The sequence below is a fragment of the Tabrizicola sp. TH137 genome (assembly GCF_002855575.1).
In the GTDB taxonomy this organism is placed as follows: Bacteria; Pseudomonadota; Alphaproteobacteria; order Rhodobacterales; family Rhodobacteraceae; genus Paragemmobacter.
The window spans coordinates 53,514-165,728 of record NZ_PKRQ01000006.1 but is presented as its reverse complement, the minus strand read 5'-3'; the positions used below and the strand labels follow the sequence as shown (position 1 = coordinate 165,728).

Below are 112,215 nucleotides of genomic sequence, written 5' to 3'. Positions count from 1 at the left end.
GACCTGATCTACCAGCCCGCCATCAAGAGCTACATGATGGGCGAGGCGCCGCCTGCCTTCGACCTTCTCTACTGGAACGGCGACGGCACGAACCTGCCCTGCAAGATGGCGCTGGAATATCTGCGCGGCCTCTGCCAGCGCGACCAGTTCGCCACGACGGGGTTCCCGGTCTTTGGCAAGCCCGTCACCCTTGCCGATGTGAAGCTGCCGCTTTGCGCCATCGCCTGCGAGACCGACCACATCGCCCATTGGCGCGGCAGCTTCAACGGCGTGCGCCAGATGGGTTCCAAGGACAAGACCTTCATCCTGTCGGAAAGCGGCCATATCGCCGGGATCATCAACCCGCCCGCAAAGGGAAAATACGGCCATTACACCAATGATGGCCCCGTGGCCGGAACGCCCGAGGAATGGAAGGCCCAGGCGACCTTCCATGCCGGAAGCTGGTGGCCGCGCTGGGGCGAGTGGCTGGCGGCCCGGTCGGGCAAGAAGATCAAGGCGCGCATCCCGGGCGATTCGGGGGGCGAAGTCCTGGCCCCGGCACCGGGAACCTATGTGACCGCCACCCCCGCGGCCTGACCCCTGCCTGACGCAAGTGCCTGAACCGCCGCGCAATTCGCGATTGCAGGACATATGTCGGCCAAGCAATGCTGCAATGCAGAAAAATACTTGAATTGCTGCGTTGCAGCATGTATATCTTGGTCATCAGGAAACACCGCACACCCGCCCGTCAGACCGGCACGCCAGGAGCAAGACCATGAACAAGACCCCCGATTTCACCAAAGTCATGCAGGACATGATGGCCTCCTTCCCGGTTGACGCCTCGGCGCTTCAGAACGCGTTCAAGACGCAGGCCGCGATGGGCGAGAAGCTGTCGAAAGTGGCCCTCGAAGCCGCCGAGAAATCGACCGAAATCACCGCCAAATGGACCAAGGACACCATCGCCAAGCTGGGCGACGTCTCCAAGGCCAAGACCGAACCGACCGAATACACCAAGTCGGTGACCGATTTCGCCTCCGCCTATGCCGAAATGGCCGCCGAAAACATGGCCGCCTTCGCCGAAGTCGCGAAGAAGGTCCAGATGGAAACGGTCGAACTGATGCTCGCCGCTGGCAAGGACTTCTCGGAAGACGCGACCGCCGCCGTCAAGAAGGCGACCGCCGAAGTGACCTCGGTCGCCAAGAAAGCCGCTGCGGCTGCGAAGTAAGTCTTAGCGTAAAGCGTCCCCGCATCCTCCTCCCTGTCGGATGGACGCGCGTCGGGCGGGCCTCGTGCCCGCCCTTTCTTTTTGAAAATCCCTGTCTTAAGCTTCTCTGCATTGCAGCCATTGCAACTGCAAAAGGAATGGGGAGGGGGGCCGATGGCCGACACCGACAAGCCGCTTCTGATCAAGCGCTATGCCAGCCGCAGGCTCTACAACACCGAGACGTCGGATTACGTCACCCTGGAAGACATCGCCGGTTTCATCCGTGCGGGCCGGGAGGTGCAGATCGTCGATCTGAAATCCGGCGATGACCTGACGCGGCAATACCTTCTGCAAATCGTGGCCGAACATGAATCGAAGGGCGAGAATGTCCTTCCGATCAATGTGCTGACCGATCTTGTCAGGTCCTACACCACCGAAATGCAATCCGTCGTCCCGCAATTCCTTGCCGCCTCTTTCGAGATGCTGCGCGAAGGCCAGTCGAAGATGATGGAGAACCTCTCCGCCTTCCCCAATCCGATGGCCGCCATGCCGGGCTTCGAGGCGATGCGCAAGCAGCAGGAGGCCTTCATGCAGGCCTTCATGGGCGGCATTCCCGGCTGGGGCGGGTCAGGCCCCACGAAGGAAGAGGGGCCCGCCACCGCGGGCGAGGCCGCGCCGAAGGATGAGGAACTGGCCCAGATCAAGCGGCAACTGGCCGAATTGCAGAAGAAACTGTCCAAGCTCTGACCGGACGAAGGGGGCCGTCCCATGACCGAAGGCCAGGGGCGCGTCACCCTCTGGGGGATCGAGGTCTTTCTCGCCGCAGCCGAGGAAGGGGCGATCTCTGCCGCCGCCCGCCGTCTGGGCGTGAGCCCCTCTGCCGTCAGCCAGCAGCTCTCCTCGCTCGAAACGGCGCTGGGCACGGTTCTGATGGACCGCAGCGCAAGGCCGCTGCGGATGACGCCCGCGGGCACGATGTTCCGCCGCCACGCACAAGTGATCCTGAACGCCGAGGCCGAGGCGCGGGCCGAACTGGCCCTTTCCGACCTGTCGGGGCTCACGACGCTGCGGCTGGGGATGATCGAGGACCTGGATGCCGAAGTGACGCCGCAGCTTCTGGCCGAACTGGCAACGGAATTGAAGGGCTGCCGCTTCCTGCTGGAAACCGGGGCCAGCCATCACCTGCTCGAACAGCTTTCGAACCGCGCGCTCGACATGGTCGTGGCCGCCGATGCCGCGCTTGAGGCGCCCGAAGGCTGGCGCGAAGTGCATCCGCTTCTGGCCGAACCCTTCCTCGCTGTCGCGCCGAAAGGGGGCGATCCGGCCAGCCTGCCCCTGATCCAGTACACGACCCGGCATCTGATGGGCCGGCAGATCGCCGCCCATCTGGCGCGGCAGAATCTGCGCATCGGGGCGCGGTTCGAACTGGACAGCTATACCCCGATCCTTGCCATGGTCGCGGCCGGGGCCGGCTGGACGATCCTCACCCCGCTCGCGCTGCACCATGCCGCGCGGTTCCGCGAGGCGGTGGAGTTGCAGCCGCTGCCCTTCGACCCGCCGGGGCGGACCCTGTCGCTGCAAGCCCGCGCGGGCGTCCTGCGCGACATGCCGGGGGAGGTGGCGGTGCGGCTGCGGCGGCTGCTGGACCGTCAGGTCGTGCAGCCCACCCGGGCGCTCTGGCCCTGGCTGGGCGATACGCTGCGGACCTTGTGACGGCGAAGATTTTTCGTACGAAAAATCTTCATCCCGAAAATTCTTCGACGAAGAATTTTCCCGATCTTCCGACGGAAGATCGAACCGGAAGAATTTTCAGTGAAAATTCTTCGCCCTCAGCCCCGAACCTCGCGCGCCGCTTCGGTCAGGGCGCTGGCGATATAGTCCAGGTCCGCTTCCGTCAGGCGGGCGGGCAGGCGCACGTCGCAGGCGCGCATCAGCATGGCGCGCGTGCGCGGCAATTCGGGCAGATCACCCAGGAACTGCCAATTCCAATAGGCCCGCGCATTGCCTTCGGACAGGCCGAAGACCTGCACCGAAACGCCGCGCCGCTTGGCGGCCTTCTGGAAGGCCCGCGCCTCGTCATCCGACCAGTCGCCCTTCAGGTTGAACTGGATGGAATCCGGCGCGCGTTCTTCCTGCGGCAGGGCAGGGGGCACGTGCAGCAGGCCGCAGGCATTCAGCCGCGCCGCAACCCAGTCATGGTTCGCCCGGCCCTGCGCCACGCGGCGCGCCACCTCGGGCAGTTGCGGCCGGATCACCGCCGCCGAAAGGTTCTGCATGCGCAGATTGTACAGCGGCAACTTGTTCTGCCAATGCGCGCAGGAATTCGACAGGCCCGGATGCTTTTTCCAGTTTTCCTCATAGGCGCCCGACATGATGATGGCCCGCGCCGCAATCTCCGGGTCATCCGTCACGAGGATACCGCCCTCGCCCGCATTCACCAGCTTGTAGGACTGAAAGCTGAAACAGCCCACCTTGCCGATCGTGCCGATCTTCTTTCCGTTCCACAGCGTTCCCAGCGAATGGGCCGCATCCTCGACCACCGGGATGCCGCGCGCATCACACAGTGCCATGATCGCATCCATATCCGAGGTATGCCCCCGCATGTGGCTGATCATCACCGCCGCCGCATCGTCAAGCTTTGCCTCGAAATCGGCCAGATCAACGCGGTAATTCTCGCCCACCTCCACCAGCACCGGCACGCAATCGGCATGCACGACGGATGAGGGCACGGCGGCAAAGGTGAAGGCCGGGATCAGGACCTTCGCCCCGCGCGGCAGGTCCAGCGCCTTGAGCGACAGGAACAGCGCCGCCGAACAGGACGACACCGCCAGCGCATAGCGCGCGCCCAGCAGCGCGGCGAATTCCGCCTCCAGCAGGGCCACGGGCGCATTCTCGGGGGCCGTATAGCGGAACAGGTCGCCCGTCGCGATCAGCCGGTCGATTTCGGCCCGTGCGGCCTCGGGGATCGGTTCGGCATCATAGACATTGGGGGCGAGTGTCTGTCCGTCCGGAGCCATCCCTGCACCTTTTCTGAAAGTCTTCTTCCGTTTTTCTGTAAAGGGACGGCTGTCACATTTCCAGTGACAAGTTCACGACAGCAGGATTTTTCCTGCGCCACAGGGCGGGAAACCGCCGAGGGTGGGGATCAGAGGCCCAACCTGTCGCGCATGGAATACCAGGTCATCGCAAGCACTAGCAATGGCCAGCGCAGGGCCACCCCGCCGGGAAAGCGCGGCGTGGGCAGTTTCGCGATCAGGTCGAAGCGTTCCGCCTGCCCGGCCACCGCCTCGGCCAGGATGCGGCCTGCGAGCGTGGCCAGCGCCACGCCATGCCCCGAATAGCCCGAGGCCGACAGCACATTCGGCGCCACCCGCAGGAAACAGGGGTTGCGGGTCATGGTGATGGCCAGCGTGCCGCCCCAGGCATGGTCGATCCTCACATCCCGCAGGGCGGGATAGACCTCCAGCATCGGCTTGCGCACCGTCCGGATGATATCCGGGAAGCGGTAGCCATAGCTTTCGCCACCGCCGAAGAGCAGGCGGTTATCCTCCGACAGCCGCCAGTAATTCACCACGAATTTGGTATCCGCCACCGCGACGGGTTCGGTCAGAACTTCCTTCGCCCGGTCGCCCAGGGGTTCGGTTGCGACGATGAAATTGTTGATCGGCATGACGCGGGCGGCCACCTGCGGCTCCAGCCCGCCCAGATAGCCATTGCAGGCCAGGATCAGATGATCGCAGGTCACCTGCCCCCCCGCCGTCCGCACCACCGGTGTCGCGCCATGGGCGATGCCCGTCACCTCCGACGCCTCATGGATCACCGCCCCCGCCGCCTGCGCGGCGCGCGCCAGACCGATCGCGTAGTTGAGCGGATGCACATGGCCCGCGCCCCGGTCCATCTCGCCCCCCGCAAAGACCCCCGACGGGATCAGCCGCCCGATTGCCTCGCGCGACAGCGGTTCCAGTTGATCATAGCCGTAATCGCGGCGCAGCTTTTCGGCATAGCGCGCCGCATCCCGCGCCTCTCCCTCATGCCAGCAGGCATGGGCAATGCCGGGGTGAAACCGCACCGGCATGTCATGCTCCGCGATCAGCCCGCGCACCATGTCCTTCGCCTCTTGCGCGAAATCCCACAGCTTCTTCGCATCCGCCAGACCAACCGCCGCCTCCAGCGCATCCTGATCCAGCCGCTGCCCGCTGCCCACCTGCCCGCCATTGCGCCCCGAGGCACCAAAGCCCACGCGATGCGCCTCCAGCAGCACGACCTTCAGCCCGCGCTGGGCCAGATGCAGCGCGGCCGAAAGGCCGGTATAGCCGCCCCCTACGACGCAGACATCGGACCGCACCGAACCCTGCAACGGGGGGAGGGGGGCGAATTCGGCGCGTGTGGCCGCGTAATAGGACGGGGGATATTCCCCCGCCCGGTCATTGGCGTGCAGCAGGTTCATGGGCATCAGACGTTCAGCAGCAGATGCTCCCGTTCCCACGGGCTGATGACCTGCAAGAACTCCTTGTATTCGTTCCGCTTCACGCTGTCATAGACATTGCAGAACTCCACCCCCAGCACCTCGCGCAGCGCAGCATCCTCTTCCAGCAGGTCCAGCGCATCGCCCAGATTGTAGGGCAGGTCGGAATCCATGTTATAGGCATCCTCGGTGCATTCCGCGCGCGGCATCTTGCCCGCCTTCAGGCCGAGATACCCGCAGGCCAGGCTGGCCGCGATCCCCAGATAGGGGTTGCAGTCCATCCCGGCGAGGCGGTTTTCCAGCCGCCGCGCCTCGGGCCCCGAAATCGGCACGCGCAGCCCCGTGGTGCGGTTGTCGCGGCCCCATTCCAGATTGATGGGCGCGGCAAAGTCGGGGACATAGCGGCGATAGCTGTTCACGTAAGGCGCCAGCAGGGCCACGGCGGCGGGCAGATGGGTCTGCATCCCGGCGATGAAATGCAGGAATTCCGGTGTCTCGCCCCCCTTCCGGTCGGAAAAGATGTTCTTGCCCGTCTTCATGTCCACCACCGAATGGTGGATATGCATGGCCGATCCGGGCTCCCCTTCGATGGGCTTGGCCATGAAAGTGGCGAAACAGTCATGCCGCAGCGCCGCCTCGCGGATCAGCCGCTTGAAGAAGAAGATCTCGTCGGCCAGCGCCACGGGGTCGCCATGGGCGAGGTTGATCTCGATCTGCCCCGCCCCGCCTTCCTGAAGGATGCCGTCGATCTCGAACCCCTGCGCCTCGGCGAAATCGTAGATATCGTCGATGACCTTGCCGTATTCGTCCACCGCGCTCATCGAATAGGCCTGCTTGCCCGCCGCGCGGCGGCCCGACCGGCCCATCGGCGGGATGATCGGCATGTTCGGGTCGATGTTGCGCGCGACGAGGAAGAATTCCATCTCGGGCGCGACGATGGGCTGCCAGCCTTCGGCGTTGTAAAGCTGCACGATCCGCTTCAGCACGTTGCGCGGTGCGGTGGGGACGGGGTTGCCGGCCTGATCCTGCGCGTCATGGATCACCTGCAAGGTCACATCCGCCGTCCAGGGCGCGGCCGTGGCCGTGGCGAAGTCGGGCACGAGGATCATGTCGGGTTCGGTGAAGGACCCGGTCGGATTGTCCGCCCATTCCCCCGTGATCGTCTGAAGGAAGATGGAGTTGGGCAGAAAATAGCTGGTCTGCTTGGCGAATTTCGAGGCGGGCATCGCCTTGCCCCGCGCCACCCCGGCAATGTCGCCGATGATGCATTCCACTTCATCGACGCGGCGTCCGGCAATCCAGTCGCGGGCGGCTTCGGGCAGTTTCTCGGTCCATTTGGACATGTGTCACACTATCGGTTTTGGGTTGCCCGCGCCGCCCGGGATCAGGCGCGCGGCTCCTTGAAGAAGGCGGCAATGCGTCCCGCCATGGTCTTGTCCTGAATGGGAAGGTCCAGCTTGGCGGCGGCCTCGGCCATCACCTCGTCTGGCACCAGGCCCTTGCCCCGCGTCCGCATCAACCCATCGACGAATTCGGGGCGGAATTCGGGATGGGCCTGCACCGTCAAGGCGCGGTCATCGTAGAGAAGCGCCGCATTGGCGCAGAACGCGTTCGTCGCGATTACCGTCGCCCCGGCCGGGGCCTGCACCACCTGATCGCGGTGCCAGGCGTTCAGGCGCAAGGTCTCGCCGCCGAAATCATATTCCGTCGCGCCCACGGCCCAGCCGCCGGCATAGCGCTCCACCTTGCCGCCCATCGCCTGCGCCACGATCTGATGGCCAAAGCAGATGCCCACCACCGGCACCCGCGCGGCAAAGGCGTCGCGGATGAACTGCTCCAGCGGCGGGATCCAGGGATGATCCTCATAGACCCCGTGCCGCGATCCGGTGATCAGCCAGCCATCGGCCTGATGCACGTCGGAGGGAAACTCCTCCTCCACCACCTTCCAGGTCCGGAAGGTGAAGCCGTGCCCGTCCAGCAGGCGCGCGAACATGTCGGGGTAATCCCCCATTTCGGGGGCAAGTGCCTCGGGCGCGAGGCCGGTCTGAAGGATGCCGATCCGCATCTGGTTCCATCCGCCGTTTCGTTCAAGCTAGGCGCGCCCCCCGCCCTCTGGCAAGGGCCGCGCCGCAAGCGTGGCGCGAAGAATTTTCGGATGAAAATTCTTCGCCCCCGCTCAGACCGTGTCGAGATAGAGTTCCACCCGCTCGCTTTCGCTCAGCTCGCCGATGTAATGCAGTTCCTGACGCTTGGTCTGGATCAGGTTCTTGATCAGCTCGGGATGGATGAAGCGCGAAACGATCTGGCTGTGTTCCAGCGCCTCGATCGCGCCTTCCCATGTTGCCGGGATCTGCGGCAGATCCTCCATCGCATAGGCGTTCCCGGTGATCGGCGGCGGCGGTTCCATCGCCTGGGTGATCCCGTCCAGCGCCGCGCCAAGGATGGCGGCCAGCATCAGGTAGGGGTTCACGTCCCCCCCCGCCACGCGATGCTCGATCCGCCGCGCCGACGGGTTGCCCGCCGGAATCCGGATCGCGCCCGTGCGGTTCTCATAGCCCCAGCAGATTGCCGTGGGCGCATGTTTCCCCGGCACCAGCCGCTCATAGCTGTTCTGATGCGGCGCGAAGATCAGCGTGCTGTCATGCATCGCGTTCAGGCAGCCCGCCACGGCCGACCGCAGCGTCGCCGTCCCCTTCGGACCGCCCGAATCGAAGACGTTCCGCCCATCTTCGTCGATCAGGCTGAAATGCGTGTGCAGGCCCGATCCGGAATATTCCGGATAGGGCTTTGCCATGAAGGACGCCGCAAAGCCGTGCCGCCGCGCCAGACCCTTCACCAGCATCTTGAAGAGCCAGGCATCATCGGCGGCCCGCAGCGGATCGTCGCAATGCATCAGGTTGACTTCGAACTGGCCAAGGCCGGTTTCCGACGTGGTCGTGTCGGCGGGAATGTCCATCGCCTCGCAGGCGTCGTAGAGATCGGTGAAAAAGCTGTCAAACGCATCCAGCGCCCGGATCGACAGCGTCTCCGCCGCCTTCCGCCGCTTGCCCGACCGGGGCGAGGGCGGCACCTGCAAGGTCTTGCCGCTGTCGTCGATCAGGAAGAATTCCAGCTCCATCGCCACCACGGGCGTCAGGCCGCGTTCCTTGAACTTCTCCACCACCGCGCGCAGCGCGTGGCGGGGATCGCCCTCATAGGGCGTGCCATTCTCGCGGAACATCCAGATCGGCAGCAGCGCCGTCGGCGCCTCTAGCCAGGGCATGGGCATGAAGCCCCGCTCGGTCGGTTTCAACACACCATCCTGATCGCCCTGCTCGAACACCAGCGGGCTGTCGTCGATATCCTCGCCCCAGATGTCCAGGTTCAGGACGGAAAACGGGAACCGCGTCCCGTTCTTCACCACATTCTCTGCAAAGCGCGCCGGAATCCGCTTGCCGCGCGCCTGACCGTTCAGGTCAACCGCGGCCACGCGGATGGTCCGCACGTCCGGATGCTTCCTCAGCCAATCCTTCATCATCGTTTTCACCAGACGGGGGAGCATAGGCCCGGCCCCGGTCTTTCCCCTGTGTTCGATCCCATGTCCACCGGGCCCCATGCCCTGCGCCGCCCTGTTCGGCAGACCCGGCGCGCTGTGCCGGGGAATTTGATCAAATCTAGGCTACTATCGGATCACCTGCGGACGCAAGCGGATTCTGCCGCGCATGTTGGATGGCAGATGGCGGTTCAGACGGCGGTTGATCAGGCCGAAAACCCAGATCAAAAGCAGCGTCAGGCAGATGAAATAGAAGCCCACGATGGGATAGGGGATGAAGGGGTTGAAGGTCTTGTCGGCGAAATAATTCGCGTAATAGAGCGCGTCGCCCTTCTGCTGAAACGCCGGGAAGCCCGAAAAGAAGACCAGCGTCGTCGCGTGGAACAGGAAGATCGCCTCATTCGTATAGGCAGGCCAGCCCAGCCGCAGCATGGTGGGCCAAAGCACCCGGCGGAACCGTGACCAGCCGGTGATGCCATAGGCATCGGCCGCCTCCACATCGCCCTTGGGCACGGATTTCAGCGCGCCGTGGAAGATTTCCGCCGAATAGGCCGCCGTGTTCAGGAACAGCACGAACAGCGCGCCCGCCCAGGCCCGCGTCGTCCAGGCCGTTTCGATGGTGATGCCCAGAACGTTGATCCCGGCCTTGGGCAGCAGCACCAGAAGCTCGTAGGCCAGGAAAAACTGGATGAAGAGGGGCGATCCCCGGAAGACGAAGATGAACCATTCGGCAGGCTTGCGCAGCCAAGGAGAGTCCGCCGCCTTGGCCAGGGCAAGACCGGTGGCAAGGAAGAACCCGAAGAACAGCGCCAGCACGCCGAAATAGATGTTCCAGATCAGCCCCGACCCGATCAGCGTGAAATGCTGACAGAGGGTGAAATCCGAACGCGGCAGCAGCCGCTCGCCGATCCCGATGGACCGAAGCCCATAGGCCTGGATCGTTTCAAGGCAGGTCATCGGCTCCATCTCAGGCCCCCGCCTTGCGCAACTGCTCGCCGCCCAGCGTGGCCTGCCCATGCGACAGCCGCTGCGTCAGCCGGGCCAGGACCACTTCGGATACCCGCGTGAAGGCAAGATAGAAGACCAGAAGCCCGAGGAAGTAGAACACCCGCCAATCGCCATGCGGATAGGGGTTGTTCCCGCTCGTCTTGGCGCTGCCCAATTCGCGCGCCCAATAGACGATGTCCTGAATCCCCAGCAGGAACAGCAAGGGCGTCGCCTTGATCAGGATCAGCCACAGGTTCGACAGGCCCGGCAGCGCATAGACCCACATCTGCGGCACCAGCACGCGGCGGAACACCTGCCGGGGCGTCATGCCATAGGCTTCCGCCGTTTCAAGCTGCGCGCGCGGCACCGCCTGCATCGCGCCGTAAAGGACATTGGCCGCAAAGGCCCCGAAGACCAGCGCATAGGTGAAGACCGCCGTCGCAAAGGCATAGGCCGAATGCCAGATGGCCGAGGATGTCGCGAGCGGCACCTTCGCCTCCGGGCAGACACGGAACTCCGTCCCGTTCCAGACGGGCTGCGCCAGGTCCTCGCAGACGAAAAGATGCTTCGTCCATTCGATGCCCTGATCCAGCGCGATCACGAAGAACAGGAAATAGACGATGTCGGGCACGCCCCGCACCGCCGCGATATAGACCTTGCCCAAGATCGACACGGGCAGAAGCGGCGACCGCGCCGCCATCGCCCCGCCAAAACCGAAGGCCAGCGCGACGGGCGCCGTCACGGCCAAAAGCATCAGCACCGTCAGGAAGGACCAGTAGAAGTTGAAATGCGTCCCGGTGGTCAGGAAGCAACTCAGCCAGGTCAGGCCGGACAGTTGGCTCGGATCGGCGCAATATGCGAACATGGCAAAGAAACGGGGCGGCCCGAAGACCGCCCCCCTTGGCTCAGAACGTCGCGGCTTCGGGGCCGAACCACTTGGTGATCATCGCATTCAGCGACCCGTCATCCTTCATCGACTGGATGGCGGCGTTCAGCTTGTCCTTCAGCTCGGCATCCGTCTCGCGCAGGCCGATGCCCACGCCGCCGCCAAGCTGCACTTCCTCGGCCAGCAGCACGAGTTCGCCATTCGAATCCGCCGCGATCGGGGCCAGATAGTCCTTGTCGGCAAAGACGGCATCCGCCTCGCCATTCTTCACCGCCGCCACGGTTTCATCCGGCGTCGCGAACTCCAGCAGGGTCGCGCCCGATTCCGCCACATAGCCCGCCTGGATCGTGCCGGTCTGCGCCGCGATCACCGCGCCTTCGCCGATGGCCACATCCGCCGTCAGCGCCAGATAGGCCGACGAGGCCGGGGGAATGTAGTTCTGGCTGAAGTCGATGACCTCATCCCGTTCCGCCGTGATCGACATGCCGGCCATGATCAGGTCGTAGTTGCCCGATTGCAGGTTCGGGATGATCGAATCCCAGGCGTTCTGCACGAATTCGCAGTTCAGCGTCGCGCGCTTGCACAGCTCGTTGCCCAGCTCGATCTCGAACCCGGTCAACTCGCCGGTGGCCTGGTCGATGTAGTTGTAGGGCTCGTATGCGCCCTCGGTGCCGATCCGCACCACGTCCTGCGCCAGCGAGGCGCCCGCGGTCAGCGCCAGCAGCGCGGTGGCAAGCATCATCTTCTTCATCAGTATCTCCCTAGGGTTGGATTTGGTCTTGTGGGGTTGCCCCGGCGCTCAGGCCGTGGCGGACAGGAAACCGCGCAGCCGTTCGGTCTGCGGGTTTCCGAAAAGCTGATCGGGCGGACCCTCTTCCTCGATCTTCCCCTTGTGCAGGAAGATCACATGGTCCGACACATCGGCGGCAAGCTTCATGTCATGGGTGACAAGGATCATCGTGCGCCCCTCTTCGGCCAGCGCCTTGATGACCTTCACCACCTCCTGCTCCAGCTCCGGATCAAGGGCCGAGGTCGGCTCATCGAACAGAAGCGCGCGGGGTTCCATGCAGAGCGCGCGCGCAATCGCCGCCCGCTGCTGCTGCCCGCCTGACAATTGCGCAGGCCAGGCCTCGCATTTCTCGACGATGCCCACCTTGGCAAGGTATCCGCGCGCCTTCTCCTCCACCTCCTTCGGATCGCGACGCAGCACCGTCACCGGCGCCTCCATCACATTCTGAAGGATGGTCATGTGCGACCACAGGTTGAACTGCTGGAACACCATGGAAAGGTTGGTGCGCATCCGCATCACCTGCGCCTTGTCGGCGGGGTGGCGGTTCGGCCCCGTGCCCTTCCAGCGCACCGCCTCGCCCTCGAATTCGATCTCACCATCCTGACTGTCTTCCAGCAGGTTGCAGCAGCGCAGAAGCGTGGACTTCCCCGATCCCGACGACCCGATCAGCGACACGACATGCCCCTTGCGGGCGGTCAGGTCCACACCCTTCAGCACCTCCAGTGAGCCATAGCTCTTGTGCAGGTTGCGGATGCGGATGACGGGTGTGTCAGGGCTGTTGGATGTCACTGTTGGCAGCAGGCTTGTTGTTATCGTGGCTTATGTGGGGGCGGAGTAAGACCGATCAACCGGGGCAATGCAACGCCCTTTCCGTATAGCCGACGCACCGTCGCCGCCGATTTGATCACTTTTCCTGCGCGATCTGGTCAGGCGCGGGCGGAATGGGCACCGCGAGGTAATCCGCCGCCGGGATCGCCACGATGCCGCGCAGCCGCAGCCGGGCGCGGTCCTCGGTCGTCAGCCGGGCGATGGCCGCCGCAACCGCCGCGAAGATTTGCCCCGCATCCCGGCCCTTCGCGGTGATATAGGGCAGGGCAGGGGTGGGATCGGTCGCCCCCACCACCTTGACGCCCGACACATCCTCGAATTCCGAGATCAAGGCCCAGGTCAGCGCGTCGATGGCCGCCAGGTCCGCCCGCCCCTCGGCCACGGCAAGGAAGGACGCGCGATGCGACCCCGTCTCCACCCCCGGCAGCAGGCGAATGCCCCGCGCCGCCGCATGGTTGATCGGCGCGGCCCAGCCCGATTGCGACAGCCCGTCATTATAGGCGATCCGCGCCCCGTCGAAGGCCGCGAATTCCCCGCGCGGATCATCCGCCCGCGCGATCAGCACCGACCGATAAAATCCCGGCGCGCAGCCCTCATTCCTGAAATCCGGCGTGCCGACCAGTTGCACCCGCCCGTGCAGCCGCGCGCGATAGGGAAAGCCGCAGGTCTGCGACAGGATCAGCCCGGGGTCTTCCCATTGCGGCATCAGCACCGCATCACCCCGGCGCAAGCCTTCTGGCGCGGCGATCCCGCGCGCCGCCAGTTCCTCGCGGATCAGCGCCCAGTAGCGATCCGTCTCCGCCCGCAGTTCCGGGCGGTCATACATCGGCAAGGACGCGATCATCCCCGTTCGGCCCTCTGCCGGGCCAGCCCCGATTCCACATCCGTCAGGCCCAGAAGCGAGGCGACCATGCGCAGCAGCCGATCCTCCTCTGCGTCACGGATGCCATCCGCCAGCGCCACTTTCCACAGCGCCTCCATCAGCGCGGCCCGGTCCTCCAGCGCCGTCGCCGTCTTCAGCGCGCGGGTAAAGCGCACCGTATCCGGCGCCACCGCCTCAAGGTCCTCCGCCTCGCTGCGCAGCTTTGCCGCCTCGAAAGGGCCAAGCCCGTGATGCGCCATCAGGATGCGGTCGATCCGCTCCACCTCCTCGGCAGAGTAGAGTCCATCGGTCTTCGCCACCCGCACCAGCAGCGCAGCCAAGGCGAGGCGCGCATCGGGTTCGGGCAGGCGGGCGGGTTCGGGTGCGCTCAGCGCGCGAAGGATGGCTTGCAGCATGGGGGAAGAGTATCACCCGCCGCGCCCGCGGCAAGGGCGCGCGCGTCACGCCTGCGGGATCGCGATGCGCCCTTCCGAGAGCGGCACCGCCGCACCCCGGATGCGCACGGCGCGGAGGGCATCGCCCTCAACCTCCACCGTCATGTACAGGTCGGAGGCCCGCCCCATCTCCACCCCCTGCCGCAGATGGAACCGCGTCGCGCCCTCGGCCAGCGCCCCGCTGGCAGCCAATTGCGCCGCAAGGATCGCCGTCGCCGACCCTGTCGCGGGGTCTTCGGGTATCCCTGCCGTCGGCGAAAACATCCGCGCCCGGAAATCGCAATCCGTGCCGGGGGTATAAAGATAGGCGCTGTCCACCCCCGCCGCCGCCATCACCGCATCCCAATGCGGCTGCATCGCCCGCGCCCGGGCCAGCACCTCCAGCGAGGCCACCGGCACGTAAAGGAACCGCGGCCCGCCCTGCCAGACCCCCGGCCGATGCGCGCCAAAGCCGATTTCATCCGGCATCAGCCCCAGCGCATCGGCCAAGGCGGGATGCACCCGCCCCTCCGTCCCATGCGGGATTACGGGCGCGGTGAACTCGGCCTCCGTCACGCCGCCCCTGCGCCAGACAGTGACAGGCACCAGCCCCACCTCTTCCTCCAGCACCAGATGTGCCTCGAAATCCCCGTCCCCGGCATCCATCCCGGCCAGCAGAACCGCACAGCCGATGGTGGGATGGCCGGCAAAGGGAATCTCTGCCGTCGGAAAGAAGATCCGCACCCGCGCCCGGTGGGCGGGATCGCGCGGGGCCATCACGAAGATCGTCTCCGACAGGTTGAATTCCCGCGCGATGGTCTGCATCTGCGCCGTGTTCAGCCCATCCGCCCCCAGCACCACCGCCAGCGGATTGCCCGTAAAGGGCCGGGTTGTGAACACATCCAGCGTGCGGAACTCAAGCATGGCCCAGCCCCTTGAACAGCGCATCCAGCCGCGCGCATTCCGCCTCGATCCCGAAGGGCGGGTTCAGCATCCAGATCCCCGATCCCACCATCCGGTGCCCGTCGCGCACGGGCGGAAACCGCAATTCATGCCGCAGCGCCTCGGGATGCGCCGCCATCAGGGCGCGCAGCATCCCCTCATGCAGGCCATCCGTCAGGATCGGATACCACAGCGCGATGATCCCCACATTCCACTTCCGCGCCACCTGACCGATGACTTTTGGGATCGTCTGATAATCCGCCTTCACCTCATAGGACGGGTCGATCAGCAGCATCCCCCGCCGCGGCGTCGGCGGCGTGATGGCCAGCGCCATCTCGAACCCGTCGCGCTTTTGCACATGCGCGCCCCACGGGGCCAACAGCGCCGCCAGCGCCGCATGTTCCTGCGGATGCAACTCTGCCAGATGCATCACGTCGCTCTCGCGCAGCCCCATCGCCGCCAGAAGGGGCGACCCCGGATAGGCCCGCGCGTCATGCATCGCCCGCACCCCCGCCAGCGAGCGGCGATAGGGATGATCGGCCGCAAACCCCGCCTCCAGCCGCGCGATGCCCTGCGCCGCCTCGCCCGTCTTTTCCGCCTCAAGCCCCGCCAGATCGTAAAGCCCGCGCCCCGCATGAGTTTCGATATAGGTCAGAGGCTTGTCCTTCTGCGTCAGGTAGTCGAGCGTCCATGCCAGAAGCGTGTGCTTCTGCACATCGGCCAGGTTCCCCGCGTGATAGCTGTGCTGATAGGAAAGCATCCCCCCGCCTAACCCGGAACCCCGCCCCCGCGCAAGCCGCCCGCCCGCGCCCGAGGCGCAGGGCAGGGGCCTTCACCCCCCGTTAACGCTGCCGCGCGAGGATGCGGCAGCGGGATTGACGGATATAGCGTGAAGGGTATATAGCGAAGATGCGATGGGTGGTGGAACTCGTGCCGATGGCTGCGCAGGAATTGGCCGACCTGCCACCGGGGCTGCGTGGCCGGATGCTCCGCCTGATCGCCTTGGTCGAGGACTATGGAATCGCCGCCCTCTCCGCACCGCATGGGCGGCAGATCGACGGAAAGCTTTGGGAGATGCGGGTGATCGCAGCAGAAGGAATCGCACGCGGGTTCTACGTCACCCGGCAGGGTCGCCGCCTGATCGTCCTGCATGTCTTCGTGAAGAAAAGTCAGGCAACCCCGCCACGCAGGATCGAACTGGCCCGTCAACGCATGAAGGATATTGACTGATGCCGACGATACCCTTTGCCGAACTGAAGGCGCGTCTTCTGGCCGATCCCGAAGCCGCCCGCGCCTATGACGCCGCGGTGGAGGAATACGCCGCGCTCGAGGCGATGATCCGCGCGCGGGCGGAGAGCGGGGTCACGCAGGCGGAACTCGCCGAACGCATGGGGACCACGCAATCCGCCATCGCGCGGCTGGAAAGCGGGCGGGTCTCGCCCACGGTCGAAACCTTGCAGAAATACGCCCGCGCGCTGGGCAAGCGGCTGAAGATCGAGATGATCTGACGGCAAGGCGTTTCCTGACGCAGGAAACGCGCCGGAATTTGACGCAAATTCCGGGCCCCCGGCGCGACAGCGTTTTCTGCGTGCAGAAAACGACGCGAAATCTGCGTCAGATTTCGCCTCACACCAGCCGGCTCACCTCCACCGCCGCCCGCACGAAATCGGCAAACAGCGGATGCGGCGCGAAGGGTTTCGACTTCAGCTCCGGGTGGAACTGCACGCCGATGAACCAGGGGTGATCCTTCACCTCCACGATCTCGGGCAGCCGACCATCGGGCGACATGCCCGAAAAGATCAGCCCGCAGCTCTCCAGCTTGTCGCGATACTGGATATCCACCTCATAGCGATGCCGGTGCCGCTCTTCGATCACCGTGTCGCCATAGACCGAAGCGACCCGCGACCCGTCCTTCAGATGCGCCGTATAGGCCCCCAGCCGCATCGTGCCGCCCTTGTCATCCGTCACCTTGCGCGCGACGACATGGTTGCCCTGCACCCATTCCTTCAGGTGATAGACGACCGGGGTGAACCGCTTCGCCCCCGCCTCGTGGTCGAATTCCTCCGACCCGGCATTGGCCAGCCCGACCAGGTTCCGCGCCGCCTCGATCACCGCCATCTGCATCCCCAGGCAGATGCCCAGATAGGGGATCTTCTTCTCCCGCGCGAATTGCGCGGCCTTGATCTTGCCTTCCGTCCCCCGTTCCCCGAACCCGCCGGGCACGAGGATCGCGTGGAAATTCTCCAGCCAGGGCGCCGGGTCTTCCCGCTCGAAAATCTCGGCGTCGATCCACTCCGCCCGCACCTTCGTCCGGTTCGCCATCCCGCCATGGGCCAGCGCCTCGGCGATCGACTTGTAGGCATCTTCCAGCTGCGTGTACTTCCCCACGATGGCCACCCGCACCTCGCCCTCCGGATGGGTGATGCGGTCCATCACGTCCTCCCAGCGCGCCAGATTGGGCTTCGGCGCCGGCGTGATGCCAAAGGCATCCAGCACCGCCTGATCCAGCCCCGCCCGGTGATAGGCCAGCGGCGCCTCATAGATCGTCTTCAGGTCATAGGCGGGGATCACCGCCTCCTTCCGCACATTGCAGAACAGCGCGATCTTCTCGCGCTCCTTCTCGGGGATCGGATGCTCCGAACGGCAGACCAGCACATCGGGTGCCAGACCGATCGACTGCAATTCCTTCACCGAATGCTGCGTCGGCTTGGTCTTCAACTCGCCACTGGCCGAAAGATAGGGCAGCAGAGTCAGATGCATCAGGATCGACTGGCCGCGCGGGCGTTCATGGATGAACTGGCGGATGGCTTCGAAGAAGGGCAACCCTTCGATATCCCCCACCGTGCCGCCGATCTCGCACAGCATGAAATCGACCTCGTCATCCCCGATCTTCAGGAAATTCTTGATCTCATTCGTTACGTGTGGAATGACCTGGATCGTCTTGCCGAGGTAATCCCCCCGCCGCTCCTTCTCCAGCACATTGGAATAGATGCGCCCCGACGAGATGCTGTCGGTCGTCCGCGCGCTGACCCCGGTAAAGCGTTCGTAATGCCCGAGGTCGAGGTCGGTCTCCGCCCCGTCATCGGTCACGAAGACCTCGCCATGCTCGAAAGGCGACATCGTGCCGGGATCGACATTCAGATAGGGGTCAAGCTTGCGCAATCGCACCGTATAGCCCCGCGCCTGCAACAGCGCCCCAAGCGCCGCCGAAGCCAGCCCCTTGCCAAGCGAGGACACCACGCCGCCGGTGATGAAGATATAGCGCGCCAAGGTCGGATCTCCCGTGATGTCATGTCAAAGGGGGCGATGTGAAACCCGCCGGGGAATCGCACCATCACGGGAGTCAAGCCTTACCCGACCTCGGCCCGGCTTGCAACCGGACCGCAAGATGCAGGCCATCCCGTGGCTTTCGCGTCAATACGTGGTGGTCAGTCGTTGGCCGCGGGCGGGGTTGCCGGGGCATCGGCCGCAGGCGGCGTCAGCGGTGCATCCGCCGGCGCGGGCGGCAGCAGGTCAGAGCCCAGCGGCGCCTCCCCTTCGGCCGGCGCGGGCGCATCCGCCCCGATCTGGTCGATCACCGATCCGCCACCGGCCCCCTGGGCCGCGAAATAGGTCAGCGTCAGCGAGGTGATGATGAAGCAGACGGCGAAAAGCCAGGTCAGCTTTTGCAGCGCGGTCGTCGTGCCGCGCCCCGTCATCACGGAATTGCCACCCCCCATGCCAAGCCCGCCCCCTTCCGACCGCTGGAGCAGCACGACGCCGACCAGCAGCAGCGCAAGGATCAGGTGGATGGTAAGGACGACATTTTCCATTAGGCAGGCTTTCCGCGATCTGACGCGCCTATCTAGGCGCAAGGGCCAAGGCGCGCAAGTGGGCGCGTCACCCCGCAGGCAGCCCCTCGCAGACCGCCGACAGCTTGTTGCCGTCCGGATCGCGCACATAGCAGGCATAGAAGGACGGGCCAAAGGGCCGCAGCCCCGGCGCGCCCTCATCGGTTCCGCCATGCGCCAGCGCGGCGCGGTGAAAGGCATCCACCGCCGCCCGCGTATCCGCCACCAGCGCGGGCATCGACCCGTTGCCCACCGTTGCAGGCTTGCCGTCGAAAGGCCGCGTCACCCAGAGACGGCAGCGGCTGTCCCCCGGCGCGGCATAGCCGATCTCATCCTCCAGCGTGCGCAGGCGCGCCAGCCCAAGCGCCCCCATCACCGGGTCATAAAAGCGCGTCGCCCGCGCCAGATCATTCGTGCCAAGCGTGATGTAAAGGAACATCCCCCAACCCTGCCGCCCCGCGCGCCCTGCCGCAAGGCACAAATTTCTTCGAAGAAATTTGCAAATTCGTTCGAACGAATTTGGCCCGCCTCGCGGGCGGCGCGACCATTTCCCCGTTTCCATCCCCCCCGCGCCCCGCTATAGGACGCACGGTTTCACCGGACCGAAAAGGACAGTCCCGATGGCAAATGTTGTGGTCGTGGGCGCCCAATGGGGCGACGAAGGCAAGGGCAAGATCGTCGATTGGCTGTCCGAACGCGCCGATATCGTCGCCCGCTTCCAGGGCGGGCATAATGCGGGCCATACCCTTGTCATCGACGGCAATGTCTACAAGCTCTCGCTCCTGCCCTCGGGCATCGTGCGCGGCGGCAAGCTGTCGGTCATCGGCAATGGCGTGGTGCTTGATCCCTGGGCGCTTCTGTCCGAGATCGAGAAACTGCGCGGGCAGAGCGTGGACGTGAACCCCGACAACCTGCTGATCGCCGAAAACACCCCCCTCATCCTGCCCGTTCATGGCGAGCTGGACCGCGCCCGAGAAGGGCAGGTGGGCGTGGCCAAGATCGGCACCACCGGGCGCGGCATCGGCCCCGCCTATGAAGACAAGGTCGGCCGCCGCACCGTCCGGGTGGCGGACCTCGCCGATGAGGCGACGCTCGATCTGCGCATCGGCCGCCTGCTCACCCATCACAACGCGCTGCGGGCAGGGCTTGGCCTTGATCCGATCGACCCCGCCGCGCTGAAGGCGCAACTCCTCGATGTCGCGCCGAAGATCCTGCCCTATGCCAAGCCCGTCTGGAAGGTGCTGACCGAGGCACGGCGCGCGGGCAAGCGCATCCTCTTCGAAGGGGCGCAGGGCGCGCTCCTCGACGTGGATTTCGGCACCTACCCCTATGTCACCTCCTCCAACACGCTGGCCGGCATGGCGGCCACCGGCACCGGCCTCGGCCCTACGGCGGTGGATTTCGTCCTCGGCATCGTCAAGGCCTATACCACCCGTGTCGGCGAAGGCCCCTTCCCGACGGAACTCTTCGATGCCGACGGCGAACGGCTGGGCCAACGCGGCCATGAATTCGGCACCGTGACGGGGCGCAAGCGGCGCTGCGGCTGGTTCGATGCGGTGCTGGTCCGCCAGACCTGCGCCACCTCGGGCGTGTCGGGCATCGCACTGACGAAACTCGACGTGCTGGACGGGTTCCAGACGCTGCGCATCTGCACCGGCTATGAACTGGACGGCGAAAAACTCGACTACCTGCCCACCGCCGCCAATCTTCAGGCCCGCGTGACCCCGATCTACGAAGAGATGGAAGGCTGGTCCGAATCCACCGCAGGCGCCCGGTCCTGGGCCGACCTGCCGGGGGCGGCGATCAAATATGTGCGCCGGATTGAGGAATTGATCCAATGCCCGGTCGCCCTACTTTCCACCTCGCCGGAACGCGATGACACCATCCTCGTGACGGACCCCTTCGCCGATTGAGGACTAGGAGCAAGATGGCGCTTTCCTACAAGACCCGACGCCGCCTCTCGCTTCTGATCCTGCTGATCGGGCTGCCGCTTTACATCGTGGTGGCGGTCAATGTGGTGGGCCTGTTCGACCGCCCGCCGATCTGGCTGGAACTCCTGATTTATGTCGGCCTCGGCATCCTCTGGGCGCTGCCCTTCAAGGCGGTGTTCAAGGGGATCGGCCAGGCCGATCCCGACGCGCCCGATCGGGGCGAGGAGTGACGGGCCAGGGGCTGATCCTCCGCCCGGCCGCCGCAGCAATGAAAAAGGCGGACCCGCACAAGGTCCGCCCCTCCCTTTGGGTCCGGCTGGCAGCGCCCGGCCCACGAACCTGTGACGGTGCAGCCTAGCCCGCGATCTTGCGCGCCTCGGCCAGATAGGCCGATTCCTCGGTCAGCGTGAACTGCCCGCGCCGGATCTTGGCGATCCGGCCCTTGCGCAGCAGCGCGCCGAAGCTGCGCAGACCATCCTCGCGCTGGAAGCTGCCCGAAGGCACCACCGCGGCCACGTTCTGCATCAGCGCCGGGCGGCTGAAATGCTCGCGCCCTTCGACGCCCGACAGATAGGCCGCCGCCGCCTCGAGGATCTGTTCCAGATTCTGCGCGCCGACCCGTTCCACGAACTCCGCGAAGCCGCGCGTATCGCCGAACATGTTCCCGGCTTCGTCGCCATCCTCGTCATCGTCGTCAAAGGATTCGGCAGCCTGCACCGCCAGACCGGAGGAGGCGACGCGGCGCGGCCGCACCGGCGCGACCGGGGCCATCGGCCCGGGGGCCGCGCTGGGCGCGGCGGGACGCGGACGGTCGATCCGCTGTTCCGACACCAGAACCAGAGGGGCCGGACGTTCCACCGCGCTGTCGCCGCCGCGGCCCGGCAGCACATTCTTCACGGCCATGGCCAGATCGTTGCGATACCGCGCCAGGCGCGACACCTTTTCATTGTCCTGCGGGGCTTCCCCGGTGACCTTGCGCTCTGCCACGGTGGCCGCCACGGCGGCGCGCAGATGCTGGATGGCCGACAGGCGGCGCTTCGCCTCGCTGCCCTCCATCTCGTTGTCGGTCTGCTTCATCAGGCGGCTCACCGCCTCGTCGGCCGAGGGGCCGTCAAATCCCTTGCGCGTCTCCGGCGTGGCCGACAGATCGGCAACCGCCGCCGCATCGTCCTCCGGCCCGGTCAGGGCGGCAAGCTCGCGCTGAAGCGCCGCCTCATCCTCGGCAGACAGGATCATCTCCACATCGCCCATCACCGAAAGATCGGGCATCTCTTCGCGCGGCGCGGCGGGCGGGGCCACCGGTGCCTTGGCGGCCGGGGCCGGGGCATTTGGGGCGGCCTCGGGGGCCGCTTCGACCGGTGCCGTCTCGGCCAGCGCCGTGACATAATCGGAAATCGCCGATCCTTCGGCGGTCATGGCCGGGGCCTGCGCCTCGCCTTCGTCGGATTTGCGGATGCGGATCACCCGGGCACGGGCACGCAGCAGCTTTTCCTGCGCGCCGGGGCGCAGTTCCATCCCGTTCGTGGCGCTCTCGGCAAGCTGGGCCGCAGCCTGGGCAGGCGTTTCATCCTCGGGTTCCGCCTCCGGGGGCAGCTCCGCCGCTTCCGCCATCGCCGCGACCTGTGCCTCGGCCTCGGCCTCTTCCTCACGCGCCGTCTCTGCCACCACAGGCTCGGCTGCGGGCGGCTCTGCACCCGCCAGCAGCGCGTCAAGCGAGGCCCGGATCGCCTCATCTTCCGCGCCCGCCTCTTCCGGCGCGGTTTCCGCGGCAGCAGCCTCGATCAGATCGGCTGCGCCTTCCGGCTGTGCCATGACCGGGGCATCGGCAAAGACCGCCTCATCCTCGACGGCGGCCAGCGCGCGGGCCAGCCCCTCGGGCAGATCGACCGCCGCGACCTCATCCTCGGCAAAGACATCGTAATCCGCGCCCGTTTCCGGCGCCGGCACGGCGGCCTCCGCAGGCGCGGCTACCGCATCGGCCTCCTCATTCAGCGCCGCCACAGCCTCGGGACCTGCCATCTCGGCGGCCCCCATCTCTGCCGTTTCTTGCAGCGCGGCCTCGGCCTCTGCGGCCATTTCGGCCTGAAGCATCGCCTCCACGGCCAGCATCGGCTCCGCTTCGACCTCGACCGCCGCCTCGGGCTCAGCTTCGACCGCCGCCTCCGGCTCCGTCACGGCACCCAGTTCCGCCATCACGGCGGCCAGATCGTCATCGCCCGGCACTTCGGCAGATGCTTCGGCGGGCACTTCGGCAACCGCCTCTTCAACCGCCTCGACAGCCGCCTCCGTTACCTCCGCCTCCGGCATGGCTTCCGCCGCGACCTCAGCCGCAACCTCCTCCACGACCTCAGCCGGTTCGGCGGCTTCCACCACCGCTTCCGTCACCACCTCTTCCGGCGCAGCCTCGGGCAGGGATTCGGGCAGAAGATCGCTCAGGTCCGCCACCTCGGGCATCGCCTCGGGTTCGACCACATCCTCCACCATATCCTCGACATAGTCGGGAATGGCGAAACTCACGACAGGCGAGGTCGCCACCGGCGCCTCGGCCACGGGCTGCGCGGCCACATCCGACCGCAGCCGCATCAATTTCTCGACGACCGACTCCCCGGCCATGACCGCCGCCGGGGCAAGGGCGGGGGCCACGGCGGGCGCGTCGGCCACCCGTTCCGCAACCGGTGCGACAGCCGGAACCTGCACGGACACGGGGGGCGCCACCGGGGCGGGCGCCATCGGCTCCGCCGGTTCCGAAGCCCGCAGCACCACACCGTTTTCCTGAATCTTCGCCTCGACCCGCCGCTGAATCTCGCGCTCGGCGATCCGGTGCAGCATGGCCGCGTCCGGCGTCGGGGGCTCCGCGCCGAAATACCTGTCCTCGGCGGCAAGGTCGCGGAAATATTCCGCAATCGCCTTCATCGTGTTGAAGGGATCGTCGAACCCCTCCAGCGTACAGGAAAAGGTCCCGTAGGAGACCGTCAGTATCTTACTCGCCCCGTTCATCGGATGCTCGCTTTGCCCAGGTTCGGTCCGTTCAATCTACTGTCCTCCTGATCCTTTTGATGGACAGATGGCGGTAATTTGAAGGATTGATTATGGCCCACGAACGCTCGACTTGCCTCAATTCGGAAAACAGTATCGCCATGAATCCCGTCATTGTTCAATCATCCGATGGGGTCACGCTGGTTGGTGGTGCGCCGGTCTCTGCTGCGGCCTTCCGACTGGCGCTTTCCCGCGCGCCGCGCCTTGTTGCGGCCGATGGCGGGGCAGACCGCGCGCTGGCCGCGGGCCACCGGCCCGAGGCCGTGATCGGCGATTTCGATTCGATTTCCCATGCCGCCCGCGCCTCCCTTGGCCCTGACCGGCTCTTTCCTATCGCGGAACAGTTGACGACCGATTTCGACAAGGTGTTGCGCTCCGTCGCGGCCCCTTTCACCCTGGCGCTCGGCTTCACCGGGGCGCGGATCGACCATGGGCTTGCCGTGTTCAACACCCTCGTCCGCCAGGCCGACCGGCGCTGCCTCGTCCTCGGGCCGCGCGATGTGGTCTTTCACTGCCCGCCCGCACTGGACCTGCGCCTTTCCCCCGGCGACCGGCTCTCGCTCTTTCCCATGGCCCGCGTCACCGGGCGCAGCACCGGCCTCGAATGGCCCATCGACGGCCTGACCCTCGCCCCCGATGGCATGATCGGCACCTCGAACCGCGTCGCCAGGCGCGAGGTGCGGCTTTCGGTCGATGGCCCCGGCCTGCTGGTGATCCTGCCGCGCGCGCGCCTCGACGCCGCGCTCAGATCGCTTCTGGGGGAAGCGTGGCAGCCGCCGCCGCCCGCTTCGCCTTCGCGCTGACCCGCTCTCGGTGGATGATATAGAGGCCCGAAGACACGATCACCGCGATCCCCGCCCAGGTCATCGGATTGGGGAAATCCCCGAAGATCAGGTATCCCAGCGCCACCGCCGCCACGATCTCGGTGTAATGCAGCGGGGCCAGCGTCGCCGAGGGCGCGTATTTCAGCGCATAGGTCATGCACATATGGCTGACCCCGGCCCAGAACCCTACGCCGAACAGCCACAGCCAGTTCCACCCGCCCGGCATCACCGGGTCCAGTTCCTCCCAGCCGGTGCCGTTGAACAGCACCATCAGCGGTACGCAGATCACGATCCCCGCCAGCGATGTATGCAACTGCATCGTCACCGGATGCATATAGGCCGCCATGGCCCGCGTCACCAGCATGTAGAAGGCGAAGAAGAACGCCGTCCCCAGGGGCCAGAGCGCGACATAGCCGAAAGCCGCCAGCGACGGCTGGATCACCAGCAGCGCCCCTCCGAATCCCACCGCGCTCGCCGCGATCCGGCGCGGCCCCACCTCGTCGCCGAAGATCAGCCGCCCGAGGATCAGCAGGATGAACGGCTCCACAAAGGCGATGGCCAGCGCATCCGCCACCGGCATGACCTCGATGCCGGACACGAAGGAGAAAGTGGAAAGGATCAGGAACACCGCCCGCAGGAAGACAAAGCCCAAAACCCGCGCATCCACCCGCCACGCAAGCCCCATCCACAGCACGATGGGCAGCATCAGCGCCCCCTGCACCACGAAACGCGCGGCGGTGATCTGGCCGACGGGAATGCCGTTCTCCGCCGCCAGCTTGGACGAAACATCCAGCAGCGGCGCCAGCGCACAGAAGCAAAGCATCAGGACGATGCCGGGGAAGATGCGGTCAGGCTGTCGGCTCATGCCCCGTGGCTATCCCCGCCCCTTGCTGCCGTCCATCGCAAAAGCGACATGCGCCGCCGCATCCCCCCTTGCCCTGCCGCCCATCCACCCCCAATCTCCGCCCGTGTGTCACGGAGGTGTGGTGTGCTGGTTCTGCCCAAGGCTCGTCTTGTCTATCTCGCCACGCCCAAGACGGCTTCGCAGGCGATCCGTGCCATGCTCGCCGCGCATTCCGAAACCCCCGAAACCGCGCGGCAGTTCCCGCATCTGAATGCCGCGACCTATGCCCGCCGCTGGGCGCCCTTCCTGAAGGAAACGCTCGGTTTCGCGCCGGAAACCTTTGCCGTGATGCGCGAACCGATGGAACAGATGGAAAGCTGGTTCCGCTACCGCCAGCGCGAGGCCTTGATCGGCCATGCCAATTCCACCCATGGCATGAGCTTCGCCGAATTCGTCGAGGCCCGGCTCTCCGATCCGCAGCCGCCCTTCGCCGCCGTCGGCAGGCAGGACCGGTTCCTCGGCTTTCTCGATGGCGGCCCGCCCGTCACCCATGTCTTCGACTATGCCCGCCTCGACCGGATGATCGCCTTCCTCCAGGGCCGTCTCGGCACCTCGCTCACGCTCGAGGCGCGCAATGTCTCTGCCCCTGCGGCCGCCGGGGCGGCAGACCTGCCGCCCGCCCTCGTGAAACGCTTCCGCACCGCCCATGCCGCCGAATTCGCGCTTTATGCACGGGTGGCCGCCAAGGGCCATCTCATCACCCGCGGCTGAAGGGATCAGCAGTTCGGCACATTCACGGCCAGCCCGCCCAGGCTGGTTTCCTTGTATTTTTCGTGCATGTCCCGCCCCGTCTGGCGCATCGTCTCGATGCAGACATCAAGGCTCACCAGATGGATGCCATCCCCCCGCAGCGCCAGCGACGCGGCGGAAACGGCCTTGATCGCCCCCAGCCCGTTCCTTTCGATGCAGGGCACCTGCACAAGGCCCTTCACCGGATCGCAGGTCATGCCCAGATGATGCTCCAGCGCGATCTCGGCCGCGTTCTCCACCTGCTCGGGCGTGCCGCCCAGCACGGCGCACAGTCCCGCCGCCGCCATCGCCGCCGCCGACCCGACCTCGGCCTGACAGCCGCATTCCGCGCCGCTGATGCTGGCGTTGTGCTTCACCAAACCGCCAATCGCCGCCGCGGTCAGCAGGAATTCCCCCACCCGGCTGGACGAAGCCCCCGGCACATGGTCCAGCCAATAGCGGATCACCGCCGGCACCACCCCCGCCGCGCCATTCGTGGGGGCCGTCACGACCTGCCCGCCCGCCGCGTTCTCCTCGTTCACCGCCATCGCATAAAGCGACATCCAGTCGTTGATCGTATGCGGCGGCGTCATGTTCAGCCCGCGCTCGGCCATCAGAGCATCATGGATGCCCTTGGCCCTGCGCCGCACCTTCAACCCGCCCGGCAGAATGCCTTCGCCCGCCATCCCGCGCGTGATGCAGTCGTTCATCACCTGCCAGATGCGCTCCATCCCCTTGTCCAGCTCGGCAGGCGACCGGAACTTCACCTCATTCGCCCGCTTCATCTGCGCGATGGACAGGCCCGATGCCTTGGCCATCGCCAGCATCTCGTCGGCCTTTTCAAAGGGATAGGGCACATCCGCCCGCGCCTTCGCCTTGCCGCCCCCGGCCTCGGCCATCTCCCCCGCCGTCAGGACGAAACCGCCGCCGATGGAGTAATAGGTTTCCTCCATGATCACGTCGCCCTGCGCGTCCGTGGCCTTCAGGATCATCCCGTTGGCATGGCCGGGCAAGGCCGGGCCGTAATCAAAGACCAGATCGCGCCCCGGATCGAAGGCCATCTCGCCCAGTCCCGGCACCTCGATCACCTTGCGCGCCTTGATCGCCTCCAGCACGGCCTCGGCCTTCGCGGCGTCATAGGTGGCAGGCTCGAACCCCGCGAGCCCAAGGATCGTCGCCCGGTCCGTCGCATGCCCCACCCCGGTAAAGGCAAGCGACCCGTGCAACGAGGCGCGCAAGCCTTTGAAATGGAAGGGCGAGGCGCGCATCTTTTCCAGAAACCGCGCCCCCGCCACCATCGGCCCCATCGTATGGCTGGAGGACGGGCCGACCCCCACCTTGAACATGTCGAAGACAGACAGGAACATGCGGGATCACCCTTCCGGATCGCTGAAGAACCGCCCGCTCAGCCCATTGGCCGCCGCCGCCCGCTGCGTTGCAGGGCGCGCCTCGCAGGCCGTGGCGATGGCGGCCAGCGCCGGATAATCCTGCGCGGAAATGGCAAGATCGGGCGCCCAGGCAAAGGCCCGCATCCAGCGCAGCAGCATGGAAATGTAGATGCCCAGAACCCCCGGCCGATCCGGCGACAGCCAGCCGGGCCGCGTCGCCGCCACAGCCTCCAGCGCCGCCATCCGCTCCACCAGCCGCGCCCGCGCCGCCTCGGCCACGATGCGGGCATGGTCCTCGCTGATCCGGTAGGGATGGATCAGGTCCATCACCGCCGTATGCAGCCCGTTATTGACAAAGACGAACCAGGACAGGAACGCCACCCGTTCCGCCGCGCCCGGCGCAGGCGCCAGCCCGTGCCGCTCGCCCAGATAGAGCAGGATGGCCCCCGTCTCGAACATCGTCCCCTCCGGCGTCTCCATCGCGGGCACAAGGCCCATCGGATGCCGCGCCAGATGGTCGGGCGATTGCAGGTCCCCCGCATCCATGTCCAGAAACACCACCTCATGAGGCACGCCCGCCTCTTCCAGCGCGACATGCACCGCCAGATTCGCGAAATCCTGAACGCCGTAGAGTCTGTACATCACCGCTCCCTTGCCGGACCCGCGCCAGAATGCGCCGCGCCACCATGCCACGTCCTGCGGAAAGCGACATCCGGAAAGCATATTCCGCACATCCCGCCGCCGATCTTCACCGCGCGTTAACCCCGCGCCCCCATCCTCGCCCCCATGTGCCTCTAGAACGGAGCAGCCATGCGCGCCCATTTCCCCCTTCTCCTCCTGCTCGCGGCCCCCGCCGCCGCGCAGGAGGCAGCGATCCTTCCCGCCGCCCTTCCGGCCGAGGCGGCGGAGGCCATCCTCGCCCGCCCCGACCGCTTCGCCGATCTCGCCGCTGACCTGATCCACGGCCATGGGCAGGATGGCGCAATCACGCGCGAGGCCATCGAAACCACCATCGCGCTCGACCGCGCCTTCTTCCGCACCCGCGCCCTGCGCGCCTTCCACGAATCCGATCTCGACGGTGACGGCACCCTTGCCCCGCCCGAACTCGCCGCCCGGGCCGCCACCCTCTCGGCCCCCGCCCGCGCCCGGCTGATGCGCCAGCGCGACGCCGCCGATGCCGATGCCGACGGCACCCTCGCCCCGCCCGAACTCCGCGCCTTCGCCGAGGCCGAGGTGGCCCGCGCCTCCCGCCCACAGGATGAGGCGCTGCTGCGCGCCGTCGCGTCCTTCGACAGCGATGCCGACGGCCGCACCACGCTGGCCGAACTCTCCCGCGCGCTCGGCCCGCTCGCCGCCAACGATTGACCGCCGGGCGGGGCAGGGGGTGGCATTTCGCCCTTACACGCCCCGCCCGCATTGCCTATAAGCAGGGGCAAGCCGTGAAGGAGTTGCCCCATGCCAGCAGAGCTTTCCCCCATCGACAAGGCGAAATTCGTGGCCGCCAAACGCGCCACCGAATTCGTCGAGGATGGCATGAAGCTGGGCCTCGGCACCGGCTCCACCGCCGCTTGGATGGTGCGCTGCCTCGCCGAACGCATCCGGGAAGAGGGGCTGCGCGTCACGGGCGTACCCACCTCCACCCGCACGGCGGAACTGGCGGCCTCCCTCGGCATCCCGATCACCTCGCTCGACGATGCCAAATGGCTCGACCTCACCATCGACGGGGCGGATGAATTCGACCCGCAACTCGCCCTCATCAAGGGCGGCGGCGCGGCGCTCTTGCAGGAAAAGATCGTCGCCACCGCCTCGGACCAGATGATCGTCATCGCCGACATCGCCAAGGAAGTCAGCCAGCTCGGCGCCTTCCCCCTGCCGGTGGAGGTGATCCCCTTCGGCTGGCAGACGACCAAGGCGCTGATCGAGGAAACGCTCGTCTCGCTCGACGTCCTCAACCGCGACTGCACCCTGCGCATGAACGGCGACCGCCCACTGGTGACGGATGAGGCGAATTACATCATCGACCTGCACCTGAAACGCATCGGCAACCCGCGCCAACTGGCGCTCGTCCTGAACCAGATCCCCGGCGTGGTGGAAAACGGCCTCTTCATCGACATCTGCGATATCGTGGTGATCGGCCATGGCGATGGCCGGGTGACCGTGCGCGACATCAATCAGGGCACCGAGGGCGAGGATTTCATCGAATTCGCCCCCTCCGACAACATCTTCGCGGATATGGAATGAGCTTCGACACCGATCTCTTCGTGATCGGCGGCGGCTCGGGCGGCGTCCGCGCCGCGCGCATCGCGGCGGCAGAAGGCGGCGCCCGCGTCATGCTGGCCGAGGAAAGCCGCATGGGCGGCACCTGCGTCATCCGCGGCTGCGTGCCGAAAAAGCTGATGGTCTTCGCCTCCGCCTTCCCCGAGATGATCGAGGATGCCAACGCCTATGGCTGGCGTGTGAAATCCGATGGCTTCGACTGGCCGAAATTCCGCGCATCGCTGGAAGCCGAACTCACCCGGCTCGAAAACGCCTACCGCTCCACCCTCCTGAACGCGGGCGTCACCATCCATGACTGCCGCGCGACCGTGGTCGATCCCCATACCGTGCGGCTCGCCACGGGCGAGACGATCACCACCAAACACATCCTCATCGCCACCGGCGGCTGGCCCTTCGTGCCAGACATTCCCGGCAAGGACCTCGCCATCACCTCGAACGAGGTCTTCCACCTCGACGCCCTGCCGAAACGGGCGCTGGTGGTGGGCGGCGGCTATATCGCCTCGGAATTCGCCTGCATCTTGCACGGGCTGGGCGTCGAGGTCGCGCAATACTACCGCGGCGCGCAGATCCTGCGCGGCTTCGACGATGAATCCCGAGGCCATGTCGCCCATGCCATGCAGGCGCGCGGCATCGCCATCCATTGCGGCACCGATGTGATCCGGCTGGAGAAAACCGCCTCCGGCATCCGCGCCGTCGCCACCGATGGCAGCGAACGGGAATTCGACCTCGTCCTCTATGCCACCGGCCGCCGTCCCAATTCCTCAGGCCTCGGCCTCGAAGACCTCGGCGTGAAATTCGGCCGCAGCGGGCAGATCATCGTGGATGAATGGTCCCAGACCGCCGTCCCCTCGATCTATGCCGTGGGCGACGTGACCGACCGCGTCAACCTGACCCCGGTCGCCATCCGCGAAGGCCATGCCTTCGCCGACACCGTCTTCCGCGGCGTGCCGACGCGGTTCGACCATGACCTCATCCCCTCCGCCGTCTTCACCCAGCCCGAACTGGGCAGCGTCGGCCTGTCGGAAGAGGCCGCGCGCGAGATCGAACCGATCGAGGTCTATGCCGCCACCTTCCGCCCGATGCGGACGCTTTTCGCAGGCCGTCAGGACCGCGTGCTGATGAAACTGATCGTCAGCCAGGCCAGCCGCAAGGTTCTGGGCTGCCACATCGTCGCACCCGAGGCGGGCGAATTGATCCAGCTTGCCGCCATCGCCATCCGCATGGGGGCCACGAAAGAGGATTTCGACCGCACCGTCGCCGTCCATCCGACCATATCGGAGGAACTGGTGACGATGCGAAAGCCCACCAGAAGGGGCTAGACGCGCGGGGCCATGTGCTTGATTTTGGCGCGCGCATACACAGTTAAAGCCGGACGAAGATAAAAAGGGTACGATCAATGGCAGGAAGCGGAGGTCCGTGGGGCGGCGGTGGCGGCCCCGGCGACGATGACCGGAACAATGGCGGACGCGGCGGCGATGACCGTCGCGGTGGCCGCAGGCCCGGCGAAGGCGGCCCCCAGATCCCCGAGATCGACGAGATCATGAAGAAGGGGCAGGAACAGCTCCGTGTTCTGATGGGCGGCAAGAACCGTGGCGGCTTCAACGGCGGTGGCGGCGGCGGGCGTGATCCCGGTGGCCCGATGATCACCAAGCAGGGCCTCCTCCTCGGCGGTCTGGTCGCCGTGGGCCTCTGGGCCTTCATGTCCTTCTACACGGTCCGGCCCGAAGAACGCTCGGTCGAGCTTTTCCTTGGCGAGTTTTCCACCGTGGGCAATCCCGGCCTGAACTTCGCCCCCTGGCCCGTGATCACGGCGGAAATCGTGTCGGTGACGGGCGAACGCACCACCGATATCGGCGCCGTGGGCGACGGGGCGGTGGGCGATGGCCTGATGCTGACCCGCGACCAGAACATCGTCGATATCGGCTTCCAGGTGGTCTGGAACGTGTCGGACCCGGCCGCCTTCCTCTTCAACCTCGCCGATCCCGATGACACGATCCGTGCCGTGTCGGAATCCGCGATGCGCGACATCATCGCCCGGTCAGAGCTTTCGCCCATCCTCAACCGTGACCGGGGCGTCATCGCCTCCGATCTTCAAGCCGGGGTGCAGGCCACGCTCGACAGCTATCAGGCCGGGATCAACGTGATCCGCGTCAACCTGCAACGCGCCGCGCCGCCCCGCGAAGTCATCGACAGCTTCCGCGAAGTGCAGGCCGCCCAGCAGGAACGCGACCGGCTGGAAAAAGAGGCCGACGCCTATGCCAACCGCGTGACCGCAGGCGCAAGGGGGGAAGCCGCCCGCCTTCTGGAAGAGGCCGAGGCCTACCGCGCCCAGGTCGTCAACGTGGCGCAGGGTGAAGCTTCGCGCTTCCTTTCGGTCTATGAGGAATATGTGAAGGCGCCCGACGTGACCCGCCGTCGCATGTATCTGGAAACCATGGAGAAAGTTCTGGGTGGCATGAACAAGGTCATCCTTGACGGCGTGGCCTCCGGCGAAGGCGGCGGTCAGGGCGTGGTGCCTTTCCTGCCGCTCAATGAACTCAACCGTCCGGCCCCTGCCGCAGGTGCCGCCGCGACCGGAGCGACCAACTGATGAAAAGCGCGATCCTTCTTCCCGTCGTCGCCATCCTCGGCGCTGCCGCCCTGTCCTCGCTCTTCATCGTGGACGAACGCGAAAAGGCGCTGGTCCTGCAATTCGGCCAGGTCAAGCAGGTGAAGGAAGAGCCGGGCCTCGGCTTCAAGATCCCGCTGATCCAGGAAGTCGTGCGCTATGACGGCCGCATCCTCGGCCTGCCCACGACCCCGGTCGAAGTCACCATGCTCGACGACCGCCGTCTCGTCGTCGATGCCTTCGCCCGCTGGCGCATCGTCGATCTCGTGGAATTCCGCGAGGCGGTCGGCGCCGGCGGCGAATCGCAGGCGCTCCGCCGTCTGGAAAGCATCATCAACCCGGCAATCCAGCAGGTGCTGGGCTCGGTGAACTCCAACCGCGTGCTGTCCGAAGACCGCACCGCGCTGATGAACCAGATCCGCGACATCGCCCGCGCCCAGGCCTCCAACCTGGGGATCGAGGTGATCGACGTCCGCCTCACCCGCACCGACCTGCCGGAACAGAACCTCGACGCGACCTTCGCCCGGATGCGGGCCGAACGGGAACGCGAGGCGGCGGATGAAATCGCCCGCGGTGGCGAAGCGGCGCAGCGCGTCCGCGCCTCGGCCGACCGGACGGTCGTCGAACTCACCTCCGACGCCCGCCGTCAGGCCGACGTCATCCGAGGCGAGGCCGATGCCGAACGCAACGCCATCTATGCCGAAGCCTTCGGTCGCGATCCGGAATTCTTCGCCTTCACCCGTTCGCTCACCTCTTATGAGCGGGCGTTGCAACCGGGCAATTCCTCCATCGTGATGCAGCCGGACAGCGAATTCTTCGATTACCTTCGCTCCGATGCCGGCCCCGCAGGGCGACCCGCCGCCCCGGCGGAATGACCTGGGTCCTTCTGGGCCTTGGACTGGTGCTTGTGATCGAGGGGCTGGCGCTTGCGCTGGCCCCTTCGCACATCCGGGCCGTGCTGGAATTCCTGGCCTCCCTCCCGCCCGATCGCGCCCGCCTGATCGGCCTTCTCGCCATGACAGGTGGCACGGGCCTCCTCTGGCTGGCTTTCCGCCTGATGGGCTGACCGCGCCCCTCGGCCGCATTCGGCCCTTGAAACATTTCCCCCCGCAGGTTCACATGCTGTTGAGAGGGCGCGACCCGGTTTGCATTGCGTTTCGCGCTGCCTACCTGATGATCGGAAACGTGCTCCGCCGCCCGGCCGGTCAGTGGTACGCGCGGCACCGTGAAACGAAAGGAGTTCGGAGTGCATCCCTCAATCCCGTCCCCTGCGGCCCGCCTCGCCGCGGCACCGCGTCCTGTCCCCCGCGTGTTCCTCGCGCTTGCGCTGGGCCTGTCGCTCGCGCTGGGGTCTGCGCTTGATGTCTCCGCGCGTGGCGCGCCGGAAAGCTTTGCCGATCTGGCCGAACAGATCAGCCCCTCGGTGGTCAACATCACCACCTCTGCCATGGTCGCCGCCCCCACCGATGGCGGCCCGATGGTCCCCGAAGGCTCCCCCTTCGAGGATTTCTTCCGCGATTTCATGAACCCGGAAGGTGGCCCCGGCGGCCCCTCCGAACCCCGCCGGTCCGAGGCGCTGGGATCAGGCTTCGTGATCTCGGAAGACGGCTACATCGTGACGAACAACCACGTCATCGAAGGCGCGGATGAGATCGAGATCGAATTCTTCTCCGGCGACCGGCTGAAGGCCGAAATCGTGGGCAAGGACCCCAAGACCGACATCGCGCTCCTCAAGGTCACCTCCGACGAACCGCTTCCCTACGTCCAGTTCGGCAATTCCGATCTGATGCGCGTGGGCGACTGGGTCATGGCCATGGGCAACCCGCTCGGCCAGGGCTTCTCCGTCTCGGCGGGGATCGTCTCCGCCCGCGGGCGCGAACTGTCCGGCACCTATGACGACTACATCCAGACCGACGCCGCCATCAACCGCGGCAATTCGGGCGGCCCGCTCTTCAACATGGACGGGCAGGTGATCGGCGTGAACACCGCCATCCTGTCGCCCAATGGCGGCTCCATCGGCATCGGCTTCTCGATGGCCTCCAATGTCGTGACCAAGGTGGTCGATCAGCTCCGCGAATTCGGCGAAACCCGCCGCGGCTGGCTCGGCGTCCGCATCCAGGATGTCACCCCCGACGTGGCCGAGGCGATGGGCCTGACCGAAGCCGCCGGCGCCCTCGTGACCGACGTGCCGGAAGGCCCGGCCCGTGACGCGGGCATGCAGGCGGGCGATGTCATCACCACCTTCGACGGCACCGCCATCGCCTCGTCGCGCGACCTGACGCGGCAGGTGGCCGACAGCCCGGTCGGCTCTGCCGTCCCGGTCGTCGTGCTGCGCGACGGGAAATCCACCACGCTCTCCGTCACCCTGGGCCGCCGCGAAGAGGCCGAGGCCGAAGAGGCCGTCCCCGCCGCCGCCGAAGCCCCGGCCGAGCCGCAGAACCTCGAACTGCTCGGCCTGACGCTGGCCCCCGTGACGCCCGAAATCGCCCAGCAGCTCGGCCTGCCCGATGGCAGCGAAGGCCTGGCCGTGACCGCCGTCGATGCGGCCTCCGAAGCCTATGGCAAGGGTCTGCGCGAAGGCGACGTCATCACCGAAGCGGGCCAGCAGCCCGTCGCCCGCCTTCAGGATCTGGAAGATCGGGTGACCGAGGCGCGCGAGGCCGGGCGCAAGTCGCTCCTCCTCCTCGTGCGCCGCGCAGGCGACCCGCGCTTCGTGGCGCTCTCCATCGAAGAGGGCGCGGCGGAACAGTGATCCCGCCTCTGGCGGGTCAAGGAAAGGGGCGGCGGGGCAACCCGCCGCCCCTTTGCCATGGTCACAACTCGTCCAGACCGACCGGCAGCAGCCCCAGATCCCGCGCCGCCGCCAGCGACAGGAGCGGGCTGTCCAACCCCCGGTCCGCCTGGAACCGCCGCACCGCATCGCGCGTGCCGTCATCCATCTGCGCCGTCAGCGGCAGCAGGTAATAGCCCCGCGCCTTCAGCGCGCGTTGCAGGCTGGCCACGAAATCCACCGTGTAATCCGCAGGGCAGGGGGCGCGGAACCAGACTTCCTCGCGGTCCTGCACGATGCGGGCGCGGGTATCGGTGCGATAGCTGGCCGGGGTCAGGATGCGGCCTTCGGCATCCCTCTCTTCCGGGGTCACCACCACCTGTTCGGTCACCGTCTCGATCACCGCAGGCGTCACGTCGCTTTCCCAGCAGGCCCCTTCGGGCCGGGCGGGCGGCCCCGGTCGATCCAGCCGCACCACTTCCGCCGAAAGGTCCAGCCGTCCGGGCGCCTTCGGCACCCCCGTCCCCTGGCAGGCAGCCAGTGCCGCCACCGCAAGGCCAAGACCCATCACTGCCCGTTTCATGCCACCTCGCTGCCCGTCCGGTTCGCCCGGATCACGGTTCGGCACCATAACGGCAAAGCGCCCGGCCCGAAAGCCCGCAGGGCCGCATGTCAGGGCTGATCGGCGGCCCGCACCCCGTCATGCCGGAAATCGGGACGCAGAAGCTGATCCAGCATCGCCGAAAGATCCTCGATCCCCTCGGCCACCACATGCACCACGCCCGCCTCGCGCTGCACCCGGCCCGTCACCCGCAGCATCCGCCCCGCGATCACCGCGCGGCGGAACCGTTCATAGACCTTCGCCCAGACGACCACATTGCAGGTGCCCGTCTCATCCTCCAGCGTGATGAAGATCACCCCCTTCGCCGTGCCGGGCCGCTGCCGCACCAGCACCAGCCCCGCCACGCAGACCCGCGCCCCTGCCGGCGGCTCGTCCAGCCGCGCCGCCACCAGCGCCGAAGGCGGGCGCGGCCAGTCGCCGGGACGGCGGTCACGCGCCAGCCATTGCCGGGCGGGCAGGGCAGGGGCTCCGGGCCGGGCGGGGGGCAGGGCGGGGGTCAGCCATGGGGTCATGAGAACAAAGATAGAACATCCTTCGCTTCAGGGCAAGCGCCCGGCCGCACCGTTGCAGGGGGGCTGTCTGCCCCCCTCTTGGCGCCTTGCGCCAATTCACCCCCCGAGGATATTTCTCGACAGAAAGTGGGGGCAGGGGGCGTTAACCTTAACGCGGACCGCTTCCCCGGCCCCGCCGCCAACCCCCCCCGTCCACTGACCCCACTGGCAAATCCGCCCCGGATGGCCTATCTGGGCGTCAGGAAACGCGTGTCTGGCGAAACTGGTAGGGCTTGAATGGCAAAGATCACCTATGTGGAACACGGCGGCAAGGAACATGTGGTCGAGGTGGCGACCGGCCTCACCGTGATGGAAGGCGCCCGCGACAACGGCATCCCGGGCATCGAGGCCGATTGCGGCGGCGCCTGCGCCTGCTCCACCTGCCATGTCTATGTCGATCCGGCCTGGGTGGACCGCCTGCCCAAGAAGGACAGCATGGAAGAGGACATGCTCGATTTCGCCTGGAATCCCGATCCGGTCCGCTCGCGCCTGACCTGCCAGTTGAAGGTCAGCGATGCGCTGGACGGGCTGCGCGTCCAGATGCCCGAAAAGCAGATCTGATCCCCGCCGCGCCGTCCTTCGGGGCGGCGCTCACTGCACCTTGCGGGCGGGCAGGAAGGGCAGGGGGGCCACCGGCACCCCCTCCTCGATCAGCTTCTTCGCCTCCTCCGGCCGCGCCTCGCCATGGATGGATCGCTCCGGCGCCTCGCCCTGATGGATGCGCCGCGCCTCGGCGACGAAGTTCATGCCGACATATTCGGAATTTTCCTCGACCTGCTTCTTCAGCGCCGCGATGGCCTGTTCCATCGGCGTCTCCGCCCCGCGCAGCGGCCCCGCCTCCTCGCGCGCCGGGCGCACAGCCGGGGCCATCAGCGCCTTCTCCACCACCACCGACCCGCAGACCGGGCAGGACACATGGCCCGCCGCCTTCAGGGACTCATAGGCCGCACCCGAGGGGAACCAGCTTTCAAAGCCGTGGTCCTGGTCGCATTTCAGGCTGAAACGGATCATCGCGGATCACCGAAGGGCTGCATGGTCGGGCCTTGGGTCGTCATGGGCAGGTCTGTCGCTGCGGTCTTGTCCGGTTCCTCAGGGGCGGAGCTAAAGGCCCCGGCCGCGCAGTCAAGACCGGATTTCAGGCAGATGCAACCGCGTCCGGCTGCAACGCGGCGGGGTCGCTGGCCAGATGCAGAAGCAGCGCCCGCAATTCCGGTTCCGCCACCAGCCGCGCGGCCCGTTCGGCGCTGAACCAGCGCCGCCGCCGTTCGGCCCGTTCCGGAAAGCGTGCCGCCAGCCGCGCCACCTTCAGCGGATAGACCGACACCACGCAGGGCAGCGCCTCCTTGGACTTGCGCGCCTTGTCATAGGAATAAAGACCCAGCGCCGCACCGGCGCTTTCACCCGTAACCCCGGCCTCTTCCCAGGCTTCCAGCGCCGCCGCCTCTTCCGGCCGCTTGTCGGCCATGGGCCAGCCCTTGGGAATGACCCAGCGCCCGGTATCGCGGCTGGTGATCAACAGAACCTCCACCCGCCCCCGATGCATGCGCCAGCACAGCGCACCGTACTGGCTGCGCGGCCCGTCTTCGCCAAGGCCAAACATCTGGCTGTTGCCGCTGCCTTTCATCATCCCGCCCGATCGTTCGATCCGGTTCTTGTCCGGGGTTCCTGCTCTGCCGACAATATGGCATGGCTTGTGACCAAACACCAAGAAAAACACGGAAATTTGTCCGGACCGCGGCAAGACATGGCCATTCGGCACGGCCCTGCGCGCCCGTCCCCGCCCGCGCAGAGTTGATTTGACCCGCGCGCCGCCCGGTTTATCTCCCGGCCATCACAGCTTTCGAGACATCCGATTATGCCCCGCGCCCGCCTCTTTCCCTCTGCCCTCGTCACCGCCCTGGCCGCCCTCCTGCCTGTGGCCGCCTTCGCCGGGTTCAGCTTTCCCTCCATCGACGGCGGCACGATCGACCTCGATGCCTTCAAGGGCCGCCCCGTCCTTGTCGTGAACACCGCCTCGCTCTGCGGTTTTGCCGACCAGTTCGACGATCTCCAGGCGCTGCATGACAGCTATGCCGACCGTGGCCTCGTCGTCCTTGCCGTGCCCTCCGACGATTTCCGCCAGGAACTCGCCTCCGCGGAAGAGGTGAAGGAATTCTGCGCCGTCAATTTCGACCTCACCATCCCGATGACCGACATCACCCCCGTCACCGGGGCAGAGGCGCATCCCTTCTACAAATGGCTGGCCGAAACCGAAGGCTTCACCCCGGCCTGGAACTTCAACAAGGTGCTGCTGGATGGCGAGGGTGCCGTCGTCGCCACCTGGGGCAGCGTGATGCGCCCCACCGCCCGCCCCGTGACCGACCGGATCGAGGCGCTGCTGCCGTGACATCCCCCCTGCCGGGGCCGCTCTTCTTCGGCTCCGCCATCTATCGCGGCTCCAGCTACGGGCGGCACCACCCCCTCCGCGTGCCGCGCGTCTCGACCGTGATGGATCTCGCCACGGCCCTCGGCTGGCTTCCCCCCCAGCACTACCGGCAAAGCCCGCGCGCCAAGCCCGCCGCGCTGACCGCCTACCACACCCCCGCCTATCTCGCCGCCCTCCAGCAGGCCGAGGCGACGGGCACCGTCGATGACGACACCCGCCGCCGCCACCATCTGGGCACGACCTCGAACCCGGTGTTCCCCGAGATGTTCCGCCGCCCCGCGACCGGCGCCGGCGGCGTGATGCTGGCCGCCGAACTGCTGGCCAGCCATGCCACGGGCGCGATCCACGTCCCCGGCGGTGGCACCCATCACGGCCTGCCGGACCGCGCCAACGGCTTTTGCTACCTCAACGACCCTGTGCTTGCCCTCATGGCCCTTCGCCGCGCCGGGCTCACCCGCCTCGCCTATGTCGATCTCGACGCCCATCACCCCGACGGCGTGGAACCCGCCTTCGCGGGCGACCCCGACCTTCTGATGATCTCGGTGCATGAGGAAAACCGCTGGCCCTTCACCGGGGCGCTGACGGATGATGCGGGCGGCAATGCCTTCAACCTGCCCGTCCCGCGCGGCTACAATGATACCGAGGCGCGCGCCGTCCTGCACGGCCTCATCCTGCCCCGCCTCGCCGCCCATGCGCCGCAGGCCATCGTCCTGCAAGCCGGGGCCGATAGCCTGCTGGAAGACCCGCTTTCCCGCCTCGCCCTCTCCAACCGCGCCTATCTGGAGGCGCTCACCGAAATCCGCCCCCTTGCCCCGCGCCTCCTGCTGCTCGGTGGGGGCGGTTACAACCCGTGGTCCGTGGGGCGCTGCTGGACGGCGCTCTGGGCCAGGCTCGCTGGGCTGGAAATCCCCGACCGCCTGCCCGAAGATGCGGCCGATATCCTGCGCGCCCTCTCCTGGGGGGGCGGCACCCGCCCGGCCCCGGAACCGCACATGACCGAAACCCTGCTCGATCCCCCGCGCGAAGGCCCCGTCCGACCCGAGATCACCACCCGCCTCGCCCATCTGGCCCGCCGATGATCCGCGCCTTCCTCGCCCTTCCCCTGCCGGACCCGGTCCTGTCCGCCCTCCGCGTGCAGCAATTCCTGCTGCCCCTCCCGCAAAAGACCGATCCCGACAGCTTCCACCTCACCCTCGTCTTCCTCGGCGAACAGCCCGAACCCGTCCTCCACGCCGCCCATGAGCGCTTCGCCGAGGTCCGCCTCCCGCCCTTCCCCCTGTCGCTGCAATCCCTTGGCCTCTTCGGCGGCGCGAAACCCCGCGCGGCCTGGGCGGGCGTCGCGCCCTCTGAACCTCTCACCCGCCTTCAGGCCAAACTCGACCACGCCGCCCGCAGCGCCGGGATCGCCACCGAAAGCCGCCGCTTCACCCCCCATGTCACGCTGGGCCGTTTCCCCCCGCCGCCACCCGAGGAATGCTTCCGCCTCGAACGCGCCATCGCGCAGGGCAGCAGCTTCACCACCCCCGAATGGGTGGTGGACCATTTCTGCCTTTACGAATCCCGCCTGACGAAACGCGGCAGCGTCTATTCCGAACTCGCCCGCTACGATCTTTAGTCGCGGCTAAAGAACCGGCACCCGCCGCCCCGGCCAATCCGTCGCCAGATGGTACTGCTGCCCCATGGCCAGCACCTTCGCATCCGTCCCGAAGGCCCCGAAGACCTGCATCCCCATCGGCAGGCCCTGCGCCCCAAAGCCCACCGGCACATTCAACGACGGCAACCCGGCAAGGCTCACCGGGATGACCACCTCCATCCAGCGGTGATAGGTGTCCATCGCCCGGCCCTCGATCGCCTGAGGCCAGCGCCACTCCGCCGGAAAGGGCCAGACCTGCGCCGATGGCATCACCAGCGCGTCGAACGTGCGGAACAGCCTCGCCACCCGCGCATACCATTTCGACCGAATCACGCTCGCCGCATGAAACTCCGCCGCCGTCACCTTCGACCCTTGGTCGATTTCCCAAAGGCTCTCCGGCTTAATCAGCGCGCGCTTGGCCGGGTCCGCCGCCATCGCCTGCTTGTCGCCCGCATTCAGCATGGCCCGGATCGTCGTCCAGGCGAACCACAGCTTTTCCGCCGGGAAGGGCGGGGCGACCGGTTCCACCACCGCCCCCATCCCCTCAAACACGCGCAAACCCTCTTCGCATAACTCCAAAATCCCCGGCTCGAAAGGATAGGCCCCGCCCCAATCGCCCAGCCAGCCGATGCGCTTGCCCCGCATCTCCATCGCCAGAAGGTCACCGAACGGCTCCGACTCCCGCCCGAAAGGCACTTCCGGGTTTACCCCCGCCTGCACCTCCAGCAGCCGCGCCACATCCTCCACCGTCCGCGCCATCGGCCCTTCGGTGGCCATGGTGGCAAGGAAAGTATCCCCCACCGCATCGGCAGGCACCAATCCGTAACTCGGCCGAAAGCCATAGACATTGCAGAAGGCCGCCGGATTGCGCAGCGATCCCATCATGTCCGACCCGTCCGCCACGGCCACCATCCGGGTCGCCAGCGCCGCCGCCGCGCCCCCCGACGATCCCCCCGCCGTGCGCGTCAGGTCATAGGGGTTGCGCGTCACCCCATGCACCGGGTTGAAGGAATGGCTCCCATGCCCCCATTCCGGCGTGTTCGTCTTGCCGATGAAGATCGCCCCCGCCGCCCGCATCCGCGCCGCCAGCAGGTCATCCGCCGCAGGCACATGATCGGCATAGATCGGCGACCCCCAGGTCGTCCGCATCCCCTTGACCGCCACCAGATCCTTCACCGCCAGCGGAATGCCATGCAGCCAACCCGCAGGCACCGCATCATCCGCCGCCCGCGCCTGATCCATCAGCACATCCGCATCCGGCATCGACACGATGGCATTCACCGCGCCATTGACGGCAGCGACCCGTGCCAGCGTCGCCTCCATCACCTCCGACGGCTTCACCTCCCGCGCTGCGATCAGACGGGACAGGGTGCTGGCCGACAGCGCACAAAGATCATCCATCTTCATCTTGGGAAAAATACTCCGGGGGTTTGGGGGCAGGGGCCCCAATTGGAACGGGCGCGGGCGAAGGCCCGCGCCCGTGACCTGAAGAAACGTGCCGCAGCCCCTGGCCGCGGCACTCGGGCAGATCACTTCTGCAACTCGGTCCAGATCGCGGTGATGTATTCCTGCGCTTTGCCCGTGCAGGTCGGCAGGAACACGCCATTGCCCGCGAATTCCGCCGGGATCACCACTTCCGGCGCCGTCTTCATGTCTTCCGGCATGAAGGCCTCCGATCCGGCGATCCCGTTCGCATAGCGCGCGAAGGCCGAGATCATCGCCGCATTCTCCGGCACCATGATGAAGTCGAGGAACTTGTAAGCCTCTTCCACATTCTGCGCATCGGCCAGCAGGGCGACCGAATCCATGAACAGCGGATAGCCTTCCTTCGGATAGCCATAGGCCACCGTCGGATTGGCCAGACGCGCCCGCATGGTGGACCCGTTCCAGTTCACCGACCCCGCCCAGTCGCCATTCGACAGCCGCTCGGTCGCGCCGTAATCCATGCTGATCCAATGCGGCTTTGCCGCGACCAGCAGGTCGCGCGCCTTCTTCAGGACTTCGGGATCTTCCGAACAGGGCTCGCCGCCTGCATACATGGTGGCCATGGCCACGATGTCGTTCATCTCGGGCACCACGTTGATCTTGCCCTTCAACTCATCCGGCACTTCCAGCCAGACGGCGCTGGTATTGATGTCACCCGAATAGACGGCGGTATCCACCGCCACCCCGGTCGATCCCCATTGCCACGGCACCGTATGGGTCCGGCCCGGATCCCAGCTCACATCCCGCCATTCCGGCGCGATATTGGCATGGTTCGGCAGCTTCGACAGGTCCAGCGGAACGATCAGCCCCTTCTCCACCCAGATCGGCACATAGTTGGCCGACGGCACCACCAGATCAAAGCCATGCCCGCCCGCCTCGACCTTGGCCAGCGCGGTGTCATTGCTGTCATAGTCGGTCACCGTGACGGTGATCCCCGTCTCGGCCTTGAACTTCTCCAGCAGTTCCGGAGAGGTGTAGTTCCCCCAGTTGTACAGGTTCAGTTGCCCCTCCGCCTGCGCGATGGCACTCGTCGCCATCAGCAGCGCGGTCGCGGTCAGAAGTTTCTTCATTGCAGTCGCTCCCATGTTGAAGTCCCTTTTTTCCTTGTTCACTCCCGCTTTCTGGTGAGCAGGAAGAAGATCGTCAGCAACACCACCGTCAGCGCCAGAAGCGCGGTCGAGATGGCATTCACCTCCGGCGTCATCGTGCGCCGCAACTGGCCCAGCATATAGGTGGGCAGCGTGTCCTGCCCCCCCGATTTCACGAATTCCGTGATGATGACATCATCCAGCGAAATCACGAAGGCCAGCATCGCGCCCGCCAATATCCCCGGCCCCAGCAAAGGCAGCGTCACATGGCGGAAGGTCTGCCAGGGCGTGGCATAAAGATCGCCCGCCGCCGTCTCCAGCGACAGGTCCATCCCCTCCAGCCGCGCCCGGATCGGCAGATAGGCGAAGGGGATGCAAAAGGCCGAATGCGCCAGGATCAGATAGCCCAGCCCCTGATAGCCCGTCGCCTCCTTCACCATCCCGAACAGGATCATCAGCGCCACCGCCGTCACGATCTCGGGCACCATCAGCGGCTGGTTGATCGCCACATAGATGAACGTATCCCCCCGGAACCGCGCCCGCCGCGTCGTCCCCATCGCGGCCAGCGTCGCCACCGTCGTCGAAATCACCGCCGCGCAGACGGCGATGATCAGGGACCGCGCCGTCGCATCCTTCACCGCCTGATTGTTCCAGGCATCCTGATACCAGTGCAGCGAAAACCCTTCCCAGACCGCCACCGAATTCCCCGCATTGAAGGAATAGGTCACCAGCGCCGCGATGGGCAGATACAGCATCACGAAGGTCGCCACCGCCACCGTCGCAAAACCGGGAATGCGCGAGATTTCGAACCGCCGCTCAGCCATGCGGATTGCTCCCCCGGTTCGCCGCCCGCACATAGATCAGCAGCGCCGCCGTCACGATCACCAGCAGCGTCACCGACAGCGCCGCCCCCAGCGGCCAGTTGCGCCCGGCCAGGAACTGCAACTCGATGAAATTCCCGATCATCATGTTCTTGCCGCCGCCCAGAACGCGCGGGGTCACATAGGCCCCCAGCGACGGGATGAAGACAAGGATGGACCCCGCCACGATCCCCGGCTTCACGATGGGCAGGATCACCCGCCGCAGCACCTGCCAGCGGCTGGCATAAAGGTCATAGCCCGCCTCCAGTAGCCGCATGTCGAACCGGTCGATGGCGGCGAACAGGGGCAGCACCATCAGCGGCAGATAGACATAGGCCATCCCGATCAGCACCGCGACATCCGTGTAGATGATCGCAAGTGGCGTCTCGATGATCCCGGCCCAGAGCAGCGCGGTATTCAGCACCCCCTCCGCCCGGATCACCTCCATGATCGCGAAGGTCCGGATCAGAAGGTTGGTCCAGAAGGGGATCGTGATCAGGAACAGCCACATCGCCCGCTGCCGCGCCGGTCGCGTGGCAATGAACCAGGCCGTCGGAAAGCCAAGGGCAAAGGCCACCACCGTCGTCATGATCGACAGGCTGACCGACCGCCAGAAGATCGTCAGATGCGCATCGGCAAGCCCCAGCGTGCCGTCGAAAATGTCCCGCGTGAACAGGATGGAAACCCAGCCGTCCAGACTGAAGTCCCAGACCACATTGCCGTATTGGCCCGGCGTCAGGAAGGAATAGATGATGATGATGACCAGCGGCCCGATGGCAGCCACCATCAGCAGGACAAGGGCAGGGGCCGACAAAAGCCACCCGTTCCGGGCCGATTGACGCGTCAGCCTGTCCTCTGCCGCGCTCATCGCCCTAATCCTCCAGAACCTGCGCCGCGCCGGGGGCGAAGCGGATGCCGACATCCGTTCCCTCCACGACGCCCGCCTCGCCACTGGCCGGGCTCTGCACCCGCGCCACCACCTCTGTCCCGTCGGCCAGGGCCATATGGCAATGCGTATCCGTCCCGAAATAGACGTTGAACTTCACCCGCGCCGCAATCGCCCCCGCCTCTCCGGCCCCCACGATCCGCACCTGTTCCGGCCGCACGGTCAGCGTGACCGTGCCCTGTGCGGCCGTTGCCACCTCGACCACATCGCCGGTGGACAGCTTCACGCCCCCCGGCACCACCGTCGCGGGCAGGAAATTCGTCTCGCCGATGAAACTCGCCACGAAGCGGTTCACGGGCCGGGTATAGATCTCCTTCGGGCTGCCCACCTGCTGCAACTTGCCCGCGCTCATCACCCCGATCCGGTCAGACATGGTCAGCGCTTCTTCCTGATCATGCGTCACGAAGATGAAGGTGATGCCCGTCTCCGTCTGCAACCGCTTCAACTCGACCTGCATCTCCTTGCGCAGCTTCAGGTCGAGGGCGCTCAGCGGTTCATCCAGCAGCAGAACCTTCGGCTGCGGGGCCAGCGCGCGGGCCAGCGCCACGCGCTGTTGCTGCCCGCCCGAAAGCTGGCTCGTCTTGCGCCCGGCCATCGGCTCCAGCTTCACCAGCGCCAGCATCTGATCCACCCGCGCCTTCACCTCGGCCTTGGGGCGGCCCTGCATCGTCAGGCCGAAACCCACATTCTCGGCCACCGTCAGATGCGGGAACAGGGCATAGCTCTGGAACACCGTGTTCACCGGGCGCCGGTTCGGCGGCAGGTCAGTGATATCCGCGCCATCCAGCAGGATCGTGCCCGAGGTCGGCATCTCGAACCCCGCGATCAGCCGCAGAAGCGTGGTCTTGCCACAGCCCGAAGGGCCAAGCAGCGTGAAGAACTCTCCCTTGCGGATCTGGATCGAAACATCATCCAGCGCCCGCACCACATGATCGCCCTGGCCGAAGGCCTTCACGGCATTCCGGGCCTCGATGGTGACGGCTTCGGTCACTCTGCGGCGCTCCCCATTGGTTCTTGTCTTTTGATCATATCTGACCGCCCGAATCCCCGCTTGGCAAGCACTATTGCCGCGATGCCCCCGCCATCGGCGCGCGGATCGCCGCCCAGGGGGCTGCGCGTTCCAACTCTGCACAAAGTGCAATCAACTCCTCATCCGCCCCAAAGCGCATCGCCAGATGCACACCGATGGGCAACTCCCCTTCCGACCAGCCAAGCGGGACCGAGGCCGCAGGCTGCCCGCTCGCATTGAACACGGCGCAGAAGGGCGAATATTCGAAGATGCCGCCGGGTCCGATGCGATAGCCGACGTAATCCTCCGTCGCATGCGAAAACCGCCCCACCCTGGCGGGCGGTTCCGCCAGACAGGCCGACAGGATCACATCCGGGCCATGCTCGAACACCGCCGCCATCTGCCGCCCGAAGGCATGGATTTCCCCCACCGCCTCAAGGTATCGCGTCGGATGCAGCGTTTCGGCATGGGCCATCGCACCGCGCGACACGCCCTCGACCAACCCCTCCGCATCGCGCCCCTTCAACGTCTTGCGCACCCCCAGCGCCGTGCCGACCCCCACGATATCCGTCCAGGCCCGCATCATCATAGGCACATCCGCCTGCGGTCGCCCGGGTTCCACATGATGGCCAAGGCTCTCCAGCAGCCGCCCCGCCTGATGCACCGCCGCCTTCACCTCCGGATGGATCGGCGCGCCGGTAAAGGTCGTGTCGCAGATCATCACCCGCAGCCGCCTCGGCGGGCGGCTGATCGCATCGGCATGGCTGCGGATCAGTGGCGGTGCCACATAGGGCGCCCCCAGATCAGGCCCCGCGCAGGCATCCAGCATCACCGCCGTATCCCGGACCGACCGCGTCAGGAAACCGTCAATCGCCATCCCCGCCCAGCCCTCGCCCACATAGGGCCCATCCGGCAGCCGCGCCCGCGTCGGCTTGAACCCGAAAAGCCCGCAGGACGCCGCCGGTATCCGCACCGACCCGCCGCCATCCGACCCATGCGCAAAGGCCACGATCCCCGCCGCCACCGCCGCCCCGGCCCCGCCCGATGACCCGCCCGAGGTATGGTCCAGGTTCCACGGGTTCCGCGTCGGCCCGCCATAGACCGCCGCCTCCGTCGCCGCCCCGATCCCGCCTTCCGGGCTCGTGGTCCGCCCGAAGGTCACCACCCCCGTCGCCCGGATGCGCGCATAGATGGCCGAGTCGCGGTCATAGCGCGTATCGGCCAGCAGCCGCGATCCGTTATGCGACGGGAAATCCACCGCCTCGCAGCCCAGATCCTTCAGAAGGAACGGCACCCCCTTGAACGGCCCCTCGGGCAGGCCCGCCGCGATGGCCCGCCGCGCCACACCCTCCTGCATCAGGACAACCGCATTGAGGTCGGGATTGCGCGCCTCCACCGCCGCCAGCGCCGCATCCAGCAATTCCTCCGCCGTCACCTCCCGCGCCGCCACAAGCTCCGCCAGCGCCGTCGCATCCCGCGCGCCCAGATCGCCGATCATGTCCCCGTCTCCCGCATGGCCCCGCGCCATGCTGGACCCGGCCCTGACGCAAGGTCATGCCCGAAGCCGCCATGCGGGGGTCGGTTTCCGCCCCGCCGGGCGGTTTTGCGTCCTTTCACGTCCCTTGAGGAAATCCCAACCCGCCGCCCGCCGCATGGCCACAGTTTGCGGCACAGAAAGCGGCACAGAACAGGGCACAAGCCATGCAAGGGGGGCAGGCCCCAACCCATAACCCCCGCCTATCGCCCGTTGCGGAAAAGGCCTCCTCACTGCCCGCTGCGTGGCCACAGTTTGCGGCACAGAATGCGGCACAGCTTACGGCACAGCCGCCGCAGCCCTCATTCCGCCAGATCAACCTCGCGGATCAGCGTCCCCATGCGGTCAAACACCAATAAACGTTGGCTTTCCGTGACCACCAGCAGCATCCCCACCGCCACCGTCACCGCCGCCGCCCGCTCCCCCTCCGGCAACACCACCGCCTCCGGCACCCCCACCGAAGATCCATCCGGCATCCGGGTGACAAGCAGCCCGACGATGGTTATGACACCCCCGATCATCGTGACCATCAACACGATCACGAGCCATTTCAGGAAAATCAGGCTGGGCGGCAACGCGCCCGTGTCAGGAGTGTCGTCCATGCAAGACCTTTCCGAAGAGGGCGTCGCCACCCTGACCGTCACCATCGGGGAAAACCCGCCTGACCGTCTTGATAAGGCGCTGGCGCGCGAGGTGCCAGAGGAAGCCGCCCTGTCCCGCTCGCGCCTGATGAAGATGATCGCCGAAGGGGATGTGCTGAAGGACGGCACCCCCGTCACCGATCCCAAGACCCGCGTGACAGAGGGCGAGGCCTATACCCTCCTCCTCGCCCCGGCCGAGGAATATGATGCCCGGCCCGAAGACATCCCCCTCACGATCCTCTACGAAGACGCCGATCTGATCGTGATCGACAAACCCGCCGGAATGGTCGTCCACCCCGCGCCGGGCTCGCCCAGCGGCACGCTGGTCAACGCGCTGCTGCATCATTGCGGCGACACGCTGTCGGGCATCGGCGGCGAGAAACGCCCCGGCATCGTCCATCGCATCGACAAGGATACAACCGGCCTTCTCGTCGTCGCGAAATCTGACCGCGCCCATCATGGCCTTGCAAAACAGTTCGAAGATCATAGCGTTACGCGCCATTACATCGCCCTTGTCCATGGCGTGCCCGATGCCGCCGATCCCCGCCTGCGGTGCACGCGGGGGGTGAGTTTCGAACAGGGCGGCATCCTGCGCATCGCCACCGGCCTCGCCCGCCACAAGACCGACCGCCAGCGTCAGGCCGTCGTCTGGGATGGCGCGGGCCGCCATGCCGTCACCCGCGCCCGCGTCGTCGAAACCTTCGGCGATGCCGCCGCCCTGATCGACTGCTGGCTCGAAACCGGGCGCACCCATCAGATCCGCGTCCACATGGCCCATGCCGGCCACGGCCTTCTGGGCGATCAGACCTATGGCGGCCGCCGCCGCCTCTCGCCCAAGGCGGTGGGCGAGCGTGCCGCCGACATGGGCAATGCCTTCCCCCGGCAGGCCCTACATGCCGCGACGCTCGGCTTCCTTCACCCCGTCTCCGGCGAGGCACTCGAATTCGAAAGCCCCCTGCCGCCCGACATGGCCGCCCTTGTCGAAGCCCTGCGATCCGCGCGCTGATCTCTTGAAACAATGCCTGACATGTGCGTGACCGCACGAAACCTTGGCTTTAACGCTACCGGAACCTTTCCCATGTAACGTGGAAAGGGAAGCTGGCCTTGAACTTGCACTCCGGCCTTCCCATCTTCGCCAGTCCTCGGGGGCTTCTGAGAAAGACCCGGGGCACAGAACAGGGGGCACGACATGAGCACCTACCAGAATCTTCCCGCACCCAGCCCGGAACAGGGTCTGAACCGTTACCTTCAGGAAATCCGCAAGTTTCCGCTGCTGGAGCCGGAACAGGAATACATGCTGGCCAAGCGCTGGGTCGATCATCAGGATGCCGGTGCCGCGCACCAGCTCGTCACCTCGCACCTCCGCCTCGCCGCCAAGATCGCAATGGGCTATCGCGGCTATGGCCTGCCGCAGGCCGAAGTCATCTCCGAGGCCAATGTCGGCCTGATGCAGGCGGTCAAGCGGTTCGATCCCGAAAAGGGCTTCCGCCTGGCCACCTATGCCATGTGGTGGATCCGCGCCTCGATCCAGGAGTATATCCTGCGGTCCTGGTCGCTGGTGAAACTCGGCACAACCTCCGCGCAGAAGAAGCTCTTCTTCAACCTGCGCAAGGCCAAGGCCAAGGTCGGCGCGCTGGAAGAGGGTGATCTCCGCCCCGAAAACGTGGCCCAGATCGCCAAGGACCTTTCGGTGACCGAGGAAGAGGTCATCGACATGAACCGCCGCCTCTCCGGCTCCGACGCCTCGCTTAACGCGACGGTGGGGTCCGATGGCGAAGGCGCGACGCAATGGCAGGATTGGCTGGAGGATGAGGACAGCGATCAAGCCGGCGCCTATGAAGAACGCGACGAGCTTGACGCCCGCCGCGCCCTGCTGGTGCAGGCCATGGCCGTGCTGAACGAGCGTGAGAAGGACATCCTGATGCAGCGCCGTCTGGCCGAAGTGCCGGTCACGCTGGAGGAACTGTCGGAAAGCTACGGCGTCAGCCGCGAACGCATCCGCCAGATCGAGGTCCGCGCCTTCGAAAAGTTGCAGGCCCGGATGCGCGAACTGGCCAAGGGCAAAGGGATGGTTATCCCCGCCTAAGCCATGGAAAGGGCGACAGTTTCGCTGATTGTTAACGATTGATTAACAGTCCGGAAAACGGCGGTCGGGCCAGCCCCGGCCGCCGTTTTCCATGCCGCGACCCTTGCAACCGTTGCCTCGGCCCCCCGACAGGGGTAGAGGGCAGGAAAGACGGAGACCGCCGATGACCATGCTCGAAACCTTCATCAAGCCGATGCACCGCGAAGGCATCCGTTTCGTCGCGGCCTTCGCCGCCGTGACGCTGGTCCTGTTCTGGATCTGGGACCCGCTGGGTTGGGTGGGTGTCGGGCTAACCGTCTGGTGCTATTACTTCTTCCGCGATCCCAAGCGCGCCGTGCCCACCAATGCGGGCCTCATGGTCAGCCCCGCCGATGGTGTCGTCTCCCTCATCGAACGCGCCGTGCCGCCACCGGAACTGGGCATGGGGCCGGATGCGCTGATGCGCGTCTCCGTCTTCATGTCGGTCTTCAACTGCCATGTGAACCGCGCCCCCATCGCGGGCCGCGTCTCGGAAATCGCCTACCGCCCCGGCAAGTTCCTGAACGCCTCGCTCGACAAGGCGTCGGTGGACAATGAGCGCAACTCGATCCGCATCGACATGGCCGATGGCCGTTCCATCGCCGTGGTGCAGATCGCCGGCCTCGTCGCCCGCCGCATCCTCTGCTTTGCCGTCAAGGGGCAGGAGTTGCGCACAGGTGAACGCTTCGGCCTGATCCGCTTCGGCTCCCGCCTCGATATCTACCTGCCCGACGGGGTAGAACCGCAGGTGGCGCTGGGCCAGACCTGCATCGCGGGCGAAACCATAATCGCCACCATCGGCCAGCCCAGCCCCCAGCGCATCGCCCGGATGGAATGACCATGCCGATGGACGAGACGCCGCGCCCCCGCCGCAAGCTGCACATACTGCAACTTCTGCCGAACCTCGTCTCGATCCTCGGCCTCTGCGCGGGCCTGACCGCGATCCGCTTCGCCATCGACGGCCATATCGCCACTGCCGTCGCCCTGATCGGCCTCGCCGCCGCACTGGACGCGCTGGATGGCCGCCTCGCCCGGATGCTCAAATCCGAAAGCGCGATCGGCGCGGAACTCGACAGCCTTGGCGATTTCGTCAATTTCGGCGTGACCCCCGGCATCGTCCTCTATCTCTGGGGCCTGAAGGGCGAGGCCTCGCTGGGCTGGATCGCGGTCCTGATCTATGCCATCTGCTGCATGCTGCGCCTTGCCCGCTTCAATGTCGGCAACAAGCGCAGCGATGGCGACGAACCGGCGGAACGCACCTCCTTCATCGGCGTGCCGTCGCCGGCCGGGGCCATGCTGGTGCTGGCCCCGATCTACCTTGCCTTCTGCTTCCCCGGCGATGTCCGCCTGCCGCCGATGGCCGTCGCGCTCTGGATGGTGGCCATGGGCGCGCTGATGATCAGCCGCATCCGCACCCCCTCGCTCAAGCGCGTCACCTTCTATGCCGAAGATGCGCGCTACATCCTCGTGGGGCTCGCTGCCATCATCGCGGCGTTGCTCACCTACCCTTGGGTCACCCTTCTTGCTCTTTCGGTCGCCTATCTGGGCGGCATCCTCTTCGTGGCGCGCGGCCAGATCCTCGCGCGCCTGAAGAAGACCGACTGACCTTGCGCCGCCCGGCGCCGCGCCCTAGCCTGCGCCGCAACATCAGACAGGAGGAGATGCGATGAAACCCGTCCGCTGGGGCGTGCTGGGCAACGCCAAATTCGCCCGCGAACAGATGGCCCCCGCCATCCACATGGCCGAAAACGCCATCCTTGCCGCCCTCGGCACCTCGTCCCCCGGCAGCGCCACGGGCTGGGATTTCTGTCCCGGCCTTGCGCAGATGACCTATGACGACCTTCTCGCCGATCCGACCATCGACGCCATCTACATCCCTTTGCCCAACCACCTGCATGTGGACTGGACGCTGAAGGCGCTCCGGGCGGGAAAGCATGTGCTGACCGAAAAGCCCATCGCGATGAAGGCCGAAGAGATCGACACGATCATCGCCGAACGCGACCGTACCGGCCTTCTGGCGGCCGAGGCCTATATGATCGTCCATCACCCGCAATGGATCCGGGCGCGGGAACTGGTGCAGGGCGGGGCCATCGGCAAGTTGCGGCACGTCGATGCCTTCTTTTCCTACAACAATGCCGAGGAAACGCAGAACATCCGCAACCGCCCCGAAACCGGCGGCGGCGGCATTCGCGACATCGGGGTCTATACCTATGGCTCGGCCCGTTTCGTGACCGGGGCCGAGGCGACGGATCTCTCTTGCCGCATGATCCGCGAGAACGGGGTCGATGTCTGGGCCGAGGTGGACGCCATCCTCGAAGGCCCGCTGGGCCGCGCGACCTATACGGCCATGACCTCCATGCGCCTTCAGAACCGGCAGGAGGTGACCTTCCACGGCGACAAGGGCCTTCTGAAAGTCGCCAACGGCCCCTTCAACGCCAATCTCTTCGCCGAGGCACGGATCGAGTTGCACCAGAACCAGACCGTCACCTCGGAACGCTGGCCGGCTGCCAATCACTACAAGTTGCAGGTGGAAAACTTCGGAAAGTCCATCCGCACCGGCGTCGCCTATCCCTGCCCGCTGGAATTCACCCGCGGCACGCAGGTCATGATCGACAAAGCCTTTGAAACGGCACGCGAAATCAGCTGGTGACAAGATAAAGGGGCCACGGGCAATCCCTTGCCCGTGGCCCCTTTCTTCCCGTCGGCAGGGCCGGATCAGCCCTCCATCGCCTCCAACTCGTCGATGAATCCCGCGATCATTGACAGCCCCTTGTCCCAGAATTTCGGATCGCTGGCGTCAAGGCCGAAGGGGGCCAGAAGTTCCTTGTGGTGCTTCGATCCGCCCGCCTTGAGCATCTCGAAATACTTGGCCTGAAAATCCGGCAGCCCATCCGCATAGGCGGCATAGAGCGCATTCACCAGCCCGTCGCCGAAGGCATAGGCATAGACGTAGAAGGGCGAATGCACGAAATGCGGGATATAGGCCCAGAAGGTCTCATACCCGTCCATGAATTCGAAGGCATCGCCCAGCGATTGGGCCTGCACGCTCATCCACAGGGCGTTGATGTCGTCGGGCGTCAGTTCCCCCTCGCGGCGCGCGGCGTGCAGCTTGCATTCGAAATCGTAGAAGGCGATCTGGCGGACGACCGTATTGATCATGTCCTCCACCTTCCCCGCCAGCAGCGTCTTGCGCTCGCCCGGAGTCTTGGCCCCGTCCAGCAGCTTGCGGAAGGTCAGCATCTCGCCGAATACGCTCGCCGTTTCGGCCAGCGTCAGGGGCGTGGAGGACAGAAGCTCCCCCTGACCCGCCGCCAGCACCTGATGCACGCCATGGCCCAGTTCATGCGCCAGAGTCATCACGTCCCGCGGTTTGCCGAGGTAGTTCAGCATCACATAGGGGTGCACGGTGGTCACCGTCGGGTGGGCAAAGGCCCCCGGCGCCTTGCCGGGCTTCACGCCCGCGTCGATCCAGCCCTTCTCGAAGAAGGGCTTGGCCAGATCCGCCATCTTGGGATCGAAGGCGCCATAGGCCTCCAGCACCGTCCGGGTCGCGCTGTCCCAATCCACGGTCTTGGGTGTTTCGATCGGCAGGGGGGCGTTGCGGTCCCAGACCTGCAACTTTTCCAGCCCCATCCATTTCGCCTTCAGCCGATAGTAACGATGCGACAGCTTCGGATAGGCGGCCACCACGGCATTGCGCAGCGCCTCCACCACTTCGGGTTCCACATGGTTGGACAGGTGGCGCCCGGTCTGCGGCGTGGGCATTTTGCGCCAGCGATCCTCGACCTCCTTCTCCTTGGCCAAGGTATTGTGGACGCGGGCGAAGAGCTTGATATTCTTGTCAAAAACCACCGCCAGCGCCCGCGCTGCCGCCTCGCGCTTGGCGCGGTCGGTATCCGTCAGCAGGTTGAGGGTGGATTCGAGGTTCAACCCCTCTTCCTCGCCCTCGACCTTGAACATCAGGCCCGCCATCGTCTCGTCGAACAGCTTGTTCCAGGCGCTGGCCCCGACGACGGAATTGTCATGCAGGAATTTTTCCAGCTCGTCCGACAGTTGATAGGGCCGCATCGCGCGCATCCGGTCGAAAACCGGCTTGTAGCGGGCAAGGTCGGCATTCTGTGCCAACAGGCCGGACAGGTGCCCTTCATCCAGGCGGTTGAATTCAAGGCTGAAAAAGACCAGCGGGGTGGTGAAGGTTGTGATGCGGTCCTGCGCATCGGCCATGAACTTCGCCCGCTCGCTGTCCATCGTGTTCTGATAGTAGCGCAGCCCGGCGAAAGACATGATGCGGCCTGCGATCACGTCGATCTTCTCATAGGCCTGCACGCAGGCCAGAAGCCCGGCCGCGTCGAGCGTCGCAAGCTTGCCCTCGTAGCTGGCCGCGAAATCGGCGCAGGCCTTTTCCAGCCAGCCCATGTCACGCGCGAATTCCGGTGCATCCGGCGCGGGGTAGAGGTCGGTTAGGTCCCAGTCCGGCAACTTGCCGAGGCCGCCCCCGGTGGCATTGGCGTCAAACACGGGGCGGGGCAGGGGCAGCGTCATGGGGAAACCTCGTTCAGTGATCTGACCTTCATCTAGGGCGCGGGATGGCAAAGGCGCAAGGCGCGGTGGCGCAAATCGGCGCGATGCCGGGTAGGATGGGCAATACTGCCCATCCTACGCCCGGGTCGCGCGCAACAGGTCGCGCAGGCCATCGAGCGTGTCGATCTCGTCCACCGGCTTGTCGCGCCGCCAGCGGATCATGCGCGGAAAGCGCAGCGCGATGCCGGATTTGTGGCGCGGGCTTTCCTGTATCCCCTCGAATCCGATCTCGAAGACCAGTTCCGGCGGCACGCGGCGGACGGGGCCAAAGCGTTCCAGCGTGTTCTTCTGCACCCAGCGCGTGATCTCGGCGAATTCGGCATCGGTCAGTCCGGAATAGGCCTTGGTGAAGGGCACCAGCGCATTGCCGTCGCGCACCGCGAAGGTGAAATCGGTATAGAGGTTCGCCCGCCGCCCATGCCCGGCCTGCGCGTAGAGCATCACCGCATCCAGGGTGAAGGGGTCGAGCTTCCATTTCCACCAGTCACCGCGCTTTCGTCCGGTGAAATAGGGCGAGGATTTTCGTTTCAGCATAAGGCCTTCGGCCTGACGTTCCCGTGCCGTCTGACGTGTGGCAGCAAGGTCGGCCCAATCGGCGCAGGTGATGGGAGGCGAAAGGGAAAGGGGCAGGTCGGGCGGCAGGTCCGACAAGATCGCCGCCAACCGTGCCTGCCGCTCGGTGAAGGGAGAGTTGCGCAGGTCCCTGCCGCCATCCTCCAGCAGGTCATAGGCCAGAAGACGGGCAGGTGCCTCCAACAGCAGTTTCTTCGGAACGGTCTTCCGCCCGATCCGCTTTTGCAGGTCGGCGAAAGGCAAAGGGCGATGGTTCACGCGGTCCCATGCGAGGACTTCGCCGTCGATCACGGTGCCGCCGGGCAGGAAATCGGCGAGGGGGGCGAATTCGGGAAAGCGGTCGGTAATCAGTTCCTCCCCCCGCGACCAGAGGGCGAGGAGGCCGGGGCGGTGGATCAACTGGCCGCGGATGCCGTCCCATTTCCATTCGGCATGCCAGTCGGCAGGGTCGCCAAGCGCCTCTGGCCCCTCTTCCAGCGGCGAGGCGAGGGCGAAGGGATAGGGGCGGGAGGCCGTGCCCTCCCCCTCATCCCGGATCAGGGATTGGAAACTGGTCGTCGCGGGCTGCCAATCGCCCATCAGGCGATGGGCCAGTGCCGCCTCATCCACCCCCGTCGCGGTGGAAAGGGCGCGGGTCATCAGGCCTTGGCTCACCCCCATGCGGAAGCCGCCAGTGATCAACTTGTTGAAAAGAAAGCGCTCCGTCGTGCCAAGCCGCGCCCACCAGCCAAGGATGGCTGCCTTGCGCGCCGCGACCGGCTGGCCGGTGAGTGCCGTCAGGGCGCGGATGGTGTCCGAAAGGGAGGGGCTTTCCTCGGTGGCCGCCGCGGGCAGGATCAGGGCGATGGTTTCCGCGAGGTCGCCCACCATGGCGTAGCTTTCCTCGAACAGCCAGAGGGGAAGCCCGGCCGCTTCGGCCGCCCATTCGCGGAGTTCGGTGGCCGTGACGGCCCGTTTCGGGCGGCGGCCGGAAAGGAGCGCGATGGTCCAGAGCCTGTCTTCCTCCGCCGCCGTACGGAAGTAATGGGTCAGCGCAGCAAGCTTGGCCGTGGTCTTGGTGGTGCCGTCCAGTGCGGCGAAGAGTGTTGCGAAATCCCTCATGATTCAATGGTTTCCACCGGTTCTTCGGGTTCCTCGCCATATTCGGTGGCGACGATCACGGCATCATAGCCCTGTTCGGCGAGAAAGCGGCGAAAGGGGGCGGTGTAGCCGTGGGTGACGAAGACCCTTTCGCATCCCGTGGCGCGGATGGCGGACAGGAGGCCCGGAAAATCGGCATGGTCGGAAACGACGAAACCCGTGCCGAGGGCGCGGCGGCGGCGGATGCCCCGCACGGCCATCCAGCCGCTGGCGAAAGCCTCTTCCGCCGGGCCGAACTTGCGCGCCCAGGCGGAGCCGAGGGCGGAGGGTGGGGCAATCACAAGCGCGCCGGGATGGGTTCTCCCGTCCACCCCTTGGCCCGCGCGGATCGTTGCGGGCAGGTCATAGCCCTGATTTCGCAGGATTTCATTGACCTGTTCCACTGCGCCATGGGTCAGGATCGGGCCGACCGCCCCCACCCCCGCCAGCAGGCGCTGTGCCTTGCCGAGGCTATAGGCGCCAAGGATCGACACTTTCCCCGCCGCCGCATTGGCGGCCCACCAATCCGTGACTTCGTTCATGACGACCGCTTGCGGGCGCCAGCGAAAGACGGGCAGGCCGAAGGTGCATTCGCTGATGAAGGCGTGGCAGGGGACGGGGGCGAAGGCTTCGGCGAGGCCGTCTGGTTCGACCTTGTAATCGCCGGACACGACCCAGACCTCTCCCGACCGTTCAACCGCGATCTGGGCCGAGCCGGGGATATGGCCGGCTGGGTGAAAACTGACCGTGACGCCGCCGATCCGCAGGCTTTCGCCATAGGCTATTCCCTGCGCCTCGATCTGGCCGAGGCGATGGCGCATCACCGGGAGGGCCTGATGCGTGGCCAGGTAGCGACGGTGGCCCCAGCGGGCATGATCGGAATGACCATGGGTGATCAGCGCCTGGTCCACCGGGCGCCATGGGTCGATGAAGAAATCTCCCGCCGGGCAGTAGATGCCGCGATCAGTGAAAGTGAGGACGGGGTCTTTTGCCATGAGCCGCAACTAGTGCCGGGTCGGCCTCCGGCCAGACGGCGGGTTGTGCCTAATTTTTGTGCGGTTGCACATGCTGCACCCATCGCTTTCTTGCGAAACGCTTCCAAGCCGGGAAAGGCCCTGATTTACTCGGCGAAAGACCGGCAGTGATCCGGGGAGCAGGGGGCGTAACGGTGACGCAATACTTCAACGAGATGTATCAGGGCGGCAAGGTGCGCCCGCCCTATGCGCGGCTGGAAGACTGGATGAAGGCGATGCCCGCCGAACTCCGCACCCTGAAACAGGCGGAGGCGGAGGATTTGTTCCGCCGTATCGGGATCACCTTTGCCGTATATGGCGAAGGTGGCGATCCGGATCGCCTGATCCCCTTCGACATGTTTCCCCGCGTCTTCACCGGGGCGGAATGGGCGCGGCTGGAGAAGGGAATCAAGCAGCGGGCGCGGGCGTTGAACGCCTTTCTGGTGGACGTCTATCAGCGGGGCGAGATCGTGCGGGCGGGGCGCGTGCCGTCGCGGCTGGTCTATCAGAACGAGGCCTATGAAAAGGCCGTGGCGGGGATCAAGCCGCCGAAAGGCGTGTATTCCCATATCGTGGGCATCGACATCGTGCGGACGGGGCCGGACGAGTTCTTTGTGCTGGAGGACAATTGCCGCACCCCTTCGGGCGTGTCCTACATGCTGGAAAACCGCGAGATCATGATGCGGATGTTCCCCGACCTGTTCCGCGAGAACCGGATCGAACCTGTTGATACCTATCCCGAAATCCTGCGCCGCACCCTTGCCTCGGTCGCGCCGGAGAAGTGCACGGGCGAGCCGACCGTGGTGCTGCTGACGCCGGGGCATTTCAACAGCGCCTATTACGAGCACAGCTTTCTGGCAGACCTGATGGGGGTGGAACTGGTCGAAGGGGCGGACCTATTCGTGCAAGGGGAGTTCGTCTGGATGCGGACGACGGAAGGCCCCAAGAAGGTGGATGTGATCTATCGCCGGATCGACGATGCCTTCATCGACCCGCTGTGTTTCCGACCTGACTCCATGCTGGGCGTGCCGGGGCTGATGGATGTCTATCGGTCGGGCGGGGTGAGCATCTGTTCGGCCCCCGGTGCGGGGGTGGCGGATGACAAGGCCGTCTATACCTTCGTGCCGGAGATGGTGCGGTTCTACCTGGGTGAGGAGCCGATCTTGCAGAACGTGCCGACCTGGCAATGCGGCAAGGCCGATGATCTTCGTTACGTTCTTGATAACCTTTCTGAACTGGTTGTTAAGGAAGTTCACGGGTCGGGGGGCTATGGGATGCTGGTCGGACCGAAATCCAGCAAGGATCAGGTGGAATCCTTCCGGGCGAAAATCCTTGCCGATCCGGGGAACTACATCGCCCAGCCGACGCTGGCGCTTTCGACCACCCCGACTTTCGTGGCCGAGGGCGTGGCCCCGCGGCATGTGGACCTGCGGCCCTATTGCCTTGTGGGGGAGCGGATCGAACTTGTTCCCGGAGGTTTGACGCGGGTGGCGCTGAAGGAAGGGTCACTGGTCGTGAACTCCTCGCAAGGGGGCGGGGTGAAGGATACCTGGGTGCTGGCGGAGTGACGACGACATGCTGAGCCGGACCGCCGACAACCTGTTCTGGATCGCCCGCTACATGGAGCGGGCGGAAACTGCCGCCCGTTTTCTGGAAGTGGGTTCGCGCATCGCGCTGTTGCCTTCGGCCGGGGGTTATCGCAACGAGTGGGATTCACTGTTGCAGGCCTCGGGCAATGCCGATGCCTTTGCGCGCAAATATGGCGATCCGGTCCAGAGGAACATCGAGAGCTTCCTTTTCTTCGACCGCGACAATCCCTCATCCGTTGCCTCTTGTATCACGACGGCGCGTGAGAACGGGCGCATCGTGCGCACCGCGCTGACGGCGCAGGTCTGGGATGCGTTGAACACGGCCTTTCAGGAATTGCGGCAACTGGAACGGACCTCACGCAGCGAGTTGGAACTGTCGCGGCTGACCGAATGGACGATGCGGCACGCGGCGATGGTGCGCGGGGCGATCGAGGCCACGCTTCTGCGCAATGATGGGTGGGATTTCCTAAACCTTGGTTATCATCTCGAACGGGCGGACAATACGGCGCGCCTGATGGACGTGAAGTATTACGTCCTGCTGCCCAAGGTGGAATTCGTGGGCTCCGGCCTGGACAATTACCAGTGGACCACGCTGCTGCGTGCCATGTCGGCGCATCGGGCCTTTCACTGGGCCTATGGGGGCGAGGTGACGGCGGCGAAGATCGCGCATTTCCTGATCCTCAATCCGCAATGCCCCCGGTCGCTGATCACCTGCGTGGAAGAGATTTCGATCCATCTCAACCGCTTGGCGCGGGCCTATGGGGCCACGTCCGAGGCGCAGGCGCGGGCGCAGGACATGCTGGCGGCACTGGAGGCGACGAAGGTGGAGGACATTTTCGACGAAGGGCTGCATGAATTCCTGTCGCGTTTCATCCGCGAGGTGGCGGGGCTGGGGTCGCTGGTGCATGAGACCTATCTGAGCGGGGATATGCGGTGATGCTGCTGTCGGTCGATCATGTGACGCGCTATCGCTATGACCGCCCGGTGCGGGCGGTGATGCAGAGCCATCGGCTGACGCCGTCGAAATTCGACGGGCAGAAGGTGCGGGACTGGACGGTGACCGTGTCGGACGGGATACCGGGCGGGTCCTTCCGCGACGGGGCCGGGGATCGGGTGCAGGGCTGGATGGTGAAGGGCCCGGTGTCCGAGGTCGAGGTCCGGGTCACGGGCACCGTGGAAACCCTTGATCTGGCGGGGGTTCTGCGCGGGCATCGAGAGGTTGTGCCGCCCGAGGTCTATCTGGTGGAGACGCCGGCGACGCAGGCGGATGCGGCGGTGGTGGAACTGGCCAAGCGGGCGGCGGGGGCGGATGGAGCGCTGTCCATGGCGCATCGGCTTTCGGAGCTGGTGGCCGAGGCGGTGGCCTACAAGCCCGGCAGCACGCAGTCGCAGACGACGGCGGCGGAGGCGCTGGCCCAGGGGCAGGGGGTGTGTCAGGACCATGCCCATGCCCTGATCGCCTGTGCGCGGCGGATGGGGCTGCCGGCGCGCTATGTCTCGGGCTATCTGTTTGCCGATGCGGAGGGCGTGCCGCATGAGGCGGCCCATGCCTGGGCCGAGATCCATGTCGCGGGGCTGGGCTGGGTCGGGTTCGACCCTGCCAACCGCTGCTGCCCGGATGCGCGCTATATCCGGTTGGGATCGGGTCTGGATGCACAGGATGCGGCCCCCATCCGGGGGGTGGCGCGGGGCGTCGTATCGGAAATTCTTGATGTGACAGTTGCGGTCCAATCCTTGCAGCAATAGGGTCGGGCATCCCTGGGGAAGAATCCATGACCTATTGCGTCGGCCTGCTGTTGAACGAGGGCATCGTGCTGTTGTCCGATACCCGCACCAATGCGGGGTTGGACAATATTTCCACCTATCGGAAGATGTTCCTCTTCGAAGAGCCGGGCGAGAAGGTCATCGCGATCATGACGGCGGGCAGCCTGTCGGTGACGCAGACCACGGTGGCGCGGCTGCGCGAGGCGATCGAGGACCCGGAGAGCGACGAGACGACGTCGATCATGAAGGCGCCGACGATGCTGAAAGTCGCTGATATCGTTGGAAATATGCTGGCCACGGTGCGGGCGGAGATCGACGAGAAACTGTCGGCGATGCAGGGGGCGAGCGCGTCGATGATCGTGGCGGGGCAGCGGAAGGGGGGGGCGATGCGGTTGTTCCTCATCTATCCGGAGGGGAATTTCATCGAGGCGACGGAGGACACGCCCTTCTTGCAGATCGGCGAGCACAAGTATGGCAAGCCCATTCTGGACCGGGTGGTGAAGCCACAGACGAGCCTTGCGGATGCCCAGAAAGCGGTGCTGCTGTCGATGGATTCCACTTTGAGATCAAACCTTTCCGTGGGGATGCCCCTGGATCTGTGCGTGATCGAGCGGGATGCCTGCAAGGTCACGCTGCGGCGGCGGATCGAGGCGGGGGACGAGCAGTTCCGCGCCATGTCGGAGGCCTGGAGCCGGGCGTTGCGGGACGGGTTCAGCCAGATCAACCTGTGAAACGGCTGTGCCGTATGTTGTGCCGCAAACTGTGCAGCAAACTGTGGCCACAGAGCGCACGGTAAAGGCCCGTTTCCCGCAACGGGGCGGGGGGCCAGTTATGGGTGGCGCGCTGGGCGATAGGGCCTGGTGATTGGTCAAAAATCTTGGAAGATTTTTGCAAATTTCTTCGAAGAAATTTGGGTCTCAGCCTGCGGCCGAGAACAGCGCGGCGGCGCTGTCGAAGAAGCGGCTGCGATGGGACGGGGTTTCCATCGGCACTTCGTGCTCGGCCCCGTGATAGAGGTCGAGCCGGCCATTGCGCCAGCCGGCCATGCGCAGATGGATCGGGGCGACATCCACCACCTTTTCGGCCGTGCCGAGCGCGATGAGGGCGGGGGTGGCGGGGGCGGGCATCGCGGCGAGGGTGCCGCATTCCCTTAGCGCCGCGCCGAGCCAGCCGAGCGAGGGGCCGCCGAGCGCGAGGTCGGGATGGGCGGCGACCTGGCGGCGCATGTATTCCCACATCTCGGGGTCGGTGGTCAGGACATTGTCCTGAAACGGCGCGGCGAGGACATAGGTCTGCCCGCCCGTGCCGGGAGCATAGCGATGGCCTTGACCGAAGAGCGGGGCGAGGCGGCCCAGCACATGGGCGAGGGGGCGCGACCATGCGGCCATGCTGATGCCCCACATCGGCGCGGAGAAGGCGGCGGAGGCGAAGGGCAGGCCGCGCATCAGCGTGCGCAGGCCGATGCAGCCACCCATGGAATGGCAGAGCAGGTGATAGGGCCGGGGCAGGCCTTCGGCGGCGGCCAGTGCGAGAAGGGCATCGACGTCGCGCTGATATTCGTCGAAATCGCCGACATGGCCGATCAGACGATCAGCATGGGCGCGGTCGGCCAGCCCCTGGCCGCGCCAGTCCACGACCAGCGTGGTGAAGCCGCGGGTGGCAAGGTCGGCGGCGGCGCGGCCGTATTTCTCGATATACTCGGTGCGGCCGGGGAAGAGAAAGACGGTGCCCCTAGCACCATCGCCCCAGAGCGCCGCCCGGATGCGGGGGCCGTCGGCGGCGCGCAGCCAGAGGGCGCGCCCGCCGGGCGGCCCTTTGGCAAGGTCGGCGAAGAGCGGGGCGGTTCCGGTCACGCCAGCGCGGAGCCGAGCTTCATCGCCATGCCCATGGAACCATCGACCGAGAGCTTGCCGGTCATGAAGGCCATGGTCGGGTTCATGTCGCCTTCAAGGATCGCGCGGAAGGTGTCGGCGGAGGCGGTCATGGTCACATCGGCCTCTTCATCCCCGGCGCGGACGCCGTTGGCATCGAGCATGATCGCCCCTTCGCCGGTTATGACGAATTTTGCCACGCCATCGAACCCATCGGTCAGCTTGGCGGACAGGGCGGCCACGGCGGCCTCGATCACATCGCTCATCTTGCAGACTCCATCTTCTGATCGTGACTGCGGGGAGGCTGGTCTTTCCCCGCGGTTGCGTTACCTTCGAGTTATGGAAGCGCTTCGCCGGTTACACAATCATGTCGTTGCGGCACTTGCCGCGCTTTTGTGCCTCGCCTCCATGGCCGTGGCGCAGACGGAGACGCTTGATTCGCTGTTCGAGGAGTTGAAGGGCGCGGATGCGCAGGCGGCGGCGCGGATCGAGCGGGAAATCTGGAATGAATGGTCGAAGTCGGGATCGCCGGCGATGGACCTTTTGTTGCAGCGCGGACGCGATGCGATGGCGGCAGGCGACACGGCGGCGGCCATCGAGCATTTCACCGCGCTGACGGATCACGCGCCGGATTTCGCGGAAGGCTGGAACGCGCGGGCGACGGCCTATTTCCAGGCGGGCGATTGGGGGCCGTCGGTCAATGACATCGCCCGGACCCTGACCCTGAACCCGCGACATTTCGGGGCGCTGTCCGGGCTGGGCATGATCTTCGAACAGCTGGAGCAGCCCGAGAAGGCGCTGGAAGCCTATCAGGCGGCCTTGGCTATACATCCCCATCTTGAGGGGGTAATCGAGGCCGTCGAGCGGCTGGAAGCGGAAACCGCCGGGACAGACCTGTAAAGAGCGCAATCAGATGGGCATGGGCGGACGGGTGACGGCGGTCCTTGGACCGACGAATACCGGCAAGACGCATTACGCGATCGAGCGCATGCTGGCGCATCGGACCGGGGTGATCGGCCTGCCGCTGCGGCTGCTGGCGCGCGAGGTCTATGACCGGATCGTGGCGCAGCGCGGGCCGTCGGTCGTGGCCCTTGTCACCGGGGAAGAGCGGATCGTGCCGGAGCGGGCCCAGTACTGGGTCTGCACGGTGGAGGCGATGCCCTTGGAGATCGGGGCGGATTTCGTGGCGGTGGACGAAATCCAGCTTTGCGCCGACCCCGAGCGGGGGCATGTCTTCACCGACCGTCTGTTGCGGGCGCGGGGGCTGCACGAGACGCTGTTCCTGGGATCGGACACGATGCGGGGGGCGATTGCCGCGCTGGTGCCGGGGGTGAGTTTCGTCAAGCGGGACAGGCTTTCCACGCTGACCTGGGCAGGTTCGAAGAAGATCAGCCGGATGCCGCCGCGCAGTGCCATCGTGGGGTTTTCGGTTGAAAACGTCTATGCCATCGCGGAACTGATCCGGCGGCAGAAGGGCGGTTGCGCGGTGGTGATGGGGGCCTTGTCGCCGCGCACGCGCAATGCGCAGGTCGCGCTCTATCAGAATGGCGATGTGGATTATCTGGTGGCGACGGATGCCATCGGGATGGGGTTGAACCTGGATATCCGGCATGTGGCCTTTTCTTCGACGGCGAAGTTTGACGGGCGGCGGATGCGGGCGCTTTATCCGCAGGAACTGGCGCAGATCGCGGGGCGCGCGGGGCGGCATGTGGAGAACGGCACCTTCGGGGTGACGGGCGAGGCGCGGCCTTTGGACGAAGAGATGGTCGAGGCCATCGAGACCCACCGTTTCGCGCCGGTGAAGAAGCTGCATTGGCGCAATGCGGCGCTGGAATTCGGGACGGTGGAGCGGCTGGTGCGGTCGCTTGAGGCGCCCACGTCCAATGAATGGCTGACGCGGGCGCGGGATGCCGATGATGTGGTGGCGTTGAAGGCGCTGTCGGAGATGGCCGAGGTGCGCGACCGCGTGCGGTCGCCTGCCGATGTGCGGCTTTTGTGGGATGTGTGCCGGGTGCCGGATTTCCGGTCATCCTCCACCACGGAACATGCGGCGCTGCTGGCGCGGATCTTCGACTTCGTGAAGGGCGGGAAGGTGCCGTCGGACTGGCTGAAGCTGGCGGTGTCGCGGATCGACCGGTCGGATGGGGATATCGACGCCATCTCGAAACGGCTGGCCTATATCCGCACCTGGACCTATGTGGCGCAGCGGTCCGGGTGGGTGGAAGATGAAAGCCATTGGCGCGAGGAGACGCGCGCTGTAGAAGACCGCCTGTCGGATGCGCTGCATGCGCGGCTGACGCAGCGATTTGTTGACCGGCGGACAAGCGTCTTGTTGCGGCGGTTGAAGCAGAAGGAGACCCTCGTGGCCGAGGTGAATGACAAGGGCGAAGTGATGGTCGAGGGCGAGTTCGTCGGCCGTCTGGAGGGGTTCCGGTTCCGGCAGGATGCCTCGGCCACGCCCGATGAGGCGCGCACGCTGCGGCAGGCGGCGGTGCAGGCGCTGCGGCCCGAATGGCATCTGCGGGCGGACCGGTTCCATAACGCGCCGGATACCGAGCTGGATTACACCGAGCAGGGCGGGCTGATGTGGGGGACCACGGCGGTCGGCAAGCTGGTGAAGGGGGCCGAGGCGCTGCGCCCGTCGGTCGAGGGGTTCGTGGATGAGGAAGCGGGGCCGGATGTCGCCGAGAAGGTGAAGCGGCGCTTGCAGCATTTCATCGACCGCAAGGTGGCGGCGCTGTTCGAGCCGCTGGCGGCGATGAGCCGGGACGAGCAGTTGACGGGGCTGGCGCGGGGCTTTGCGTTCCGGCTGGTGGAGGGCCTTGGCGTGCTGCCGCGCGATGCCGTGGCCGAAGAGGTCAAGGCGCTGGATCAGGAGGCGCGGGGGGCGCTGAGGAAGCACGGGGTGCGCTTTGGCCAGTTCACGGTGTTTCTGCCGTTGCTGCTGAAACCTGCGCCGACGCGGCTGCGGCTGGTGCTGTGGTCGCTGTGGAACGGGCTGGACGAGTTTCCGGAAAGCCCGCCGCCGGGTCTGGTGACGATCCCGAACATCGTGGAAGTGCCGAAGCAGCATTACACGCTGTCGGGCTATCATCCGGCGGGGAGCCGGGCGATCCGCATCGACATGCTGGAGCGGCTGGCCGATATCCTGCGCACGAAGGACAGCCGGGCGGGGTTCGAGGCGACGCCCGACATGCTGTCGATCACGGGGATGACGCTGGAGCAGTTCTCCGACCTGATGGCGGGGCTGGGCTACAAGGGCGAGAAGGGCGAGCGGGCCAAGGTGAAGGCGGCGGAGCCGGTGGTGCCGGAGCTGCCCCCGTCGGATCAGCCGATCCCGGAAGAGGTTTCGGTGCTGGCGCCGGTGCCGGAGGAACCCGCGGCGGAGGATGCGCCGGTGGAGATGGAGGTGTTCTACACCTTCACCTGGGCGCCGAAGCCGCGTTTCCAGCGGCCGGAGCGGGGCAATCGTCCGCAGGGCGAGCGTCCGAACCGGGGCGAGCGTCCGCAGGGCGAACGGGGCGAGCGGCCCAAGCGCGAGGGCGGGGACCGTCCGCAGGGCGAGCGGCGCGAGGGGGGCAAGCCCCCGCATGGCAAGCCGCAGGGCAAGGGCGGCAAGCCCGAGCGCCGCGATGGCGGCAAGCCGCAGGGGGCGAAGTCCTATGAGTCGCGCCCGCCGCGGGCCGAAAAGCCCATCGACCCGGACAATCCTTTCGCGGTTCTGGCCGCGCTGAAGGCCAAGTCCTGATTTGGCCGGCCCCGGTGCGGCACGGACCGGGGGGCGCGCCACGCTGCGCGTGGACAAATGGCTGTGGCAGGCGCGGTTCTTCAAGACCCGTGGCCTTGCCGCCGAGCTTGCCGAAAGCGGGCATCTGCGGATCAACGGCCAGCCGACGCGCAAGCCGGGCGCGGGCGTGGGCGAGGGCGATGTGCTGACCTTTCCGCAGGGCGCGCGCATCCGGGTGATCCGGATTCTTGCACTTGGCGAACGGCGCGGGCCTGCCCCTGAGGCGCAGACGCTCTACCTTGATCTGGACCGGCGGGAAGAGCCGTCGGAGCCGCTTGAATGATCCCGAAAAGCCCTCTAGTCAGGCGACCGGGATTTTAGGAGACCGCCGCCATGACCTATGTGGTGACCGACAACTGCATCGCCTGCAAATACACCGATTGCGTGGAAGTCTGCCCTGTGGACTGTTTCTACGAAGGCGAGAACATGTTGGTCATCCACCCGGACGAATGCATCGACTGCGGCGTCTGCGAGCCGGAATGCCCGACGGATGCGATCCGCCCGGATACAGAGCCGGACATGGAGGAATGGGTCGCCTTCAACCGGAAGTATTCGGAGATGTGGCCGGTGATCACCGTGCGCAAGGACCCGCTGCCCGAAGCCGAGGCGCGGGATGGCGAGACCGGCAAGCTGGCCAAGTATTTCTCGGAAGCGGCGGGCGAGGGGAACTGAGTCGGAAAGTCGTATTTCTGCCATTCCGATTCGGTAAACCCGGTCTGACATTTGCGAATACCGTTGGGAAAATGCCCGTTTTGCGGGCAAATGTCTTTGGACAGCCTTGTTGCCGTTGTTGGAATCAGGGCGATTCTGTGGTATAGAATCTGTTACAAGCCACACGGAAGCCTGACACCCGGCTCAGCGCAGCTCGCCTGAGCAGGAATTTTCTGTGACAGTTCGGCCGGTTCGCCGGGTCCATGATGGGGCCGGTCGTCCGGGTTGTCGCGTGAAACAGGCGGTCCCTTCGAGGATGTCACTGAATGACCAAGACCAAGAAGCCCGAGTTCCGCCCGAACGAGTTCGTCGTTTATCCCGCGCATGGCGTCGGCAGGATCATCTCGATCGAGGAGCAGGAGATTGCCGGCTTCAAGCTGGAACTGTTCGTCATCACCTTCGAGAAGGACAAGATGACGCTGCGCGTGCCGACGCACAAGGCGGTGGAAGTGGGGATGCGGCAGCTTTCCTCGCCCGATATCGTGACGAAGGCGCTGGACACGCTGAAGGGCAAGGCGCGGGTGAAGCGGGCCATGTGGTCGCGCCGCGCGCAGGAATATGAACAGAAGATCAATTCGGGCGACCTGCTGTCGATCGCCGAAGTGGTGCGCGACCTGCACCGCACCGATGACCAGCGCGAGCAGAGCTATTCCGAGCGCCAGCTTTACGAAGCGGCGCTGGAGCGTCTGACCCGCGAAGTGGCCGCAGTGGCCGGTGTCGATGAGGCGGGCGCGCAGAAGAAGGTAGATGACGTGCTGCTGAGCCGCGCGGCCTGACACGCCATCGAGAGGATTTCCGGAGGGGCGGTGACGCAGGTCACCGCCCCTTGTCCTATGGTGCCGGTGGGGCGGTGGTGCCGCGTTCCATCAGCACAAGGGGCAGGTCGGGCGGCGGCGGCAGGGGCTGGCCGCGCATGCGCGCCACGAGGCGGAGGACGGCGGCCTCGCCGATGCTGCGGATGGGCTGGGCGACGGTGGTGAGCGGCGGCAGGGTATAGCGGGCCGCGGGCAGGTCATCGAAGCCGATGATGGAGAGATCGCGGGGGATCGAGAGGCCGCGTTCGGCGGCGGCATGCAGCGCGCCGATGGCGGCCATGTCGGAGGTGCCGATGAGGGCGGTTGGGGCCTGTTCGGCAAGGAGGGCGGCGGCCAGCGCGCGGCAGGCGTCGAAGCCGTGATCGGCGGCCAGGCGGATGGCGAGGGGGGTGAGGCCGGCTTCGGCCAGTTCGGCGGTGATGCCGGCAATGCGTTCCTGCACCGGGGCGGAATGGCCGGGGGCGCCGGTGACGGCGATGCGGCGGTGGCCGAGGGTCAGCAGGTGGCGGGCCATGAGCCGCCCGCCGGCATGGTGGTCGGCGGTGACGGCGGGAAGGCCGGGAAGGGCGCGGTCCACCGCGACGATGGGGATATCGGCGGCGCGTAGGCGATCCACCGCCGCGCTGTCGGCGGTGACGGAGGCGAGGATGACGCCATCCACCTGTTGCGAGAGGAGGGCCGCGACATAGGCGGCCTCATGTTCCGGGCTTTCGGCGGTGGAGCAGATCATCGCGTGATAGCCCTGCCGGAAGAGCGCCTGTTCCACCACATGGGCAAGGATGCCGAAGAAATGCACGTCGAGCGCGGGCAGCAGGACGCCGACCATCCGGCTGGAGCCGGAGCGCATCATGCGCGCGCCGGCATTGGGGGTATAGCCGAGTTCGGCAACCGCAGCCTCGATCCGGGCGCGCATTCCGGCGCTGACATAGCCCGATCCGTTCACCACGCGGGAGACCGTGGCGATGGAGGCCCCGGCGCGTTTGGCGATATCCCTGATCTTGGTCATCGGCGGTGATCCCGTTTCATCCCTGTCTAGTGGAGTGCGGGCAAAGGGCAAGCTTTGGCTTTCCGGGTGGAAGACAGATATATACATTCATAGTCTTGAATATTTAAGTCAGGCAGTCTATCTCCGGGGCAGCGAAGCTATGGAGGCCCCCATGCGCCTGATTTCCGCCCTGTTCGTGCTTGCCATCGCCCTTGGTTCGGCTGCGATGGCCGAGACCGTGATCCTTGAACCGGTGCCGATCACCGAATGGAAGGCCGTCTATGGCCGGGTGGAGGCGCGCGATCGCATCCCGGCGCGGGCGCGGCTGGGGGGGACGCTGGTGTCGCTTTCCGTGGCCGAGGGGGATGTGGTGGCACAGGGCGATGTGCTGGCCGAGATCGTGGATGAAAAGCTGGGCTTCCAGCTTTCGGCGCTGGAGGCGCAGAAGGGGGCGCTGGCGGCGCAGCTTGCCAATGCGCGGGCGGAACTGGCGCGGGGCGAGGAATTGCTGGCGCAGGGGGTGACGACGGCGCAGCGGCTGGATGCGCTGCGGACGCAGGTGGATGTGGTGACGGGGCAGATCGCGGCGCTGGAGGCGCAGGCGCAGGTGGTGGCGCAGCAGGCGGCGGAGGGGGCGGTGCTGGCCCCGGTGGCGGGCCGGGTGCTGGATGTGCCGGTGGCGCAGGGCGCGGTGGTGATGCCGGGCGAGGCGGTGGCGCAGATCGGGGGCGGCGGCATCTTCCTGCGGCTGGCCGTGCCGGAGCGGCACGCGGCCGACCTGACCGAGGGCGATGCGATCGAGATCGAGGGGCCGGAGGGCATGGTGACCGGGCGGCTGGCGCGGGTCTATCCGCTGATCGAGAACGGGCGGGTGGTCGCGGATGTGGAGGTGGAGGGGCTCACCGACCGCTTCGTCGATGCGCGGGTGCTGGTGCGCTTGCCGGTGGACGAGCGGGCGGCGCTGCTGGTGCCGGAGGCGGCGCTGGTGACGCGGGGGGGGCTGGATTTCGTGGGCATCGAGGGCGCGGGGCTGCGGGTCGTGGTGCCGGGTGCGCGGGTGATGCTGGATGACGCGGCGATGGTGGAGGTGCTGACCGGGCTGCGGGCCGGGGATGCGGTGCTGGCCGTGGCGCCGGAGGCGGGCGAGGTGGGCCATGAGTGACGCAAATCTGGGGATTGCCGGGCGGCTGACGAAGGGATTCATCGCCTCGGCCCTGACGCCGCTTTTCATCCTGGCCGCGCTGGCGGCGGGGCTGGTGGCGCTGGTGTCCTTGCCGCGCGAGGAAGAGCCGCAGATTTCCGTGCCGCTGGTGGATATCCATGTGCAGGCGCAGGGGCTGCGCGCCGAGGACGGCGTGAAGCTGGTGACGGAACCCCTGGAGATCCTCGTGAAGGGGATCAACGATGTGGAGCATGTCTATTCCCAGACGCGGGACGATGCCGCGCTGGTGACGGCGCGGTTCGAGGTGGGGACCAAGGCCGAGGATGCGATCCTGCGGGTGCATGACAAGCTGCGCGCCAATATGGACCGTATCCCGGTGGGGATACCCGAACCGCTGGTGATCGGACGGGGGATCGACGATGTGGCGATCCTGACGCTGACCCTGTCGGGGGAGGGCGTTTCGGCGAATGACCTGACGCGGGTGGTGCGGGCGCTGCAATCCGAGGTGGCGAAGACCGAGGATGTGGGGCTGACCTATATCGTGGGCGAGGCGCAGGAGGCGATCCGCATCGCGCCGGACCCGGAGCGGCTGGCGCTCTATGGCATCACCTTGCAGCAATTGGCGGGGAAGGTGGCCCAGGCGAACCGGACGCTGAACACCGGGAAAATCCGCGATCAGGGCGGGCAGATCGACCTTGTGGCGGGGCAGACGATGACGGCCCCGGCGGAGGTGGCGAACCTGCTGCTGACGGCGCGGGATGGGCGGCCGGTCTATGTGGCCGATGTGGCGGAGGTGCGTTTCGTTCCCGATACGTCGGACCATATCGTGAGCCATCTGGTGAAGGGCGCGGATGGGGCGGTGACCCGGTCGCCCGCCGTGACGCTGGCCGTGGCGAAGCGCGCCGGGGCCAATGCGGTGGTGGTGGCGGAAGAGGTGCTGCATCGGGTGGAAGGGCTGGAAGGCAGGCTGATCCCCGAAGGCATGACCCTGACCGTGACGCGCGACTATGGCGAGACGGCGAATGAGAAGGCCAATGAGCTCTTGTTCCATCTGGGGCTGGCGACGGTGTCGATCATCGCGCTGGTCTGGCTGGCGATCGGCTGGCGCGAGGCCATCGTGGTGGCCATCGTCATTCCGGTGACGATCCTGCTGACGCTCTTTGCGGCCTGGATCATGGGCTATACGCTGAACCGGGTGAGCCTGTTTGCGCTGATCTTTTCCATCGGCATTCTGGTCGATGATGCCATCGTGGTTATCGAGAATATCGCGCGGCATTGGGGGATGAAGGACGGGCGCAACCGTATGGCGGCGGCGATAGATGCGGTGGCGGAGGTGGGCAATCCGACCATCGTGGCCACGCTGACGGTGGTGGCGGCGCTGTTGCCCATGCTCTTCGTGAGCGGGCTGATGGGTCCCTACATGTCGCCCATCCCGGCCAATGCATCGGCGGCGATGATCTTTTCCTTTTTTGTCGCGGTGATCATCACGCCCTGGCTGATGGTGAAGATCGCGGGGAAGGCCGACATGTCGGCCCATGGCGCAGGCGGGCATGGGGGGCATTCGGGCGGGCTGCTGGAGCGCGGCTATGGTGCCGTGGCGCGGCCCGTGCTGGCGACGAAGGGGCGGAGCCTTGGGTTCCTGCTGATCACCGCCGTCCTGTCCTTCGGGTCGCTGGCCGCGCTTTACACGCGGGATGTGACGGTGAAGCTGCTGCCCTTCGACAACAAGTCGGAACTGTCGGTGATGATCGACCTGCCCGAAGGCGCGTCGGTCGAGGCGACGGATCGCGTGGCGCAGGATGTGGCGGCCATCGTGATGGGGATGGAGGAGGTGACGTCAGTCCAGACCCATGCGGGGACGGCGGCGCCGTTCAATTTCAACGGGTTGGTGCGGCACAGCTATCTGCGGCAGGAGCCGCACCTGGGCGAGGTGGCGATCAACCTTCTGCCCAAGGCGGAGCGGGACCGGACCAGCCATGACATCGCGCTGGATATCCGCGAGCGGTTGAAGGCGGTGGCAGTGCCGGAGGGGACGGTCCTGAAGACGGTGGAACCCCCGCCGGGGCCGCCTGTCATCGCAACCCTGCTGGCCGAGGTCTATGGGCCGGATGCCGGAACGCGGCGGGCGGCGGCGGCGCAGATCCGGGCGGCGTTCGAGAGCGTGCCTTTCGTGGTGGATGTGGATGACAGTTTCGGGGTGCAGGCGCGGCGGCTGCGGGCGGAGATTTCCAGCGACGATCTGGAGTTTTTCGGGGTGCAGGAGGCGGATGTCTTTGACACTCTTGCCCTGCTGAACGGGTCGCAGGTGGTGGGCTATTCGCATCGCGGTGAGGGGCGGCATCCGATCCCGCTGATCGTCGGGCGCGACAAGGGCGACCGGGTGCTGGACGAGCGGTTCCTGACGACGCCGATCCCGGCCAATGTGTTGCCCGGCGCGCGGGGGGTGGTGGAACTGGGCGACGTGATCCGGGTTGCGGAGGAGCAGTCATCCTATCCGGTGTTCCGCCATAACGGGCGCGAGGCCGAGATGGTGACGGCCGAGCTGGCCGGGGACTTCGAGGCACCGCTTTACGGGATGCTGGCGGTGGCCGAGGCCATCGAGGCGCAGGACTGGGCCCCGGGGACAAAGCCCGAAATCCGGCTGAATGGCCAGCCGGAGGATGAGAGCAAGGTGACGCTGCTGTGGGACGGGGAATGGGAAGTGACCTTCGTCACCTTCCGCGACATGGGGGCTGCCTTTGGCGTGGCGCTTCTGGGTATCTATATCCTTGTGGTGGCGCAGTTCGGGTCGTTCAAGCTGCCTTTGGTGATCCTGACGCCGATCCCGCTGACCTTTCTGGGCATCATCTTCGGGCATTGGCTGTTTGCAGCGCCGTTTTCGGCCACGTCGATGATCGGCTTCATCGCGCTGGCGGGGATCATCGTGCGCAATTCCATCCTGCTGGTGGATTTCATCCGGCATTCCACGACGGGGCCGGTGACGGTGGATGTGCTGGTGGAGGCGGGGGCGATCCGGTTCAAGCCGATCCTTCTGACGGCCATCGCGGCGATGATCGGGGCGGTGGTGATCCTGGCGGACCCGATCTTTCAGGGGCTGGCGATTTCGCTGCTGTTCGGGCTGCTGACGTCCACGGCCCTGACGGTGCTGGTGATCCCGGCGATCTATCGGGTGTTGCGGACCTGAGGGGGGCGCTGCCCCCCCCCGATCAGAAGTGGAAGGCGTCGGTGACGACGCGCTTGCCCAGGGTCAGGGCATCCGCGACATGGACCATGGGGGCGAGGTCCACCTCGGAGGTTCCGTTGCGGACGAGGTCGGCCATGCGGGCGTAGAGGCGGGGGTATTCGCCCATCAGCGTCTGTTCGCCCGCGACTTCCTGACCGGCCACCTCGAAGCGGTTGCCGCCAAAGCGCAGGGCGCAGGGGCCGTGATCGGTGTCGATCTCGATATCCCAGGTCTGCGGGCCTTCCTGACGCCAGTCGAAATCGGCGGTGACATTGCCGGAAAAGGCGATGCGGGCGGCGATGGGGGTGTCGCGGTTGGCGGGGAATTCAAGTTCGGCCTGGGTGACATGCACGGGGGCGGGCAGGATTTCCGTCAGGATCGAGAGGGCGTTGATGCCGGGATCGAAGACGCCCATCCCGCCGGGTTCAAAGACCCAATCCTGACCGGGATGCCATTTCCGCACATCCTCGCGCCAGGTGATATGGGCGCGGGTGACGGTCTTGCCCGTGAGCCAGGCTTTCGCGGGGGCGACGGCCTCGGCCATGCGGGAATGCCATGTGGCGTAGAGGGTGACGCCCTGTTCGGCGGCGAGGCGTTCTAGGGCGTGGACTTCGGCCAGCGTCTGCCCCGGGGGTTTTTCCAGCATGACATGGCGGCCTGCCTTGAGCGCCAGTTCCGCGTAAGGATAGCGGGGCTGGGGTGGGAGGCAGAGGGAGATGGTGCCGATATCGGGGCGTTCGGCCAGCAGGGTGGCGAAGTCGGTATAGGCGGGGATGCCGTCCACGGTGCCGGAGCGGCTGACCGTGGCCGACAATTCCCAATCGGGCGAGGCGGCGAGGGCGGGGACGTGCTGGTCGCGGGCGATCTTGCCGATGCCCACGAGCGCCAGTTTCATCTTCGCCATCAGTGCGAGTCCTTGCCCACCGGGGCGCCGCGGCAGCCGCGCAGGAAATCGAGATCGGCGCCCTTGTCGGCGCCCATGACATGCTTGTGGTGGAGCATGGCGTAGCCCGAGTCGGGCGGGGTGACGCGGGGTTTCCAGGCGGCAAGGCGACGGGTGAGTTCTTCGTCGCTGATATCAAGGTGAAGGCGGCGGTTGGGAACGTCCAACTCGATCATGTCGCCATCCTGCACGACGGCCAGGGGGCCGCCTGCGGCGGCTTCGGGCGAGGTGTGCAGGCAGACGGTGCCATAGGCGGTGCCGGACATGCGGGCATCGGAGATGCGGACCATGTCGGTGATGCCCTTCTTCAGCACCTTGGGCGGCAGGCCCATATTGCCCACCTCGGCCATGCCGGGATAGCCGCGCGGGCCGCAATTCTTGAGCACCATGACGCAGGTCTCATCAATGTCGAGATCGGGATCGTTGATCTTGGCCTTGTAGTCGTCGATATCCTCGAAGACCACGGCGCGGCCGCGATGGGTCATCAGTGCGGGCGTGGCGGCAGAGGGTTTCAGCACCGCGCCATCGGGGGCGAGATTGCCCTTCACCACGACGACGCCGCCCGACTGGGTGATGGCCTTTTCGACCGGCAGGATCACGTCTTCGTTGTGGTTGACCACGTCCTTGACCTGTTCCCATGCGGTCTGGCCGGAAACGGTAAGCGCGTCCTTGTTCAGAAGCCCCGCCTCGCCCAGACGTTTCAGGACGACGGGCAGGCCGCCTGCGTAGAAGAATTCCTCCATCAGGTATTTGCCTGACGGCATCAGGTTGACGATGGTGGGCACGTCGCGGCCGAGCTTGTCCCAGTCATCGAGCGTCAGGTCGATGCCGACACGGCCCGCGATGGCCAGAAGGTGGATGACGGCATTGGTCGAACCGCCGATGGCGGCATTGGTGCGGATGGCGTTTTCGAACGCCTGACGGGTGAGGATGTCGGAGGGTTTCAGATCATCCTTCACCATCTGCACGATGCGGCGGCCCGACATCTGCGCCATGACGCGGCGGCGCGAGTCCACTGCCGGGATGGCGGCATTGCCGGAGAGGGCCATGCCCAGTGCCTCGGCCATGGAGGCCATCGTGCTGGCGGTGCCCATCGTGTTGCAGGAGCCTGCGGAGCGGGACATCGACGCCTCGGCCTCGGCAAACTCAGCCGGGGACATTTCGCCGGCCTTCACGGCTTCGGAGAATTTCCACAGATGGGTGCCGGAGCCGACGCGTTCGCCGCGGAAATAGCCGTTCAGCATCGGCCCGCCGGTGACGACGATGGAGGGCAGGTCGGTGGAGGCGGCGGCCATGAGAAGGGAGGGCGTGGTCTTGTCGCAGCCCACCAGCAGCACGCAGCCATCCATCGGCTGGCCGCGCATCTGTTCCTCGATCGACATGGCGGCGATGTTGCGGAACATCATTGCAGTGGGGCGGAAGGCGGATTCCGAGACGGAGAAGACGGGAACCTCGACCGGGAAACCGCCTGCCTCGTAGATGCCGTTCTTCACCTTTTCCGCCAGCGCGTTGAGATGCGCGTTGCAGGGGTTCAGTTCCGACCAGGTGTTGAGGATGCCGATGACCGGGCGGCCATCGAAGAGATCATGGGGGAAGCCCTGATTCTTCATCCAGCCGCGGTGATAGATATTGTCCCGGCTGGAGCCGCCGAACCATTCCTGCGAGCGCAGTTTGCGGGGCCATTTCGCGGGTTTGAAGGTCATGTCTTCCTCACAGGGTGTGAACGGCAACGGTTGCCGCCTGCGGCGCGGGGGCCTTGGCGAGCGGGTTCTGAAGGGGCAGGCCGAAGGGGGCCGCCTCGATTTCGAAGATATCGCCGGGGCGGGTGGAAATGCCATCGGCAAAGGAGAGCGTCGCCGTGCCGAACATGTGCACATGCACATCGCCGGGGCGGCGGAAGAGATCGTATTTGAAATGGTGATGTTCGAGGTTCGCCATCGTGTGGGACATGTTTGCCTCGCCCGACAGGAAGGGTTTTTCCCAGATCACCGCGCCATCGCGGCGGATGCGCGAGGTGCCCTGAACATCGGCGGGCAGGTCGCCCACCAGAATCTCGGGGCCGAAGGAGGCTTCGCGCAGCTTAGAATGGGCAAGCCAGAGGTAGTTGACCCGTTCGGTGATGTGGTCGGAAAACTCGTTCGCCAAGGCCCAGCCGAGGCGGCAGGGGGTGCCGTCGGGGGCGATGATGTAGATCCCGGCGAGTTCGGGTTCCTCACCGCCGTCTTCGGCGAAGGACGGCATGGTCAGGGGTTGGCCCGGACCGACGGCGGTGGTGCCGTTGCCTTTGTAGAACCATTCGGGCTGCACGCCGGGGGTGCCTGCGGGCGGACGACCGCCTTCGAGACCCATGCGGAACATCTTCATGCTGTCGGTGAGGGTTTCGGAGCCTGCGAGTTTGGCATGCATCGCATCGCGGGCCGAGGCGCTGCCCAGATGGGTGAGGCCGGTGCCGGTGAGGTGCATATGCCCCGGATCGGGATGGGTGATGGGCAGGGTGACGCGGCCTTCGGCGAGAAGGGAGGGGAGGTCAACCGCCTCGCCCATCCCCCGTTCGGCGATGATCGCGGCGACGGGGCGGCGGGTGGTGGCGGCCTCAAGCGCGAGGTCATAGGTGGAGGCGGTGCCGCGGAGGATCGCGGCTTCGGAGCCCGCGCGGACCACGACGGCGAGGGTGCCGTCGGGGCGGGTGATCTGCGACAGGAGCATCGGGGGCCTCACTTGTTCTTGTTGTAGACGTCGAAGATGACGGCGGCGAGGAGGACGAGGCCCTTGATGACCTGCTGGTAGTCGATCCCGATGCCCATGATGGACATGCCGTTGTTCATCACCCCCATGATGAGGGCGCCGACGACGACGCCGATGATCTTGCCCGAGCCGCCGGTCATGGAGGCCCCGCCGATGAAGACGGCGGCGATCACGTCGAGTTCGAAACCGCCGCCCGCCTTGGGGGTGGAGGAGTTCAGGCGCGCGGCGACGATCATGCCTGCCAGCGCGGCGAGGACGCCCATGTTGCAGAAGGTGAGGAAGACCAGGCGGTCGGTGTTGATGCCCGAAAGGCGCGCGGCCTTTTCATTGCCGCCGAGGGCATAGATGCGGCGGCCCGTCGTCGTCTGTTCGGTGAAGAAGGCATAGAGGACGGTCAGGACCGAGAGCACGACCACCACATTCGGCAGGCCGCGGAAGGAGGCGAGCTTGTAGCCCACGAACATCAGCGCGGCGACGACGACGAAGTTGCGGATGGTGAAGACGATCATCGGTTCGGGGGTGATGCCGAACTGCTGATCCCTGGCGCGGGCGCGCAGGCCCATCCAGAGGATCGCTACGGCGGCCAGCGCGATGAGGAAGAGCGCGGTCATGTTGGGTTTGCCCACGCCGAAGGCATCGGGGATGAAGCCGGTGGAGAGGGACTGGAAGGATTTCGGGAAGGGGCCGACATTCTGGCCATCCAGCAGCCAGAGGGTAAGGCCGCGGAAGACCAGCATCCCTGCCAGCGTGACGATGAAGGAGGGGATGCGCCAATAGGCGACCCAGTAGCCTTGCGCCGCCCCGATGCAGAGGCCGACGAAGAGGCAGGTGGGGATCACGGCCCAGACCGGCCAGCCCATGTTGACGGTGAGGACGGCGGCGACCGCCCCGGTGAAGCCCACGACGGAGCCCACGGAGAGGTCGATATGACCTGCGACGATGACCAGAAGCATCCCCAGCGCCATGATGATGACGTAGGAGTTCTGAAGGAAAAGGTTGGTGATGTTCTGGGCGGAGAGGAAATCCACGCCCTGCGTCACCCGCACGATCACGGTGAAGAACAGCACGATGGCGACCAGCGCCAGGATCATGCCGTTTTCCCGCAGATGCCCGCCCAGATGCGCGCCGATGCCCTTGCCGCCCGTGCCTGCCGTCTGTTCCGCCATCACGCCACCTTCGCCTTGCCGTCATTCTTCAGGATGAGGGACATGATGCGTTCCTGGCTGGCCTCTGCCCGCGACAGTTCGCCTGCGATGCGCCCCTCGTTCATCACGTAGATCCGGTCGCACATGCCCAGAAGTTCGGGCATTTCGCTGCTGATCATCACCACGCCGCGCCCCTGGGCGGCGAGTTCGTTCATGATCGTGTAAATCTCGAATTTCGCGCCGACGTCGATGCCGCGCGTGGGTTCGTCGAGGATCAGGACCTGCGGATCGGCGAAAAGCCATTTCGACAGGACGACCTTCTGCTGGTTGCCGCCCGAGAGGTTGACCACCTTCTGAAAGACGGAGGGTGTGCGGATCGACATGGCGCGGCGATATTCCTCGGCGACCTGCTGTTCGCGGCCGCGGGAGAGCACGCCACGGGTGGCGACCCCGGCAAGGTTCGCCAGGGTGATGTTCTTGACGATGGGTTCGTCGAGGACGAGGCCAAGCTGTTTGCGATCCTCGGTCACATAGGCGAGGCCGGCGGCGATGGCCTTGGTGACGGAGGAAGTGTCCACCACCTTTCCGCCCATCTTCACGGTGCCGGAAATGTCGCGGCCATAGGCATGGCCGAAGATCGACATGGCGAGTTCGGTCCGCCCCGCGCCCATCAGGCCCGCGATGCCGACGATTTCGCCCTTGCGGACGGTGAAGCCCGCGTCGCGGATCATCTGGCGGCCCTGCTGTTCGGGGTGCCAGACGTTCCAGCCCGCGACCTCCATCAGCACCTCGCCGGGGCGTGCATCGCGTTCGGGGTAGCGGTGGGCCATGTCGCGACCGACCATGTCGCGGATGATGCGTTCCTCGCTGATTTCGGATTTGGCGAGGGTGGAGACGGTGGCGCCGTCGCGGATGATGGTGATGCGGTCGGCGACGCGGCCGATTTCGTTCAGCTTGTGGGAGATGATGATCTGGGTCACCCCCTGCGCCTTGAGTTCCAGCATCAGGTCGAGGAGTTTCTGGCTGTCGTTTTCCTGAAGCGCGGCGGTGGGTTCGTCGAGGATCAGGAGGCGGACATCCTTGGCCAGCGCCTTGGCGATCTCGATCAGTTGCTGCTTGCCGACGCCCAGCTTGCCGACCTGCGTGGTCGGGGCCTCGTTCAGCCCGACCTTGCGGAGCAGCGCCTCGGTCTTCTGATAGGCGAGGGGCCAGTTGATGATGCCGCCGGAGGCGACCTCGTTGCCGAGAAAAAGGTTCTCGGCGATGGAGAGGAGCGGAACGAGGGCGAGTTCCTGATGGATGATGATGATGCCCTTCGCTTCGCTGTCGCGGATGCCGCGATTGGCGAGAAGCGTGCCGTCGTAATGGATTTCGCCTTCATAGGAGCCGTGCGGATAGACGCCGGAGAGCACCTTCATCAGGGTGGACTTGCCTGCGCCATTCTCGCCGCAGATGGCGTGAATCTCGCCCTGTTCGACGGTGAGGTTGACATGGTCGAGCGCGCGGACGCCGGGAAAGACCTTGCTGATCCCCCGCATTTCCAGAAGCGTTGCCATTCTATCCCCCTGTCTGGCCCCCGTTTGGCAAAGGCCCGCCCGGCCACGAGGGCAGGGCGGGCCTCTGTCTTGCGGTCTTACTTGAGCTGGTCGGCGGTGTAGTAGCCCGAACCGATGAGGACTTCCTCGTAGTTCGTGACATCGACCGAGACCGGTTCCAGCAGGTAGGAGGGCACGACCTTCACGCCGTTGTCATAGGTGCTGGTGTCGTTGATTTCGGGTTCGCCGCCCGACAGGATCGCGTCCACCATCTTGACCGTGACGCCGGCGAGGGCGCGGGTGTCCTTGAAGATGGTGGAATACTGTTCGCCCGCGATCATCGACTTGACCGAGGGGATCTCGGCGTCCTGACCGGTGACGATGGGCATCGGCAGGTCGCCCGAGCCGTAGCCCACGCCCTTGACCGAGGAGAGGATGCCGATGGACAGCCCGTCATAGGGCGAGAGCGCGCCGTGAAGCTGCTTGTCGCCGTAGTTGGCGGACAGGAGGTTATCCATCCGGGCCTGCGCCACGGCGCCATCCCAGCGCAGGGTGCCGACCACATCCATGCCCATCTGGCCCGAGGGGATGACGATGTCGCCCGAGTCGATCAGCGGCTGGAGCACCGACATCGCGCCATTGTAGAAGAAGAAGGCGTTGTTGTCGTCGGGGCTGCCGCCGAAGAGTTCGACATTATGCGGCTTCACGTCGGGGAAGCGCTCTTTCAGGCCCTTCACCAGCGATTCCGCCTGCTGGACGCCGACCTTGAAGTTGTCGAAGGTGGCATAGTAGTCCACCGAGCCGCTGTCGCGGATCAGGCGGTCATAGGCGATGACCTTGATGCCGGCGGCGGCGGCGTTGTCCAGCGCGTTCGAGAGCGTGGTGCCGTCGATGGCCGCGATGACCAGGACGTTGACGCCCTTGGTGATCATGTTCTCGACCTGCGCGAGCTGGGTCGGGATGTCATCTTCGGCATATTGCAGGTCGGTGGCATAGCCGGCCGCCTGGAACTGTTCGACCATCGAATTGCCGTCGGAAATCCAGCGCGCCGAGGACTGGGTCGGCATGGCGATGCCGATGGTGCCCTTGTCCTGCGCGAAGACGGGTGCGCCGACGCCGACCATGGACGCGGCGGTGGCGAGCGCGAGAAGCGCCCTTCTGGAAAGTGTCATGATGTCCTCCCTCGCCGTGATGCGCCACGGCCCGTTGACGGCCTTGCTGCCCGGAAGGCGCCCGGGTTGGCCGTGGGCGGGAGAGTTGCAATGCCCATCCATATCCGTCAAAGAATGTTTTGTGATTTTGCTATGGCAGAAACGTTATGTCGGAAACGGATGTCCTGCTGCGGCGGGGGCTGAAACTGTCGCATCTGCGGCTGATGGCGGCGCTGGCCGAGGCGGGGCAGCTTGGGCTTGCGGCGGATCGGCTGGGGATTGCACAGCCTGCCGCCTCGCGCCTGCTGGCGGAGGTGGAGCGGATCGCGGGACAGGCGGTGCATCTGCGGACGGGACGTGGCATCGCGCTGACGGCGATGGGCGAGGCGCTGGCGCGGCGGGCGGCACGGGTGGTGACCGAATTGCGCGATGCGGGCCGCGAGATGGCGGAACTGGCCGGAGGCGGGGCAGGGCATGTGCGGATCGGGTCCGTGACGGGGCCGGCGCTGGACCGGGTGCTGCCCGCGCTGCGCACGGCGCGGCTGGCCCTGCCGCAGGTGACGGCGGAGGTGGTGGTGGCGCCATCCGATCTGCTGGGTCAGCAATTGCTGGCGGGGAGGCTGGATTTCGCGCTGGGCCGGATGCCGGCGGGTCTGGAAGGGGAGTTGACGCTGTCCGATCCCGTGGGGGTGGAACCCGTCGCGCTGATGGTGCGGCGGGGGCACCGGCTGGCAGGGGCGCGGCGCGTCGATCCGACCGACCTGATGGATTTCGACTGGGTGCTGCCCGGGCCGGAGGCGCTGTTGACGCAGGCAGTGATGGGGCGGCTGGCGGAACTGGGCCTGCCGCAGCCGCCGCAGCGTCTGGCGACGGCCTCTTTCCTGCTGACGCTGGCGCTGATCCAGCAATCGAACGCCATCGCGCCCCTGGCGCGGGCGGTCTGTGACCGCTTTGCCGGGCCGGGATCGCCCTATGTGATCCTGCCGGTCGATCTGGGGATCGTGGTGGAGCCCTTCGGCCTGCTGCTGCGGCGGGGGGCGATCCTGACGCCGGTGGCGGCGCGGCTGGCGGGGATGGTGATGGCACAGGGCGGCGAGGGGCTGGATTAGGCTGCGCCTAACCTGCGGCATGGAACATCCTGCTTTTCTTGCCGCCCGCGCTGGTGGATGGTCGGTCGGCGCGACAGGCGGGTCGCGGCCCTTTCGGCCGGGGACGCCCTTCGCCCCGACCGGAGGCCCCGACATGACCGCACGCGACCCCGGCCTGCATGCCATCGAGGAGTTGCGGGCGAATGTCTCTGTCCCGTTCGAACGCGCACAGGCGATGCCGAAATCCGTCTATGTCTCGCCCGACTTCGCGGCGGCGGAGGAGCGGCACATCTTTGCGAAGGACTGGCTTTGCGCGGGGCGGGTGGATGCGCTGAAGGAGCCGGGCGACTATCTGACGATGGAGATTGCGGGGGAACCCGTGATCATCCTGCGCGACCGCGAGGGGGTGTTGCGCGGGATGTCGAATGTCTGCCGCCACCGGATGAGCCTGCTGCTGGAAGGGCGCGGTCGGGTGCGGAGCATCGTCTGCCCCTATCATGCCTGGACCTACAATCTGGACGGCAGCCTGCGCGGCGCCCCGGCGATGACGCTGAACGAGACCTTCTGCAAGGAAGACGTGCATCTGCCGGCGATCCGGGTGGTGGATTGGCATGGCTGGATCATGGTCACGCTGAACCCCGAGGCGCCCGATATCCACGCGCGGCTGAAGGATGTGGAGGCGCTGGTGGGCCATCTGGAGATGGGCCGCTATGCCGAGACCTTCCGCGAGGAGTTCCGCTGGGCGACGAACTGGAAGGTGCTGGCCGAGAATTTCATGGAGAGCTATCACCTGCCCGCCTGCCATGCCGGCACGATCGGGGGAAGCTGCGATCTTGCGTTGATGGATTGTCCCGAGGGGACGGAGGCCTTCAACTACCACTGGATCGTGAAGAACGACCTGGTGCCGCTGGCGCTGGCGCATCCTTCCAATACGCGGCTGGAGGGGGATCAGCGGCGGATCACCTGGCTGCTGGCGATCTATCCGGCGCTGCTGATCACGCTGACGCCGGGCTATTTCTGGTATCTCGCGCTGACGCCTGACGGGCCGGGGCATGTGAAGGTGCTGTTTGGCGGCGGCATGAGTGCGGAGTGGATGGCCGATCCCGAGGCCCCGGCACATCTGGCGGCGGTGAAGGCGCTGCTTGATGATGTGCAGGTGGAGGACAAGGGCTGCACCGAGAAGGTCTATCGCGGGCTCTTGGCGCGGATGTCGGCCCCCGGGCCGCTGAGCCATCTGGAACGCCCGAATTACGAATTCGCCCAATACATCGCCCGGATGATGCCCGAGGCGTGACCCTTTCCCCCTGCAACCGACTGGACACCCGAGACATGGCCCATATCCGCCACCGCAAGTTCAATACCAAGGACACCTATCCGGAGCAGAAGCTCGACAATGATCTGGCGCAGGCCGTGGTGGCGCGGGGAACCGTGATCTTCCTGCGCGGGCAATGCCCGCAGGACCTGGACACGGCGAAGAACATCGACAGCCACGATCCGGTGGAGCAGACCCACAAGGTGATGCAGAACATCCGCCAGCTTGTGGAGGAATGCGGGGGGAAGATGGAGCATGTGACCAAGCTTGTCGTCTATCTGACCGATGTGCGCCATCGCGAGGCGGTCTATCGCACGATGGGCGAGTATATCCGGGGCGTGCATCCTGTCTGCACCGGGCTGGTCGTCGTTGCGCTGGCTCGTCCCGACTGGCTGGTGGAGATCGACGCCACCGCCGTGATCCCCGACTGAGCCGCCCTGCATCGACCCCGGGGGTTTCACACCCCCGGACCCCCGTGGGATATTTGAAGACAGAAAGTGCAGGCGGCCCGTTCACTTTCTGTCGGGAAATATCCTCGGGGGTCCGGGGGCAGACGGCCCCCGGGGCATCCATTCCGAGGTGACGCATGACCTTTTCGCTTCTGGCCCGCTGCCCCGAGACGGGGATGTTCGGCATGGTGATCTCTTCCTCCTCGCCCGCCGTGGCGGCGCGCTGCGCCCATGCGCGGGCGGGGGTGGGGGTGGCGGCGACGCAGAACATCACGGACCCGGCGCTGGGGCCTGCGCTGCTGGAGCGGCTTGCGGGCGGGGCGACGGCGGCGGAGGCCATGGCAGCGGTGGTGGCCGGGGCCGCCCATGCGGAGTACCGGCAGTTGATGGTGGTGGACGGGCAGGGCCGCGTGGCGAGCCATTGCGGGGCGCGCATCCTTGGCCGCTGGGGGATCGCGGAGGGTGAGGGCGTGATCGCGGGGGGCAACCTGCTGGCGCATGAGGGGGTGCCTGCGGCGATGGTGGCGGGGTTCCTTGGCGCGACAGGGCCGTTCGGGGACCGGCTCGTGGCGGCGCTGATCGCCGGGCAGGAGGCGGGGGGCGAGGCGGGGCCAGTGCATTCGGCGGGGCTGTTGATGGTGGACCGGGAAAGCTGGCCGGTGGCGGAACTGCGGTGCGACTGGTCCGAGGAGGCGCGGCCGATCGCGGCGGTGGCGCGGGCCTGGGAGGTTTATGCGCCGCAGATGGAGGCCTATGTGCAGCGGGCGCGCGATCCGCGCGAGGCGCCCTCTTACGGCGTTCCGGGCGACGAATAGGGCGGCGGTAGGGGCTTTCGCTTGCGCCCTGCGGCGTCTAGCCTTGGCATATGCCGCTTCGCTTTACCCTTCGCCAGCTTGAATACCTCGTTGCCGTCGCGGATAGCGGATCGGTGGCCCTTGCGGCGGAGCGGTGCCATGTCTCTTCCCCCTCCATCTCGGCGGCGATTGCGCAGCTTGAGCAGGAATTCGGCTTGCAGCTTTTCATCCGCCGCCATGCCCAGGGCCTGTCGCTGACGGAGGGGGGGCGGCAGTTCACCGAGGCGGCGCGGGCGGTGCTGGCGGCGGGGGCGGCGCTGGGCGACCGGGCGGCGGAACTGACGGGGCAGGTGCGGGGGCCGCTGGCGGTGGGTTGCCTGCTGACCTTCGCGCAGGTGGTGTTGCCGCGCGTCCGGCGCAGTTTTGCCGAGGCGCATCCGGAGGTGGAGTTCCGCCAGTCGGAACATGACCATGCCGGTCTGATCGAGGCCCTGCGCCATGCCACGCTGGATGTGGCGCTGAGCTATGATCTGGAGATCCCGGCCGATCTGGAGTTCCGGCCGCTGCTGTCCTTGCCGCCCTATGCGCTGCTGCCGGAGGGGCATGTGCTGGCGGGGCGGGACTTCGTGACGGCTGCGGACCTGGCGGAGTTGCCGATGGTGCTGCTCGACCTGCCCTACAGTGCCGACTATTTCCTGTCCTTCTTTGCCGAGGCGGGTCTCCGCCCGCGGATCGCCGAGCGGACGCGGGACATGGGGGTGATGCGGGCGATGGTGGCCAATGGCTTTGGCTATTCCATCGCCAATATCCGGTTGGGATCGGACCGGGCGCCGGATGGGCGGCGGGTGGTCTTTGTTCCGTTGCGGACCGCCCGGCCCCCGATGCGGATGGGGCTGATCCTGCCCGGGGCCGCGCCGCTGCGCCGGGCGGTGGCGGCCTTTGCCGATCATTGCCGGGCGAGGGTGACCGAGGCGATGCTGCCGGGGATGGCCAGCCCCGCGCCGGAAGGACTTGATCCGTGAGGGGAGTTGGCTACATGGCGGGGATGAAGATGACCCGCCCCCTTCCCGCCCTGATCGTATCCCATGGCCAGCCGTCCGATCCCGGCCCGGCAGCGGCGGAGATGGCCTTTCTGGCGGCGAAGGTGCAGGCGTTGATGCCCGAGGGGCAGGTGATGGCGGCGACGCTGGCCGAAGAGGGCGCGCTGGCGCGGGCTGTGGCGGTGCTGGGGCCCTCTGTCCAGGTCTATCCGATGTTCATGGCGGGGGGCTGGTTCACCCGGACGCATCTGCCCGAGCGGCTGGCCGAGGCGGGGGCGCCGGGGGCGCGTGTCCTTGCCCCTTTCGGACTTGATCCGGCGGTGCAGGCGCTGGCCGTGACGGTGGCGCGGGAGGCGGCGGCGCGGCTGGGCCGGGGGCCGGGTGATCTGCCCCTGCTGCTGGCGGCGCATGGCAGTTTTCGCAGCCCGGCCCCGGCGGAAGTGGCCGAGGCGGTGGCGGCGCGGCTGCGGGAGGAGGGCGGCTTTGCGCGGGTGGAGGCGGCCTTCATCGACCAGTCGCCCCGCATCGTGGAGGCTGCGGCGGGCTATCCGGAGGGATCGCTTGTCCTGCCCTTTTTCGCGGCGCGGGGCGGGCATGTGGTGGATGACCTGCCGGACGCGCTGGCGGAGGCCGGGTTCCGCGGTGAGGTGCTGCCGCCCCTCGGGCTGGATGCGCGGGTGCCGGGGCTGATCCGGCGGGCGCTGCGCGCTGCGGGCTGACCGCCGGGGCGAGGTCAGGCGGCGGCGAGACGGTCGCGTTCCAGGATGAGGGCGTTGCGGGTGGCCTGCCAGACTGCGGGCAGGTCGGCCACGAGGCGGCGGGCGGTTTCGGCATCGCCGGCCTGGATCGCGGCTTCGGCCCGGATCAGGGCGGCGCGGAGATGGGCCGTGCCGAAGGTGCCGGAGGTTCCGGCAAGCTGGTGGCAGGTCCGGGCGAGGAGGGGGGCATCGTCTTCGACATCGCCGAGGGCAAGGCGCTGCATCGCGTGATCGCCATCGTCGATCAGCCGTTGCAGGAGGTTGCGGGCGGTGGGCGGGCCGATATGGCGGACCAGATCACCGAGCGTGGTGGGATCGAGCAGGGGCGCGGCGTCAGGTGCAGGGGGGGTGTCGGGCAGATCGAGCAACTGGCCTGCCACGGCGGCAAGAAGGGCGTGCTGGCCGATGGGTTTGGCAAGCGTCGCCTGCATCCCCGCCTCGTGGAAACGGGCGCGGTCGGCGGGCAGGGCATGGGCGGTGAGGGCGTAGATGGGCGTCTGCGCCGAGGGGCCGCCGCCGCTGCGGATGGCGCGGGCGGCGGCGATGCCGTCCATGCGGGGCATGGAGATATCCATGAGGATGAGGTCGAATTCCCGTTCCTGGGCGCGGGCGACTCCCTCGACGCCATCGGCGGCCTCGGTCACCGCATGGCCGCCCGCTTCGAGGAAGCGGCGCAGGAGCAGGCGGTTGATGGCATTGTCCTCGACCAGCAGGATGGCGCTTGGCGGGGCCGCGGGGAGCGTGGCTGCGGCTGCGTCGGCGGGCGCAGCCGATGTTTGATGTTGGGTCGCCCGTGGCATGGGCAGGCGCAGCCAGAAGAGGCTGCCTTCGCCGGGTTCGCTTTCCGCGCCGATATCGCCGCCCATGGCCTGTGCCAGACGGCGGGCGATGGCGAGGCCGAGGCCGGTGCCGCCCGCTTCGCGCCCATAGCTGGCATCGAGCGTGACGAAAGGATCGAAGATGCGGCCAAGATCGGCCTCGGGGATGCCGATGCCGGTGTCGATCACCCGGATCTCGACCATGTCGCCGGGGCCGGGCAGGCGTTCTGCCTCGACTGTCACGGTGCCGTTGCGGGTGAATTTGACGGCATTGCCGATCAGGTTGAGCAGGATCTGCCGCAGGCGTCCGCCTTCGCCGATCACGGTGCCGACGGGGCCTGCCGGTTGCAGCGCGGCGAGGTCATTGCCGGCGCTTGCGGCCAGCCCGGCCTGATTGGCAAGACATTCCTCGATCAGGCTTTCCAGATCGAAGGGGCCGGACTGGCGCGGCAAGGCGCCGGCTTCGGCGCGGGAGACGTCGAGGACGGAATTCACATGGCCGAGGAGGATGTCGCCGGAGCTTTGCATCACCGCCATCAATTCGCTTTGCGGTGCGGTGAGGCCCGTGCGGCGCATCAGGTCCATCGAGCCGATCAGGCCGTTCAGGGGGGTGCGCATCTCGTGGCTCATGACCGCGAGGAAATCGGCCTTGGCCTTTTCGCCTGCAAGCGCCCGGTCGCGGGCCTGGAGGAGATCGGCCTCGGCGCGGCGGCGATCGGAAATGTCGCGCACGAAGGCGACGATCAGACCGCCGGTTTCCTGCCCGCCGCGGGCGATGCTGACTTCGGCGGGAAAGACATGGCCGTCGCTGCGGCGGGCATCCACCTCGATCCGAAGGGGGGCGGTGCGGGTCTGGGGATCGCGGATGGCGGCGATGAGGGCCTGTCCCTGCGGGCCGTCCGGTCCTTCGGCGAAGAGCAGGGAGAGCGCATGCTGCCCGGTGGCGGCGGCGGCGGGCAGGGCGAAGATCATCTCGGCGGCGGGGTTGAAGTCGCGGATGATGCCGGTTTCATCGGTGACGATGATGGCATCTGCCGACGTGGCGAAGATCGTGGAAAGACGGCTGCCGGTCTGGCGGAGCGCCGCGCCCTGGGCTTCGGCGCGGCGGAAGGCGCGGCGCAGGATGATGGCGGCGGCGGCCAGCATTGCCATCAGCGCGCCGGTGACCCCGGCAAGGCGGATGAGCGTCTCGGCCATCGAATTGCGGTTGAGGTCGGATTGTGCGGCGAAATCGGACAGCGCGTTGAGCGTCATGCGCCGCGCCGCGGCCCGCAATTCGGGCAGCGGGGCGGCGACCTGCGGCAGCCCGGCGAGAAGGGCGCTGTCGGGGGAGTCGATCAGCGGGACGGTCGCATTCAGATAGTCACGCAGGGCGCGGTGGTCGTCCGCGTTTTCCGGCGCGGCGAGGAGCGGGGCGTAGATGCCGCTTTCCTCCAGCATCGAAACGCGGCTGTAGAGGACGTTGAACCAGCGGCGCACCTCATCGAGGTCGCTGCTGACGGGCGCGTCGCGGGCGGCGAGAAGGGCGGCTTGCAGGCGGAGGATTTCGACCTCGGTCTGCATCATGGCCCATTGCGTGTTGTCGGAATTCGCCCGTTCCAGGGCCAGCAGCCGCGCGCGGACATCCTGCACGAGCACGAGGATCGCCCCGAGAAAGAGCGCCGCGACGGCCAGGATGAGGCCGACCCTGATCCTTCCTCCCCAATGCCGCGGCATGATCTGCGGGATTCCCTGCGCTGTTCGTTCCTGCTTGGGGAAAGGCTAGGGCAGAAGGGCCTTGCGTTCCATGCCCAACTGCGCGGAATGATAGTTGCACGGAATTCGCCGTAAAGGAGAGGGCCGACTGACACGGTCTGCTTTCGGTGAAAGAAGGAAGGACGGCTGATGCGGCTTCTGCTGGCCGATGATCACGATCTGGTGCGCGAAACGCTGGCGGCCTATCTGCTTGCCGAAGGTTTTGCCGAGGTGCGGACGGTCGCCACGCTGCCTGCGGCGCTGGAGGTTCTGGCGCAGGGGGCGACGTTCGATCTGATCCTGCTGGATTACAACATGCCGGGGATGAACGGGCTGGAGGGTCTGGCGCAGGCCAGGGCGGCGGCGCCGGGGATGCCGGTGGCGATCATCTCGGGAACCGCGCAGCGCGACCTGGCCGAGGCGGCCTTGCAGGCCGGGGCGGCGGGGTTCATCCCGAAGACGCTGGCTTCGCGCGCCATGGTGGCGGCGGTGCATCTGATGGCGGCGGGGGATGTGTTCGCGCCCATCTCGCTCTTGATGCAGGAGCCGGAGATTGCCGAGGCGCTGGCCTCGCTGACGCGGCGCGAGATGGATGTGCTGAAGGGCATCTGCGCGGGCAAGGCCAACAAGGAGATCGCGCGGGATCTGGACCTTCAGGAGGTCACGGTGAAGCTGCATGTCAAGACGCTGAGCCGCAAGCTGGGTGCGAAGAACCGGACCCATGCGGCGATGATCGCGCGGGATGCGGGGTTGAATTGACGTGGGGGCGCGGGGGGGCGGGGTGAACCCCGCCCTACGGGAGGGGTGGCCGGGGCGGGGTGAACCCCGCCCTACGGGATGCGGGCCTTGTGCGGTGGGCTGTGGCCTAGACGGTGTGGAGGTAGAGGTCGTAATCCACCTCGCTCACCGTGCGGGCGACGCGGGCATATTCGGCGGCCTTGATGGCGGTGAAGGTGCGGTGCATGTCTTCGCCGAGCGCCTCTTTCAGGAAGGCGGAGCCCTGCGCCGCCGCGATGGCAGAGCGCCAGTCCACCGGGATCGGCGGGGCATCCTGGGCATCCGCATAGCCGTTTCCGGTGGTTTCGGGGCCGGGGTCGAGGCGGTGCCGCAATCCGTGGCGGATGCCGGCGAGCACGGTGGTCGCCACCAGATAGGGGTTGGCATCCACCCCCGCCGGGCGGTGTTCGATGCGCCGCGCCTTGATGTCGCCTGCCGGGATACGCAGGGCGACGGAGCGGTTGTTGACGCCCCAGGTCGGGCTGACCGGGGCATAGCTTTGCGCGGCGAAGCGGCGCCAGGAATTGGCATGGGGCGCGAAGACGAGCATCGATTCACCCATTGTCGCGCGCAATCCGCCGAGGGCGTGAAGGAGGGTGGGGTTCCAGCTTCCCTCGGTTTCCTCGATGAAGACGTTGCGGCCCGCGCCATCCATCAGCGAGACGTGGAAATGCATGCCGGAGCCTGCGTAATCTTCCACCGGTTTCGCCATGAAACAGGCGGTGACGCCGTGCTGGCGGGCCTGAAGGCGGACGATCCGCTTCAGTCGCATCAGGTCATCGGCGGCCTGCATGATGTCGGTGCGATAGTGCAGGGTCAGTTCATACTGGCCGGGGGCATATTCCGAGATCATCGTTTCGGCCTTGATCCCGGCTTTTTCGGCAGCGGCGTAGATGTCGCTGAAGAGGGGGAGCATCCCGTGCAGGTGATCGACCGAATAGACCTCGGTCTTGTGGGAGCCGCGACCATCCAGCACGTCGCGGGCGGGTTGGACCTTGCCGTCGGGGCCGCGATCGTTTGAGAGGAGGAAGAATTCGAGTTCGAAGGCGCCTGCGGGATGGAGCCCTTCGGCGGCCAGCGCATCGACCTGGCGGCGGAGCGCGTGGCGTGGGTCGGAGGTCATGGGGTTGCCGTCGAGATCATACATGGAAAGCAGCAGTTCCCCCCGCGCGGGTTTGGTCGCGTGCAGGGGGATCAGGCTGCCGGGGATGGGCCAGGCGCGCAGGTCGCCATCGCCCTGATCCCAGATCAGGCCGGTTTCATGGACATCCTCGCCGCAGATGTCGAGGCCGAGGATGGAAATGGGCAGGTGGCGGCCACTGTTGTAAAGCGACAGGAGTTCGTGGCGGCGGATGATCTTGCCCCGCCCGATGCCGTTCGAATCGTGCAGGACGATGTCGAAGGCCTCGATCTCGGGATGGGCGGCGAGGAAGGCTTCCGCCTCGGCCGGGGTGGAGCCGGAGGGGCTGTGATGGGTCATTCTTGCGTCTCGGGGAAGAGGTCGGTCAGGATCGCGTCGAAGGCGGCGATCAGGCGGTCGATCTGGCGGTCGGTGGTGGCGGGGCTGACCAGCATCATGTTGTGGAAGGGCGCGATGAGGCAGCCGCGGTTGAGAAGGGCGGTGTGGACCGCGGCTTCGACCTGCGGCTGATGGGCGTGGTGGGCTTCGGAGCCGTTTTTCAGCGGGCCGGGGGCGCAGATGAATTCCACCCGCGCGCCGACGCGGACGACGTGCCAGGGGGCCTTGTGCCTTGCGATGGCGGCGGCGAGGCCGGAGGCGAGGCGTTCGGCCCCGGCCTCCATATGGGCGTAGTTTTCCGGGGTCATCACCTGCGAGAGCGTGGCGGTGAGACAGGCGAATTGCATCGGATTGGCGGAAAGCGTGGTGCCCATTCCCGAATGGCCCGCCGCGCGGGTTTCGTTATAGGCGGCGAAGCGGTCGGCGACGGCGGGGCGCATCCCCCAGACGGCGGTGGGCATGCCCCCCGCGACGCATTTGCCGACGACGAACATGTCGGGGTCGAGGCCGTGGACGGCGGTGTAGCCGCCTAGGCCGGAGGAGATGGTATGCGTCTCGTCGATGATGAGGAGCGCGCCGTGGCGGGTGGCAAGGTCGCGCAGGCCGGCGTGGAAGCCCGGTTCGGGCAGGACCATGCAGGAATTGGTCATCACCGGTTCGGTGAGGATGGCGGCAATCTCGCCCGTTTTCAGGGCGGCTTCGACGGCGGCGAGGTCGTTGAATTCGACCACGGTCGCGGCTTTCGTCAGGTCCTGCACTTGCCCCACGAGGCCCGCGCGGTTGACCGTGGTGCCATTGGCCAGTTCGACCATCGTGTCGTCAAGCGTGCCATGGTAGCAGCCGTTGAAGACGAGGACCTTGGGCCGCCCTGTCACCGCGCGGGCCACGCGGAGGGAGAAGCGGTTGGCATCGGTGGCCGTGGTGGCGATCTGCCAGCGGAAGCTGCCGAAACGTTCGGTGAGGAGGCGGCCAGCCTCCATCGCGGCTTCGGTCGGCAGCATATAGGTGAGGCCGCGGGCGGCCTGGGCCTTGATGGCCTGGGCCACGGGGGCGGGGGAATGGCCGAACATGGAGCCGGTATCGCCCAGACAGAAATCCTCGATCCGGTGGCCGTCGATATCGGTGAGTTTCGCCCCCTGCGCCTTGGCGACCAAGGGCAGATGGGGCATGGGCCAGTCGGCCATCCAGTGCATCGGGACGCCGTTCAGCCAATGGCCTGCGCCCTGTTTCAGCGCCGCCGCCGCCTTGGGGCGGGAGGCGGCGTAACGGTCGGCCTCGCGCTGGGCGATGGTCTGAAGGCGGGGGCGGGGGATGCCGGCAATCGTGTCGGTGGTCATCGGGATCGGTCCGTCTGGCGTTTGCTCCGCTTATGGCGCGGAATTTGATCAAATGCAAATGGTGCCAAGCGGAGCGCCGCGCGAAGGGCGCGGCGCAAGCCTTTTGTCTCGCCTGCGCGCCTTGCGCTCCGGCTCGGCGGCGGGGGCGCTTCGCCCCCCGCACCCCCCGAGAGTATTTGGGCCAAGATGAAGGGGGTGGGGTCAATGGCAATAGGGCAGGGTCAGTGAGAGTGCGGCAAGGTCAGGAAGTGACGCGGATTTCGATGAGGCGGGGGCCGCTGTGGGGCTGGGCGAGGGCGGCGGCCAGGGCGGCGGGGTCTTCGGGGACGCTCTGGAAGCTCAGGTCGCAGGCGGCGGCGAAGGGGGCGAGGTTGAGGGGGCTTGGCGAGCAGCCGATGATCTCGGTCTGGGCGTCGCGCATGGCTTCGGCAATCTCGCGGTAGCTGGCGTTGTTCCAGACGAGGAAGGTGAGGGGGAGGTTCTCATCGACGGCGACGCGGAGTTCGGCGGGATCGAATTGCAACCCGCCATCGCCGATCAGGCAGACCGTGGGCACAGCGGGATTGGCGATGGCCGCGCCGATGGCGGCGCCGGGGCCGAAGCCGAGCGCGCCGAAGCCGCTGGCGGCATTGAACCAGCCACCGGGGCGGTCATGGTCGTAGTAGAGATTGGCGGCATAGACGGGTTGCGTGCTGTCGCCCACGATCTGGGCGCCGGGAAGGGCGGCGCGGATCGCCTCGACCATCGTCAACTGCGCGGGCATGGAGGGGTGGAGCCCGGCCAGTTCGGCGCGGGCCTTTTCGCGTGCGATGGCGGCGCGGGCGGGGCCGTCGGCCTGTTTTGCGGTGAGATGGGGCAGAAGTGCCGCGATCGTGGCGGCGGTTTCCGCCCGGATCGGCAAGGCGGCGGGGTGGCGGGCAAGCTGATCGGCGCAGACATCGACGCGGATCATGGCGGAGAGGTCGGGGAAGCCGCCGCGACCATACATGTCGTAATCGGTGGGGCCGAGTTCGGTGCCGAGGGCGAGGACCTGATCGGACTGCCCGATCAGGTCGCGCGGGGCGTCGAGCGAGGGCGAGCCGGGGATGCCCAGCGGATGGGCATGCAGCATCCCGCGCGCATTGGTGGTGAGGATCACCGGCGCGTCGAGGGTTTCGGCAAGCTGGCGCAGCGCGGCATCGCAGCCACGGGCGCCGCCGCCGGCGAGGATCACGGGGCGCCGAGCGGCGTTCAGCAGGCGGGCGGCTTCGGCGATCTGGCCAGCATCGGGCGCGGGGCGGGTTGGCAGGGGCGCGCGGGGGCCTTCGGGCGCGGCCAGCGGCATCACATCGGTCGGGATTTCGATATGGACGGGGCCGGGGCGGCCGGTGAGCAGATGCGCGAAGGCACGGTCGAGCAGGGGTTCCAGATCGGCGGGATCGTCCAGCCGCTCGGTCGGGCAGAGGGGGCGGACCATGGCGGCCTGATCGGGGAGTTCGTGCAGCAGGCCCAGGCCCTTGCCAAGGCTGTTGCGGCGGTTGACGCCGGAGATGACGAGGATCGGCACGGAGTCGGCCTTGGCCTGCCCCATGGCGGTGAGGGCATTCAGCAGGCCGGGGCCGGTGATGACGAAGGCCACGCCGGGCTTGCCGGAGGCGCGGGCATAGCCATCGGCCATGAAGGCCGCGCCCTGTTCGTGGCGGGGGGTGACATGGCGGATGCCGCCCCCGGCGAGGCCGCGATAGAGTTCGATCGTATGGACGCCGGGAATGCCGAAGACGACCTCTACCCCGCGCGCCTTGAGACCTTCGACGAGCGCCTGACCGACCGTCCTCATGCTGCGATCCTCCGGTCGGCGGCAAAGGCGGCGATGCGGGAACAGGCCTCGGCGATGCGGTCATCGGGTTGGGTGAGGGAGAGGCGGAGCCAGCCTGCCAGGGCCGCACCGAAGCTTTCGCCGGGCATGGAGGCGACCTTGACCTCGGTCAGCAGGGCGCGGGCGAAGGCGTCGCCCGTCATGCCGGTGGCGCGGATGTCGAGCAGGGCGAACATGCCGGCCTGCGGCATGTGGACCCGCAGGCCTGCCACGCCATCGAGCCGGTCGCGGATCAGGGTGGCGCGGCGCTGGAAGCGGGCCGTCATCTCGGCCGCGACGGGGGAAGGGGCGGAGACGGCGGCGGCGGTCATGTCGGCGATGAAGGGCTGGCTTCCAAAGAGCATGGTTTCCGACAGCGGCAGGAGCCTTTCGCAGAACTCTGCCGGGCCGATGCACCAGCCGGAACGGAAGCCGGGGGCGGCGTGGGATTTGGAGATCGAGGAGGCGACGATGACGCGGTCGGCGAAATCGGGCAGGTCGAGGGGGGAGGCGAAGGTCACGCCGGGAAAGCAGAGATCCTCATAGACCTCGTCACAGAGGACCCAGAGGTCATGGGCGGCGGCGAGCTGGCAGAGGGCTGTCAGGTCGTCGCGGGAGAGCACGGAACCGGTGGGGTTGTGCGGGCTGTTGAGGAAGAGGACGCGCGCGCGGGGCGTGATGCGGGCGGCGATATCGGCGGGCTGGATTCGGAAGCCCGCCTCGGGGCGCAGCGGCACGGGGATGACGGCGGCGCCGGTGGCGCGGATCAGGCCTTCATAGGTGGCATACATCGGGTCGCCGACCAGCACTTCGTCGCCTTCGGTGACAAGGGTCTGGAGGATGGCGTAGAGCGTGGTCTGGGTGCCGGGCAGGCACATCACCTGATCCTTGCCGATGGGGCGGCCGCGCCGGGCGCTGTAGCGGGCGGCCAGCGCTGCAACGAGGGCAGGTTCACCGCGGCCGTTGGAATAGCCGGTGCGGCCCGAGATCATGGCCTGATGCGCGGTGTCCATCAGGCTGGCCGGGGTGGGGACGTCCGGTTCGCCGATGGTGAGTTCGATGACCGGTTCACCTGCGGCCTGCATCCGGCGGGCAAGGGCGTGGATTTCCCACTTCGCCCCGCCAAGGTCGGCGAGGCGTTCGGTGACGGGGGCGTAGCGCATTCAGTCTGTCTTTCCTGGAGAGGGGGCGGGATAGGCATCGGCGGGGAAGCGGATGCCGAGCAGGGTGGCCACGCCGTCAAGCGCGATGCGCATCACCTCGCCCGGGGCGAAGCCGTCGGGCAGGGAGCCGCCTTCGAGCCAGAGTCCGTCGATCAGGGCGTTGCAGGCGATGGCCTCGCGCCGGTCGCGGGCGGGGTCGGCAGGGCGGGGAAGGGCGGCGATGAGATGCTGAAGCTGATCGCGGTAGCCGAGATAGGTGCTTTCGTGGATTTCATGCATGACCGGGTCGTTGCGGCCCAGATGCATGTAGCCTGCCCAGACGCCCACGATGAGCGGCGTCATCACGGGGGGGCGGAAGCTGGCGGCGACGAAGGCGGCGAGGCGGGCGACGGGATCGTCGGCGGGGGCCGCGTCGCAGGCGCGGATCGCTTCGGCCGTCATCGCCTCCATCACCTGGCGGTAGGCGGCGTGGGTGAGCTCTTCCTTGGACTGGAAGTAGTGGCGGATGAGGCCGGGCGTGACCCCGGCGCGGGCGGCGATGGCGCGGACGGTGGCCGCCTCGGGGCCGCCTTCGGCGACGAGTGTCATGGCGGCGGCGATCAGGTCGTCGCGGCGTTTCTCTTCGCCTTCGCGGCGATAGGGACGGCGCAGGGCTGGAGAGTCCATGGCGGGACCTTTGCAATTATACAGTTGGATAATAAATTCCGACTCGATACTTGGCAAGGGCGCGCAGCTTCAGGATGCCACAGTCCGGGCCCGAGAGCGAGGATTGAAAGCGGTTTCAATGCGGGCGGGTCTGGCCGCTCCCCTTGTGGGAGGCCTTGCCGCCGGAGGGGCCGGTTTCATCCGGATTGCGGGCCACGTCCTTGTGCACGATCACATCGGCCTGCGGGTAGGTTTCCAGGATCTTGCGCCGCAGGCTGGCCCCGATGGCATGGGCTTCGCGCAGCGTCTGGTCGCCGTCCAGTTCGATGTGGATGTTGACGAAGACGCGGCTGCCTGCGGTGCGGGTCTTGAGGTCGTGATAGCCGCGCACCCCCGGCCAGTCGGCGGCGATGCGGCCGATGCCTGCCACGATGGCGGGATCGGCGCGGCGATCCATCAGCGCGTCGAAGGCGCCTTTGCCGATCTTGATTGCGCCGAGGGCGAGCATCGCCGCCGCGCCAAGGGCCACGACGGAATCGATGGAGGCGAGGCCGAAGCGGGACGAGGCCCAGAGCGAGGCGATGGCGCCGATATTGGGCAGGAGGTCGCCGAGGTAATGCAGGCGGTCGGCGGCGATGACGCGGCTGCCGGTGCGGCGGGCGACGCGGCCCTGCCACCAGACGAGGCCCAGCGTCAGGAGGATGGAAACCACCATCGCCACCATGCCGAGCCCTTCGGAGGCGAGCGCGACGGGTTCGTCGGCCACCAGCCGCGCGGCGGCGCCCCAGGCGATGACGCCGGCGGCGATGATGATGAAGATGGCCTGTCCGAGGGCGGCGAGGTCTTCGGCGGAGGAATGGCCGAAGGCGTGATCCTCGTCGGCGGGTTTGGCGGCGTAGAAGATGGCCGCCATGGCGCCGAGGCTGACCATCAGGTCCATCGCGCTGTCGGCGAGAGAGGCGGCGATGGAGAGCGCGCCGGTTGCGCCGAGCGCCCAGAGCTTCAGGCCCACGAGCAGGGCGGCGACGACGACGGAGGCGAGCCCTGCCGACATGTTCATGCGCACGGATTGCGGTAGGGACATGGGAGCCTCCCTCAGGGCGGGTGAGGCGGGGCTAGCGCAGCGGGGGGGCTGCGATCAAGCGAAAGCGACTCGCAGCGGGGTTTATTCGATGATCTCGCCGGGCTGGACGCCCCAGAGCGCGGAAACATGCACCCATCCGCGATCCCCATCGACCGAGATGCGGCACCAGTCGGACCGGCATTCCTGCACCCAGCCGACGACATTTCGTTCGGCCTTGAACAGCACCTCCGATTCGTCCTGCGGGCGGGCGTGGAACTCGGCCAGGTCTTCGGCCACCAGAACGGAGCGGACGCCGGAGAGAAGGGCGTAATGGACCCAGCCGCCGACGCCTTCGGCATCTTCGACGCGGCGCCAGTGTTCGTATTCGGCCGTGATCTTGAGCGGCATGCCGGAGCGGGTGAAGACCCAGTCGATGCGATGGGTCAGGCCGGGGCCGCGGCGGGCATTGCCTTCATTGCCCTTGAGGCTGACGAAGCGGGGCAGGGGCAGGTTGGTGACCGAACCGCGATTGGGGTCGCGGACGACCTGGGGGCGCGTGGCTGTCGCGGTGGTGGCGGGTGCCGGGCCTGCGGGGGCGGCGAGGGACGGGGCGGGGGTTTCTGCTGCCGCAGGGGCGGCGGCGGGGGTGGCGGCGGGGGTTTCCGCCGGGGCTGCGGCGGCGGGTTGCAGGCTGTCGGGGCGCGGCATGGGACGCACGCCTTCCTGCGCCAGGCCGATGCCTGCCGCCCAGACCAGCGCGCCCGCAAGGGCCATACGTGCCGAAATCGCCATGTCGTTCCGCCTGTCGTTTTGCCGACCCCGCGCCGGTTCTCCGGTCTGTCGAGGCCTGCTCTGCTGCCGTCCTGCCCCCCTTTGCGGGGGTGCCCTCTTCTGCCGGGGCTTGTGCCTGCCCCGTCTTCCCGCCACTTTGCCACCAGGAATTCGGATTTGGAAGTGCAGGGAGACACGCCATGCCCGCAGGACGGCTGAGTGTTGTTGTCACGCGACGGTTGCCGGAGCCGGTGGAGACCCGGATGAAGGAACTGTTCGATGTGGACCTGCGGGACCCGGACAGCCCGATGAGCCGCGAGGAACTGGCCGAGGCGATGCGGCGGGCGGATGTGCTGGTGCCGACGATCACCGATGTGGTGGATGCGGGCCTTCTGGCGCAGGCGGGGGACCGGCTGAAGCTGATCGCCAATTATGGCGCGGGCGTGGACCATATCGACGTGGCCACGGCGCGGCAGCGGGGCATCCTCGTTTCGAACACGCCGGGGGTGGTGACGGAGGATACCGCCGACATGACCATGGCGCTGATCCTTGGCGTGACTCGGCGTATCCCCGAGGGGCTGGCGATGATGCAGTCCGGGGACTGGCCGGGCTGGTCGCCCATGGCCCTGCTGGGCGGGCGGATCGGGGGTAAGCGGCTGGGCATCCTTGGGATGGGGCGGATCGGGCAGGCCGTGGCACGGCGGGCGCGGGCCTTCGGGATGCAGATCCATTACCACAACCGCCGCCGCTTGCGCCCGGAGGTGGAAGCGGAACTGGAGGCGACATGGTGGGAGAGCCTTGACCAGATGATCGCCCGGATGGACGTGGTTTCCATCAACTGCCCGCATACGCCTTCGACCTATCATCTGATGAATGCGCGGCGGTTGAAGCTTTTGAAACCTTCGGCAGTGATCGTGAACACCTCGCGCGGGGAGGTGATCGACGAGAATGCCCTGACGCGGATGCTGCGGGCGGGCGAGATCGCGGGGGCGGGGCTGGATGTCTATGAGCGGGGGGCGGAGATCAATCCGCGCCTGCGCGAATTGCCCAATGTGGTGCTGCTGCCGCATATGGGATCGGCCACGATCGAAGGGCGGATCGAGATGGGCGAGAAGGTCATCATCAACATCAAGACCTTTGCCGACGGGCATCGCCCGCCGGATCAGGTGGTGCCCGCGATGCTGTGAGGCGTGCGGCCTTACACCCTGTAGAAATCGCGGTACCAGTCGACGAAGCGGCGGACGCCGTCGCGAATGTCGGTGCGGGGCAGGGGGCCGGTGAGCGCCTCGATCAGCCCGGCATCGGCCCAGGTGGCCGGCACGTCGCCGGGCTGCATGGGCAGGAGGTTCTTTTCGGCGATGCGCCCGGTCGCCTCTTCCACCGCCTGGACGAAGTCCATCAGGCCGACGGGCGAACCATTGCCGATGTTCACGATCCGGAAGGGCGCGACCGGGGAGAGGCTGTCGAGCGGACCCATCGACGCGGCAGGGGCGCAGTCGATGAGGCGCGAGATTCCTTCAATTAAATCATCGACATAGGTGAAATCACGGCGCATGTCGCCGTGGTTGTAGATGTCGATTGCCTCGCCCGCGAGAATGGCCTTAACGAATTTGAACAAGGCCATGTCGGGGCGGCCCCAGGGGCCGTAGACGGTGAAGAAGCGGAACATCGTGGTGGGGATTGCATAGAGATGGGCATAGGAATGACCCATCGCCTCGCCCGCCTTCTTTGTCGCGGCATAGAAGGACATGGGGTGGTCGGCCTTGTGCACCTCGGCATAGGGCATCACCTCGTTGGCGCCATAGACGGAGGAGGTGGAGGCGATCAGGAGATGGGCGGGTTTCGTGGCGCGGGCGGCCTCCAGCACCTCGTAGGTGCCGATGAGGTTGGCCTCGACATAGCTGCGCGGGTGGTCGATCGAATAGCGCACGCCGGCCTGGGCGGCGAGATGGACGATCACCTCGGCCCCCTGTGCGAGGTCGGCCACGAGACCGGGAGTTTCCACCGCCCCCTCGACATCGCGGTAGCCGGGGGATTGCAGGAGCTGGGCGCGGCGGCGTTCCTTGAGCGTGACATCGTAATAGGAGGTCATGGCGTCGAGGCCGGTCACCTCCCACCCGTCGGCCAGAAGGCGGCGGCAGAGGTGATAGCCGATGAACCCTGCGGAACCTGTCACGAGGGCGCGTCTTGCCGCGCGGTTTGCCATGCCGTTACTCCCAACACGCTTGCCGCGCCAAGTGGCGCAGGCCCGGGGTGGAAATCAAGCCTGCATTTGGCGGGTTGACGAAGGGTGAAGAGGGCGGACGTCAGAAGCGGGTGGCCGAGAGGGGGGCGAGGTCCATGTGGGGCGCGCGGTTCGCGATCAGGTCGGCCACGATGCGGGCGGTGACGGGGGCGAGCGAGACGCCGAGATGGCCGTGGCCGAAGGCGTGGATCACCTCGGCCCCCGCGCGGGAGGGGCCGATGACTGGCACGCTGTCGGGCATGGAGGGGCGGAAGCCCATCCAGTTGCGGCTGGGCGCGGGCAGGTCGGGGAAGATTTGTCCTGCGCCTTCAACGAGTTTCGCGATGCGGTGGGGGGATGGGGGGGCGGTCAGGCCGCCGAGTTCCACGGTGCCCGCGACGCGCAGGCGGCCCTGCATCGGGCAGAGGTAGAAGCCGCGCGAGGTGGGGCAGGTGGGGCGGGTGACGGGGGGCGTGGGCATGTCCCATTCGACATGATAGCCGCGTTCGGTATCCAGGGGTACACGGTCGCCCGCCATGGCGGCAAGGCGGCGGGAATGGGCACCTGCGGCGATGACCACGCGGGCGGCCTTGAGCCGCAGGCCGGGGCCGGTGAGGAGGATGCCGTCGCCCTGTCTTTCAAGGCTTTCCACCCTGGCGGTGACGGTTTCGGCGCGGGCGGCGACCTCGGCCCGGAGGAGGCCGATCATGCGGCCGGGATCATTGAGGAAAACGGCCTTTGGGAAGAAGGCCGCGCCGCCCTCCACCTCGGGCAGGGCGGGTTCCATCTGGCGCAGGGTGGCGGGGTCGATCAGGTCCACCGTGACGCCCAGCGACCGGCGGAAGGCCATGTCGCGTTCGGCGGCGCGGAAGGCGGTGGCGGTCTCGTAAACATAGAGGCAGCCACGTTTTTTCAGGATTTCGGCGCCGCCCAGACGGGCGCCGAGGGCGAGCCAGTCGGGGCAGGCCTCGGCCATCAGGGCGGCGATGGTGCGGGCGTTCCTTTCGGCGGGGCCGGGGAGGGACTGGAGGGCGAAGCGGATCAGCCAGGGCAGGAGCGCGGGCAGCGCGGCGCGGCGGATGGCGAGGGGGGAGTTCTTGTCGAAGAGGAGGGAGGGCAGGTTTCTCAGCACATCGGGCGTGCCGACGGGGAGGATGGCGTAATCGGCGATTGTCCCGGCATTTCCGTAGCTTGCGGCGTTCTGGCTGATCGTTTCACCGGGCGGGTTGGGGTCGATCAGCGTGACGTCGCGCCCTTCGGCGGCGAGACGTTCGGCGATGGCCAGACCGATGACGCCGCCGCCGATGATGGCAATGTTGCTGTGGCGCAGCAGGGTCATGGCGTCCTTTTCACCGGGGCGGCGACTGTGCCGCAATCTGTGCCGCAAACTGTGCAGACAACTGTGGCCACAGAGCGCGCGCCGGGCCGGGTTTTGGGGCGGGCCGGGAGGCCCGCGCCATGGGTTGCGATGAGGGGGATAGGATGGGCCTATGGCCCATCCCCCGCCTCAGAGGCAGGCCTGATAGAGCGCGCGGGTGTTCTCGCGCGTCATCGGGATGGGGTTGCCGCCGCAGGACGGGTCTTCCAGCGCCATCTCGGTCAACTCGTCCAGACGCGCGGGGTCCACCCCCATCGCGGTCAGGTTGGCCGGGATGTTGAGCGTGGCGCGAAGGTCCATCACCGCCTTGCGGAAGCCGTCGAAACCCCCACTGATGCCGATATAGGCGGCGGCCTTTTCGATGCGGGCTTCAATCGCGGGGCGGTTGAAATCCAGCACCATGGGCATCACGACCGCGTTCGTCGTGCCGTGATGGGTGTTGTAAACCGCGCCCACGGGGTGGGAGAGGGAGTGGATCGCGCCCAGGCCTTTCTGGAAGGCCACGGCCCCCATGGCGGCGGCGGACATCATATGGGCGCGGGCCTCGAGGTTGGTGGGGTCGCCATAGGCGGTGGGCAGGTTTTCGAAGACGAGCCGCATCCCTTCCAGCGCGATGCCCTGGGACATCGGGTGGTAGAAGGGGGAACAGAAGGCCTCAAGGCAGTGCGCCAGCGCATCCATGCCGGTGCCTGCGGTGATGAACTTGGGCATTCCCACGGTCAGGGCCGGGTCGCAGATGGTGACGGCGGGCATGAGCTTGGGGTGGAAGATGATCTTCTTCTTGTGGGTGGCGGAGTTCGTGAGAACCCCGGCGCGGCCCACTTCGGACCCGGTGCCTGCGGTGGTGGGGACGGCGACGATGGGGGCGATCTTTGCGGCATCGGCGCGGGTGTACCAGTCGTCGATATCTTCGAGATCCCAGACCGAGAGATCGGCGCGCTGATGCGCCATGAGGGCGATCATCTTGCCGAGGTCGAGGGCCGAGCCACCGCCGAAGCAGATCACGCCGTCATGGTTGCCGGCGAGATAGACCTTGATGCCGGCTTCCATGTTGCCTTCGTTCGGGTTGGGGTCCACCTCGGAGAAGACGGCGGTGCCCAGCCCGGCCTTGGAAAGGACCGCCACGGCCTCGGCCGTGATCGGGAGGGAAGCGAGCGCCTTGTCGGTGACGAAGAGGGGTTTCTTGATCCCTGCCGCCGCGCAATGTTCGGCCAGTTCCGCAATGCGGCCCACGCCGAATTTGATGGCGGTGGGGTAGGACCAGTTCCGGTTGGGAACGTTGTGGGTCATGTCGGTCAGACCTTCTTGAGGTGATAGGATTTCGGGCGGGTCACGGAGTGGAAGCCGAGATAGGAGAGGCTGCCGCCACGGCCCGTGTCCTTGCACCCTGTCCAGCAGAGCGCGGGGTCGAGGTAATCGGCGCGGTTCATGAAGACGGTGCCGGTTTCGATGCGCTGGCCGATGGCCTGCGCGGTCTCGTAATCCTGCGTCCAGACCGAGGCGGTGAGGCCATAGGGGGAGTCGTTCATCAGGCGGACGGCCTCTTCGTCATCCTTGACCTTCATGATGCCGACGACGGGACCGAAGGATTCCTCGGTCATCACGCGCATGGAGTGATCGACATTGACGAGGATCTGGGGCGCGAGATAGGCGCCGCCGTCATCGGCGGTGAAGTGTTTGGGATCGAGCAGGGGCTTGGCGCCTTTGGCGACGGCTTCGGCGATCTGGTCGCGGAGGACGGCGGCGAAGCGCTTGTTGGCCATCGGGCCGAGCGTGGTGGAGGCGTCGAAGGGGTTGCCGAGTTTGAGCTGGCCGACCCATGCCACGGATTTTTCGACGAAGGCGTCGAAGAGGGATTCGTGGACATAGACCCGTTCGATGCCGCAGCAGCACTGGCCCGCATTGTACATCGCGCCATCCATCAGCACGTCCACCGCCACGTCGAGATTGGCATCGTGGCGGACATAGCCGGGGTCCTTGCCGCCGAGTTCGAGGCCGAGCGGCGTGAAGGTGCCTGCGGCGGCCTTTTCCATGGCCACACCGCCGCCCACCGAGCCGGTGAAGTTGACGAAGCCGAAGGAGCGGGCGGCGATGAGCGCCTCGGTCGTGGCGTGGTCGAGAACGACGTTCTGGAAGACATCTTCGGGGATGCCAGCGGCATGGAAGGCCTCGGCCAGGCGTTCGCCGACCTTCATGGTCTGGGAGGCGTGTTTCAGGACCACGGTATTCCCGGCGATGAGGGCGGGGACGAGGGTGTTGATCGTGGTGAGGTAGGGGTAGTTCCACGGGGCCACGATGAAGACGACGCCGACAGGTTCGCGCGCGAGGTAGCGGCGGAAGCTGTCGCTGTCTTCGACCATCAGGGGGGCGAGGGTCTGGGCGGCGATGTCGGACATGTAGTCGGTGCGGGCGTTGACGCCGCCGAATTCGCCGCCGAAGCGGGTGGGGCGGCCCATCTGCCAGGCGAGTTCCTCGACCACCACGGCGGACATTTCGTTCAGCTTCTTCACCCCGGCCTTGACCAGCGCGATGCGGTCTTCGAGCGGCCTGGCGGCCCAGGCCTTTTGCGCGGATTTGGCGCGGGCGACGGCGGCGAAGGCCGCGTCGCGGGAGAGGGGCAGGCGTTCGAGATAGACCGATCCATCGACCGGCGAGATGAGTTGGATGGGTTTCATATGCATCACCTGTTGCGGCGGGGCTGGCCCGCCCTTCGTTCGGGGAAGGCGGGGAGACCCCCGCCCTACGTTAAGCGCGTTCCAGAAGGCGCTGGAGTTCGAAATCGGTCACGACGCGGTCGGTTTCCGAGATCTCCCATTGCGCGGCGTGGTGGTAATGTTCGACCACGTCGTCGCCGAAGGCCGCGCGCAGCATCGAGGAGCCGAGCAGCAGATCGGCGGCGGCGCGGAGGGTTTTCGGGATTTCGCGGGCGTTTCGGGCGGCATACATGTCGCCCTTCATTTCGGGTTCCAGTTCGAGCTTGTTCTCGATCCCCGCAAGGCCCGCCGCCAGAAGCGCCGCGCAGCAGAGATAGGGGTTCACGTCGGAGCCGGGGATGCGGCATTCGACACGGACGGCCTTGGTATGTTCGCCGCAGACGCGGAAGCCTGCGGTGCGGTTGTCCGCGCTCCAGACGGCCTTTGTCGGCGCGAAGAGGCCGATGCAGAAACGTTTGTAGCTGTTGACGTAAGGCGCGAGGAAGGCGGTGATTTCCTGCGCATGGGCAAGCTGGCCTGCGAGGAAGTGCTTCATCGTGGCGGACATGCCGTGTTCGTCGGCCTCGTCATAGAAGGCGGGTTTGCCGTCCAGCGTCCAGAGCGACTGGTGGACATGGGAGGAGGAGCCGGCCTTGCGGTGGTCATACTTGGCCATGAAGGTGACGGACTTGCCTTTCAGATGCGCGATTTCCTTCACGCCCTGTTTGACGATGACGTGGTTGTCCGCCGTATCCAGCGCATCGGAATAGCGGTAGTTCACTTCGTGCTGGCCAGAGTCGGCCTCGCCTTTCGTGTTCTCGATGGGGATGCCTGCGCCATAGAGGTGGTTGCGGACGTCGCGCATGAGCGACTCTTCCTTGGTGGTCTGGAAGATGTGGTAATCCTCGTTATAGCTGCTGATCGGCTTGAGATTGGCAAAGCCTTGATCGCGCAGGTTTTCGTAGGCGTTTTCGAAGATGTAGAATTCAAGCTCCGTGGCCATCATCGGATCGAAGCCCATGGCGCGGGCGCGGGCGACCTGACGTTTCAGGATGGCGCGGGGGGAGACCGACACTTCCTCATGCGTGTGGTGGTCGAGGAGGTCGGCAAGGCAGAGCGCGGTGCCGGGCAGCCAGGGGAGCGGGCGCAGGGTGGCGAGGTCGGGTTTCATGACGTAATCGCCATAGCCCTGTTCCCAGCCGGCGGTCTTGTAGCCGGGGACAGTGGTCATCTCCATGTCCACGGCGAGGAGGTAGTTGCAGCAATGGGTTTCCTTGTGCCCGCCATTCACGAAGAAGGCGGCGTGGAAGCGTTTGCCCATCAGGCGGCCCTGCATGTCGATGGCGGCGACAAGGACGGTGTCGATCTCGCCGCGGGCGACGGCTTCTTTCAGGGCTTCGAGAGTCATGGTTCCGGGCATCTGGGGCCTCATCCTTGAAACGGTCGTCATGGCCCCTTGGCGGGGCCGGGGAACGGGGGGCTGACCTCGGCCTCTGCCGGGGGTCAGCCGCGCCCCGCAGGCGGGGGGGCGCAGCGGGCGCCGCCGAATTCGGGCTTGCGCGGCCAGCAATCGCCGCGCGGGGGGAGGGTGGGCAGGTCCGTGGGCATGGACATCCTCACTGCGTCAGGGCTGGGCCGGATGCCGACCTGACAGAATTTGATCATATCTTCGCGCGCCGCCCCTTGCAACGGTGGCCGGGGGGCGATGCGGGGATGCGGGGGGCGGACAGCCGCCCCCCGCGCCCGGGTCAGAAGCGGTAGGGACGTCCGGCCTTCACCATGACGTCGTTATACTGCTTGATGATCGAGACGACCTTGGCCTTTACCTCGGATTCCGCGGCGATTTCGTCCCAGAAGACCTGGGCGGCGGCTTCGACGGTCTTCCATTCCTCGTCCGGGATGGTGGTCAGTTGCAGCTTGCCGCCGTTGATGCGGAGATCGGCCTCGCCCGCCCAGTACCAGTGCTGGCGGTAGTAGTGGGACTGCTCGAAACAGGTCGCCAGCAGTTCCTGAAGATGCGGCGGCAGTTCGTTCCAGCGGTCCATATTGGCGAAGAAATGGCCGATCCAGGCGCCCGAGATGTTGTTGGTGAGGAAGTAGTTGGTCACGTTGGACCAGCCCACGGTATAGACCTCGGTGATGCCGGACCATGCGATGCCGTCAAGTTCGCCCGTCTGCATGGCGACCTCGATGTCTTCCCAGGGCAGGGTGACGGGGACGACGCCGAATTGCGTGAGGAAGCGGCCTGCGGTCGGGAAGGTGAAGACGCGCTTGCCCTGAAGATCGGCGAGGGAGTTGATCGGGTCCTTGGTGGCGAAGTGGCAGGGGTCCCAGGCGCCGGCGGAGATGTGCTTGACCCCGACGGCGGCATATTCCTCTTCCCAGATCTGCTTCAACCCGTATTTGTTGAAGAGCGCGGGCACGTCGAGCGAGTAGCGCAGGCCGAGCGGGAAGTAGCCGCCGAACACGGTGACCTCGGTCGGCGAGGCCATCGAGTCGTCATCGGACTGCACGCAGTCGATGGTGCCGGCCTGCATCGCCTGGAAAAGCTCGGCCGTGGGGACGAGTTGGTCGGCGTAGAAGAGTTCGATTTCCATCTGGCCCTGCGCGATGCGGTTGAATGCATCGACGGCGGGCTTGACGACCTGTTCGCCAAGGGCCGCCCCGGCATAGGTCTGCATGCGCCACTTGATCGGCGCCTGCGCCTGCACCACGGCGGGTGCGGCGAGGGTGGCAGCCCCGGCCAAAGCGCCCTTGGTGAGGAAGGAACGTCTTGAAGTCGTCATGGTGTCAGCCTCCAGGTTGGGTGCGGGGTCGGCCCCGCATCTTTGTGTCAGTTCGGATAGATCAAGTTGGGCAGCCAGAGCGCGATTTCGGGAAAGACCATGATCACGGCAAGGGCGAGCACCATCACCAGCACGAAGGGCACGACGGAGCGGTAGATGTCGCCCATCGTGATTTCCGGGGGCGCGAAGGCGCGCATCAGGAAGAGGTTGTAGCCGAAGGGGGGCGTCAGATAGGCGATCTGGCAGGTGATCGTGTAGAGGACGCCATACCAGATCAGCACATCCTCGGGCGGGATGCCGAGGTCGAGCGTGGCCACCAGCGGCACGTAAAGGGGCGCGACGATCACGAGCATGGCCGTGTCGTCGAGGAACATGCCCATGAGGAGGAAGCTGAGCTGCATCAGGATCAGGATCGTCCAGGGGCCAAAGCCGAGCCGTTCGACAAAGAGGCTTTCGATGGCCTTCACGGCGCCGAGCCCGTCGAAGACCGCGCCGAAGGCCAGCGCGGCCAGGATGACCCACATGAACATGCAGGAGATGAAGAGCGTGTTGCGGGTGGCGGTTTCGAAGACCTGGCCGTTCATCCGGCCCTTGAGGACAGCGGCGGCGACCGTCGCGGCCACGCCGATGACCGAGCTTTCGACGAGCGAGGTCCAGCCATAGATGAAGGGGAACATCATCGCGAAGAAGATGATGAAGGGCAGGGCGCCCGCGCGCAGGGCGTGGAGCTTGTCGGCGCGGGTGATGGTGGCGCGTTCCTCGGGGCCCATGGCGGGGCCGAGGCTGGGTTGCAGGCGGCAGCGGATCGCCACGTAGAGGATGAAGAGCGCGGCCATCATCAGGCCGGGGATGACGCCGGCCAGCCAAAGCTCGGACACAGGGGCGCGGGCGATCATGGCGTAGAGGACCAGCACGACGGAGGGCGGGATCAGGATGCCGAGGGAGGAACCGGCCTGGATAACCCCCGTCACCATTTCCTTCTGATAGCCGCGGCGGAGGAGTTCAGGCAGCGCGATGGTCGATCCGATGGCCATGCCCGCGACGGAAAGGCCGTTCATCGCGGAGATGAGGACCATCAGGAGGATGGTGCCGATGGCGAGACCCCCGGGAATGGGGCCGAACCAGACATGGAACATGCGGTAGAGATCATCGGCGAGGCGGCTTTCGCTCATGATATAGCCCATGAAGACGAACATGGGCAGCGACAGGAGCGGATACCATTTCATCAGCTTCATCGAGGCCGAGAAGCCCATCGTATGCCCGCCCGTGCCCCAGAGCGCCATGGCGGCAAGAACGGCGACGAAGCCGATGATGCCGAAGACCCGCTGCCCCGTCATCATCATGAGGAGCATGGTGGAGAACATCAGCCCCGCGATCATTTCGTAGGACATCAGATCGTCTCTCCGCGGATGGTGGCGATGTCTTTCGCGAGGGCCGAGAGCGCCTGGAGCAGCATCAGGACGAAGCCGGTGAGCATCACCAGCTTGATGGGCCAGAGATAGGGCCGCCAGGCGGTGGGGCTGCGTTCCAGCCGGCCGATCTGCGGCCAGGACCAGCCGAGGAAGGAGGTTTCCGGATCGGTCCAGCGGATGCCGAGCGAATAGCCGAGGCTTTCGGCCGCGCCCCAGATCATCACGCCGAGATAGAAGATCAGGGCGAAGACGGTGAAGCCGTCCCACCAGGCGCGGCGGACGGGGGATTGCTTGGCATAGAAGAGGTCCATGCGGACATGCGCCTCGTTCTGCATCGCATAGGGGCCGCCGAGGATGTAATAGGCCACCATCACGAATTGCGCCATTTCCAGCGTCCAGAGCGAGGGCGTGAAGAAGGCCTTCGAGAGCGAGGACCACATCAGCACCGCCATCAGGACGAAGAGCAGATACATGGCGAAGCGGCCGACCCCGTAATTGAGGCGGTCCACCAGTCTGACGAAGCCAATGACGAAGCGGGGCATGGTGCGGGTCACACGGGTTCGGGGGTGAGGGTGGCCATGGCGGCGGCGAGGACGGGGGCGAGGGTGGCGGCCATTGCGGCCTCCGCCTCGGGCGTGGCGATGAGGTCGTTGCGAACCTCCAGCATGGCATTGGGCAGGGCGTAGGGCGTGGCGTGCAGGCGCAGCGTGTGGGTCACGTCATCCCGGGCGGAATAGGGTTCGTTCAGTTCGGCGCGGAGGCGGGTGCGGGCCTGCGCCTCGGCCAGGATGGCGCGGGGGAGGGTGTCGTCGGCATCGTGGATGACGCCGAATTCCACGGCGCGGGGCTTGCCGAAATAGACGGGCGTGAAGCTGTGGATGGTGATGAGCGCGGGGTGGAGGCCGCGGGCGATGCGGTCCATCAGGACGGCGTGGAGGCCGTCGTGGAAGGGGATGTAGATCTCGGCGGTGCGGGCGGCGCGTTCTTCGGGCGTGATCGTGGCATTGCCGGGGATGTCGTGAATCTCCGAGCGGGCGGGCATGGCCCCGGCCATGTCGGGCGCGCGGTTGCAGTCATAGACGAGGCGCGAGACGGGGGCATGGACGAGGACGGCGTCGAGATGGCGGGCAAGGCCGCGCGCCAGCCCCAGCGCGCCGGGATCCCAGGCGATATGGGCGCGGCGCTGGGCCTCGGACAGGCCGAGATCGCCCCAGCGGGGGGGGATGCGGTTGGAGGCATGTTCGCAGACGAGGACGATCCGCCCCTGGGCGGAGGCGTTCTCGATCACGGGCGGGAAACCCGTCCTGTCCTGGTTGCGGCTCGCGGTCATGCGCGAGGAATCCCCCTGTTGTCTTTGGGCCAGCGTCCTCTGCGCCCGCGCTGTCTGTCAAGAATTTTTCTGCGCGGGAATTTCTGTTACAATTTTTTCTGTGCCGCGGTTGCGGGGGGATTCGGCAGGCTGGAGGCCGGTTGCCCGAAGGCTGTGCATCCCGAAGCGGAAGGGGCCGAATGATGGCTGTCGCCGAGACGATCGAAGAGCGGATGCGCGCCGCGATGGGCGAGTTGACGCGGGCGGAGCGGCAGTTGGCCAGCCATATCCTGACGCATTATCCGATGGCGGCGCTGGGGTCGATTGCGGAACTGGCGCGGGCCTCGGGCGTGTCCAACCCGACGGTGGTGCGGCTGTGCCAGAAGCTGGGGTTCAAGGGATATCCGGATTACCAGCACGCGCTGCGCAGCGAGGTGGAGGCGATGCTGGTGTCGCCTTTGGCCAAGCATGACCGCTGGGCGGGCGGGGTGCCGGATACGCATATCCTGAACCGTTTTGCCGATGCGGTGGTGGCGAACCTTCAGGCGACGCTGGGGCAGATCGACCATGCGGAGTTTGATGCGGCGGCGGCGCTCTTGGCCGATCCGGGGCGGCGGGTCTTTGCGATGGGGGGGCGGATCACCCATGCGATGGCGGAGTATTTTGTAACGCTGATGAAGAATGTGCGCCCGAATGTGACGCTGCTGTCGGGGATGTCGAACACCTGGCCGCCCGCGCTGCTGGACATGGCGCGGGGGGATGTGCTGGTGGTGTTCGATATCCGCCGCTATGAGAATTCGGTGCTGCAACTGACCGAGATGGCGGTGGAGCAGGGGGCGGAGGTGGTGCTGGTGACGGACCGCTGGATGTCGCCCGCTGCCGCCCATGCGCGGCATGTGCTGGCCTGCCATATCGAGGCGCCGAGCGCGTGGGATTCGACGGTGTCGCTGCTGGTTCTGGTGGAGACGCTGCTGGCCTCGGTGCAGGACCGGACATGGGAGGCGACGGAGGGGCGGCTGAAGCGGCTGGAAGAGCTTTATGCCCGGTCGCGGTTCTTCCGGCGGCACCGCTAGGGCGGGTCAGGGCCAGTTGCGCGCGCTGTGGAGGAGGCGGAGGATGAGGATCCCGTCCGCGCGGGGAGCATAGACGAGGATGTAATGCGGGTGGAGGACCATCTCGCGCGTGCCGGGAAGGCGGCCTTTGCGGAAGGCGTGGGGATGGTGGGGGAGGCTGTCCGTGCGGTCGATGATCCGGTCCAGGAAGGCATCGGCGGCGGCGGGATTGTCGGCGGCGATATAGGCGATGATGGCGGCGAGGTCCTGCCTTGCCTCATCCGTCCAGTCTGGCCTTGCGCTTGGCATCTATCAGGGCACGCATGTCACTCATCACCTCGTCATGGGGGATCAGGGGGCGGTCGCTGTCAAGCGCCTCTTGCACCTTGCGGCGGAACCATTGGTCGTGGGTTTCCTCGGTCACCGTCAGGCCGGGGGGCAGGCCGCCTTCGTTGGCGACGCGGGTGAGGAGGATGCGGACGGCGTCTGACAGGGTGAGACCCACGCCTTCGAGCGCGGCGGCGGCGCGGGTCTTCACATCCTCGTCGATGCGGATGTGGAGCATGGTGGTGTTGGCGGGCATCGTGGCTCTCCCTTCCCGGATGGGGGGATGGTGTCTCTCAATTGAGAGACGGTCAAGGGGGTGGATCAGGCCAGGGGGGCAGGCGAGGGGGCGGATCAGGCGGTGGCGCGGCGGGCGCCGGAGATGCCGTTCATCGTGACGGCCACGAGCAGGATCGCGCCGCCGAGGAAGGTGGCGGTGCTGGCGGTTTCGTTGAGGAAGAGCCAGACCCAGAGGGGCGCGAGCATCACCTCGATATTCGACAGGAGCGCGGATTCGGCGGCGGGCACGACGCGGCTGCCGAGTTCGTAGAGCACCATCCCGCCCGAGAGGGTGATGGCCCCCATCGCCATGGCCCAGAGCGCATCGGGGGCGGGGACGGCCAGCGTCTGGCCCATCTGGCCCGCGATGACTGCCCCGGTGAGGAGGGAGAAGAGCCCGCCAAGCAGGACGGAGGGCAGGCTGTCGGAGACCTTGCCCCAGCGCAGGGTGACGGTGAAGACGGCGAAGCCGAGGGCCGAGAGGAGGGCCGCGATGTTGCCCGCCATGGCCCCGCCGGAGAGATCGCCCCGGACCATCACGAAAATGCCGGTGAGGGCGACGGCCATGGCGGCCCATGTCTCGGCCCGGACCCTTTCACCGAGGACTGCCCAGCCGATGAGGGCGGTGAGGAAGGGGGAGGCGGCGAAGAGGAAGACGGCATTGGCGATGGTGGTGGACTGGATCGAGTAGATGGCGCCGGCGAAGGCGACCACGAGGCCGAGGCCCCCCAGCGCGCCGGGCAGGCCGACGGCGCGGATGGCGGGCAGGGGCGAGCCGCCCGCGCGCCAGATGAGGAAGCCGAGCAGGACCGGGATCATGCCTGCGGAGCGCCAGAAGAG

General features: G+C 66.6%; 109 protein-coding genes (2 of these 109 running past the window's edge). 46 read left to right on the top strand and 63 right to left on the bottom strand.

From position 1 onward, the window contains the following. The 4 genes from phaC to C0V75_RS17575 all read left to right on the top strand — a co-directional run. Positions 1–576 carry the 3' portion of a class I poly(R)-hydroxyalkanoic acid synthase gene (gene phaC, locus C0V75_RS17590; protein WP_101922275.1) on the top strand. 1,221 nt of this gene lie to the left of the window's left edge, so only the last 576 of its 1,797 coding nucleotides appear in the window; its start codon lies beyond the left edge, outside the window; its stop codon occupies positions 574–576. Between the two features lie 178 nt (positions 577–754). Then, positions 755–1,204 (top strand): Phasin, encoded by a 450-nt coding sequence (locus tag C0V75_RS17585; protein WP_101922274.1) that lies wholly within the window; start codon positions 755–757, stop codon positions 1,202–1,204. A gap of 153 nt (positions 1,205–1,357) precedes the next feature. Then, the gene (gene phaR / locus C0V75_RS17580; RefSeq protein WP_101922273.1) at positions 1,358–1,930 is read left to right on the top strand and encodes a polyhydroxyalkanoate synthesis repressor PhaR; all 573 of its coding nucleotides are present in this window, start codon (positions 1,358–1,360) and stop codon (positions 1,928–1,930) included. A gap of 21 nt (positions 1,931–1,951) precedes the next feature. After that, positions 1,952–2,896, top strand: coding sequence for a LysR family transcriptional regulator (locus C0V75_RS17575; RefSeq protein WP_101922272.1), 945 nt, complete (start codon positions 1,952–1,954; stop codon positions 2,894–2,896). Between the two features lie 116 nt (positions 2,897–3,012). Here C0V75_RS17575 and C0V75_RS17570 read toward each other — a convergent pair whose 3' ends face one another. The 13 genes from C0V75_RS17570 to rlmJ form a co-directional block, all read right to left on the bottom strand. Beyond that, the gene (locus C0V75_RS17570) at positions 3,013–4,200 is read right to left on the bottom strand and encodes a DegT/DnrJ/EryC1/StrS aminotransferase family protein (protein WP_101922271.1); all 1,188 of its coding nucleotides are present in this window, start codon (positions 4,198–4,200) and stop codon (positions 3,013–3,015) included. A 128-nt stretch (positions 4,201–4,328) separates the two neighbouring features. Further along, entirely contained in the window at positions 4,329–5,630 is a 1,302-nt protein-coding gene (locus tag C0V75_RS17565) for an FAD-binding oxidoreductase (protein WP_101922469.1), read from the bottom strand. Between the two features lie 5 nt (positions 5,631–5,635). After that, positions 5,636–6,991: a glutamine synthetase family protein gene (locus C0V75_RS17560; RefSeq protein WP_101922270.1), complete on the bottom strand. Its 1,356-nt coding sequence runs from the start codon at positions 6,989–6,991 to the stop codon at positions 5,636–5,638. Between the two features lie 41 nt (positions 6,992–7,032). Beyond that, positions 7,033–7,713: a type 1 glutamine amidotransferase gene (locus C0V75_RS17555; protein WP_101922269.1), complete on the bottom strand. Its 681-nt coding sequence runs from the start codon at positions 7,711–7,713 to the stop codon at positions 7,033–7,035. Between the two features lie 111 nt (positions 7,714–7,824). Beyond that, complete coding sequence (locus C0V75_RS17550) at positions 7,825–9,162, bottom strand: glutamine synthetase family protein (protein WP_101922468.1); 1,338 nt, start codon at positions 9,160–9,162, stop codon at positions 7,825–7,827. 147 nt (positions 9,163–9,309) lie between these two features. Further along, positions 9,310–10,137: an ABC transporter permease gene (locus tag C0V75_RS17545; protein ID WP_101922467.1), complete on the bottom strand. Its 828-nt coding sequence runs from the start codon at positions 10,135–10,137 to the stop codon at positions 9,310–9,312. A 10-nt stretch (positions 10,138–10,147) separates the two neighbouring features. Further along, positions 10,148–11,032 carry an ABC transporter permease gene (locus tag C0V75_RS17540; protein WP_101922268.1) on the bottom strand — a complete coding sequence of 295 codons (885 nt, stop codon included), beginning with the start codon at positions 11,030–11,032 and terminating at the stop codon, positions 10,148–10,150. 40 nt (positions 11,033–11,072) lie between these two features. Further along, complete coding sequence (locus C0V75_RS17535; protein WP_101922267.1) at positions 11,073–11,804, bottom strand: transporter substrate-binding domain-containing protein; 732 nt, start codon at positions 11,802–11,804, stop codon at positions 11,073–11,075. 48 nt (positions 11,805–11,852) lie between these two features. Further along, positions 11,853–12,632, bottom strand: coding sequence for an ABC transporter ATP-binding protein (locus tag C0V75_RS17530; protein WP_173861095.1), 780 nt, complete (start codon positions 12,630–12,632; stop codon positions 11,853–11,855). A 115-nt stretch (positions 12,633–12,747) separates the two neighbouring features. Then, a complete protein-coding gene (locus C0V75_RS17525; protein WP_101922265.1) occupies positions 12,748–13,515 on the bottom strand; it encodes a phosphate/phosphite/phosphonate ABC transporter substrate-binding protein in 768 nt (255 codons plus the stop codon). Beyond that, the gene (locus C0V75_RS17520) at positions 13,512–13,949 is read right to left on the bottom strand and encodes a TerB family tellurite resistance protein (protein WP_101922264.1); all 438 of its coding nucleotides are present in this window, start codon (positions 13,947–13,949) and stop codon (positions 13,512–13,514) included. Before C0V75_RS17520 ends, C0V75_RS17525 begins: the two co-directional genes overlap by 4 nt. Before the next feature lie 45 nt (positions 13,950–13,994). After that, positions 13,995–14,891 (bottom strand): PhzF family phenazine biosynthesis protein, encoded by an 897-nt coding sequence (locus tag C0V75_RS17515; protein WP_101922263.1) that lies wholly within the window; start codon positions 14,889–14,891, stop codon positions 13,995–13,997. Then, positions 14,884–15,669: a 23S rRNA (adenine(2030)-N(6))-methyltransferase RlmJ gene (gene rlmJ, locus C0V75_RS17510; RefSeq protein WP_101922262.1), complete on the bottom strand. Its 786-nt coding sequence runs from the start codon at positions 15,667–15,669 to the stop codon at positions 14,884–14,886. Before rlmJ ends, C0V75_RS17515 begins: the two co-directional genes overlap by 8 nt. A gap of 149 nt (positions 15,670–15,818) precedes the next feature. On the opposite strand from rlmJ, the gene C0V75_RS17505 reads away from it, so the two are divergent. Beyond that, on the top strand, positions 15,819–16,139 hold the full coding sequence (locus C0V75_RS17505) for a type II toxin-antitoxin system RelE/ParE family toxin (protein WP_101922261.1): 321 nt from the start codon (positions 15,819–15,821) through the stop codon (positions 16,137–16,139). Then, positions 16,139–16,417, top strand: a complete 279-nt coding sequence (locus tag C0V75_RS17500) for a helix-turn-helix domain-containing protein (protein WP_101922260.1) — start codon at positions 16,139–16,141, stop codon at positions 16,415–16,417. Before C0V75_RS17505 ends, C0V75_RS17500 begins: the two co-directional genes overlap by 1 nt. Before the next feature lie 118 nt (positions 16,418–16,535). On the opposite strand, the gene C0V75_RS17495 is transcribed toward C0V75_RS17500, so the two are convergent. The 3 genes from C0V75_RS17495 to C0V75_RS17485 all read right to left on the bottom strand — a co-directional run bounded on the left by C0V75_RS17495 (position 16,536) and on the right by C0V75_RS17485 (position 19,178). After that, positions 16,536–18,179 carry a CTP synthase gene (locus C0V75_RS17495; RefSeq protein ID WP_101922259.1) on the bottom strand — a complete coding sequence of 548 codons (1,644 nt, stop codon included), beginning with the start codon at positions 18,177–18,179 and terminating at the stop codon, positions 16,536–16,538. Positions 18,180–18,337: 158 nt separating this feature from the next. Then, entirely contained in the window at positions 18,338–18,721 is a 384-nt protein-coding gene (gene secG / locus C0V75_RS17490) for a preprotein translocase subunit SecG (RefSeq protein WP_101922258.1), read from the bottom strand. A 67-nt stretch (positions 18,722–18,788) separates the two neighbouring features. After that, complete coding sequence (locus C0V75_RS17485; protein ID WP_101922257.1) at positions 18,789–19,178, bottom strand: VOC family protein; 390 nt, start codon at positions 19,176–19,178, stop codon at positions 18,789–18,791. Between the two features lie 181 nt (positions 19,179–19,359). Here C0V75_RS17485 and C0V75_RS17480 point away from each other — a divergent pair, with 181 nt between their 5' ends. Next, on the top strand, positions 19,360–20,652 hold the full coding sequence (locus tag C0V75_RS17480) for an adenylosuccinate synthase (RefSeq protein ID WP_101922256.1): 1,293 nt from the start codon (positions 19,360–19,362) through the stop codon (positions 20,650–20,652). A 14-nt stretch (positions 20,653–20,666) separates the two neighbouring features. Next, the gene (locus C0V75_RS17475; RefSeq protein WP_101922255.1) at positions 20,667–20,900 is read left to right on the top strand and encodes a DUF2842 domain-containing protein; all 234 of its coding nucleotides are present in this window, start codon (positions 20,667–20,669) and stop codon (positions 20,898–20,900) included. Between the two features lie 124 nt (positions 20,901–21,024). On the opposite strand, the gene C0V75_RS17470 is transcribed toward C0V75_RS17475, so the two are convergent. Further along, positions 21,025–23,667 carry a hypothetical protein gene (locus tag C0V75_RS17470; RefSeq protein ID WP_101922254.1) on the bottom strand — a complete coding sequence of 881 codons (2,643 nt, stop codon included), beginning with the start codon at positions 23,665–23,667 and terminating at the stop codon, positions 21,025–21,027. A gap of 140 nt (positions 23,668–23,807) precedes the next feature. Here C0V75_RS17470 and C0V75_RS17465 point away from each other — a divergent pair, with 140 nt between their 5' ends. Further along, positions 23,808–24,509, top strand: a complete 702-nt coding sequence (locus C0V75_RS17465) for a thiamine diphosphokinase (protein WP_101922466.1) — start codon at positions 23,808–23,810, stop codon at positions 24,507–24,509. Here C0V75_RS17465 and C0V75_RS17460 read toward each other — a convergent pair. Beyond that, positions 24,451–25,395 (bottom strand): DMT family transporter, encoded by a 945-nt coding sequence (locus C0V75_RS17460; protein WP_101922253.1) that lies wholly within the window; start codon positions 25,393–25,395, stop codon positions 24,451–24,453. The two genes, C0V75_RS17465 and C0V75_RS17460, sit on opposite strands and share 59 nt — an antisense overlap. Positions 25,396–25,518: 123 nt before the next feature. On the opposite strand from C0V75_RS17460, the gene C0V75_RS17455 reads away from it, so the two are divergent. Beyond that, the gene (locus C0V75_RS17455) at positions 25,519–26,145 is read left to right on the top strand and encodes a sulfotransferase family 2 domain-containing protein (protein WP_101922252.1); all 627 of its coding nucleotides are present in this window, start codon (positions 25,519–25,521) and stop codon (positions 26,143–26,145) included. A 5-nt stretch (positions 26,146–26,150) separates the two neighbouring features. On the opposite strand, the gene C0V75_RS17450 is transcribed toward C0V75_RS17455, so the two are convergent. Together C0V75_RS17450 and C0V75_RS17445 are read right to left on the bottom strand one after the other, a co-directional pair. Next, the gene (locus C0V75_RS17450; RefSeq protein WP_101922251.1) at positions 26,151–27,530 is read right to left on the bottom strand and encodes an L-serine ammonia-lyase; all 1,380 of its coding nucleotides are present in this window, start codon (positions 27,528–27,530) and stop codon (positions 26,151–26,153) included. Between the two features lie 6 nt (positions 27,531–27,536). Further along, the gene (locus C0V75_RS17445; RefSeq protein WP_158241869.1) at positions 27,537–28,193 is read right to left on the bottom strand and encodes a glutathione S-transferase family protein; all 657 of its coding nucleotides are present in this window, start codon (positions 28,191–28,193) and stop codon (positions 27,537–27,539) included. Between the two features lie 168 nt (positions 28,194–28,361). Here C0V75_RS17445 and C0V75_RS23050 point away from each other — a divergent pair, with 168 nt between their 5' ends. From C0V75_RS23050 to C0V75_RS17410, 7 genes are all read left to right on the top strand, one after another. Continuing rightward, positions 28,362–28,916, top strand: coding sequence for a hypothetical protein (locus C0V75_RS23050; protein WP_158241868.1), 555 nt, complete (start codon positions 28,362–28,364; stop codon positions 28,914–28,916). A gap of 90 nt (positions 28,917–29,006) precedes the next feature. Beyond that, positions 29,007–29,792 carry a ribose-5-phosphate isomerase RpiA gene (gene rpiA / locus C0V75_RS17435; RefSeq protein WP_101922248.1) on the top strand — a complete coding sequence of 262 codons (786 nt, stop codon included), beginning with the start codon at positions 29,007–29,009 and terminating at the stop codon, positions 29,790–29,792. Beyond that, positions 29,789–31,147, top strand: a complete 1,359-nt coding sequence (gene gor / locus C0V75_RS17430) for a glutathione-disulfide reductase (protein WP_101922247.1) — start codon at positions 29,789–29,791, stop codon at positions 31,145–31,147. Before rpiA ends, gor begins: the two co-directional genes overlap by 4 nt. 77 nt (positions 31,148–31,224) lie before the next feature. Beyond that, positions 31,225–32,418 (top strand): FtsH protease activity modulator HflK, encoded by a 1,194-nt coding sequence (hflK, locus tag C0V75_RS17425; protein WP_101922246.1) that lies wholly within the window; start codon positions 31,225–31,227, stop codon positions 32,416–32,418. After that, the gene (gene hflC, locus C0V75_RS17420; RefSeq protein WP_371410704.1) at positions 32,418–33,311 is read left to right on the top strand and encodes a protease modulator HflC; all 894 of its coding nucleotides are present in this window, start codon (positions 32,418–32,420) and stop codon (positions 33,309–33,311) included. The genes hflK and hflC overlap by 1 nt, the downstream gene beginning before the upstream one ends. Further along, positions 33,308–33,502, top strand: a complete 195-nt coding sequence (locus C0V75_RS17415; RefSeq protein ID WP_101922244.1) for a DUF2065 domain-containing protein — start codon at positions 33,308–33,310, stop codon at positions 33,500–33,502. The genes hflC and C0V75_RS17415 overlap by 4 nt, the downstream gene beginning before the upstream one ends. 180 nt (positions 33,503–33,682) lie before the next feature. Continuing rightward, positions 33,683–35,188, top strand: a complete 1,506-nt coding sequence (locus C0V75_RS17410; protein WP_371410703.1) for a DegQ family serine endoprotease — start codon at positions 33,683–33,685, stop codon at positions 35,186–35,188. A gap of 61 nt (positions 35,189–35,249) precedes the next feature. Here the strand turns inward: C0V75_RS17410 and C0V75_RS17405 are convergent, their stop codons facing one another. Further along, complete coding sequence (locus C0V75_RS17405; protein WP_101922242.1) at positions 35,250–35,789, bottom strand: peptidoglycan-binding protein; 540 nt, start codon at positions 35,787–35,789, stop codon at positions 35,250–35,252. A gap of 89 nt (positions 35,790–35,878) precedes the next feature. Further along, positions 35,879–36,340 (bottom strand): OB-fold nucleic acid binding domain-containing protein, encoded by a 462-nt coding sequence (locus C0V75_RS17400; protein ID WP_101922241.1) that lies wholly within the window; start codon positions 36,338–36,340, stop codon positions 35,879–35,881. 276 nt (positions 36,341–36,616) lie between these two features. Between C0V75_RS17400 and C0V75_RS17395 the strand changes: the two genes are divergently transcribed. Continuing rightward, positions 36,617–36,940 carry a 2Fe-2S iron-sulfur cluster-binding protein gene (locus C0V75_RS17395; RefSeq protein ID WP_101922240.1) on the top strand — a complete coding sequence of 108 codons (324 nt, stop codon included), beginning with the start codon at positions 36,617–36,619 and terminating at the stop codon, positions 36,938–36,940. A 30-nt stretch (positions 36,941–36,970) separates the two neighbouring features. Here C0V75_RS17395 and C0V75_RS17390 read toward each other — a convergent pair whose 3' ends face one another. Then, positions 36,971–37,390, bottom strand: a complete 420-nt coding sequence (locus tag C0V75_RS17390) for a DUF1178 family protein (protein WP_101922239.1) — start codon at positions 37,388–37,390, stop codon at positions 36,971–36,973. 124 nt (positions 37,391–37,514) lie between these two features. Next, positions 37,515–38,006, bottom strand: a complete 492-nt coding sequence (locus tag C0V75_RS17385; RefSeq protein WP_371410702.1) for an NUDIX hydrolase — start codon at positions 38,004–38,006, stop codon at positions 37,515–37,517. Between the two features lie 228 nt (positions 38,007–38,234). Between C0V75_RS17385 and C0V75_RS17380 the strand changes: the two genes are divergently transcribed. The 3 genes from C0V75_RS17380 to thpR are packed head-to-tail and all read left to right on the top strand — an operon-like array spanning position 38,235 to position 40,419. Continuing rightward, a complete protein-coding gene (locus tag C0V75_RS17380) occupies positions 38,235–38,765 on the top strand; it encodes a glutathione peroxidase (RefSeq protein ID WP_143710445.1) in 531 nt (176 codons plus the stop codon). Beyond that, positions 38,762–39,883, top strand: coding sequence for an acetoin utilization protein AcuC (locus C0V75_RS17375; RefSeq protein ID WP_254216514.1), 1,122 nt, complete (start codon positions 38,762–38,764; stop codon positions 39,881–39,883). The genes C0V75_RS17380 and C0V75_RS17375 overlap by 4 nt, the downstream gene beginning before the upstream one ends. After that, a complete protein-coding gene (gene thpR / locus C0V75_RS17370; protein WP_101922237.1) occupies positions 39,880–40,419 on the top strand; it encodes an RNA 2',3'-cyclic phosphodiesterase in 540 nt (179 codons plus the stop codon). The genes C0V75_RS17375 and thpR overlap by 4 nt, the downstream gene beginning before the upstream one ends. A 6-nt stretch (positions 40,420–40,425) precedes the next feature. On the opposite strand, the gene C0V75_RS17365 is transcribed toward thpR, so the two are convergent. The 7 genes from C0V75_RS17365 to C0V75_RS23045 all read right to left on the bottom strand — a co-directional run bounded on the left by C0V75_RS17365 (position 40,426) and on the right by C0V75_RS23045 (position 47,961). After that, positions 40,426–41,838 (bottom strand): amidase, encoded by a 1,413-nt coding sequence (locus C0V75_RS17365; protein ID WP_173861094.1) that lies wholly within the window; start codon positions 41,836–41,838, stop codon positions 40,426–40,428. A gap of 128 nt (positions 41,839–41,966) precedes the next feature. Continuing rightward, on the bottom strand, positions 41,967–42,992 hold the full coding sequence (locus tag C0V75_RS17360) for an extracellular solute-binding protein (protein ID WP_101922235.1): 1,026 nt from the start codon (positions 42,990–42,992) through the stop codon (positions 41,967–41,969). Positions 42,993–43,030: 38 nt separating this feature from the next. Further along, positions 43,031–43,834, bottom strand: a complete 804-nt coding sequence (locus C0V75_RS17355) for an ABC transporter permease (protein WP_101922234.1) — start codon at positions 43,832–43,834, stop codon at positions 43,031–43,033. Then, positions 43,827–44,738 (bottom strand): ABC transporter permease, encoded by a 912-nt coding sequence (locus C0V75_RS17350; RefSeq protein ID WP_101922233.1) that lies wholly within the window; start codon positions 44,736–44,738, stop codon positions 43,827–43,829. The genes C0V75_RS17355 and C0V75_RS17350 overlap by 8 nt, the downstream gene beginning before the upstream one ends. A gap of 4 nt (positions 44,739–44,742) precedes the next feature. Continuing rightward, the gene (locus C0V75_RS17345) at positions 44,743–45,807 is read right to left on the bottom strand and encodes an ABC transporter ATP-binding protein (RefSeq protein WP_101922232.1); all 1,065 of its coding nucleotides are present in this window, start codon (positions 45,805–45,807) and stop codon (positions 44,743–44,745) included. A gap of 70 nt (positions 45,808–45,877) precedes the next feature. Beyond that, the gene (locus tag C0V75_RS17340) at positions 45,878–47,323 is read right to left on the bottom strand and encodes an amidase (protein WP_101922464.1); all 1,446 of its coding nucleotides are present in this window, start codon (positions 47,321–47,323) and stop codon (positions 45,878–45,880) included. A 338-nt stretch (positions 47,324–47,661) separates the two neighbouring features. Beyond that, positions 47,662–47,961: a DUF6476 family protein gene (locus C0V75_RS23045; RefSeq protein WP_158241867.1), complete on the bottom strand. Its 300-nt coding sequence runs from the start codon at positions 47,959–47,961 to the stop codon at positions 47,662–47,664. Between C0V75_RS23045 and C0V75_RS17335 the strand changes: the two genes are divergently transcribed. From C0V75_RS17335 to C0V75_RS17315, 5 genes are all read left to right on the top strand, one after another. Then, positions 47,960–49,006, top strand: a complete 1,047-nt coding sequence (locus tag C0V75_RS17335) for an RluA family pseudouridine synthase (protein ID WP_101922231.1) — start codon at positions 47,960–47,962, stop codon at positions 49,004–49,006. The two genes, C0V75_RS23045 and C0V75_RS17335, sit on opposite strands and share 2 nt — an antisense overlap. A gap of 183 nt (positions 49,007–49,189) precedes the next feature. Beyond that, the gene (gene rpoH / locus C0V75_RS17330; protein ID WP_101922230.1) at positions 49,190–50,086 is read left to right on the top strand and encodes an RNA polymerase sigma factor RpoH; all 897 of its coding nucleotides are present in this window, start codon (positions 49,190–49,192) and stop codon (positions 50,084–50,086) included. Positions 50,087–50,249: 163 nt separating this feature from the next. Beyond that, the gene (locus tag C0V75_RS17325) at positions 50,250–50,942 is read left to right on the top strand and encodes a phosphatidylserine decarboxylase (RefSeq protein ID WP_101922229.1); all 693 of its coding nucleotides are present in this window, start codon (positions 50,250–50,252) and stop codon (positions 50,940–50,942) included. After that, complete coding sequence (gene pssA, locus C0V75_RS17320; protein WP_254216513.1) at positions 50,939–51,709, top strand: CDP-diacylglycerol--serine O-phosphatidyltransferase; 771 nt, start codon at positions 50,939–50,941, stop codon at positions 51,707–51,709. Before C0V75_RS17325 ends, pssA begins: the two co-directional genes overlap by 4 nt. Before the next feature lie 61 nt (positions 51,710–51,770). Next, on the top strand, positions 51,771–52,754 hold the full coding sequence (locus C0V75_RS17315; protein ID WP_101922228.1) for a Gfo/Idh/MocA family protein: 984 nt from the start codon (positions 51,771–51,773) through the stop codon (positions 52,752–52,754). A 65-nt stretch (positions 52,755–52,819) separates the two neighbouring features. Here C0V75_RS17315 and C0V75_RS17310 read toward each other — a convergent pair whose 3' ends face one another. The 3 genes from C0V75_RS17310 to C0V75_RS17300 form a co-directional block, all read right to left on the bottom strand. After that, positions 52,820–54,646 (bottom strand): M3 family oligoendopeptidase, encoded by a 1,827-nt coding sequence (locus C0V75_RS17310; RefSeq protein ID WP_101922227.1) that lies wholly within the window; start codon positions 54,644–54,646, stop codon positions 52,820–52,822. Between the two features lie 114 nt (positions 54,647–54,760). Continuing rightward, positions 54,761–56,359, bottom strand: coding sequence for an ATP-dependent DNA ligase (locus C0V75_RS17305; RefSeq protein ID WP_101922226.1), 1,599 nt, complete (start codon positions 56,357–56,359; stop codon positions 54,761–54,763). Next, positions 56,356–57,372, bottom strand: coding sequence for a ligase-associated DNA damage response exonuclease (locus C0V75_RS17300; RefSeq protein ID WP_101922225.1), 1,017 nt, complete (start codon positions 57,370–57,372; stop codon positions 56,356–56,358). Before C0V75_RS17300 ends, C0V75_RS17305 begins: the two co-directional genes overlap by 4 nt. A 194-nt stretch (positions 57,373–57,566) precedes the next feature. Here C0V75_RS17300 and C0V75_RS17295 point away from each other — a divergent pair, with 194 nt between their 5' ends. Genes C0V75_RS17295 through C0V75_RS17280 form a run of 4 tightly spaced genes read left to right on the top strand, consistent with a single transcriptional unit; the run spans position 57,567 to position 61,474 of the window. Beyond that, positions 57,567–58,958, top strand: a complete 1,392-nt coding sequence (locus C0V75_RS17295; RefSeq protein WP_173861099.1) for a circularly permuted type 2 ATP-grasp protein — start codon at positions 57,567–57,569, stop codon at positions 58,956–58,958. Positions 58,959–58,965: 7 nt separating this feature from the next. Then, positions 58,966–59,916, top strand: a complete 951-nt coding sequence (locus C0V75_RS17290; RefSeq protein ID WP_101922223.1) for an alpha-E domain-containing protein — start codon at positions 58,966–58,968, stop codon at positions 59,914–59,916. Beyond that, the gene (locus C0V75_RS17285) at positions 59,916–60,725 is read left to right on the top strand and encodes a transglutaminase family protein (protein ID WP_101922222.1); all 810 of its coding nucleotides are present in this window, start codon (positions 59,916–59,918) and stop codon (positions 60,723–60,725) included. Before C0V75_RS17290 ends, C0V75_RS17285 begins: the two co-directional genes overlap by 1 nt. A gap of 26 nt (positions 60,726–60,751) precedes the next feature. Continuing rightward, positions 60,752–61,474 carry a proteasome-type protease gene (locus tag C0V75_RS17280; RefSeq protein ID WP_101922221.1) on the top strand — a complete coding sequence of 241 codons (723 nt, stop codon included), beginning with the start codon at positions 60,752–60,754 and terminating at the stop codon, positions 61,472–61,474. 186 nt (positions 61,475–61,660) lie between these two features. On the opposite strand, the gene C0V75_RS17275 is transcribed toward C0V75_RS17280, so the two are convergent. Further along, positions 61,661–62,596: an alpha/beta fold hydrolase gene (locus C0V75_RS17275; RefSeq protein WP_101922220.1), complete on the bottom strand. Its 936-nt coding sequence runs from the start codon at positions 62,594–62,596 to the stop codon at positions 61,661–61,663. Beyond that, a complete protein-coding gene (locus C0V75_RS17270) occupies positions 62,593–62,880 on the bottom strand; it encodes an SCP2 sterol-binding domain-containing protein (RefSeq protein ID WP_101922219.1) in 288 nt (95 codons plus the stop codon). Before C0V75_RS17270 ends, C0V75_RS17275 begins: the two co-directional genes overlap by 4 nt. Positions 62,881–63,022: 142 nt before the next feature. Here C0V75_RS17270 and C0V75_RS17265 point away from each other — a divergent pair, with 142 nt between their 5' ends. From C0V75_RS17265 to C0V75_RS17245, 5 genes are all read left to right on the top strand, one after another. Continuing rightward, entirely contained in the window at positions 63,023–63,514 is a 492-nt protein-coding gene (locus tag C0V75_RS17265; protein ID WP_254216526.1) for a tetratricopeptide repeat protein, read from the top strand. Positions 63,515–63,527: 13 nt separating this feature from the next. After that, the gene (locus C0V75_RS17260; protein WP_101922217.1) at positions 63,528–66,362 is read left to right on the top strand and encodes a helicase-related protein; all 2,835 of its coding nucleotides are present in this window, start codon (positions 63,528–63,530) and stop codon (positions 66,360–66,362) included. A 1-nt stretch (position 66,363) separates the two neighbouring features. Continuing rightward, complete coding sequence (locus C0V75_RS17255) at positions 66,364–66,684, top strand: RNA-binding S4 domain-containing protein (RefSeq protein WP_101922216.1); 321 nt, start codon at positions 66,364–66,366, stop codon at positions 66,682–66,684. A 50-nt stretch (positions 66,685–66,734) separates the two neighbouring features. After that, positions 66,735–67,073 (top strand): ferredoxin FdxA, encoded by a 339-nt coding sequence (fdxA, locus tag C0V75_RS17250; RefSeq protein WP_101922215.1) that lies wholly within the window; start codon positions 66,735–66,737, stop codon positions 67,071–67,073. Positions 67,074–67,378: 305 nt separating this feature from the next. Next, on the top strand, positions 67,379–67,888 hold the full coding sequence (locus tag C0V75_RS17245) for a CarD family transcriptional regulator (RefSeq protein WP_101922214.1): 510 nt from the start codon (positions 67,379–67,381) through the stop codon (positions 67,886–67,888). 55 nt (positions 67,889–67,943) lie between these two features. Here the strand turns inward: C0V75_RS17245 and C0V75_RS17240 are convergent, their stop codons facing one another. Then, positions 67,944–68,933, bottom strand: coding sequence for a LacI family DNA-binding transcriptional regulator (locus tag C0V75_RS17240; protein WP_101922213.1), 990 nt, complete (start codon positions 68,931–68,933; stop codon positions 67,944–67,946). A gap of 205 nt (positions 68,934–69,138) precedes the next feature. Between C0V75_RS17240 and C0V75_RS17235 the strand changes: the two genes are divergently transcribed. Then, complete coding sequence (locus C0V75_RS17235) at positions 69,139–70,074, top strand: efflux RND transporter periplasmic adaptor subunit (protein WP_371410707.1); 936 nt, start codon at positions 69,139–69,141, stop codon at positions 70,072–70,074. Next, positions 70,067–73,258, top strand: coding sequence for an efflux RND transporter permease subunit (locus tag C0V75_RS17230; protein WP_101922212.1), 3,192 nt, complete (start codon positions 70,067–70,069; stop codon positions 73,256–73,258). Before C0V75_RS17235 ends, C0V75_RS17230 begins: the two co-directional genes overlap by 8 nt. Positions 73,259–73,280: 22 nt before the next feature. On the opposite strand, the gene C0V75_RS17225 is transcribed toward C0V75_RS17230, so the two are convergent. The 6 genes from C0V75_RS17225 to chvE all read right to left on the bottom strand — a co-directional run bounded on the left by C0V75_RS17225 (position 73,281) and on the right by chvE (position 80,789). Next, positions 73,281–74,192, bottom strand: coding sequence for a Gfo/Idh/MocA family protein (locus tag C0V75_RS17225; protein WP_101922461.1), 912 nt, complete (start codon positions 74,190–74,192; stop codon positions 73,281–73,283). A gap of 8 nt (positions 74,193–74,200) precedes the next feature. Continuing rightward, entirely contained in the window at positions 74,201–75,943 is a 1,743-nt protein-coding gene (araD, locus tag C0V75_RS17220) for an L-arabinonate dehydratase (protein WP_101922211.1), read from the bottom strand. Positions 75,944–75,950: 7 nt separating this feature from the next. Beyond that, complete coding sequence (araD1, locus tag C0V75_RS17215) at positions 75,951–76,946, bottom strand: AraD1 family protein (protein WP_101922210.1); 996 nt, start codon at positions 76,944–76,946, stop codon at positions 75,951–75,953. Positions 76,947–76,954: 8 nt separating this feature from the next. Then, positions 76,955–78,151: a multiple monosaccharide ABC transporter permease gene (gene mmsB, locus C0V75_RS17210; RefSeq protein ID WP_101922209.1), complete on the bottom strand. Its 1,197-nt coding sequence runs from the start codon at positions 78,149–78,151 to the stop codon at positions 76,955–76,957. Further along, positions 78,151–79,686, bottom strand: coding sequence for a multiple monosaccharide ABC transporter ATP-binding protein (gene mmsA, locus C0V75_RS17205; protein ID WP_101922208.1), 1,536 nt, complete (start codon positions 79,684–79,686; stop codon positions 78,151–78,153). Before mmsA ends, mmsB begins: the two co-directional genes overlap by 1 nt. Positions 79,687–79,763: 77 nt before the next feature. Then, positions 79,764–80,789 (bottom strand): multiple monosaccharide ABC transporter substrate-binding protein, encoded by a 1,026-nt coding sequence (gene chvE, locus C0V75_RS17200; protein ID WP_101922460.1) that lies wholly within the window; start codon positions 80,787–80,789, stop codon positions 79,764–79,766. A 194-nt stretch (positions 80,790–80,983) separates the two neighbouring features. On the opposite strand from chvE, the gene C0V75_RS17195 reads away from it, so the two are divergent. The 6 genes from C0V75_RS17195 (at position 80,984) to C0V75_RS17170 (ending at position 86,218) form a co-directional block, all read left to right on the top strand. Beyond that, positions 80,984–81,925: a LysR family transcriptional regulator gene (locus C0V75_RS17195; RefSeq protein WP_101922207.1), complete on the top strand. Its 942-nt coding sequence runs from the start codon at positions 80,984–80,986 to the stop codon at positions 81,923–81,925. Between the two features lie 133 nt (positions 81,926–82,058). Then, the gene (locus C0V75_RS17190; protein ID WP_101922206.1) at positions 82,059–83,198 is read left to right on the top strand and encodes an aromatic ring-hydroxylating dioxygenase subunit alpha; all 1,140 of its coding nucleotides are present in this window, start codon (positions 82,059–82,061) and stop codon (positions 83,196–83,198) included. Between the two features lie 35 nt (positions 83,199–83,233). Further along, a complete protein-coding gene (locus C0V75_RS17185; protein WP_101922205.1) occupies positions 83,234–83,647 on the top strand; it encodes a RidA family protein in 414 nt (137 codons plus the stop codon). 155 nt (positions 83,648–83,802) lie between these two features. Next, a complete protein-coding gene (locus C0V75_RS17180; protein WP_101922204.1) occupies positions 83,803–84,480 on the top strand; it encodes a DUF1028 domain-containing protein in 678 nt (225 codons plus the stop codon). A gap of 50 nt (positions 84,481–84,530) precedes the next feature. After that, complete coding sequence (locus tag C0V75_RS17175) at positions 84,531–85,481, top strand: LysR family transcriptional regulator (RefSeq protein ID WP_101922203.1); 951 nt, start codon at positions 84,531–84,533, stop codon at positions 85,479–85,481. 29 nt (positions 85,482–85,510) lie between these two features. Beyond that, a complete protein-coding gene (locus C0V75_RS17170) occupies positions 85,511–86,218 on the top strand; it encodes a sirohydrochlorin chelatase (protein ID WP_101922459.1) in 708 nt (235 codons plus the stop codon). 14 nt (positions 86,219–86,232) lie between these two features. Here C0V75_RS17170 and C0V75_RS17165 read toward each other — a convergent pair whose 3' ends face one another. Next, positions 86,233–88,791 carry an ATP-binding protein gene (locus C0V75_RS17165; protein WP_101922202.1) on the bottom strand — a complete coding sequence of 853 codons (2,559 nt, stop codon included), beginning with the start codon at positions 88,789–88,791 and terminating at the stop codon, positions 86,233–86,235. Positions 88,792–88,959: 168 nt separating this feature from the next. On the opposite strand from C0V75_RS17165, the gene C0V75_RS17160 reads away from it, so the two are divergent. Next, positions 88,960–89,568, top strand: coding sequence for a response regulator transcription factor (locus C0V75_RS17160; RefSeq protein WP_101922201.1), 609 nt, complete (start codon positions 88,960–88,962; stop codon positions 89,566–89,568). Positions 89,569–89,674: 106 nt separating this feature from the next. On the opposite strand, the gene C0V75_RS17155 is transcribed toward C0V75_RS17160, so the two are convergent. From C0V75_RS17155 to C0V75_RS17125, 7 genes are all read right to left on the bottom strand, one after another. Further along, positions 89,675–91,066: a glutamine synthetase family protein gene (locus tag C0V75_RS17155; RefSeq protein ID WP_101922200.1), complete on the bottom strand. Its 1,392-nt coding sequence runs from the start codon at positions 91,064–91,066 to the stop codon at positions 89,675–89,677. Further along, the gene (locus C0V75_RS17150) at positions 91,063–92,442 is read right to left on the bottom strand and encodes an aspartate aminotransferase family protein (RefSeq protein WP_101922199.1); all 1,380 of its coding nucleotides are present in this window, start codon (positions 92,440–92,442) and stop codon (positions 91,063–91,065) included. The genes C0V75_RS17155 and C0V75_RS17150 overlap by 4 nt, the downstream gene beginning before the upstream one ends. A 241-nt stretch (positions 92,443–92,683) precedes the next feature. Beyond that, positions 92,684–94,258: a 5-guanidino-2-oxopentanoate decarboxylase gene (locus C0V75_RS17145; protein ID WP_101922198.1), complete on the bottom strand. Its 1,575-nt coding sequence runs from the start codon at positions 94,256–94,258 to the stop codon at positions 92,684–92,686. Then, positions 94,255–95,439 carry a pyridoxal phosphate-dependent aminotransferase gene (locus C0V75_RS17140; protein WP_101922197.1) on the bottom strand — a complete coding sequence of 395 codons (1,185 nt, stop codon included), beginning with the start codon at positions 95,437–95,439 and terminating at the stop codon, positions 94,255–94,257. The genes C0V75_RS17145 and C0V75_RS17140 overlap by 4 nt, the downstream gene beginning before the upstream one ends. After that, positions 95,440–96,105: a TetR family transcriptional regulator C-terminal domain-containing protein gene (locus tag C0V75_RS17135; protein WP_101922196.1), complete on the bottom strand. Its 666-nt coding sequence runs from the start codon at positions 96,103–96,105 to the stop codon at positions 95,440–95,442. 115 nt (positions 96,106–96,220) lie between these two features. Next, complete coding sequence (locus tag C0V75_RS17130) at positions 96,221–97,168, bottom strand: cation diffusion facilitator family transporter (RefSeq protein WP_101922195.1); 948 nt, start codon at positions 97,166–97,168, stop codon at positions 96,221–96,223. Positions 97,169–97,249: 81 nt separating this feature from the next. After that, on the bottom strand, positions 97,250–97,939 hold the full coding sequence (locus C0V75_RS17125; protein WP_254216512.1) for an SH3 domain-containing protein: 690 nt from the start codon (positions 97,937–97,939) through the stop codon (positions 97,250–97,252). A gap of 179 nt (positions 97,940–98,118) precedes the next feature. Between C0V75_RS17125 and C0V75_RS17120 the strand changes: the two genes are divergently transcribed. Continuing rightward, positions 98,119–99,105 (top strand): D-glycerate dehydrogenase, encoded by a 987-nt coding sequence (locus C0V75_RS17120; RefSeq protein ID WP_101922194.1) that lies wholly within the window; start codon positions 98,119–98,121, stop codon positions 99,103–99,105. An 11-nt stretch (positions 99,106–99,116) separates the two neighbouring features. Here the strand turns inward: C0V75_RS17120 and C0V75_RS17115 are convergent, their stop codons facing one another. The 9 genes from C0V75_RS17115 to C0V75_RS17075 form a co-directional block, all read right to left on the bottom strand. After that, on the bottom strand, positions 99,117–100,124 hold the full coding sequence (locus tag C0V75_RS17115) for an NAD-dependent epimerase/dehydratase family protein (RefSeq protein WP_101922193.1): 1,008 nt from the start codon (positions 100,122–100,124) through the stop codon (positions 99,117–99,119). Positions 100,125–100,224: 100 nt separating this feature from the next. Next, positions 100,225–101,481 (bottom strand): NAD(P)/FAD-dependent oxidoreductase, encoded by a 1,257-nt coding sequence (locus C0V75_RS17110; protein WP_371410701.1) that lies wholly within the window; start codon positions 101,479–101,481, stop codon positions 100,225–100,227. A 168-nt stretch (positions 101,482–101,649) separates the two neighbouring features. Further along, positions 101,650–102,810 carry an iron-containing alcohol dehydrogenase gene (locus C0V75_RS17105; protein ID WP_101922192.1) on the bottom strand — a complete coding sequence of 387 codons (1,161 nt, stop codon included), beginning with the start codon at positions 102,808–102,810 and terminating at the stop codon, positions 101,650–101,652. 5 nt (positions 102,811–102,815) lie between these two features. After that, positions 102,816–104,195 carry an aldehyde dehydrogenase family protein gene (locus C0V75_RS17100; RefSeq protein WP_101922456.1) on the bottom strand — a complete coding sequence of 460 codons (1,380 nt, stop codon included), beginning with the start codon at positions 104,193–104,195 and terminating at the stop codon, positions 102,816–102,818. 70 nt (positions 104,196–104,265) lie between these two features. Further along, positions 104,266–105,633, bottom strand: a complete 1,368-nt coding sequence (locus C0V75_RS17095; RefSeq protein WP_101922191.1) for a glutamine synthetase family protein — start codon at positions 105,631–105,633, stop codon at positions 104,266–104,268. A 328-nt stretch (positions 105,634–105,961) separates the two neighbouring features. Then, on the bottom strand, positions 105,962–106,999 hold the full coding sequence (locus tag C0V75_RS17090) for a TRAP transporter substrate-binding protein (protein ID WP_101922190.1): 1,038 nt from the start codon (positions 106,997–106,999) through the stop codon (positions 105,962–105,964). Positions 107,000–107,046: 47 nt separating this feature from the next. Further along, positions 107,047–108,390, bottom strand: coding sequence for a TRAP transporter large permease subunit (locus C0V75_RS17085; protein ID WP_101922189.1), 1,344 nt, complete (start codon positions 108,388–108,390; stop codon positions 107,047–107,049). Next, a complete protein-coding gene (locus C0V75_RS17080; protein WP_101922455.1) occupies positions 108,390–108,953 on the bottom strand; it encodes a TRAP transporter small permease subunit in 564 nt (187 codons plus the stop codon). Before C0V75_RS17080 ends, C0V75_RS17085 begins: the two co-directional genes overlap by 1 nt. Positions 108,954–108,961: 8 nt before the next feature. Beyond that, the gene (locus C0V75_RS17075; protein ID WP_101922188.1) at positions 108,962–109,741 is read right to left on the bottom strand and encodes an N-formylglutamate amidohydrolase; all 780 of its coding nucleotides are present in this window, start codon (positions 109,739–109,741) and stop codon (positions 108,962–108,964) included. Between the two features lie 179 nt (positions 109,742–109,920). Here C0V75_RS17075 and C0V75_RS17070 point away from each other — a divergent pair, with 179 nt between their 5' ends. Continuing rightward, positions 109,921–110,793 carry a MurR/RpiR family transcriptional regulator gene (locus C0V75_RS17070; protein WP_371410700.1) on the top strand — a complete coding sequence of 291 codons (873 nt, stop codon included), beginning with the start codon at positions 109,921–109,923 and terminating at the stop codon, positions 110,791–110,793. Between the two features lie 6 nt (positions 110,794–110,799). Here the strand turns inward: C0V75_RS17070 and C0V75_RS17065 are convergent, their stop codons facing one another. The 3 genes from C0V75_RS17065 to C0V75_RS17055 form a co-directional block, all read right to left on the bottom strand. Next, positions 110,800–111,081, bottom strand: coding sequence for a type II toxin-antitoxin system RelE/ParE family toxin (locus tag C0V75_RS17065; RefSeq protein WP_101922186.1), 282 nt, complete (start codon positions 111,079–111,081; stop codon positions 110,800–110,802). Further along, positions 111,050–111,355 (bottom strand): type II toxin-antitoxin system RelB/DinJ family antitoxin, encoded by a 306-nt coding sequence (locus tag C0V75_RS17060; protein WP_101922185.1) that lies wholly within the window; start codon positions 111,353–111,355, stop codon positions 111,050–111,052. Before C0V75_RS17060 ends, C0V75_RS17065 begins: the two co-directional genes overlap by 32 nt. 95 nt (positions 111,356–111,450) lie before the next feature. Beyond that, positions 111,451–112,215, bottom strand: partial view of a DMT family transporter gene (locus C0V75_RS17055; RefSeq protein ID WP_101922184.1) — the 3' portion only. It continues 105 nt past the right edge of the window; 765 of the gene's 870 nt are visible here — the last part of the coding sequence; the start codon falls outside the window, past its right edge; it ends in the stop codon at positions 111,451–111,453.

Coding starts and splice junctions, on each gene's coding strand:
- C0V75_RS17235 (WP_371410707.1), top strand. CDS start 69,139: ATGGCCGAGACCGTGATCCTTGAACCGGTGCCGATCACCGAATGGAAG.
- C0V75_RS17450 (WP_101922251.1), bottom strand. CDS start 27,530: ATGTTCCTGTCTGTCTTCGACATGTTCAAGGTGGGGGTCGGCCCGTCC.
- C0V75_RS17460 (WP_101922253.1), bottom strand. CDS start 25,395: ATGAGCCGACAGCCTGACCGCATCTTCCCCGGCATCGTCCTGATGCTT.
- araD (WP_101922211.1), bottom strand. CDS start 75,943: ATGACCTTCAAACCCGCGAAATGGCCCCGCAAACTGCGCTCGCAGGAA.
- C0V75_RS17560 (WP_101922270.1), bottom strand. CDS start 6,991: ATGTCCAAATGGACCGAGAAACTGCCCGAAGCCGCCCGCGACTGGATT.
- C0V75_RS17340 (WP_101922464.1), bottom strand. CDS start 47,323: ATGATCGGCGATCTGGGCGCGCGGGATGCGACGGCGCTGGCGGAGCTT.
- rpoH (WP_101922230.1), top strand. CDS start 49,190: ATGAGCACCTACCAGAATCTTCCCGCACCCAGCCCGGAACAGGGTCTG.
- C0V75_RS17350 (WP_101922233.1), bottom strand. CDS start 44,738: ATGAGCGCGGCAGAGGACAGGCTGACGCGTCAATCGGCCCGGAACGGG.
- C0V75_RS17075 (WP_101922188.1), bottom strand. CDS start 109,741: ATGACCGCGAGCCGCAACCAGGACAGGACGGGTTTCCCGCCCGTGATC.
- C0V75_RS17190 (WP_101922206.1), top strand. CDS start 82,059: ATGACCGCACGCGACCCCGGCCTGCATGCCATCGAGGAGTTGCGGGCG.
- C0V75_RS23050 (WP_158241868.1), top strand. CDS start 28,362: ATGCGCGCCCATTTCCCCCTTCTCCTCCTGCTCGCGGCCCCCGCCGCC.
- gor (WP_101922247.1), top strand. CDS start 29,789: ATGAGCTTCGACACCGATCTCTTCGTGATCGGCGGCGGCTCGGGCGGC.
- C0V75_RS17285 (WP_101922222.1), top strand. CDS start 59,916: ATGCTGCTGTCGGTCGATCATGTGACGCGCTATCGCTATGACCGCCCG.
- C0V75_RS17230 (WP_101922212.1), top strand. CDS start 70,067: ATGAGTGACGCAAATCTGGGGATTGCCGGGCGGCTGACGAAGGGATTC.
- C0V75_RS17225 (WP_101922461.1), bottom strand. CDS start 74,192: ATGAAACTGGCGCTCGTGGGCATCGGCAAGATCGCCCGCGACCAGCAC.
- C0V75_RS17395 (WP_101922240.1), top strand. CDS start 36,617: ATGGCAAAGATCACCTATGTGGAACACGGCGGCAAGGAACATGTGGTC.
- C0V75_RS17120 (WP_101922194.1), top strand. CDS start 98,119: ATGCCCGCAGGACGGCTGAGTGTTGTTGTCACGCGACGGTTGCCGGAG.
- C0V75_RS17150 (WP_101922199.1), bottom strand. CDS start 92,442: ATGACCACCGACACGATTGCCGGCATCCCCCGCCCCCGCCTTCAGACC.
- C0V75_RS17405 (WP_101922242.1), bottom strand. CDS start 35,789: ATGAAACGGGCAGTGATGGGTCTTGGCCTTGCGGTGGCGGCACTGGCT.
- C0V75_RS17400 (WP_101922241.1), bottom strand. CDS start 36,340: ATGACCCCATGGCTGACCCCCGCCCTGCCCCCCGCCCGGCCCGGAGCC.
- phaR (WP_101922273.1), top strand. CDS start 1,358: ATGGCCGACACCGACAAGCCGCTTCTGATCAAGCGCTATGCCAGCCGC.
- C0V75_RS17115 (WP_101922193.1), bottom strand. CDS start 100,124: ATGGCAAACCGCGCGGCAAGACGCGCCCTCGTGACAGGTTCCGCAGGG.
- C0V75_RS17585 (WP_101922274.1), top strand. CDS start 755: ATGAACAAGACCCCCGATTTCACCAAAGTCATGCAGGACATGATGGCC.
- C0V75_RS17060 (WP_101922185.1), bottom strand. CDS start 111,355: ATGCCCGCCAACACCACCATGCTCCACATCCGCATCGACGAGGATGTG.
- C0V75_RS17505 (WP_101922261.1), top strand. CDS start 15,819: ATGCGATGGGTGGTGGAACTCGTGCCGATGGCTGCGCAGGAATTGGCC.
- C0V75_RS17545 (WP_101922467.1), bottom strand. CDS start 10,137: ATGACCTGCCTTGAAACGATCCAGGCCTATGGGCTTCGGTCCATCGGG.
- C0V75_RS17475 (WP_101922255.1), top strand. CDS start 20,667: ATGGCGCTTTCCTACAAGACCCGACGCCGCCTCTCGCTTCTGATCCTG.
- C0V75_RS17365 (WP_173861094.1), bottom strand. CDS start 41,838: ATGGATGATCTTTGTGCGCTGTCGGCCAGCACCCTGTCCCGTCTGATC.
- C0V75_RS17125 (WP_254216512.1), bottom strand. CDS start 97,939: ATGGCGATTTCGGCACGTATGGCCCTTGCGGGCGCGCTGGTCTGGGCG.
- C0V75_RS17520 (WP_101922264.1), bottom strand. CDS start 13,949: ATGCTGCAAGCCATCCTTCGCGCGCTGAGCGCACCCGAACCCGCCCGC.
- C0V75_RS17310 (WP_101922227.1), bottom strand. CDS start 54,646: ATGACGCTGCCCCTGCCCCGCCCCGTGTTTGACGCCAATGCCACCGGG.
- C0V75_RS17065 (WP_101922186.1), bottom strand. CDS start 111,081: ATGCCAAGCGCAAGGCCAGACTGGACGGATGAGGCAAGGCAGGACCTC.
- C0V75_RS17295 (WP_173861099.1), top strand. CDS start 57,567: ATGTATCAGGGCGGCAAGGTGCGCCCGCCCTATGCGCGGCTGGAAGAC.
- C0V75_RS17540 (WP_101922268.1), bottom strand. CDS start 11,032: ATGTTCGCATATTGCGCCGATCCGAGCCAACTGTCCGGCCTGACCTGG.
- C0V75_RS17160 (WP_101922201.1), top strand. CDS start 88,960: ATGCGGCTTCTGCTGGCCGATGATCACGATCTGGTGCGCGAAACGCTG.
- C0V75_RS17080 (WP_101922455.1), bottom strand. CDS start 108,953: ATGCCCCGCTTCGTCATTGGCTTCGTCAGACTGGTGGACCGCCTCAAT.
- C0V75_RS17555 (WP_101922269.1), bottom strand. CDS start 7,713: ATGCGGATCGGCATCCTTCAGACCGGCCTCGCGCCCGAGGCACTTGCC.
- C0V75_RS17270 (WP_101922219.1), bottom strand. CDS start 62,880: ATGAGCGATGTGATCGAGGCCGCCGTGGCCGCCCTGTCCGCCAAGCTG.
- C0V75_RS17085 (WP_101922189.1), bottom strand. CDS start 108,390: ATGTCCTACGAAATGATCGCGGGGCTGATGTTCTCCACCATGCTCCTC.
- C0V75_RS17465 (WP_101922466.1), top strand. CDS start 23,808: ATGAATCCCGTCATTGTTCAATCATCCGATGGGGTCACGCTGGTTGGT.
- C0V75_RS17385 (WP_371410702.1), bottom strand. CDS start 38,006: ATGATGAAAGGCAGCGGCAACAGCCAGATGTTTGGCCTTGGCGAAGAC.
- C0V75_RS17260 (WP_101922217.1), top strand. CDS start 63,528: ATGGGCATGGGCGGACGGGTGACGGCGGTCCTTGGACCGACGAATACC.
- C0V75_RS17195 (WP_101922207.1), top strand. CDS start 80,984: ATGTCGGAAACGGATGTCCTGCTGCGGCGGGGGCTGAAACTGTCGCAT.
- C0V75_RS17240 (WP_101922213.1), bottom strand. CDS start 68,933: ATGACCAAGATCAGGGATATCGCCAAACGCGCCGGGGCCTCCATCGCC.
- secG (WP_101922258.1), bottom strand. CDS start 18,721: ATGGAAAATGTCGTCCTTACCATCCACCTGATCCTTGCGCTGCTGCTG.
- C0V75_RS17500 (WP_101922260.1), top strand. CDS start 16,139: ATGCCGACGATACCCTTTGCCGAACTGAAGGCGCGTCTTCTGGCCGAT.
- C0V75_RS17170 (WP_101922459.1), top strand. CDS start 85,511: ATGACCCGCCCCCTTCCCGCCCTGATCGTATCCCATGGCCAGCCGTCC.
- C0V75_RS17485 (WP_101922257.1), bottom strand. CDS start 19,178: ATGTTCCTTTACATCACGCTTGGCACGAATGATCTGGCGCGGGCGACG.
- rpiA (WP_101922248.1), top strand. CDS start 29,007: ATGCCAGCAGAGCTTTCCCCCATCGACAAGGCGAAATTCGTGGCCGCC.
- mmsA (WP_101922208.1), bottom strand. CDS start 79,686: ATGGCAACGCTTCTGGAAATGCGGGGGATCAGCAAGGTCTTTCCCGGC.
- C0V75_RS17100 (WP_101922456.1), bottom strand. CDS start 104,195: ATGAAACCCATCCAACTCATCTCGCCGGTCGATGGATCGGTCTATCTC.
- araD1 (WP_101922210.1), bottom strand. CDS start 76,946: ATGCTCCTGTCGCAGATCACCCGCCCCGACGGCACCCTCGCCGTCGTG.
- C0V75_RS17390 (WP_101922239.1), bottom strand. CDS start 37,390: ATGATCCGTTTCAGCCTGAAATGCGACCAGGACCACGGCTTTGAAAGC.
- C0V75_RS17090 (WP_101922190.1), bottom strand. CDS start 106,999: ATGACGACTTCAAGACGTTCCTTCCTCACCAAGGGCGCTTTGGCCGGG.
- fdxA (WP_101922215.1), top strand. CDS start 66,735: ATGACCTATGTGGTGACCGACAACTGCATCGCCTGCAAATACACCGAT.
- C0V75_RS17110 (WP_371410701.1), bottom strand. CDS start 101,481: ATGACCCTGCTGCGCCACAGCAACATTGCCATCATCGGCGGCGGCGTC.
- C0V75_RS17175 (WP_101922203.1), top strand. CDS start 84,531: ATGCCGCTTCGCTTTACCCTTCGCCAGCTTGAATACCTCGTTGCCGTC.
- C0V75_RS17300 (WP_101922225.1), bottom strand. CDS start 57,372: ATGGCAAAAGACCCCGTCCTCACTTTCACTGATCGCGGCATCTACTGC.
- C0V75_RS17525 (WP_101922265.1), bottom strand. CDS start 13,515: ATGATCGCGTCCTTGCCGATGTATGACCGCCCGGAACTGCGGGCGGAG.
- C0V75_RS17155 (WP_101922200.1), bottom strand. CDS start 91,066: ATGACCCATCACAGCCCCTCCGGCTCCACCCCGGCCGAGGCGGAAGCC.
- hflC (WP_371410704.1), top strand. CDS start 32,418: ATGAAAAGCGCGATCCTTCTTCCCGTCGTCGCCATCCTCGGCGCTGCC.
- C0V75_RS17280 (WP_101922221.1), top strand. CDS start 60,752: ATGACCTATTGCGTCGGCCTGCTGTTGAACGAGGGCATCGTGCTGTTG.
- rlmJ (WP_101922262.1), bottom strand. CDS start 15,669: ATGCTTTCCTATCAGCACAGCTATCACGCGGGGAACCTGGCCGATGTG.
- C0V75_RS17515 (WP_101922263.1), bottom strand. CDS start 14,891: ATGCTTGAGTTCCGCACGCTGGATGTGTTCACAACCCGGCCCTTTACG.
- C0V75_RS17130 (WP_101922195.1), bottom strand. CDS start 97,168: ATGTCCCTACCGCAATCCGTGCGCATGAACATGTCGGCAGGGCTCGCC.
- C0V75_RS17290 (WP_101922223.1), top strand. CDS start 58,966: ATGCTGAGCCGGACCGCCGACAACCTGTTCTGGATCGCCCGCTACATG.
- chvE (WP_101922460.1), bottom strand. CDS start 80,789: ATGGTCGGCGTCGGCGCACCCGTCTTCGCGCAGGACAAGGGCACCATC.
- mmsB (WP_101922209.1), bottom strand. CDS start 78,151: ATGGCGGAACAGACGGCAGGCACGGGCGGCAAGGGCATCGGCGCGCAT.
- C0V75_RS17380 (WP_143710445.1), top strand. CDS start 38,235: ATGCCCCGCGCCCGCCTCTTTCCCTCTGCCCTCGTCACCGCCCTGGCC.
- C0V75_RS17570 (WP_101922271.1), bottom strand. CDS start 4,200: ATGGCTCCGGACGGACAGACACTCGCCCCCAATGTCTATGATGCCGAA.
- C0V75_RS17245 (WP_101922214.1), top strand. CDS start 67,379: ATGACCAAGACCAAGAAGCCCGAGTTCCGCCCGAACGAGTTCGTCGTT.
- C0V75_RS17180 (WP_101922204.1), top strand. CDS start 83,803: ATGACCTTTTCGCTTCTGGCCCGCTGCCCCGAGACGGGGATGTTCGGC.
- C0V75_RS17470 (WP_101922254.1), bottom strand. CDS start 23,667: ATGAACGGGGCGAGTAAGATACTGACGGTCTCCTACGGGACCTTTTCC.
- C0V75_RS17565 (WP_101922469.1), bottom strand. CDS start 5,630: ATGAACCTGCTGCACGCCAATGACCGGGCGGGGGAATATCCCCCGTCC.
- C0V75_RS17415 (WP_101922244.1), top strand. CDS start 33,308: ATGACCTGGGTCCTTCTGGGCCTTGGACTGGTGCTTGTGATCGAGGGG.
- C0V75_RS17480 (WP_101922256.1), top strand. CDS start 19,360: ATGGCAAATGTTGTGGTCGTGGGCGCCCAATGGGGCGACGAAGGCAAG.
- C0V75_RS17135 (WP_101922196.1), bottom strand. CDS start 96,105: ATGGACTCTCCAGCCCTGCGCCGTCCCTATCGCCGCGAAGGCGAAGAG.
- C0V75_RS17325 (WP_101922229.1), top strand. CDS start 50,250: ATGACCATGCTCGAAACCTTCATCAAGCCGATGCACCGCGAAGGCATC.
- C0V75_RS17575 (WP_101922272.1), top strand. CDS start 1,952: ATGACCGAAGGCCAGGGGCGCGTCACCCTCTGGGGGATCGAGGTCTTT.
- C0V75_RS17335 (WP_101922231.1), top strand. CDS start 47,960: ATGCAAGACCTTTCCGAAGAGGGCGTCGCCACCCTGACCGTCACCATC.
- C0V75_RS17315 (WP_101922228.1), top strand. CDS start 51,771: ATGAAACCCGTCCGCTGGGGCGTGCTGGGCAACGCCAAATTCGCCCGC.
- C0V75_RS17265 (WP_254216526.1), top strand. CDS start 63,023: ATGGCCGTGGCGCAGACGGAGACGCTTGATTCGCTGTTCGAGGAGTTG.
- C0V75_RS23045 (WP_158241867.1), bottom strand. CDS start 47,961: ATGGACGACACTCCTGACACGGGCGCGTTGCCGCCCAGCCTGATTTTC.
- C0V75_RS17070 (WP_371410700.1), top strand. CDS start 109,921: ATGATGGCTGTCGCCGAGACGATCGAAGAGCGGATGCGCGCCGCGATG.
- C0V75_RS17360 (WP_101922235.1), bottom strand. CDS start 42,992: ATGAAGAAACTTCTGACCGCGACCGCGCTGCTGATGGCGACGAGTGCC.
- thpR (WP_101922237.1), top strand. CDS start 39,880: ATGATCCGCGCCTTCCTCGCCCTTCCCCTGCCGGACCCGGTCCTGTCC.
- C0V75_RS17445 (WP_158241869.1), bottom strand. CDS start 28,193: ATGTACAGACTCTACGGCGTTCAGGATTTCGCGAATCTGGCGGTGCAT.
- C0V75_RS17105 (WP_101922192.1), bottom strand. CDS start 102,810: ATGACCCACAACGTTCCCAACCGGAACTGGTCCTACCCCACCGCCATC.
- C0V75_RS17535 (WP_101922267.1), bottom strand. CDS start 11,804: ATGAAGAAGATGATGCTTGCCACCGCGCTGCTGGCGCTGACCGCGGGC.
- C0V75_RS17305 (WP_101922226.1), bottom strand. CDS start 56,359: ATGAGGGATTTCGCAACACTCTTCGCCGCACTGGACGGCACCACCAAG.
- C0V75_RS17145 (WP_101922198.1), bottom strand. CDS start 94,258: ATGAGGACGGTCGGTCAGGCGCTCGTCGAAGGTCTCAAGGCGCGCGGG.
- pssA (WP_254216513.1), top strand. CDS start 50,939: ATGACCATGCCGATGGACGAGACGCCGCGCCCCCGCCGCAAGCTGCAC.
- C0V75_RS17355 (WP_101922234.1), bottom strand. CDS start 43,834: ATGGCTGAGCGGCGGTTCGAAATCTCGCGCATTCCCGGTTTTGCGACG.
- hflK (WP_101922246.1), top strand. CDS start 31,225: ATGGCAGGAAGCGGAGGTCCGTGGGGCGGCGGTGGCGGCCCCGGCGAC.
- C0V75_RS17550 (WP_101922468.1), bottom strand. CDS start 9,162: ATGAAGGATTGGCTGAGGAAGCATCCGGACGTGCGGACCATCCGCGTG.
- C0V75_RS17140 (WP_101922197.1), bottom strand. CDS start 95,439: ATGCGCTACGCCCCCGTCACCGAACGCCTCGCCGACCTTGGCGGGGCG.
- C0V75_RS17185 (WP_101922205.1), top strand. CDS start 83,234: ATGGCCCATATCCGCCACCGCAAGTTCAATACCAAGGACACCTATCCG.
- C0V75_RS17165 (WP_101922202.1), bottom strand. CDS start 88,791: ATGCCGCGGCATTGGGGAGGAAGGATCAGGGTCGGCCTCATCCTGGCC.
- C0V75_RS17095 (WP_101922191.1), bottom strand. CDS start 105,633: ATGCCCGGAACCATGACTCTCGAAGCCCTGAAAGAAGCCGTCGCCCGC.